105 protein-coding genes and 1 pseudogene (2 of these 106 cut by a window edge) are annotated in these 112,919 nt (G+C 65.2%); 44 read left to right on the top strand and 62 right to left on the bottom strand.

Annotated features, from left to right (window positions below; all coding sequences use genetic code 11):
- The 4 genes from HWX14_RS21300 to HWX14_RS21285 all read left to right on the top strand — a co-directional run.
- On the top strand, window positions 1–1,064 hold the 3' portion of the coding sequence (locus HWX14_RS21300) for a beta-galactosidase (protein WP_175884353.1). It extends 928 nt beyond the left edge of the window; the window shows 1,064 of its 1,992 coding nt (coding positions 929–1,992); its start codon lies off the left edge, out of view; its stop codon occupies window positions 1,062–1,064.
- A gap of 66 nt (window positions 1,065–1,130) precedes the next feature.
- The gene (locus HWX14_RS21295; RefSeq protein WP_175884352.1) at window positions 1,131–2,390 is read left to right on the top strand and encodes an extracellular solute-binding protein; all 1,260 of its coding nucleotides are present in this window, start codon (window positions 1,131–1,133) and stop codon (window positions 2,388–2,390) included.
- A gap of 54 nt (window positions 2,391–2,444) precedes the next feature.
- A complete protein-coding gene (locus HWX14_RS21290) occupies window positions 2,445–3,389 on the top strand; it encodes a sugar ABC transporter permease (protein WP_175884351.1) in 945 nt (314 codons plus the stop codon).
- A gap of 20 nt (window positions 3,390–3,409) precedes the next feature.
- A complete protein-coding gene (locus HWX14_RS21285; RefSeq protein ID WP_175884350.1) occupies window positions 3,410–4,261 on the top strand; it encodes a carbohydrate ABC transporter permease in 852 nt (283 codons plus the stop codon).
- A 171-nt stretch (window positions 4,262–4,432) separates the two neighbouring features.
- Here the strand turns inward: HWX14_RS21285 and HWX14_RS21280 are convergent, their stop codons facing one another.
- Window positions 4,433–4,831: a nuclear transport factor 2 family protein gene (locus HWX14_RS21280; protein WP_175884349.1), complete on the bottom strand. Its 399-nt coding sequence runs from the start codon at window positions 4,829–4,831 to the stop codon at window positions 4,433–4,435.
- 81 nt (window positions 4,832–4,912) lie between these two features.
- Here HWX14_RS21280 and HWX14_RS21275 point away from each other — a divergent pair, with 81 nt between their 5' ends.
- Window positions 4,913–5,854 (top strand): LysR substrate-binding domain-containing protein, encoded by a 942-nt coding sequence (locus HWX14_RS21275; RefSeq protein ID WP_175884348.1) that lies wholly within the window; start codon window positions 4,913–4,915, stop codon window positions 5,852–5,854.
- Window positions 5,855–5,935: 81 nt separating this feature from the next.
- Here the strand turns inward: HWX14_RS21275 and HWX14_RS21270 are convergent, their stop codons facing one another.
- Both HWX14_RS21270 and HWX14_RS21265 read right to left on the bottom strand, forming a co-directional pair.
- A complete protein-coding gene (locus tag HWX14_RS21270; RefSeq protein ID WP_175884347.1) occupies window positions 5,936–6,319 on the bottom strand; it encodes an ATP-dependent protease in 384 nt (127 codons plus the stop codon).
- A gap of 174 nt (window positions 6,320–6,493) precedes the next feature.
- On the bottom strand, window positions 6,494–7,948 hold the full coding sequence (locus HWX14_RS21265; RefSeq protein WP_175884346.1) for a DEAD/DEAH box helicase: 1,455 nt from the start codon (window positions 7,946–7,948) through the stop codon (window positions 6,494–6,496).
- Window positions 7,949–8,020: 72 nt separating this feature from the next.
- Here HWX14_RS21265 and HWX14_RS36565 point away from each other — a divergent pair.
- The 6 genes and pseudogenes from HWX14_RS36565 to HWX14_RS21240 all read left to right on the top strand — a co-directional run.
- Window positions 8,021–8,300, top strand: a pseudogene (locus tag HWX14_RS36565) (hypothetical protein); the annotation flags it as partial.
- Between the two features lie 28 nt (window positions 8,301–8,328).
- Complete coding sequence (locus tag HWX14_RS21260; protein WP_175884345.1) at window positions 8,329–8,733, top strand: heme-binding protein; 405 nt, start codon at window positions 8,329–8,331, stop codon at window positions 8,731–8,733.
- Window positions 8,734–9,062: 329 nt separating this feature from the next.
- Window positions 9,063–11,237: a malate synthase G gene (locus HWX14_RS21255; RefSeq protein WP_175884344.1), complete on the top strand. Its 2,175-nt coding sequence runs from the start codon at window positions 9,063–9,065 to the stop codon at window positions 11,235–11,237.
- A 558-nt stretch (window positions 11,238–11,795) separates the two neighbouring features.
- Window positions 11,796–13,361 (top strand): sensor domain-containing diguanylate cyclase, encoded by a 1,566-nt coding sequence (locus HWX14_RS21250; RefSeq protein ID WP_175884343.1) that lies wholly within the window; start codon window positions 11,796–11,798, stop codon window positions 13,359–13,361.
- 174 nt (window positions 13,362–13,535) lie between these two features.
- Window positions 13,536–14,921, top strand: a complete 1,386-nt coding sequence (locus HWX14_RS21245) for a cache domain-containing protein (protein ID WP_175884342.1) — start codon at window positions 13,536–13,538, stop codon at window positions 14,919–14,921.
- Between the two features lie 31 nt (window positions 14,922–14,952).
- Window positions 14,953–15,597 carry a response regulator transcription factor gene (locus tag HWX14_RS21240; protein WP_175884341.1) on the top strand — a complete coding sequence of 215 codons (645 nt, stop codon included), beginning with the start codon at window positions 14,953–14,955 and terminating at the stop codon, window positions 15,595–15,597.
- A 91-nt stretch (window positions 15,598–15,688) separates the two neighbouring features.
- Here HWX14_RS21240 and HWX14_RS21235 read toward each other — a convergent pair whose 3' ends face one another.
- On the bottom strand, window positions 15,689–16,285 hold the full coding sequence (locus tag HWX14_RS21235) for an ABC transporter substrate-binding protein (protein WP_175884340.1): 597 nt from the start codon (window positions 16,283–16,285) through the stop codon (window positions 15,689–15,691).
- Between the two features lie 329 nt (window positions 16,286–16,614).
- Between HWX14_RS21235 and HWX14_RS21230 the strand changes: the two genes are divergently transcribed.
- Window positions 16,615–19,248, top strand: coding sequence for an MMPL family transporter (locus HWX14_RS21230; RefSeq protein WP_175884339.1), 2,634 nt, complete (start codon window positions 16,615–16,617; stop codon window positions 19,246–19,248).
- Window positions 19,241–20,272: a VacJ family lipoprotein gene (locus HWX14_RS21225; protein ID WP_175884338.1), complete on the top strand. Its 1,032-nt coding sequence runs from the start codon at window positions 19,241–19,243 to the stop codon at window positions 20,270–20,272. Before HWX14_RS21230 ends, HWX14_RS21225 begins: the two co-directional genes overlap by 8 nt.
- Before the next feature lie 113 nt (window positions 20,273–20,385).
- Here the strand turns inward: HWX14_RS21225 and HWX14_RS21220 are convergent, their stop codons facing one another.
- The 5 genes from HWX14_RS21220 to HWX14_RS21200 form a co-directional block, all read right to left on the bottom strand.
- Window positions 20,386–21,042: a phosphorylase gene (locus HWX14_RS21220; RefSeq protein WP_244130305.1), complete on the bottom strand. Its 657-nt coding sequence runs from the start codon at window positions 21,040–21,042 to the stop codon at window positions 20,386–20,388.
- A 54-nt stretch (window positions 21,043–21,096) separates the two neighbouring features.
- Window positions 21,097–23,070, bottom strand: coding sequence for a squalene--hopene cyclase (shc, locus tag HWX14_RS21215; protein ID WP_175884336.1), 1,974 nt, complete (start codon window positions 23,068–23,070; stop codon window positions 21,097–21,099).
- Window positions 23,071–23,082: 12 nt separating this feature from the next.
- A complete protein-coding gene (gene hpnE / locus HWX14_RS21210; protein ID WP_175884335.1) occupies window positions 23,083–24,342 on the bottom strand; it encodes a hydroxysqualene dehydroxylase HpnE in 1,260 nt (419 codons plus the stop codon).
- Window positions 24,343–24,355: 13 nt separating this feature from the next.
- Complete coding sequence (hpnD, locus tag HWX14_RS21205; RefSeq protein WP_175884334.1) at window positions 24,356–25,204, bottom strand: presqualene diphosphate synthase HpnD; 849 nt, start codon at window positions 25,202–25,204, stop codon at window positions 24,356–24,358.
- A gap of 258 nt (window positions 25,205–25,462) precedes the next feature.
- A complete protein-coding gene (locus tag HWX14_RS21200; protein WP_174387326.1) occupies window positions 25,463–25,795 on the bottom strand; it encodes a hypothetical protein in 333 nt (110 codons plus the stop codon).
- Between the two features lie 190 nt (window positions 25,796–25,985).
- Between HWX14_RS21200 and HWX14_RS21195 the strand changes: the two genes are divergently transcribed.
- Window positions 25,986–26,870 carry an alpha/beta fold hydrolase gene (locus HWX14_RS21195; protein WP_175884333.1) on the top strand — a complete coding sequence of 295 codons (885 nt, stop codon included), beginning with the start codon at window positions 25,986–25,988 and terminating at the stop codon, window positions 26,868–26,870.
- A 15-nt stretch (window positions 26,871–26,885) separates the two neighbouring features.
- On the opposite strand, the gene HWX14_RS21190 is transcribed toward HWX14_RS21195, so the two are convergent.
- From HWX14_RS21190 to HWX14_RS21180, 3 genes are read right to left on the bottom strand one after another with little or no spacing between them, the layout of a single operon-like run.
- The gene (locus HWX14_RS21190) at window positions 26,886–27,827 is read right to left on the bottom strand and encodes a diguanylate cyclase (protein ID WP_175884332.1); all 942 of its coding nucleotides are present in this window, start codon (window positions 27,825–27,827) and stop codon (window positions 26,886–26,888) included.
- Window positions 27,824–28,450, bottom strand: a complete 627-nt coding sequence (locus tag HWX14_RS21185) for a chemotaxis protein CheC (RefSeq protein WP_050013469.1) — start codon at window positions 28,448–28,450, stop codon at window positions 27,824–27,826. Before HWX14_RS21185 ends, HWX14_RS21190 begins: the two co-directional genes overlap by 4 nt.
- A complete protein-coding gene (locus HWX14_RS21180) occupies window positions 28,443–28,811 on the bottom strand; it encodes a response regulator (protein ID WP_011548759.1) in 369 nt (122 codons plus the stop codon). Before HWX14_RS21180 ends, HWX14_RS21185 begins: the two co-directional genes overlap by 8 nt.
- 471 nt (window positions 28,812–29,282) lie before the next feature.
- On the opposite strand from HWX14_RS21180, the gene HWX14_RS21175 reads away from it, so the two are divergent.
- Window positions 29,283–31,532: a hybrid sensor histidine kinase/response regulator gene (locus HWX14_RS21175; protein WP_175884331.1), complete on the top strand. Its 2,250-nt coding sequence runs from the start codon at window positions 29,283–29,285 to the stop codon at window positions 31,530–31,532.
- A gap of 65 nt (window positions 31,533–31,597) precedes the next feature.
- On the opposite strand, the gene HWX14_RS21170 is transcribed toward HWX14_RS21175, so the two are convergent.
- On the bottom strand, window positions 31,598–32,152 hold the full coding sequence (locus HWX14_RS21170) for an NAD(P)H-dependent oxidoreductase (protein WP_174387321.1): 555 nt from the start codon (window positions 32,150–32,152) through the stop codon (window positions 31,598–31,600).
- 372 nt (window positions 32,153–32,524) lie between these two features.
- Here HWX14_RS21170 and HWX14_RS21165 point away from each other — a divergent pair, with 372 nt between their 5' ends.
- Together HWX14_RS21165 and HWX14_RS21160 are read left to right on the top strand one after the other, a co-directional pair.
- Window positions 32,525–33,124 (top strand): RNA polymerase factor sigma-70, encoded by a 600-nt coding sequence (locus HWX14_RS21165; RefSeq protein WP_175884330.1) that lies wholly within the window; start codon window positions 32,525–32,527, stop codon window positions 33,122–33,124.
- Window positions 33,102–33,317 carry a zf-HC2 domain-containing protein gene (locus tag HWX14_RS21160; RefSeq protein ID WP_175884329.1) on the top strand — a complete coding sequence of 72 codons (216 nt, stop codon included), beginning with the start codon at window positions 33,102–33,104 and terminating at the stop codon, window positions 33,315–33,317. Before HWX14_RS21165 ends, HWX14_RS21160 begins: the two co-directional genes overlap by 23 nt.
- Before the next feature lie 144 nt (window positions 33,318–33,461).
- Here the strand turns inward: HWX14_RS21160 and arsC are convergent, their stop codons facing one another.
- Entirely contained in the window at window positions 33,462–33,818 is a 357-nt protein-coding gene (arsC, locus tag HWX14_RS21155) for an arsenate reductase (glutaredoxin) (protein WP_175884653.1), read from the bottom strand.
- Window positions 33,819–34,814: 996 nt separating this feature from the next.
- Between arsC and parA the strand changes: the two genes are divergently transcribed.
- Together parA and HWX14_RS21145 are read left to right on the top strand one after the other, a co-directional pair.
- Window positions 34,815–35,477 carry a ParA family partition ATPase gene (parA, locus tag HWX14_RS21150; protein ID WP_048250668.1) on the top strand — a complete coding sequence of 221 codons (663 nt, stop codon included), beginning with the start codon at window positions 34,815–34,817 and terminating at the stop codon, window positions 35,475–35,477.
- 23 nt (window positions 35,478–35,500) lie between these two features.
- Window positions 35,501–36,562, top strand: coding sequence for a ParB/RepB/Spo0J family partition protein (locus tag HWX14_RS21145; protein ID WP_175884328.1), 1,062 nt, complete (start codon window positions 35,501–35,503; stop codon window positions 36,560–36,562).
- A gap of 92 nt (window positions 36,563–36,654) precedes the next feature.
- Here HWX14_RS21145 and HWX14_RS21140 read toward each other — a convergent pair whose 3' ends face one another.
- Window positions 36,655–38,022, bottom strand: coding sequence for a replication initiation protein (locus tag HWX14_RS21140; protein ID WP_006480193.1), 1,368 nt, complete (start codon window positions 38,020–38,022; stop codon window positions 36,655–36,657).
- Window positions 38,023–39,844: 1,822 nt separating this feature from the next.
- On the opposite strand from HWX14_RS21140, the gene HWX14_RS21135 reads away from it, so the two are divergent.
- A complete protein-coding gene (locus tag HWX14_RS21135) occupies window positions 39,845–41,026 on the top strand; it encodes a DNA-binding protein (RefSeq protein WP_175884652.1) in 1,182 nt (393 codons plus the stop codon).
- 136 nt (window positions 41,027–41,162) lie between these two features.
- Here HWX14_RS21135 and HWX14_RS21130 read toward each other — a convergent pair whose 3' ends face one another.
- The 3 genes from HWX14_RS21130 to HWX14_RS21120 form a co-directional block, all read right to left on the bottom strand.
- Window positions 41,163–42,188, bottom strand: a complete 1,026-nt coding sequence (locus tag HWX14_RS21130) for a tyrosine-type recombinase/integrase (protein WP_175884327.1) — start codon at window positions 42,186–42,188, stop codon at window positions 41,163–41,165.
- Window positions 42,189–42,290: 102 nt separating this feature from the next.
- Window positions 42,291–42,668 (bottom strand): DUF2471 family protein, encoded by a 378-nt coding sequence (locus HWX14_RS21125; protein ID WP_175884326.1) that lies wholly within the window; start codon window positions 42,666–42,668, stop codon window positions 42,291–42,293.
- 367 nt (window positions 42,669–43,035) lie between these two features.
- Complete coding sequence (locus HWX14_RS21120) at window positions 43,036–43,647, bottom strand: XRE family transcriptional regulator (protein ID WP_175884325.1); 612 nt, start codon at window positions 43,645–43,647, stop codon at window positions 43,036–43,038.
- Between the two features lie 158 nt (window positions 43,648–43,805).
- On the opposite strand from HWX14_RS21120, the gene HWX14_RS21115 reads away from it, so the two are divergent.
- The 4 genes from HWX14_RS21115 to HWX14_RS21100 all read left to right on the top strand — a co-directional run bounded on the left by HWX14_RS21115 (window position 43,806) and on the right by HWX14_RS21100 (window position 47,752).
- The gene (locus HWX14_RS21115; RefSeq protein WP_175884324.1) at window positions 43,806–45,005 is read left to right on the top strand and encodes a glycine C-acetyltransferase; all 1,200 of its coding nucleotides are present in this window, start codon (window positions 43,806–43,808) and stop codon (window positions 45,003–45,005) included.
- A 13-nt stretch (window positions 45,006–45,018) separates the two neighbouring features.
- The gene (gene tdh / locus HWX14_RS21110) at window positions 45,019–46,047 is read left to right on the top strand and encodes an L-threonine 3-dehydrogenase (RefSeq protein WP_011548747.1); all 1,029 of its coding nucleotides are present in this window, start codon (window positions 45,019–45,021) and stop codon (window positions 46,045–46,047) included.
- A 556-nt stretch (window positions 46,048–46,603) separates the two neighbouring features.
- A complete protein-coding gene (locus HWX14_RS21105) occupies window positions 46,604–47,209 on the top strand; it encodes a TetR/AcrR family transcriptional regulator (RefSeq protein WP_175884323.1) in 606 nt (201 codons plus the stop codon).
- Between the two features lie 63 nt (window positions 47,210–47,272).
- A complete protein-coding gene (locus HWX14_RS21100; protein WP_011548744.1) occupies window positions 47,273–47,752 on the top strand; it encodes a nuclear transport factor 2 family protein in 480 nt (159 codons plus the stop codon).
- Window positions 47,753–47,788: 36 nt separating this feature from the next.
- Here HWX14_RS21100 and HWX14_RS21095 read toward each other — a convergent pair whose 3' ends face one another.
- The gene (locus HWX14_RS21095) at window positions 47,789–47,992 is read right to left on the bottom strand and encodes a hypothetical protein (protein ID WP_175884322.1); all 204 of its coding nucleotides are present in this window, start codon (window positions 47,990–47,992) and stop codon (window positions 47,789–47,791) included.
- Between the two features lie 233 nt (window positions 47,993–48,225).
- A complete protein-coding gene (locus HWX14_RS21090; RefSeq protein WP_175884321.1) occupies window positions 48,226–49,311 on the bottom strand; it encodes a tartrate dehydrogenase in 1,086 nt (361 codons plus the stop codon).
- 115 nt (window positions 49,312–49,426) lie between these two features.
- Here HWX14_RS21090 and HWX14_RS21085 point away from each other — a divergent pair, with 115 nt between their 5' ends.
- Window positions 49,427–50,350: a LysR substrate-binding domain-containing protein gene (locus HWX14_RS21085; RefSeq protein ID WP_175884320.1), complete on the top strand. Its 924-nt coding sequence runs from the start codon at window positions 49,427–49,429 to the stop codon at window positions 50,348–50,350.
- Window positions 50,351–50,414: 64 nt separating this feature from the next.
- On the opposite strand, the gene argC is transcribed toward HWX14_RS21085, so the two are convergent.
- Window positions 50,415–51,356: an N-acetyl-gamma-glutamyl-phosphate reductase gene (gene argC, locus HWX14_RS21080; RefSeq protein WP_175884319.1), complete on the bottom strand. Its 942-nt coding sequence runs from the start codon at window positions 51,354–51,356 to the stop codon at window positions 50,415–50,417.
- A 120-nt stretch (window positions 51,357–51,476) separates the two neighbouring features.
- Here argC and HWX14_RS21075 point away from each other — a divergent pair, with 120 nt between their 5' ends.
- Window positions 51,477–52,361, top strand: a complete 885-nt coding sequence (locus HWX14_RS21075) for a LysR family transcriptional regulator (protein ID WP_175884318.1) — start codon at window positions 51,477–51,479, stop codon at window positions 52,359–52,361.
- Between the two features lie 50 nt (window positions 52,362–52,411).
- Here the strand turns inward: HWX14_RS21075 and HWX14_RS21070 are convergent, their stop codons facing one another.
- The 4 genes from HWX14_RS21070 to HWX14_RS21055 form a co-directional block, all read right to left on the bottom strand.
- Entirely contained in the window at window positions 52,412–52,876 is a 465-nt protein-coding gene (locus HWX14_RS21070; RefSeq protein WP_175884317.1) for a hypothetical protein, read from the bottom strand.
- Between the two features lie 60 nt (window positions 52,877–52,936).
- A complete protein-coding gene (locus HWX14_RS21065) occupies window positions 52,937–54,154 on the bottom strand; it encodes a patatin-like phospholipase family protein (RefSeq protein ID WP_175884316.1) in 1,218 nt (405 codons plus the stop codon).
- A 122-nt stretch (window positions 54,155–54,276) separates the two neighbouring features.
- A complete protein-coding gene (locus HWX14_RS21060; protein WP_115531340.1) occupies window positions 54,277–55,062 on the bottom strand; it encodes a 3-hydroxybutyrate dehydrogenase in 786 nt (261 codons plus the stop codon).
- Window positions 55,063–55,114: 52 nt separating this feature from the next.
- Window positions 55,115–55,855 carry an acetoacetate decarboxylase gene (locus HWX14_RS21055; protein WP_166955753.1) on the bottom strand — a complete coding sequence of 247 codons (741 nt, stop codon included), beginning with the start codon at window positions 55,853–55,855 and terminating at the stop codon, window positions 55,115–55,117.
- Between the two features lie 440 nt (window positions 55,856–56,295).
- Here HWX14_RS21055 and HWX14_RS21050 point away from each other — a divergent pair, with 440 nt between their 5' ends.
- The gene (locus HWX14_RS21050; protein WP_175884315.1) at window positions 56,296–56,877 is read left to right on the top strand and encodes an undecaprenyl-diphosphatase; all 582 of its coding nucleotides are present in this window, start codon (window positions 56,296–56,298) and stop codon (window positions 56,875–56,877) included.
- 25 nt (window positions 56,878–56,902) lie between these two features.
- Here HWX14_RS21050 and HWX14_RS21045 read toward each other — a convergent pair whose 3' ends face one another.
- The 5 genes from HWX14_RS21045 to HWX14_RS21025 form a co-directional block, all read right to left on the bottom strand.
- Complete coding sequence (locus tag HWX14_RS21045) at window positions 56,903–57,145, bottom strand: hypothetical protein (RefSeq protein ID WP_175884314.1); 243 nt, start codon at window positions 57,143–57,145, stop codon at window positions 56,903–56,905.
- A 152-nt stretch (window positions 57,146–57,297) separates the two neighbouring features.
- Entirely contained in the window at window positions 57,298–58,119 is an 822-nt protein-coding gene (locus HWX14_RS21040) for a siderophore-interacting protein (RefSeq protein ID WP_175884313.1), read from the bottom strand.
- Window positions 58,120–58,156: 37 nt separating this feature from the next.
- The gene (locus HWX14_RS21035; protein WP_175884312.1) at window positions 58,157–58,867 is read right to left on the bottom strand and encodes a PadR family transcriptional regulator; all 711 of its coding nucleotides are present in this window, start codon (window positions 58,865–58,867) and stop codon (window positions 58,157–58,159) included.
- Window positions 58,868–59,220: 353 nt separating this feature from the next.
- Window positions 59,221–59,742, bottom strand: coding sequence for a DUF2867 domain-containing protein (locus HWX14_RS21030; RefSeq protein WP_175884311.1), 522 nt, complete (start codon window positions 59,740–59,742; stop codon window positions 59,221–59,223).
- Window positions 59,743–59,912: 170 nt separating this feature from the next.
- On the bottom strand, window positions 59,913–60,494 hold the full coding sequence (locus HWX14_RS21025) for a TetR/AcrR family transcriptional regulator (RefSeq protein ID WP_175884310.1): 582 nt from the start codon (window positions 60,492–60,494) through the stop codon (window positions 59,913–59,915).
- 255 nt (window positions 60,495–60,749) lie between these two features.
- Between HWX14_RS21025 and HWX14_RS21020 the strand changes: the two genes are divergently transcribed.
- From HWX14_RS21020 to HWX14_RS21010, 3 genes are all read left to right on the top strand, one after another.
- Window positions 60,750–61,880 carry an alpha/beta hydrolase gene (locus HWX14_RS21020; protein ID WP_175884651.1) on the top strand — a complete coding sequence of 377 codons (1,131 nt, stop codon included), beginning with the start codon at window positions 60,750–60,752 and terminating at the stop codon, window positions 61,878–61,880.
- A gap of 323 nt (window positions 61,881–62,203) precedes the next feature.
- Window positions 62,204–63,658, top strand: a complete 1,455-nt coding sequence (locus HWX14_RS21015) for an aldehyde dehydrogenase family protein (RefSeq protein WP_175884309.1) — start codon at window positions 62,204–62,206, stop codon at window positions 63,656–63,658.
- Window positions 63,659–63,752: 94 nt separating this feature from the next.
- Window positions 63,753–65,366 carry a GMC family oxidoreductase N-terminal domain-containing protein gene (locus tag HWX14_RS21010; protein WP_175884308.1) on the top strand — a complete coding sequence of 538 codons (1,614 nt, stop codon included), beginning with the start codon at window positions 63,753–63,755 and terminating at the stop codon, window positions 65,364–65,366.
- Between the two features lie 70 nt (window positions 65,367–65,436).
- Here the strand turns inward: HWX14_RS21010 and HWX14_RS21005 are convergent, their stop codons facing one another.
- Complete coding sequence (locus tag HWX14_RS21005) at window positions 65,437–66,324, bottom strand: transporter (RefSeq protein ID WP_175884307.1); 888 nt, start codon at window positions 66,322–66,324, stop codon at window positions 65,437–65,439.
- A 411-nt stretch (window positions 66,325–66,735) separates the two neighbouring features.
- Here HWX14_RS21005 and HWX14_RS21000 point away from each other — a divergent pair, with 411 nt between their 5' ends.
- Complete coding sequence (locus HWX14_RS21000; RefSeq protein WP_244130293.1) at window positions 66,736–67,707, top strand: helix-turn-helix domain-containing protein; 972 nt, start codon at window positions 66,736–66,738, stop codon at window positions 67,705–67,707.
- A 96-nt stretch (window positions 67,708–67,803) separates the two neighbouring features.
- Here the strand turns inward: HWX14_RS21000 and HWX14_RS20995 are convergent, their stop codons facing one another.
- From HWX14_RS20995 to HWX14_RS20975, 5 genes are all read right to left on the bottom strand, one after another.
- A complete protein-coding gene (locus HWX14_RS20995) occupies window positions 67,804–68,895 on the bottom strand; it encodes a porin (RefSeq protein WP_175884305.1) in 1,092 nt (363 codons plus the stop codon).
- A 182-nt stretch (window positions 68,896–69,077) separates the two neighbouring features.
- Window positions 69,078–69,800, bottom strand: coding sequence for an SDR family oxidoreductase (locus tag HWX14_RS20990; RefSeq protein ID WP_175884304.1), 723 nt, complete (start codon window positions 69,798–69,800; stop codon window positions 69,078–69,080).
- Window positions 69,778–70,899, bottom strand: coding sequence for a 2,3-butanediol dehydrogenase (locus HWX14_RS20985; protein WP_175884303.1), 1,122 nt, complete (start codon window positions 70,897–70,899; stop codon window positions 69,778–69,780). The genes HWX14_RS20990 and HWX14_RS20985 overlap by 23 nt, the downstream gene beginning before the upstream one ends.
- Window position 70,900: 1 nt before the next feature.
- Entirely contained in the window at window positions 70,901–72,211 is a 1,311-nt protein-coding gene (locus tag HWX14_RS20980; RefSeq protein WP_175884302.1) for an MFS transporter, read from the bottom strand.
- Between the two features lie 18 nt (window positions 72,212–72,229).
- Window positions 72,230–72,763, bottom strand: a complete 534-nt coding sequence (locus tag HWX14_RS20975) for a 2,4'-dihydroxyacetophenone dioxygenase family protein (protein ID WP_089468840.1) — start codon at window positions 72,761–72,763, stop codon at window positions 72,230–72,232.
- Between the two features lie 178 nt (window positions 72,764–72,941).
- Here HWX14_RS20975 and HWX14_RS20970 point away from each other — a divergent pair, with 178 nt between their 5' ends.
- Complete coding sequence (locus HWX14_RS20970; RefSeq protein ID WP_175884301.1) at window positions 72,942–73,922, top strand: helix-turn-helix domain-containing protein; 981 nt, start codon at window positions 72,942–72,944, stop codon at window positions 73,920–73,922.
- 90 nt (window positions 73,923–74,012) lie between these two features.
- On the opposite strand, the gene HWX14_RS20965 is transcribed toward HWX14_RS20970, so the two are convergent.
- From HWX14_RS20965 to HWX14_RS20945, 5 genes are all read right to left on the bottom strand, one after another.
- Window positions 74,013–75,578 carry a GMC family oxidoreductase N-terminal domain-containing protein gene (locus HWX14_RS20965; protein ID WP_175884300.1) on the bottom strand — a complete coding sequence of 522 codons (1,566 nt, stop codon included), beginning with the start codon at window positions 75,576–75,578 and terminating at the stop codon, window positions 74,013–74,015.
- Window positions 75,579–75,735: 157 nt separating this feature from the next.
- On the bottom strand, window positions 75,736–76,704 hold the full coding sequence (locus HWX14_RS20960) for a helix-turn-helix domain-containing protein (RefSeq protein ID WP_175884299.1): 969 nt from the start codon (window positions 76,702–76,704) through the stop codon (window positions 75,736–75,738).
- A 202-nt stretch (window positions 76,705–76,906) separates the two neighbouring features.
- On the bottom strand, window positions 76,907–77,722 hold the full coding sequence (locus HWX14_RS20955) for a hypothetical protein (protein WP_244130292.1): 816 nt from the start codon (window positions 77,720–77,722) through the stop codon (window positions 76,907–76,909).
- Between the two features lie 160 nt (window positions 77,723–77,882).
- The gene (locus HWX14_RS20950; RefSeq protein ID WP_175884297.1) at window positions 77,883–78,830 is read right to left on the bottom strand and encodes an aldo/keto reductase; all 948 of its coding nucleotides are present in this window, start codon (window positions 78,828–78,830) and stop codon (window positions 77,883–77,885) included.
- Between the two features lie 349 nt (window positions 78,831–79,179).
- Window positions 79,180–79,800: a LysE/ArgO family amino acid transporter gene (locus HWX14_RS20945; protein WP_175884296.1), complete on the bottom strand. Its 621-nt coding sequence runs from the start codon at window positions 79,798–79,800 to the stop codon at window positions 79,180–79,182.
- 109 nt (window positions 79,801–79,909) lie between these two features.
- Between HWX14_RS20945 and HWX14_RS20940 the strand changes: the two genes are divergently transcribed.
- Window positions 79,910–80,803, top strand: coding sequence for a LysR family transcriptional regulator ArgP (locus tag HWX14_RS20940; protein WP_175884295.1), 894 nt, complete (start codon window positions 79,910–79,912; stop codon window positions 80,801–80,803).
- A 48-nt stretch (window positions 80,804–80,851) separates the two neighbouring features.
- Here HWX14_RS20940 and fnr read toward each other — a convergent pair whose 3' ends face one another.
- The 3 genes from fnr to HWX14_RS20925 form a co-directional block, all read right to left on the bottom strand.
- Window positions 80,852–81,598 (bottom strand): fumarate/nitrate reduction transcriptional regulator Fnr, encoded by a 747-nt coding sequence (gene fnr, locus HWX14_RS20935; RefSeq protein ID WP_124456753.1) that lies wholly within the window; start codon window positions 81,596–81,598, stop codon window positions 80,852–80,854.
- Between the two features lie 103 nt (window positions 81,599–81,701).
- The gene (locus HWX14_RS20930; protein ID WP_175884294.1) at window positions 81,702–82,169 is read right to left on the bottom strand and encodes a universal stress protein; all 468 of its coding nucleotides are present in this window, start codon (window positions 82,167–82,169) and stop codon (window positions 81,702–81,704) included.
- 508 nt (window positions 82,170–82,677) lie between these two features.
- Window positions 82,678–83,085: a DUF3005 domain-containing protein gene (locus tag HWX14_RS20925; protein WP_175884293.1), complete on the bottom strand. Its 408-nt coding sequence runs from the start codon at window positions 83,083–83,085 to the stop codon at window positions 82,678–82,680.
- A gap of 278 nt (window positions 83,086–83,363) precedes the next feature.
- Between HWX14_RS20925 and HWX14_RS20920 the strand changes: the two genes are divergently transcribed.
- Together HWX14_RS20920 and epsC are read left to right on the top strand one after the other, a co-directional pair.
- Window positions 83,364–83,597 (top strand): hypothetical protein, encoded by a 234-nt coding sequence (locus HWX14_RS20920; protein WP_006480138.1) that lies wholly within the window; start codon window positions 83,364–83,366, stop codon window positions 83,595–83,597.
- 137 nt (window positions 83,598–83,734) lie between these two features.
- Window positions 83,735–84,655: a serine O-acetyltransferase EpsC gene (epsC, locus tag HWX14_RS20915; RefSeq protein WP_011548715.1), complete on the top strand. Its 921-nt coding sequence runs from the start codon at window positions 83,735–83,737 to the stop codon at window positions 84,653–84,655.
- Between the two features lie 167 nt (window positions 84,656–84,822).
- Here epsC and HWX14_RS20910 read toward each other — a convergent pair whose 3' ends face one another.
- The 3 genes from HWX14_RS20910 to HWX14_RS20900 all read right to left on the bottom strand — a co-directional run bounded on the left by HWX14_RS20910 (window position 84,823) and on the right by HWX14_RS20900 (window position 87,284).
- The gene (locus HWX14_RS20910) at window positions 84,823–85,626 is read right to left on the bottom strand and encodes an SDR family oxidoreductase (protein WP_175884292.1); all 804 of its coding nucleotides are present in this window, start codon (window positions 85,624–85,626) and stop codon (window positions 84,823–84,825) included.
- Entirely contained in the window at window positions 85,626–86,261 is a 636-nt protein-coding gene (folE, locus tag HWX14_RS20905) for a GTP cyclohydrolase I FolE (RefSeq protein ID WP_175884291.1), read from the bottom strand. The genes HWX14_RS20910 and folE overlap by 1 nt, the downstream gene beginning before the upstream one ends.
- A 96-nt stretch (window positions 86,262–86,357) precedes the next feature.
- Window positions 86,358–87,284, bottom strand: coding sequence for a LysR family transcriptional regulator (locus HWX14_RS20900; RefSeq protein ID WP_175884290.1), 927 nt, complete (start codon window positions 87,282–87,284; stop codon window positions 86,358–86,360).
- Window positions 87,285–87,401: 117 nt separating this feature from the next.
- On the opposite strand from HWX14_RS20900, the gene pobA reads away from it, so the two are divergent.
- From pobA to HWX14_RS20865, 7 genes are all read left to right on the top strand, one after another.
- Window positions 87,402–88,634 carry a 4-hydroxybenzoate 3-monooxygenase gene (gene pobA / locus HWX14_RS20895; protein WP_175884289.1) on the top strand — a complete coding sequence of 411 codons (1,233 nt, stop codon included), beginning with the start codon at window positions 87,402–87,404 and terminating at the stop codon, window positions 88,632–88,634.
- A 144-nt stretch (window positions 88,635–88,778) separates the two neighbouring features.
- Window positions 88,779–89,495, top strand: coding sequence for a 3-oxoacid CoA-transferase subunit A (locus HWX14_RS20890; RefSeq protein WP_006480132.1), 717 nt, complete (start codon window positions 88,779–88,781; stop codon window positions 89,493–89,495).
- 19 nt (window positions 89,496–89,514) lie between these two features.
- Window positions 89,515–90,171, top strand: a complete 657-nt coding sequence (locus HWX14_RS20885; RefSeq protein WP_006482308.1) for a CoA transferase subunit B — start codon at window positions 89,515–89,517, stop codon at window positions 90,169–90,171.
- 88 nt (window positions 90,172–90,259) lie between these two features.
- Entirely contained in the window at window positions 90,260–91,618 is a 1,359-nt protein-coding gene (locus HWX14_RS20880) for a 3-carboxy-cis,cis-muconate cycloisomerase (RefSeq protein ID WP_175884288.1), read from the top strand.
- 16 nt (window positions 91,619–91,634) lie between these two features.
- A complete protein-coding gene (gene pcaD, locus HWX14_RS20875) occupies window positions 91,635–92,420 on the top strand; it encodes a 3-oxoadipate enol-lactonase (RefSeq protein WP_050017181.1) in 786 nt (261 codons plus the stop codon).
- A gap of 9 nt (window positions 92,421–92,429) precedes the next feature.
- Window positions 92,430–92,816, top strand: a complete 387-nt coding sequence (pcaC, locus tag HWX14_RS20870; RefSeq protein ID WP_175884287.1) for a 4-carboxymuconolactone decarboxylase — start codon at window positions 92,430–92,432, stop codon at window positions 92,814–92,816.
- A 223-nt stretch (window positions 92,817–93,039) separates the two neighbouring features.
- Window positions 93,040–94,398, top strand: coding sequence for an MFS transporter (locus HWX14_RS20865; RefSeq protein WP_175884286.1), 1,359 nt, complete (start codon window positions 93,040–93,042; stop codon window positions 94,396–94,398).
- A 132-nt stretch (window positions 94,399–94,530) separates the two neighbouring features.
- Here HWX14_RS20865 and HWX14_RS20860 read toward each other — a convergent pair whose 3' ends face one another.
- Both HWX14_RS20860 and HWX14_RS20855 read right to left on the bottom strand, forming a co-directional pair.
- Window positions 94,531–94,779 carry a hypothetical protein gene (locus tag HWX14_RS20860; protein ID WP_059581274.1) on the bottom strand — a complete coding sequence of 83 codons (249 nt, stop codon included), beginning with the start codon at window positions 94,777–94,779 and terminating at the stop codon, window positions 94,531–94,533.
- Between the two features lie 110 nt (window positions 94,780–94,889).
- The gene (locus tag HWX14_RS20855) at window positions 94,890–95,507 is read right to left on the bottom strand and encodes a LysE family translocator (RefSeq protein WP_175884285.1); all 618 of its coding nucleotides are present in this window, start codon (window positions 95,505–95,507) and stop codon (window positions 94,890–94,892) included.
- A gap of 453 nt (window positions 95,508–95,960) precedes the next feature.
- Here HWX14_RS20855 and HWX14_RS20850 point away from each other — a divergent pair, with 453 nt between their 5' ends.
- Entirely contained in the window at window positions 95,961–97,691 is a 1,731-nt protein-coding gene (locus tag HWX14_RS20850; protein WP_244130291.1) for a DUF4041 domain-containing protein, read from the top strand.
- A gap of 355 nt (window positions 97,692–98,046) precedes the next feature.
- Here HWX14_RS20850 and HWX14_RS20845 read toward each other — a convergent pair whose 3' ends face one another.
- From HWX14_RS20845 to HWX14_RS20785, 13 genes are all read right to left on the bottom strand, one after another.
- On the bottom strand, window positions 98,047–99,147 hold the full coding sequence (locus tag HWX14_RS20845) for an acyltransferase (RefSeq protein WP_175884284.1): 1,101 nt from the start codon (window positions 99,145–99,147) through the stop codon (window positions 98,047–98,049).
- Window positions 99,148–99,215: 68 nt separating this feature from the next.
- Window positions 99,216–99,674 carry a type II secretion system protein gene (locus HWX14_RS20840; RefSeq protein ID WP_244130290.1) on the bottom strand — a complete coding sequence of 153 codons (459 nt, stop codon included), beginning with the start codon at window positions 99,672–99,674 and terminating at the stop codon, window positions 99,216–99,218.
- Window positions 99,675–99,720: 46 nt separating this feature from the next.
- Entirely contained in the window at window positions 99,721–100,203 is a 483-nt protein-coding gene (locus HWX14_RS20835; RefSeq protein ID WP_175884283.1) for a type II secretion system protein, read from the bottom strand.
- A complete protein-coding gene (locus HWX14_RS20830) occupies window positions 100,136–100,612 on the bottom strand; it encodes a type II secretion system protein (RefSeq protein ID WP_175884282.1) in 477 nt (158 codons plus the stop codon). Before HWX14_RS20830 ends, HWX14_RS20835 begins: the two co-directional genes overlap by 68 nt.
- Window positions 100,613–100,622: 10 nt before the next feature.
- Entirely contained in the window at window positions 100,623–102,995 is a 2,373-nt protein-coding gene (locus HWX14_RS20825; RefSeq protein ID WP_244130289.1) for a secretin N-terminal domain-containing protein, read from the bottom strand.
- Window positions 102,996–103,010: 15 nt separating this feature from the next.
- On the bottom strand, window positions 103,011–103,529 hold the full coding sequence (locus HWX14_RS20820) for a hypothetical protein (RefSeq protein ID WP_175884281.1): 519 nt from the start codon (window positions 103,527–103,529) through the stop codon (window positions 103,011–103,013).
- A gap of 2 nt (window positions 103,530–103,531) precedes the next feature.
- A complete protein-coding gene (locus HWX14_RS20815) occupies window positions 103,532–104,149 on the bottom strand; it encodes a hypothetical protein (RefSeq protein ID WP_175884280.1) in 618 nt (205 codons plus the stop codon).
- Between the two features lie 535 nt (window positions 104,150–104,684).
- Window positions 104,685–105,491, bottom strand: coding sequence for a hypothetical protein (locus tag HWX14_RS20810; RefSeq protein WP_175884279.1), 807 nt, complete (start codon window positions 105,489–105,491; stop codon window positions 104,685–104,687).
- Complete coding sequence (locus tag HWX14_RS20805; protein WP_175884278.1) at window positions 105,472–107,157, bottom strand: GspE/PulE family protein; 1,686 nt, start codon at window positions 107,155–107,157, stop codon at window positions 105,472–105,474. The genes HWX14_RS20810 and HWX14_RS20805 overlap by 20 nt, the downstream gene beginning before the upstream one ends.
- Window positions 107,154–108,338, bottom strand: coding sequence for a type II secretion system F family protein (locus tag HWX14_RS20800; protein ID WP_175884277.1), 1,185 nt, complete (start codon window positions 108,336–108,338; stop codon window positions 107,154–107,156). The genes HWX14_RS20805 and HWX14_RS20800 overlap by 4 nt, the downstream gene beginning before the upstream one ends.
- 23 nt (window positions 108,339–108,361) lie before the next feature.
- Entirely contained in the window at window positions 108,362–108,832 is a 471-nt protein-coding gene (gene gspG, locus HWX14_RS20795; RefSeq protein ID WP_175884276.1) for a type II secretion system major pseudopilin GspG, read from the bottom strand.
- Window positions 108,829–109,476, bottom strand: coding sequence for a lytic transglycosylase domain-containing protein (locus HWX14_RS20790; RefSeq protein WP_208456187.1), 648 nt, complete (start codon window positions 109,474–109,476; stop codon window positions 108,829–108,831). The genes gspG and HWX14_RS20790 overlap by 4 nt, the downstream gene beginning before the upstream one ends.
- 114 nt (window positions 109,477–109,590) lie before the next feature.
- The gene (locus HWX14_RS20785) at window positions 109,591–110,727 is read right to left on the bottom strand and encodes a cytochrome c peroxidase (protein WP_175884275.1); all 1,137 of its coding nucleotides are present in this window, start codon (window positions 110,725–110,727) and stop codon (window positions 109,591–109,593) included.
- A gap of 526 nt (window positions 110,728–111,253) precedes the next feature.
- Here HWX14_RS20785 and HWX14_RS20780 point away from each other — a divergent pair.
- On the top strand, window positions 111,254–112,919 hold the 5' portion of the coding sequence (locus tag HWX14_RS20780; protein ID WP_175884274.1) for an IPT/TIG domain-containing protein. The gene runs 704 nt beyond the window's last position; the window shows 1,666 of its 2,370 coding nt (coding positions 1–1,666); it begins with the start codon at window positions 111,254–111,256; its stop codon lies off the right edge, out of view.

The raw sequence follows: 112,919 nt of genomic DNA, 5'->3' as shown, positions 1-112,919 counted from the left end.
GGGTGATGGAGCAGCAGCCGGGCCCCGTGAACTGGGCGCACTGGAACCCCGCGCCGCTGCCGGGCATGGTGCGGCTGTGGAGCTGGGAAGCATTCGCGCACGGCGCCGGCTGCGTGTCGTACTTCCGCTGGCGGCAGGCGCCGTTCGCGCAGGAACAGATGCACGCGGGCCTGAACACACCCGACAACCAGCTCGACGAAGGCGGCCGCGAAGCGCAGCGCGTCGCGCAGGAAATCGCCGCCGTGCTCGATGCCGACGCGGATGCCGACGCGAACGGCTCGGTACGCGCGCCCGTCGCGCTGGTGTTCGACTACGAAGCGAAGTGGCTGTTCGAAGTACAGCCGCAAGGCGCCGATTTCCACTACCCGCGCTTCGCGTTCGAGTACTACTCGGCGCTGCGTTCGCTCGGCCTCGACGTCGACATCGTTTCCGCACATGCACAGCTCGACGGCTACCGGCTCGTCGTCGTGCCGCCGCTGCCGATCGTGCCGGACGATTTCGCGTCGCGGCTCGCCGCATCGGGCGCGCACGTGGTATTCGGCCCGCGCACCGGCTCGAAGACGGCCGACCTGCAGATTCCGCCTGCGCTGCCGCCCGGCCCGCTCGCGTCGATCCTGCCGGTACGCGTGTGGCGCGTCGAATCGCTGCGCCCGAACGTGACGGAGCGAATCGACGGCACGCTGCGCGACGGTTCACCGCTCGCGGGCGAAGCGCGTCACTGGCGCGACCTGGTGGAGCTCAACGACGACGCAAGCAGCGTCGTGCGCGCACGCTTCGCCGACGGTCACCCGGCCTGCGTATCGCACGGCGCGCTGCATTACTGGGCCGCGCTGTTCGACGACGCGACCACCGCGCGACTGTTCGCCGATATCGCGGCCGAAGCCGGCCTGGCCCCGACGCCGCTCGGCGATGCCGTGCGCGTGAGCCGGCGCGGCGGCCTGACTTACGTGTTCAACTACGCCAGCGCACCGCACACGGTCGACGCGGTGCCGCCGTCCGCGTTCGTGGTTGGCGCCGCGCAGGTCGAGCCGCAAGGCGTGGCCGTGTATCGAAGCCGTTCGTAGCAACCGCCCCGGCGCCGCCACGCGCCGGTCACGCACAAACAACGACACACAGGACTGGAGACACTCATGACCCATCGCCCCCTTCGCGTCGCTGCCCGCCTCGCGACCGCCGCCGCCATCGCGTGTGCATCGTTCGGCGCTACGACGCCCGCCGATGCCGGCACGCTGACGATCAACATCGCGTTCAAGGGCGCGAGCCAGCGCGCCGTATGGCAGTCGACGATCGAAGCGTTCCACAAGGCCCATCCCGACATCGACGTGAAGCCGACCTTCGTCGACGAGGAAGCGTACAAGGTGCAGCTCCCCGCGTGGCTCACGACCGTCGCGCCGGACGTCGTGAACTGGCACGCGGGCGAGCGGATGGCGTACTACGCGAAGCGCGGGCTGTTCGAGGACCTGAGCGGCGACTGGGCGAAGAACGGCTGGGACGCGATGTACGCGTCGACGCGCAGCGCCTCGTCGTACAACGGCAAGCAGTACGCGGCGCCGACCGTCTACTACTCGTGGGGCCTCTTCTACCGCAAGGACCTGTTCCGCAAGGTCGGCATCGCCGACGAGCCGAAGACCTGGGACCAGTTTCTCGACGCGTGCAAGAAGCTGAAGGCGGCCGGCATCACGCCGATCGCGATCGGCGGCCGCGACGCGTGGACGCTCGCCGGCTGGTTCGACTATCTCGACCTGCGCCTGAACGGCAACGCATTCCACCAGCAGCTGATGGCCGGCGACGTGCCGTACACCGACCCGCGCGTGAAGAAGGTCTACACGACGTGGAAATCGCTGATCGATTCGGGCTACTTCATCGACAACGCGCTGTCCTACGATCTCGACGGCGCGCAGCCGTTCCTGTTCCAGGGCAAGGCCGCGATGATGCTGATGGGCACCTTCATCGCAGCCGGCTTCCCGCCGAACGTGAAACCGGACATGGGCTACTACCGCTTCCCGATCATCGATCCGAAGGTGCCGACCGCCGAGGACGGCCCGGTCGAATCGCTGCACATCCCGACCAAGGCGAAGAACAAGGCCGACGCGCACACGTTCCTCGCGTTCGTCGAAACGCCCGAGATGGGCGCGAAGCTCGCCGAAGGGCTCGGCTCGCTGTCGGCCAACAGCAAGTCGCCCGAGCCGGCCGATCCGATCTCGCGGATCGGCTTCCGGATCCTCGCCGACACGAAGGGCGGCGTCGCGCAGTTCTACGACCGCGACATGACGAAGGAAATGGCCGACGAAGGGATGAAGGGCATGCAGCAGTTCCTCGCGAACCCCGCGCAGCTCGATACGGTGCTCGCGCAGCTCGAACAGACCCGCAAGCGGATCTACAAGAAGTAACCGCGTGACCCCACCGGCGGCCGCGCGCCGCCGTGTCCGTTCAGGAGGCTTGCCGTGTCCAGTCCGATCACGTCCCCCCCGCCCGCCGGCACCGCGCCGCCGCCGCGCGGCTCGTCCGCCAACGCGTTGCCCGCGCGCCGCCCGTCGCCCGCCGTGCGGCGGCAACGGCGCGCCGCGTGGCTCTTTCTCGCGCCGGCCTGCGCGATGGTGGCCGTCTATGTGGTCTGGCCGATCCTGTCGACGCTGTGGCTGAGCCTGTACAACTGGGACGGGATGACCGAGCGCACTTTCGTCGGCCTCGCGAACTACGCGGAGCTGCTGCATGCGCCCACGTTCTACACGGCGCTGCGCAACAACGTGATCTGGCTCGTGCTGTTCATGCTCGCGCCGCCGCTCGGCCTCGCGCTCGCGCTGTACCTGAACCAGGCGGTCGGCGGCATCCGGCTCGTGAAGTCGCTGTTCTTCGCGCCGTTCGTGCTGTCGGGCGTGGTCGTCGGGCTGATCTTCTCGTGGTTCTACGATCCGACCTTCGGGCTGCTCGCGCTCATCGCCGGGCACGGCATTCCGGTGCTCGGCGACGCGCGCTACGCGACCTTCGGCATCGTGTTCGCCGCGCTGTGGCCGCAGACGGCGTACTGCATGATCCTGTACCTGACCGGCCTCACGTCGGTCAACCCGGAACAGATCGAGGCCGCGCGCATGGAAGGCGCGCGCGGCTTCGCGCTGCTGTGGCACGTCGTGCTGCCGCAACTGCGGCCGACCACGTTCATGGCGATCGTCGTTACGGTGATCGGCGCGCTGCGCAGCTTCGACCTGATCTCGGTGATGACGGGCGGCGGCCCGTTCGAGAGCTCGACCGTGCTCGCGTATTACATGTACGACCAGGCGATCAAGTACTACCGGCTCGGCTATTCCGCGTCGATCGCGGTCGTGCTGTTCGCGATCATGCTCGTCTACATCGTGTTCCAGTTGCGCCGCATGCTGCGCAACGAGCAGTGACTTCCGGGAGTTCACTCATCATGTTTCCGACACCCGTTGCCCACTGGAAGCCGGTATCGCGCCGGCTGTACAAGCTGTCGCTGCCGGTCGCGCTCGTGATCTGGCTGCTGCCGATGATCGCGGTGTTCGTCACGTCGGTGCGCTCGACCGAGGAACTCGTCGAAGGCCATTACTGGGGCTGGCCGCGGCATTTCTCGATGATCGAGAACTATCGCGATGCGCTGACCACGTCGCCGATGCTGCATTACTTCTGGAACAGCGTGCAGATCACGGTGCCGTCGGTCATCGGCTCGATCGCGCTCGCGTCGATGGCCGGCTTCGCGCTCGCGACCTACCGGTTTCGCGGCAATACCGCGCTGTTCGGCACGTTCGTCGCCGGCAACTTCGTGCCCGTGCAGGTGCTGATGATTCCGGTGCGCGACCTGTCGCTGCGGCTCGGCGTATTCAATACCGTCGAAGCGCTGATCCTGTTTCACGTCGCGTTTCAGACGGGGTTCTGCACGCTGTTCCTGCGCAACTTCATCAAGCAGTTGCCGTTCGAGCTGATCGAGGCGGCGCGCATCGAAGGCGCGGGCGAATGGACGGTGTTCTGGCGAATCGTGCTGCCGCTGATCCGGCCGGCGCTGGCCGCGCTCGCGATTCTCGTGTTCACGTTCGTGTGGAACGATTACTTCTGGGCGCTGTGCCTGACGCAAGGCGACGAGGCCGCGCCGATCACCGCGGGTGTCGCGGCGTTGAAGGGGCAATGGACGACGTCGTGGAATCTCGTTTCCGCCGGGTCGATTCTCGCCGCGCTGCCGTCGGTCGCGATGTTCTTCGCGATGCAGAAGCACTTCGTCGCGGGGCTCACGTTCGGCGCGACGAAAGGCTGAACGCGCGCCGCTCGCGCTTTCGAATCTCCCCCTCCGCATCGTGAGGTTGCCCGCTTCGGCGGGCTTTTTTCGTTGCGGATTCGGGCGGGGCTCGCTCGGCGAACCCGGTCCGCCGTCCAGGCTTCAACGCGCGTGGACGTCAGGGCGCGACTTTGCTCGACATCGATTCAACTACGCATACTTGTCGCCGACCGTACTGCGAATCGGATGGGTGTCGTAGACGATGATCATCCGTTCGATCAGCCCCGCGATGTCGAACTCGAACACGTCGACGCACTCGAAGCGCGCCACCGAACCGTCTTTCAGGCCCCAGTCGTAGATGAAGTAACCTGTCGCACGTCGAGCCCCGCTCGTGCTGACGCAGATGTCGATCGGCGTAATCCTGCTTTCTCCCGACGCGGCAGCGACCTTCGCAAAGAAGGGCTCGGGATGCATCCAGCCGAGAAATGGCGAGAAAATCCGCGCGTCCGGCGTGAATAGCGCGCAGATCGCACCGACATCGCCTCGCTCCAGTTCCCGAAGGTAAGCGCGAACCTGTTGCGTATAGCGTGATTCCGACGTTGAGTCCAAAATTATCCTCCGATCATTCGTTGACGCCCCGTTCATCCATAAGAACGGGGCACCCGGCAGACGCACGATAGCGACGCACCGATGACCGAACAATCGAAAAATTTGCAACCCGGGTATGCGGCGCATGCATATCCGCTGGCCGACCTGACGCGGCCGCTCCCGCCGTTGGCGGCGATTCAGTCGTTCGTCGCGGCGGCGCAGCTCGGCAGCGTCAGCAAGGCCGCGGATCATCTATGCCGGACGCAAGGTGCAGTGAGCCGCCAGATACAGCAACTGGAGACGCATTATCGATGCGCGCTCTTTGTGCGCCATGTATCGGGCCTGACGTTGACGCCAGAAGGAAATGCACTGCTGACGGTCGCGGTCAACGTGCTCACGCAATTGGTCCAGCACGCGGACGTCCATGCACGGGCGACCTCGGTGCTCACGTTGAAGTTGCCGTCCACGTTCGCCATTCGCTGGTTGCTCCCGCGACTGCCGGACATTCATCGCGCGACGAGCGGCACGGAGCTGCGTATTTCGACCTCCGCGGACGATACGCCGGATTTCACGACGTCCGACGTCGACGCCATCATCGTGCGCGGCACGGGGCAGTGGACCGGTATGGAAGCGGTACCGCTATTTCCCGAGACGCTCACGCCGATGTGCGCGCCCGCACTGGCGACATCGCTGCGATCCGTTGCCGACCTTGCGCAGGTCGATTTGCTCCATCCGGGGCCGAGCCACGCGGAATGGAAATGCTGGCTCGATCACGTCGGAGCACGCCAGATCGACGCGGGACGCGGGCTCGTATTCGATACCCTCGAATTGACGCTCGCGGCATCGACGGAAGGCCACGGCATTGCAATCGGCGACCCGCGAATGGCGCGAGACCGGCTCGGCGCCGGATCGCTGGTGACACCGTTCGAGGAGGTGGTTGAAGACGGCCTTTCCTACTTCCTCGTCTATCCGCCCCAACGTGCGGCACAACCGAAAATTCGGGCCCTCGCCGACGTCTTGCTACGCCTTGCGCGAGAAGACTGATTGATAGGCGAGAGGCCGGTACCTGGGTGGGGTTGACATTCACATGGCGCACCCAACGTACCGGCGAATGACAGGCCCGGGTCAGAGATCCCCGCGCACTTCCCCGGTGCCCAGCGCGTTCCGCTGCCGGTTGACTTCCGCCCACAGCGCGTCGCTGTCGTCGTCGCGCAGCACGATCATCCAGTCCAGTTGATCGTCGGTCACGCCGAAGTACTCCCGAATTTCCCGCCGAACCCCATCGATGAACGCCGCGTATTCCGGGGTGGCCTGCGCCCGCGCGTGCAGAGCGTCGTATTCCGCATCGTCCACGCCGCCGCCGTGCTCGTCGATATAGCGCGAGATCCACTGGTCTCGTTCGTGGTCGTAATCGGCTTCGGCGCGCATCGCTTGCACGGCCGTGTAGAAATCCAGTTGGGCAAACGCGGCGATCGCCGCCGTTGTCGCCTCGTCGAATGTCGTCGTCATTCCATCTCTCACTTCAGTCATCGCACATCATCGGTCACGCCGCGAAGCCCCTTATCGCGGGCGGCTTCAGGTCGTCGACGAGAAAACCGGCAGTCCCGTTCCGAACCACCCATATTCGTTCACTGCGTCGAACGGTTCAACCGTATCGGGCACCTTGAAAGGGAAGGATTCAAGCTACCTGGACGGTTTGCCAGGTTTGCCGCGACCACCAGCGGATTTGCCGGACGCCTTCCCCGTCGCCGGCTTGCCAGCCGGTTTGCCGCGCGGCTTCTGCACGCTGAACGGGCTACCGATGGTGTAGTCCGGGCCTTGACCGGCACCATTGGCCACCGCGTGCTGCGCCCCGGGCTTGCGCTTGCCTTCGCCACCTTGCGTAGGCGGCTTCTTGCCCGGCGCCTGCCTGGCGACCGGTGCAGCTTGCGGCACCTTGGGCTTCTTCGGCTTTTTGGGTTTCTTGATGATCTGACCCGTCGCGCTGGTTTCCGGCACGCGGTGTTCGGCTTCGAAACCCGGCTCTTCTTCCCGGCGCAGCGTCTGCCGGATCAGCGCTTCGATCGCGGCCAGTTGCGGCGCTTCATCGGCGCACACGAGCGATACGGCCACCCCGCTCGCGCCCGCGCGGCCGGTGCGGCCGATACGGTGCACGTAGTCTTGCGCGACGATCGGCAGATCGACGTTGATCACCAGCGGCAGATCGTCGATATCCAGCCCGCGCGCCGCCACGTCGGTGGCGACCAGCATCTGCACTTCACCCGTCTTGAAGCGCTCCAGCGCACGCAGACGCGCCGGTTGCGGCTTGTCGCCGTGGATCGTGTCGACCGCATAGCCGGCTTTCTCCAGCATGACCGCCAGATAATCGACGCCATTGCGGGTCTTGACGAACACCAGCGCGTGCTCCCACTTGTTTTGGGCCACGAGGTGCATGAAGAGGTCGGGCTTGTTCCGCTTGTCGACCGGCACGACCCACTGCTTGATCTTGCTGGCCGTCGCGTTGGGCGGGCTGACGCTGATATCCACCGGGCTGCGCAGAATGCCGGCCGCCATCGTGCGGATTTCGTCGGAGAACGTGGCCGAGAACAGCAGCGTCTGGCGCTTGGCGGGCAACGCGGCAAAGACCGCGTCGAGTTCGCGCGCGAAGCCGAGATCGAGCATGCGGTCGGCTTCATCCAGCACCAGCGTCTGGACCTGATCGAACTGCACGGCGTTCTGGCGATTGAGGTCGAGCAGGCGGCCCGGCGTCGCGACGAGCACGTCGACGCCCTTGCGCAGCTTCATCATCTGAGGATTGATGCTCACCCCGCCGTAGGCGGCCAGGAATCGCAGATCGAGGCCCTTGCCGTACTCGACGAAGCTTTGCAGCACCTGTTCGGCCAGTTCGCGCGTGGGCACCAGCACCAGCACGCGCGCACGGTTGCTGGATACCGCCGGGCCGTGTTGCACCAGCCGTTGCAACAGCGGCAGCGCAAAGCCGGCCGTCTTGCCGGTGCCCGTCTGGGCGGCGGCCATGACGTCCTTGCCGCCGAGCACGACGGGAATCGCCTTGGCCTGCACCGGCGTGGGTGTCTGGTAATTGAGGCCCTGCAGATTACGCAGCAACGGCTCGATCAGGCCGAGCGAGGCAAAAGACATGGACGTGTTCCGGGCTAAAACCGCAATTCTAGCGGTTACCGGGCGGGCCAAGCCTCGTCCGCTCACGCCCCTCGTTCGAGCCGCAACGTCGACGCGTGGTGGCCCGCGGTCGAAGCCGGCGCGGAAGCGATCGTGCCGACCGCAAGCGGCCGCGGCGCGTTCGTGAAGGAATACGGCGACCTGTTGCGCTCCGACCCCGTCTATGGCGGAGAAGGCGCGGCGCGTCGGCGCGCTCGCACACGCGCAGCCGGAATCGATTGTCACCGTCGACGTTGGCTGCCAGACTCATCTGCACGACGCGGGCCGCACACCCGTGCGTCACTGGATCGAGCTCGTCGACAACCGGCTGGTCAACCGACCGCCGCTTCCGGAGGAAAGCCATGCAAACGAAACCCGAACTCGAACTGGCCGACGCCGAGCGCATGCTCGCCGCCGCCCGCGCGGAAGCGGAACGCCACGGCTGGGCCGTGTCGATCGCGGTCGTCGACGACGGCGGCCACCTGCTCGCGTTCGCGCGGCTGGACGGCGCATCGCCGGCCAGCAGCGCCATCGCGCAGGACAAGGCGCGCGCGGCGGCGCTCGGCCGTCGCGAGACGAAGGCGTATGAGGATATGATCAACGGTGGCCGCACCGCATTCCTGAGCGCGCCGCTGTCGGGGTTGCTCGAAGGCGGCGTGCCGGTCACGGTCGGCGGCCGGATCGCAGGCGCGATCGGTGTGTCTGGCGTAAAGTCCGAACAGGACGCGCAGATCGCCCGCGCCGGTACACAAAGCGTCGTGGCCTAGGGCCTGTTCACGCTAATAACGGGCTTGCGAACGTGCCTTTCCGCCCGCAGGGCAAGAAGAGAGGAGGCGCAATAGCCGTAGCTATTGCAACGACGAACGACGCCGCCATGCGGGCGGAAAGGCACGTTCCCCTGTTTGGAGAAAATCGTTCGTGGGGCTGGCCCCCAGAAGGGCCGATCGCCGCGTCATGCTCCTCGCGAATACGTCGAGTATTCGCTTCGTCGCAATCCTTGCGCTCGGCCCTTCTGGGGGCCAGCGCAAGCCCGTTATTAGCGTGAACAGGCCCTACAGCCAACGCGCGCGTTTCTCATTCCCCGGGAGGAATCACGATGATCGACCAAGCAGGACTGCAAGTCGCGCCAGCGCTGAGCCAGTTCATTGAAAACGAAGCGCTGCCGGGCACCGGCATCGACAAGGCCGCGTTCTGGAGCGGTTTCTCGGCGCTGGTGCACGACCTCGCGCCGCGCAACCGCGAACTGCTCGCCGAACGCGACCGCCTGCAGCAGGAACTCGACGCGTGGCATCGCGCGCACCCCGGCCCGGTACGCGACCATGCCGCGTATCGCGCGTTCCTCGAACAAATCGGCTACCTCGTGCCGGTCCCGTCGAACGTCGCGGCAGCCACCGCGAACGTCGACAGCGAGATCGCCACGCAGGCCGGCCCGCAGCTCGTCGTACCGCTGTCGAACGCGCGCTATGCGCTGAACGCCGCGAACGCGCGCTGGGGCAGCCTGTACGACGCGCTGTACGGCACCGACGCGCTGCCGGAAGACGGCGGCGCCGAACGCACCGCGGCCTACAACCCGACGCGCGGCCAGCGCGTGATCGACTACGCGCGCAACGTGCTCGACAACGCGGCGCCGCTCGCGAGCGGCTCGCACCGCGACGCGCTGCGCTACCGCGTGCAGGACGGCCAGCTCGCGGTCGAAACCGCGAAAGGCGTCGTGCACCTCGCGCAGCCGGCGCAGTTCGTCGGTTACCAGGGCGCGGCCGACGCGCCGTCCGCGATCCTGCTCAAGCACAACGGCCTGCACCTCGAGATCCTGATCGACGCATCGACGCCGATCGGCCGCGCCGATCTCGCGAACGTGAAGGACGTCGTGCTCGAAGCCGCGGTCAGCACGATCATCGACTGCGAGGATTCGGTCGCCGCGGTCGACGCCGACGACAAGGTCCAGCTCTACCGCAACTGGCTCGGTCTGATGCAGGGCACGCTGGTCGAGGAAGTCGCAAAGGGCGGCAAGACCATCACGCGCCGTCTCAACGCCGACCGCGACTACACGACGCCGGCCGGCGGCACGCTGTCGCTGCACGGCCGCTCGCTGCTGTTCGTGCGCAACGTCGGCCACCTGATGACCAACGGCGCGGTGCTCGACCGCGACGGCAACGAGATTCCGGAAGGGATTCTCGACGGCGTCGTCACGACGCTGTGCGCGCTGCACGACCTGAAGGCAAAGCGCAATTCGCGCACGGGCTCGATCTACATCGTGAAGCCGAAGATGCACGGCCCGGTCGAAGTCGCGTTCGCCGATACGCTGTTCGCGCGCATCGAGGATCTGTACAACCTGCCGCGCAACACGCTGAAGATGGGCATCATGGACGAGGAGCGCCGCACCAGCGTGAACCTCGCCGCGTGTATCGCCGCGGCCGCCGCGCGCGTCGCGTTCATCAACACCGGCTTCCTCGACCGCACCGGCGACGAGATGCACACCGCGATGGAAGCGGGCCCGATGATCCGCAAGGGCGACATGAAATCGTCCGCGTGGATCCAGTCGTACGAGCGCAACAACGTGCTCGCGGGCCTGTCGGCCGGCCTGCGCGGCCGCGCGCAGATCGGCAAGGGCATGTGGGCGATGCCGGACCTGATGCAGGCGATGCTGGAACAGAAGATCGCGCATCCGCGCGCCGGCGCGAACACCGCGTGGGTGCCGTCGCCGACCGCCGCGACGCTGCACGCGCTGCACTACCACCTCGTCGACGTGCAGGCCGTCCAGCAGGAACTCGAGAAGACGCCGTACGCGAGCGAGCGCGACGCGCTGCTCGAAGGGCTGCTGACCGTGCCGGTCGTCGAGCGCGCCGCGTGGAGCGAGGCCGAGATCCTGAGCGAAGTCGAGAACAACGCGCAGGGCATTCTCGGCTACGTCGTGCGCTGGGTCGAACAGGGCGTCGGCTGCTCGAAGGTGCCGGACATCCACGACGTCGGCCTGATGGAAGATCGCGCGACGCTGCGCATTTCCAGCCAGCACATCGCGAACTGGCTGCGCCATGGCGTGATCACCGAGGCGTTCGTGCTCGACGTGTTCAAGCGGATGGCGCGCGTCGTCGACCAGCAGAACGCCGGCGACCCGAACTATCGTCCGATGGCGCCCGACTACGACCGGTCGACCGCGTTCAAGGCCGCGTGCGCGCTCGCGCTGCAAGGCACGTCGCAGCCGAGCGGCTATACCGAGCCGCTGCTGCATCGGTTCCGGCTCGCGTTCAAGGCGCAACAGCACGGCGCATGAATCTGGGCATGCGGGCCTCGTCCCGCATGCCGGGTGCCGGTCGTACACCGGCCTTGCGAAACGGGCAGCCCTCACGGCTGCCCGTTTTCATATTCGCGTTCACCCGACCGTTGAAACCGATAATCGGCACATATCGCGCGCTTTTGCGTGCGACGCCGCCCGCCGTTAATCCGCGGGAATCCGCCGCCGCATGCCGCGCGCGCTTTCCCGCCGCACCGCAAAGCCTTGCGTCACAACGATCCGGCCGATATTGGCAAGCCCGGGATTACGCCATAACTTGATCCCGATCAACGGCTCGCAACATTTTCCGCGCACGCAAACACGCGCGTTATACTCCGTGGAATTCGCCTTGCGCGATTCGTCAGACCGTCGAATTGCAGCAGATATTACCTATGAATATAGGGTTTATCCGGCCGCGATGGTCGATAATCGGTGCCGGTTTTCTCCGCTGAACGAAGGGCAGGCACGGGAAGGGCTGCGCACCGGGTCGCCGCCGGTAGTCATACGAACAATCGCATCGGCCCGCCGCCCGGCGACGATGCCCCCGATCCACGGACCATGGCAGAAACCGACTACGCAATGCCCAGCGAATCCGGCCTGACGAGCCGTGTCGCCGCTCATCTGCGCCGGTTCCTCCTGCCGCACCTGATCTTCTATACGGGGCTGCTGATCGCGCTGGTCCTGCTACTCCTGTGCGGGATCGTGCTGTACGAAGGCCGCATCGACGCGCGCGACCGCTCGCGCAGCATGCAGCAGAACCTCGCGCTGATGGCGTCGTGGGACATCGAACGCAACATCGAGATCTATTCGCTGTCGCTGCAGGCGGTCGTCGAAGGCGAGAACGACCCCGAGGTCGCCCGGCTGCCGATGCCGTTGCGCCGCCAGGTGCTGTTCGACCGCGCGACGACGGCCAAGTACCTCGGCGGCATCTACGTGCTCGACCCGAAGGGCGACATCGCGGTCGACGGCAAGAGCGACGTGCCGCGCAAGGCCAACTTCGGCAACGAGCCGTACTTCACCGTGCACCGCGACCACCCGGACGTCGGCCTGTACGTCAGCGATCCGTATCATTCGCGGCTGCGCGGCGGCTCGCCGAGCATCGCGCTCAGCCGGCGGATCACGCGGCCCGACGGGTCGTTCGGCGGCGTCGCCGTGATGTCGATCCGGCTCGAATATTTCCAGAACCTGTTCTCGCGGCTGTCGCTCGGCGATCGCGGCTCGGTCGCGCTGATCAACACGGACGGCAGGATGGTCGCGCGCGAGCCGTACGACCCCAAGATCGTCGGCCGCGACATCAGCCGCGCGAGCACGTTCCGCCAATTCATGACCGCCAGCGAAGGCAGCTTCGCCGACACCGCATCGATCGACGGCGTGCGGCGCCTGTACGTGTTCCGGCACCTCGACGGCCTGCCGCTCATCGTCATGGTCGCGCGCTCGGAAGCGGACACCTACGCCGCGTGGTACGACCGCGCGATCCCGATCGGCTCCGCGATGGTCGTGCTCGCGATCGGCTTCGTCGGCTTGTCGCTGCTGCTCGACGTGCAGCTGCGCAAGCGCCATCGCGCGGAAACCGAGCTGCAGGCGCTCGCGCGCACCGACGGCCTGACGGGCCTCGACAACCGCCGGATGCTCGACGTCACGCTCGCGCGCGAATGGCGCCGCGCCGCGCGCTCGCAACATGCGCTGTCGCTGCTGTTCATCGACGTCGATTACTTCAAGCACTACAACGACACGCAGGGCCACCAGGCCGGCGACGACGCGCTCGCCGCGGTCGGCCACTGCATCGCCGGCTGCCTGCGCCGCCCGGCCGACTATGCGGCGCGCTACGGTGGCGAGGAATTCGTCGTGGTGCTGCCGGACATCGACGCGGACGGCGCGGTGACGATCGCCGAAACGATCCGCACGGGCATCCTCGATCTCGGCATCCGGCACGACGCCGGCACGGTCGGCCGCCTGACGGTGAGCATCGGCGTGACGACCAGCTATCCCGAACACGACGACAACATCCAGGCCGCGCTGAAACGGGCCGACGATGCGCTGTATCGGGCGAAGGAAGGCGGGCGCAACCGCATCGTCGTGCAGACGGCCGCGCCGGCCGACGACCTCGAATCGCGGCGGGCCTAAGCATACGGGCGGCAGCGGGCGGCAGCGGGCGGCCGCCGGGCCGCCGCCGTCCGCATGCGAAATCACCGACAATATCGGCTCGATACGCCGCCGCGCGGCCGATGCGCGTCGCCGGCCGCATCTGGCCGGCCGCACCTGGCCGGCCGCACCGGTTCGCCGCCGCTTCGCACCACCATGAGACTCAAGGCAAAGATCTTCCTTCTGGCCATCGTGCCGTTCCTGCTCGCGATCGCCGGCATCGGCTTCGGTGTGCGCCAGCAGGCGACGTCGCTCGCGCGCACGCAGCACGCGACGATCCAGGCCGCGTACCTGTCGAGCAAGGAAGTCGAGCTGAAACACTACGTCGAGCTCGCGACGAGCGCGATCATGCCGCTCTACGACGCGAGCGGCCGCAATGCGCGCGACGACACGCTGCTGCGCACCCAGGCGCTCGCGATGCTGCAGAAGATGGATTTCGGGCCCGACGGCTATTTCTTCGTCTACGACCTGCACGGCAATTCGCTGATGCATCCGCGCGAGCCCGAGCGCGTCGGCCACAACTTCTGGTCGATGCGCGACCCGCAGGGCGCGCTGACGATCCAGAAGCTGATCGGCGCGGCGTCGCAGGGCGGCGGCTACGTGCGCTACGCATGGCAGCGGCCGTCGACGGGCCGCGTCGCGCCGAAGCTCGGCTACGTCGTCGCGCTCGAGCGCTGGGGCTGGATGGTCGGCACCGGCATCTATCTCGACGACGTCGACACCGCGCTGCAGCGCATCGACGCGCGCGCGTCCGCGAACATCGAGCGCACGATGAGCTGGCTCACCGCGATCGCGCTCACCGGCGCGGCGGCGATCGCCGTGTGCGCGCTGGTGCTGAACGTCAGCGAGTCGCGCAGCGCCGATGCGAAGCTCAAGCTGCTCGCGCAGCGCGTCGTCGAATCGCAAGAGCAGGAGCGCGCGCGGCTGTCGCGCGAACTGCACGACGGGATCAGCCAGATGATGGTGTCCGCGAAGCTGATGCTCGAATCCGCGCTCGCGCGCTTCGAGCGCGGCACGTCGCGCGTGCCCGAAGCCGAACAGGCGCTCGCGTCGGGCGTCGGGCGGCTCGGCGACACGCTGCGCGAAGTCCGGCGCATCTCGCATGCGCTGCGGCCGTCGATGCTCGACGATCTCGGCCTCGCGGCCGCGCTCGAGCAACTCGTGCGCGAGCTGGGCGCCGAAAGCGGCATCGACATCGGCTACACGCAGGTCGCGCACAGCGGCACGCGGCCGCTGCCCGAAGCCGTCAATACCGCGCTGTTCCGGATCGCACAGGAAGCGCTGAGCAACATCGTGCATCATGCGCGGGCGTCGCGCGCGGCCGTCACGCTCGACGTCGGCGCGCAATCCGTCACGCTGACCATCGCCGACAACGGCTGCGGCTTCGACGCCGAACGCTCGCAGGCCGACGCCCGCCGCGGCATCGGCCTGCGCAACATGCGCGAGCGCCTCGACGCGCTCGACGGCACGCTGACGATCACGTCGCAGGTCGGCCATACCGTCGTGGCCGCGCGCGTGCCGCTGCGGCGCGCGGCCGTCTGAGCCCGCGCACGCTATAACCGGAGACTTGCCCATGAGCGCCCCCGATACCGCCCGGCCCGCTGCCCGACTGCTGCTCGTCGACGATCACCCGCTCGTGCGCGACGGCTTGCGGATGCGGCTCGAAGCGGCCGACCTGTCGGTGGTCGGCGAGGCCGGCAACGCGGACGAGGCGCTCGCGCTGGCCGCCTCGCTCGAACCCGATCTCGCGCTGATGGACGTCGGCATGAACGGAATGAACGGCATCACGCTCGCGGGCGTGTTCCACGAGCGTTTTCCGGGCATCCGCGTGCTGATGCTGTCGATGCACGACAACATCGAGTACGTGACGCAGGCGGTGCGCGCCGGCGCGAGCGGCTACCTGCTGAAGGATTCGCCCGCGAGCGAGATCGTCCGCGCGATCGGCGCGGTGCTGGCCGGGCAGACGTTCTTCAGCGAAGGGCTGGCCGCGCGGATGATCCAGGCCAGCGCGATGGCATCGCCGCTGGACCGGTTGACGCCGCGCGAACGCGACATCCTCGACGCGCTGGCCGAAGGGCTGTCGAGCAAGCAGATCGCGCAACAGACGGGGCTGTCGGTGCGCACGGTCGAGACGCATCGGCTCAACCTGAAACGCAAGCTGGAAATCGAAGGGCAGGCCGAGCTGATCAAGTTCGCGGTCGAGCATCGGCGGCGGTAGGCGCGAACCCGGACGCAGTCCACGCGCCGCCATGAAAAAAGGACGCCCGAGGGCGCCCTTCGTGCATCCGGACCGCGGCCTTGCAACGCCGTCAGTTCGTCCGCGAATTGTGCTTCTGCAGATACGCGATCAACCCGTCGATCCCGCCCGTCGCGAGCTGGCTCCTGAACTGGCCCTGGTAGACCTGGATCAGCCACGCGCCCGACATGTCGATGTCGTAGATCTTCCAGTCGTTGCCGACCTTGCCGAGACGATAGCCGACCGACTGGCTGTCGCCCGGCGTCGTGACCGTCGACTGCACGAGCGCATCGGCGCCCGACGCGCCGCCCGGCTTGAACGAGAACTTCGCGTCCTGGTTGCCGAGCTGCGCGAGCGACGCGGCATAGGTGCGCGTCATCAGCAACCGGAACTGCTTGTACAGCTCCTGCTGCTGTTGCGGCGTGGCCTGCTTCCACGCGTCGCCGACCGCGATGCGGGTCGTGCGCTCGAAGTTGGTCACGGGCAGGAAGCGCTGCTCCACGACCTGCGTGATCTTCGCCATGTCACCGCCGCGCGCGGCCGGATCGGCCTTCATCGCATTGACGGTGCCCTCGACCGCCGTGCGGACGATATCGACCGGCGCGCTCTGCGCGAAAGCGGAAACCGACACGGCGGCCGCCGCGACGAAAGCAAACAGATGACGTTTCATACAAATTTCGCACTCGATGGGAAAAAACGGCCGACTCTTTGCATTGGCCGGTGGAGCAAAGTATACCGGGCTCGACGTCCCGTTGCCGCGCGGTGACCGACTGTTACCTTTCAGCGCCGTTTGTCACAGGGGCAAAGGGCGCGGCGGCGTGTCGACGCATCGCCGCGGCGATTATGTCAATATCCCCATACAAATGAACCGGCCGATCCGATTGCCACGCCGGTAGCAAATATCCTTCCCGCCCCGATTCTCCGCAACGTCACGACCGTCGCCGCGCCGCGCCGGTATACTTGGCTACTTTGCCCTAGCCAGCCGCTCCCCACCGCCACATGGTGACATCTCTCATCGTCCGACTCGTTGCGTGGTCGGTGCGCCGCCCCGTCTGGGTCGTCGTCCTGTCGCTCGCGATCGCCGCCTTCAGCGGCGTCTATGTCGCGCAGCATTTCAAGATCAACACCGACATCAGCAAGCTCGTCGACGCGGAGCCTCAATGGGCCGCGCTCGGCCAGGCCGTCGACAAGGCGTTCCCGCAACGCAACGGCACGATCCTCGCGGTCGTCGAGGCGCCCGCACCCGAATTCGCGACTGCCGCCGCGCACGCGCTGACCGAAGCGCTGCAGAAGGACGCCGCCGCCGGCCGCATCGGCCCGGTCGCCGAACCGGGCGGCGGGCCGTTCTTCGAGCACAACGGGCTGCTGTTCCTGTCGCCGCAGGAAGTCTCCGATACGACCGAGCAGCTCGCGAGCGCGCGCCCGCTCGTCAACGAGCTCGCGAAGAACCCGAGCCTCACCGGGCTCGCCACCACGCTGTCGACCACGCTCGGCCAGCCGCTCCTGACCGGCCAGGTGAAGCTGCCCGCGATGGCGAAGCTGCTCGCGCGCAGCGCGGCGACGGTCGACGACGTGCTGGCCGGCAAGCCGGCCGCGTTCTCGTGGCGCGCGCTGGTCGACAACGATGCCGCGCGGCAGCCCGCGCGCGCGTTCGTCACCGTGCAGCCGGTGGTCAACTACGGCGCGCTGAAGGCCGGCGCGGCGACGAGCCAGGTGATCCGCGACGCGGCCCGGGCGCTCGACCTCGACAAGCGCTACGGCGCGGCCGTGCGCCTGACCGGCGAACAGCCGCTCGCCGACGACGAATTCGCGTCGGTCGAAGACGGCGCCGCGCTCAACGGCGTGCTCACGCTGCTCGCCGTGCTCGTCATCCTGTGGCTGGCGCTGCGCTCGAAGCGGATGATCGGCTCGGTGCTCGTCACGCTGTTCGTCGGCCTGGTCGTGACCGCCGCGCTCGGCCTCGCGATGGTCGGCTCGCTGAACATGATCTCGGTCGCGTTCATGGTGCTGTTCGTCGGCCTCGGCGTCGATTTCTCGATCCAGTACGGCGTGAAGTACCGCGAGGAACGCTTTCGCGACGAGCGCATCGATCACGCGTTGATCGGCGCCGCGCACTCGATGGGCATGCCGCTCGCGCTGGCCACCGCGGCCGTCGCGGCGAGCTTCTTTTCGTTCATCCCCACCGCGTATCGCGGCGTGTCCGAGCTCGGCCTGATCGCGGGCGTCGGGATGTTCGTCGCGCTGCTGACCACGCTCACGCTGCTGCCCGCGCTGCTGCGCCTGTTCGCGCCGCCGGGCGAATCGAAGACGCCTGGCTTCCCGTGGCTCGCGCCGGTCGACGATTACCTCGATCGCCATCGCAAGCCGATCCTGATCGGCACGCTCGCGGTCGTGATCGGCGCGCTGCCGCTGCTCGCGTTCCTGCATTTCGACTTCAACCCGCTGCACCTGAAGGATCCGAACAGCGAATCGATGGCGACGCTGCTCGCGCTGAAGGATTCGCCGGAAGCCGCGGTCAACGACGTCACGCTGCTCGCGCCGTCGCTCGCGCAAGCCGATGCGGCCGCGAAGCGCCTCGATGCGCTGCCCGAAGTCGGCCGCACGACCACGCTGTCGACCTTCATCCCGGCCGACCAGCCGGCCAAGCGCGCGGCGATCGCCGCGGCCGCGAGCGAGCTGCTGCCCGCGCTGACGCAGCCGGCCGCGCCGCCCGCGACCGACGCGCAACGCGTGGCCGCGCTCAAGCGCGTGTCCGACCTGCTCGGCTATGCGGCCGAGGATCATCCGGGCCCGGGCGCCGCGGCCGCGCAGCACCTGTCCGCGTCGCTCGCGAAGCTCGCCGCCGCCGACAGCGCGACGCGCGACCGTGCCGAACGCGCGTTCTCCGATACGCTGCGCATCGCGCTCAATCAGCTCGCTGCGCTGCTGCAGCCGCAGGACATCACGCGCGAATCGCTGCCGCCGCAGGTCGTGCGCGACTGGGTCGCGCCGGACGGCCACGCGCTCGTGCAGATCTCGCCGAAGGTGCCGAAGGGCGTCGATCCGAACGACGACACGATGCTGCGTCGTTTCGCCAAGGCCGTGAAGGCCGCCGAACCGGGCGCGACCGGCGGGCCGATCTCGATCCTGCATTCGGCCGACACGATCATCAACGCGTTCCTGCACGCGGCGCTGTGGTCGATCATCTCGATCACGGTCCTGCTGTGGGTCACGCTGCGCCGCTTCGGCGACGTGCTGCGCACGCTGGTGCCGCTGCTCGTGTCGGGCATCGTGACGCTCGAGATGTGCGTCGTGCTCGGCATGTCGCTGAACTTCGCGAACATCATCGCGCTGCCGCTGATGCTCGGCGTCGGCGTCGCGTTCAAGGTGTATTTCGTGATGGCGTGGCGCGCGGGGCAGACGGGCCTGCTGCATTCGAGCCTCACGCACGCCGTGCTGTTCAGCGCCGCGACGACGGCGACCGCCTTCGGCAGCCTGTGGCTGTCGCACCATCCGGGCACGTCGAGCATGGGCAAGCTGCTCGCGCTGGCCCTGACCTGTACGCTGATCGGCGCCGTGGTGTTCCAGCCCGTCCTGATGGGCAAACCGCGCGTCAAACGCGCCAAGAACCAATCGCAAGGAATCAATGAATAAGGTGCGAATCATTGCGGCGACCGTCGCCGCCAGCGCGATGCTGACCGGCTGCGCGACGGGACCGAACCGCAATCCCAACGATCCGCTCGAGCCGATGAACCGGGCGATGTACAAGTTCAACGACACGGTCGACACGAACATCGCCCAGCCGATCGCGAAGGGTTACCAGAAGGTCACGCCGACGCCGGTGCGCACCGCGATCAGCAACTTCTTCTCGAACCTCGGCGATCTCGGCAACATGGCGAACAACCTGCTGCAGTTGCGCATCACCGATGCGACGCAGGATCTGATGCGCGTGGCGATGAACTCGCTGTTCGGCGTCGCCGGCCTGATCGACATCGCGACGCCGGCCGGGCTGCCGAAGCATCACCAGGATTTCGGGCTGACGATGGCGCGCTGGGGCATGCCGTCCGGCCCGTACCTCGTGCTGCCGGTGTTCGGGCCGAGCACGATCCGCGACGGCGTCGGCCGCGCGGTGGACGTGCGCTTCAACCTGCTGAACTACATCGAGCCGGCCGCGCGCAATCCGATGTACATCGCGCAGTTCATCAGCGCGCGTTCGGATCTGCTTGGGGCGACCGACCTGTTGAAGCAGGCCGCGCTCGATCCGTATTCGTTCGTGCGCGACGCGTATCTGCAGCAGCGCAAATCGCTGACGTACCGCGGCCAGTCGGCGTCGGCCGCGGCGCCGAACTACGCGGAGCCGGGTGAAGCCGGTGCGGTGCCGGCGGCTACGCCGACCATACCGGGCGGCTTGCCGAACTATGAGGATCCGGGCGAATCGGGCGGCGCATCGGGCGCGGCGCCGAACAACGCACCGGCCGCGCCGGGGTTGCCGCAGTACGACGATCCGGGTGCGGATAATGCGATGCCGGCGAGTGCGCCGGCCGCGGCACCGGTCGGGGCGTCGGCTGCTGCACCGGCTGCCGCGTCGGCCGGAGCGACGACAGCGCCGGCCGCCAACGGCGCGCCGATCGCGCCGGCAATGCCGACCGTGCCGGCGAGCAGTCCGGCCGCGCAGTAACGCCGCAACGGCGGCTGCGCAAAAGCAAAGAGCGCTGCATGATGCAGCGCTCTTTTTTTGTCCGCGCGAAACGGCAAACCGGAAAGCAGGGAGAGGGCGGCGGCGAATGCCGTTCAGACGATCCGCATCGCGCCCGTCCGTTCGAACGCGTGGCGCGCCTGGATCAGCGTCGTGCGCGCCGCGCGCGCGTCGCTGGCGACTTGCAGCAGCGGGCCGAGTTGCGACGGCTGCTTCAGCAGTTCGCGCAGGATCGGCAGGATCGCCGTGCTGCCGTCGTCGCGCAGGCCGGCCGTCGCCGCGCGCGGCAGCGTGCGCCACGCCGGATCGACGATCGCGCGGCACACCGCGAACGGCACGCCGCGCGCCGCCGCGAAGGCTGCCGCGATGTGCGACTCCATGTCGACGGCCAGCGCGCCCTTCGTGTGATGCAGCGACGCCTTGTCCTGTTCGCTGACGACCGGCGCACCGACGGCCGCGATCGTACCGCGCGTGACGCGCGCCCACACCGGCGTGTCGTGCAGCGACGCGACAAGCCGCGTGCTCCAGCCCGCGTCGGTCTCCACGCGACCGAACGGCCCGTCGATCGCGTTCGCGATCACGAGCGCGCCCGGCGCCAGATCGGGCGCAAGCCCGCCCGCCGTGCCGAAGCTGACGATGCCCGCGCAACCGCGCGCGGTCGCATCGGCCAGCGCGCGTTCGAGCCGGTCGGCCCGCGCGGCGAACACGGCCTCGACGCCGTGACCGCGCGCGATGCGCGCCTCGAACGCCATCCCCGTCACCGCGATGACGGGCAATGCGCCGTTGTGCCGTGACACGCCCACGCGTCAGATCCCGACCGTCACGCGCGTCGCATTCGCGCGCTTCAGGTTGCGGTAGCGCGCGAGCGCCCATAGCGGGAAGAACTTGCGATAGCCGTGGTAGCGCAGGTAGAACACGCGCGGGAAGCCGGTCGCCGTAAAGCGCGTCTCGTCCCACAGGCCTTCTTCGTTCTGCTGGGCGACCAGGTAGTCGACGCCGCGCGCGACGGCCGGGTTGTTCACTTCGCCGGCCGCCATCAGGCCGAGCAGCGCCCAGGCCGTCTGCGACGCGGTGCTCGGCGCCTGCTCGTAACCGCGGTAGTTGAGCTTGTAGCTGTCGCCGTCCTCGCCCCAGCCGCCATCCTTGTTCTGGATCGACAGCAGCCACTGCGCAGCGCGCTTCATGCGCGGATCGTCCGGCGTCAGGCCGGCCGCGTTCAGCGAACACAGGGCCGTCCACGTGCCGTACACGTAGTTCATCCCCCAGCGGCCGTACCAGCTGCCGTCCGGCTCCTGTTCCTTCAGCATGTAGTCGAGCGCGCGGCGGGCCGGCTCGCTGTTCAGCGGCGTCTCGCCGAGCTGAGACAGCATCGACAGGCAGCGGCCCGACACGTCGGCGGTCGGCGGATCGAGCAGCGCGCCGTGATCGGAGAACGGAATGTTGTTCAGGTAGTACTGCGTGTTTTCCGGTTCGAACGCGCCCCAGCCGCCGTCGCTGCTCTGCATGCCGACGACCCATTCGCGCGCACGCGCCATCGATTCGCGATACGTGTCCGACTGCTTGAGCTTCTGCGCGCGATCCATCGCCATCACGACCACGGCCGTATCGTCGACGTCCGGGTAGTGCGCGTTCGCGTACTGGAACGCCCAGCCGCCGGGCCGCACGTTCGGGCGGCGCGAGATCCAGTCGCCGCGCACGTCGAGAATCTGCAGCGGGCGCAGCCATTCGAGGCCGCGCAGCACGGCTTCCTCGGCACGCGCATCGCCGGTCTCGAGCAGCGCATGCGCAACGAGCGACGTATCCCACACGGGCGACAGGCACGGCTGGCAATACGCTTCGTCGTCGTGCACGACGAGCAGCTTCTCGATCGACTTGCGCGCGAGCGCGCGGTTCGGGTGATCTTCCGCGTAGCCGAGCACGTCGTACATCATCACCGCGTTGGCCATCGCCGGATAGATCGCGCCGAGGCCGTCCTCGCCGTTCAGGCGCTCGTCGACGAACGACACGGCCTGGCGGATCGCGCGTTCGCGCGTATAGCTCGGGAACAGGCCGTCGACCGCGCGCAGCGCATGGTCGACCACGCGGAAGAACGCGAACCAGCCCGCGCTCTGGTGGCCCTGGCGCGGCAGCAGCCCCGCGTTGACGGGCGGATCGATGAACAGCTCGTCGATGCGCACACCGCGCGGGTTCTTCGCGAGCGGACGCTTCGCGTTCAGCACGAGCAGCGGCACGATCACGGTGCGCGCCCAGTACGACACCTTCGACAGGTGGAACGGGAACCACTGCGGCAGCAGCATGATCTCGACCGGCATCATCGGCACCGCGCGCCACGGAATCGCACCGTACAGCGCGAGCTGGATGCGCGTGAACACGTTCGACATCTCGGCGCCGCCCATCGCATGGATCGCGCGGCGCGCGCGCTGCATGTGCTCGGCGTTCTCGTCGTCGCCGATCACCTTCAGCGCGAAATACGCCTTCACGCTCGCGCTGATGTTCGGCGCGCCGTCGGTGAACAGCGGCCAGCCGCCGTCGGCCTGCTGGATGCGGCGCAGATACTTGCCGATCTTCTGTTCGAGCTCGAGGTTCGGCGTCTCGCCCAGATAGTGGACGAGCAGCACGTATTCGGCGGGAATCGTCGAATCCGCCTCGAGTTCGTAGACCCAGTGTCCGTCCGCTTGCTGCGCGGCGAGCAGCGCGTCGGTCGCACGCGCGACAGCCGCGTCGACGCCGGCCGGCACGGTGCCGGCGGACAAGGTAGCCATTTCGGTGAGATCGTTCATCGGTCCCTCTCTTTATTGCGTCTGGAGCACGTCCGCGGCCAGCTGGCCGGAACGGATCGCGCCCTCGATCGTGGCGGGCAGGCCGGTGGCAATCCAGTCGCCCGCGAGTACAAGATTGGTCCAGCGCGTACGCACGGCCGGACGTTTCATTTCCTGCGACGGCACCGCCGCAAAGCCCGCGCGCGGCTCGACGACGAGCTGCCACGCGGGGATGGTTTCCGGGTTCGCGCCGGTCACGCGCGCGACGTCTTCCCAGATGCGCCGCGCGAGCATGTCGCGCGGCATGTCGAGCCAGCGGCCCGCATCGCGGATCGTCGCCGCGAGCAGGCCGTCGCCGGTCCGCACCGCGTCGACGACACCGTTGACGATGGTCGTCTGCAGCAGCGGAATGCCGGCCGGCGGCGTTTCGACCGCGAAATACGCGGTCACGACCGCGCTGAACGTGTCGGGCGCGGTGAGTTCGGGCACGAGCGGCTGCGCGACCTCGGGCGGCACGGCCAGCACGACCGCGTCGCCGGGCGCGAGATCGATGCGCTCGCCGCCGATCGACACCGCATCGACCGCATTGCCGTGCGCGCCGAATTCGAACGCGTCGAGCCGCGAATTCAGGCGGATCTGCGCGCCGCCGTATTGCAGCATCCGCAGCGCCGGTTCGACGAACGCGCTGCCGAGCCCGTGGCGCGCGACGAGCGGGCGGCAGCCGGGGCCGCCCGCGGCAAACGTGCCGCACAACGCGGTGCGCGCGAGCTCGGCGCTCGCGTGGCGCGGCTCGATATTCAGCACCCCGAGGAAATACGGTCGCAGCCAGCGATCCCACAGCACGCCGTCGCATCGCATCGTCTGCGCGAGCGAACGGCCCGTGCGGGCGAACGCGAGCGGGGCCAGCGCAAGGTAGTCGAGCGGCGTCGTGCCCGGCGCGCGCGACGCGGCGTCGAACAGCCACGACGGCCAGCGGCCGTTGCCGAAACGCAGCGTCCAGCGCTGCTGCGACGCGATGTCCATGACCGGGAATTCAGCCAGCGCGGGCCCCGCGAGCTGATCGGCCGCGCCGATCGCGCGCAGGTAGCGCTGCGTCGCGGGCTGTCCCGCGAAAACCGTGTGCAGCCCGCTGTCGAGCGTCGTGTTCAACGTCCCGTCGAACCACGAGCGGCAGCGGCCGCCCGCGTGTGCATGCGCGTCGTGCAACACGATGCGACGCCCGCGACGTTGCAGCTCGACCGCGGCCGACAGGCCCGCGAGTCCTGCGCCGATCACGTGGACGGTTCTGGGCATCGCGTCGGTCGACTCAGAACAGCGCGTAGCGCGCGGCGATCATCAGCATGCGCGCCTTCGGCTTGCGCAGCGGCGCGCGCGGCGCGGCAAAACCGCGTGCGATCGCCGCATCGAGAATGCAGCGATACGCGCCCGACATGATGCGCGGCGCCTTCACCTGCGCACGCGGGCAGGTGTCCATCACCGCGTCGGCCTGGCGGAAGTGCTCGAGCGCGCGCTCGACGAGCGTCGCGCACACGCGCGGCAGCGCCGGATCGCGCACGATCGTCGCCGGATCGGTGATCGCGATGCCTTCGCGGGCGAGCAGTTCGCGCGGCAGGTAGCACCGGTTGATCGCGGCATCGTCGTCGATGTCGCGCAGGATGTTCGTCAGTTGCAGCGCGCGGCCGAGGTGGTGCGACAGCGTGATCCCTTCGGCTTCCGGCATCCCGAAAATCCTCACCGACAGCCGGCCGGCCGCGCTCGCCACGCGATCGCAGAACAGGTCGAGCGTCGGCTCGTCGGGCGCGCAGATGTCTTCCACCGCGTCCATCGCCATCCCGTCGATCATCGCGTGGAAATCGTCGCGCTGCAGGTTGAACGCGCGGATCTCGCGATCGAGCGCGGCCAGGTGGCGCGGCGGCCGGCCGGCGAAGCAGGCGTCGATGTCCGCGCGCCAGCGATTCAGGCCCGCGGTGCGCTCGGCGCGCGGCAGGTCGCTGTCGGCGATGTCGTCGACCGCGCGGCAAAACGCGTAGACCTGGAACATCGCATCGCGCTGCACGGCCGGCAGGATGCGCATCGCCAGATAGAAGGAGCTGCCCGATGTGACGGCAGCGGCGTCGGTTTCTTGTTCGTCCACGACGGAATGGGAAACGGCCAAGACGAGCTCCACGGAGACACCCACGCGGGGCGATTGAAGAAGCCATGCCCGGCTGGGATGGTCAGGGCGTCGAATGCGTGCGAGATATGCGAACGATCGACGCAGACAGGCACAAATTACCGGCCGGAAGCCGGAATTGGGCGAAAGTATAGCAATCTTTGAAGTTCGATGGCGGACGCGCGCCACGTCCGGCGGGGTGTCGGGCGCCGCCGGCAGGCCGGTGCGGCCGGCCTCCGCGACCGGTCTCCCGAAAGCGCGTCAGCCGTAAACGATGTCGCGCTGCAGATCGAGCGCGATGAGCCCCATTTCGCGCGTGAGCTGCAGCATCGAGCGGCGCTCGAGGCGCGAGCCCATGAAGCTCGTCACGCGGCCGTCGGGCTCGGCAGTGAACTGGAAAACCGCGCCGCCCGTACCGAACCACGCGCCCGGCACGTCGGGCGATTCCTGCCAGTCGATCTGCTCGAACACGCGCGCGATGCCGGCCCGCACCAGGGCGCCCGGACCGATCGGCGGCGCGATGTCGCCCAGGTCGTCGAGCGAATAGGGGCCGGGTTTGTTCGGCTTCCGGTAGAAGAGATAGTCGACGTTCATGGGGCGCAATCGCAGGCAAAGCAACAAATTAGCGCGCTTCGGCACAAATTCAAATCGGATCCGGACGAAATGTGGCCTGTGCGACACAAAGGGACGGATCGTTGCAGGACATGAAACGCGCCGCGCGATCGCGTCTCGATGCCGGCGGGTTCGTCTAAGATGACTCCTTTCTCAAAAAAATACGGACACCATGGAGACGAACGACACCGCCACCCCGCAGTCCGATCATCCCGTTTTCGTGCTCGTGCACGGCGCGTGGCATGGCGCGTGGTGCTACGCCCACGTGGCGGCCGCGCTGGCCGCGCGCGGCTATCTGTCGATCGCGCGCGACCTGCCCGCGCACGGCATCCATGCGCGCTTTCCCGCGTCGTATCTCGCCCGGCCGCTCGACAAGGACGCGTTCGGCGCCGAGCCGTCGCCGGTCGCGAACACGACGCTCGACGACTACGCGACGCAGGTGATGCAGGCCGTCGACGACGCATACGCGCTTGGCCGCGGCAAGGTCGTGCTGGTCGGGCACAGCATGGGCGGCCTCGCGATCACGGCGGCCGCCGAACGCGCGCCCGACAAGATCGCGAAGATCGTCTATCTCGCGGCCTTCATGCCCGCATCGGGCGTGCCGGGCCTCGACTACGTGCGCGCGCCGGAAAACAAGGGCGAGCTGCTCGGCCCGCTGATGCTCGCGAGCCCGCGCGTGGCCGGTGCGCTGCGCATCGATCCGCACAGCGGCGACGCCGCGTATCGCGAATCGATGAAGCGCGCGCTGTACGAAGACGTGCCGCAGGCCGACTTCGACGCGGTCACGAACCTGATGAGTTGCGACGTGCCGGCCACGCCGTTCGCGACCGCGATCCCGACGACCGCCGCACGCTGGGGCGCGATCGACCGTCACTACATCAAGTGCCTCGCCGATCGCGTGATCCTGCCCGCGCTGCAGCAGCGCTTCATCGACGAAGCCGACGCGTTCGCGCCCGGCAACCCCACCCACGTGCACCAGCTCGACAGCAGTCACTCGCCGTTCGTGTCGCAGCCGGCCGTGCTGGCCGGCGTGCTCGCCGACATCGCGAAAAGCTGAGTGGGACGGGCGCGGTCAGTCGGTGTGCGCGACCGACCGATCGCGCCCCAGCCGCTTCGCGCGATAGAGCGCGGCGTCGGCCTCGTTGACGAGCACGTCGCAGGTCGGCGCGCCAACTTTCGCGCACGCGCCGCCGACGCTCGCCGTGACCGGCACGCTGACGCCCTCGGCATCGACCGGCACGCTGCCGATCGCCTCGCGCACCTTGTCGGCCACCCGCATCGCCTCGTCGAGGTTCGTGCACGGCAGCAGCAGCGCGAATTCCTCGCCGCCGAAACGGCCGAACGTATCCTGCGCGCGCACGATCGACGCGACACGGCGCGCCGTCTCGCGCAGCACGGCGTCGCCCACCGCATGCCCGAAGCGATCGTTGATCGTCTTGAAGTGGTCGAGGTCGAACAGCAGCACCGACAGGTCGCCGCCGTAGCGCTGCCAGCGCGCGAATTCGTCGCCGAGCCGCGTCTCGAAGAAGCGCCGGTTCGCGATGCCGGTGAGCCCGTCGAGATTCGCGTGTTCGCGCAGCTTCGCGACGGCTTCCTCGCGCTCCCGTTGCATCACGCTCACATGCGTGACGTCCGAGATCGTCACGCACACGGCCTCGACGTCGCGGCCGCGCGTGAGCGGCATGAACGTGCAGTCCTGCTGCATGTAGTCGACGCCGCCCGTGATCGGCCGGTCGTGCTCGAAGCGGAACAGGTAGGGCCGCTGCTCCCACGAGCTGAACGCGAAGCTGCCGAGCTGGAACACGCTCTCGAGCTTGCGCGACAGCCACGCGCGCGGCAGGTCGGGAAAGCAGTCGAAGATGTTGCGGCCGATCACGTCCGCGGCCGGGATCCCGCTGTGGTCCTGCATGAAGCGATTCCACATCAGGACGGTCATCGAACGGTCGAGCACGAACAGGCCGAAGCCGACCCGCTCGATCACGAGGTCGCTCAGCGACGGGGCGGCGGCCGTCATAGCGCGGACAGCAACGCGTCGAGCGCGTCGCCCATCAGCCGGATCGAATCCTCGGCCATCAGCATCACGAAATGCGCGCGGAACATGTGGTTCTCGAGCCCGAAGTTCACCTCGAGCAGCAGCGCGACGCTCCACCCGAGTTCGTTCGGCTGGAAGACGTCGTCGAACGACACGTTCGCACCGAGCAGCCCCGGCGGAAAGAACACGGGCTTGCGGCCGAGTTCGTCGAGGATCGACGCGACGCAGGCGCCCATCAGCACGTTCGCGACGTCGAACACGAGCTCGTCCGGCGTCGCCATCCCGCCGTACACGCCGTCGCCAAAGGTGCGGTCGACGACCGACATGAGCCGCGCGACGCCCGCGGTGCGGCACAGCACGATCGCCTCGCCCTTGATGTCGGAGCGGAAGCCCTGGCGCACGGCGGTCACGTTGTCGTGGATGCCCGTCATCTCGCGCAGCGCGTCGCTCGCGTCGGCCGCTTTCACGACGCGCACGCGCGGCACCGACAGCTCGATGAAATGCCCGAGCAACAATGCAAGCCGCGCGGCGGCGCGGCCCATTGCAAGATTGGCGATTTCCTGCAACGCGTCGCGTTGCTCCGCCGTGAACACCGATTCAGGCATACAACCCATACTCCTTGAGAATGGGCAGCAATGCCTCCGACGTCACGGGCTTGGCTACGAATGCGATCGCGCCCAATTCGCGCACGCGCGCTTGCGCTTGCGGCTGGATATCGGCGGATACCACGATCACGAACGTGTTCAGATCTTCGTGGCGCAGTGTTTCCAGGACCTGATATCCGCTCATGTCGGGCATCGTCAGGTCCAGAAACATCACGGAAGCTTTGCCGTCACGATAGAGCGCCAAGGCCTCGCGACCATTCGCGGCATACGCGACGTCAACGTCCCAATCTCCCGGCAGCGCCTTTGTCAGAAGTTTGCGAGCGAGCAGCGAATCGTCGGCAATTACAATCGGCAAAGGCATGGGGCGATACGGTATACGGAATGGTCTCTCTCGCGTTAACGACCGCGCGGCGCGCTTCTTTAGTGCCATGCGTTTCGGGCGCGGCCAACCGCCTTGCGACCGCGCACGGGCGCCGCGCCGCAGGTGCGCGCGACGCGCCGCGCGGCAATCGCCGGCGGGCGCATGTATCTGTCATAGGGAAAGCAAGGCGCGATTCTCGGAGTAAACCGGAGGCGATGCAACTCGCCATTTTCACCATTTCGAACAAAATTGGTCCCATCGCGCACCTTTACGAAAACAGTCCCGACCATTTTCGAGATAAGCACGCAAAATTTTTCCTTGTGTACGTTTGCGCTGCCGGATTCGTCGCGTTTTCAATCTGACGGTTTACCGCTGTCATATACGACAGGATTGCGCCTGTATGGCGCCGCACGGCGGGCCGTCGCAACTCGTTTATGATGGCAGGCACTTCTGCCTCACCCGCTTTCCTCGATGACGTCCGAACGGCCCGCCGACTCCCCCGCCCCCGCCGCCCCTCCCGCCGACGACTGGCAGGACGACGGCAGCTACGCGTCCGGCGCACCCGAGCACGATTTCGCGGTGCGCCGCGTGACGCTGATCGTGCTGCTCGTCGCGGCGATCGTGCTGCCGTGCATCTACGTGGTGGTGATGGCGTACAACGACCTGAAGGCGCGCGAGGCCGCCGCGAGCGACGTGACGATGCGCACGGTGCGCGTCGCCGAGGAGCACGCGCTCAAGGTGTTCGACCTGAGCGAAACGCTCGATGCGCGCATCGTCGACCTCGTGCAGGACATGGATGACGCGACCGTGCGCAGCAAGGAATCCGACATCCACGAAGCGCTGAACACGATCGGCGGCGGCTATCCGCAGGTGGCCGCCGTGTCGATCTTCGGCGCGAGCGGAATGCTGCTCGCCAACAGCCTCTACTATCCGGCGCCGTATGCGTCGATCGCGAACCGCGACGACTTCGCCGGGATCCGCGACGGCAAGGTCATCGAACACATCTCGAAACTGATGATGGGGCCGCTCAAGCTCGAGAACATTCCCGTATTCAACACGGGCGTCGCGCGACGCCATAGCGACGGGTCGTTCGCCGGCATGGTGTCGATCGCGCTGAAGTCGTCGTATTTCAATTCGTTCTACCGCGACCTGCTCGGCGGCGCGAACACGCCGATGACGATGGCGCTCGCGCGCTCGGACGGCGCGGTGATCGCGTCGTATCCGCCGCCGCCGTCGCTCGCGCACACCGATCGCTCGGTCACGTTCGGCAATGCGCACAACGAGCCGCGCGCGGGCGTCGTGCGCGTGCGCCACGACGATGCGAGCAGCGAGATCGTCGCGTATCGCCAGGTCGGCAGCTATCCGGTCTACGTGAGCTGCGCATACCGCACGTCGGCGATCTGGCATGAATGGTACGAACACCTGAGCGTGCTGTTCATCTCGATGTTCGCGCCGTCGGTCGCGCTGTGGTCCGTGATCTGGCTGTCGCTCAAGCGGCTGAAGGCGGAAGAGGAGGCGTGGGACCGCTGGCAGGCCGAAGCGTCGATGCGGCGCTCGATCGAATCGGCGTACCGGCAGTCGCGCAAGATGCAGGCGCTCGGCAATCTCGTCGGCAGCGTCGCGCACGACTTCAACAACCTGCTGATGATCATCTCGAGCAACGTGCAGATCGCGCGGCGGCGCGGCGTCCAGCATCTCGACAAGGAGCTCGGCGCGATCGAACGCGCGCTGAAGAACGGGCAGTCGCTCACGCGCCAGCTGCTCGGCGTCGCGCGCAAGCAGCCGCTGCACAACGAGACGATCGACATCGGGCAATGGCTCGGCACGTGCCGCGAGCTGCTGAAGACGTCGCTCGGGTCGAAGTCGTCGCTGGTCGTCGCGATCGAGCCGGGCGTCTGGCCGATCCGCGTCGATGTCGCGGAGCTCGAGCTTGCGGTGATCAACCTCGCGGTCAACGCGCGCGACGCGATGGCGAACGGCGGACGCTTCACGGTCGGCGCGCGCAACGTCACGCTGCGCCGCGAGGACGGCTTCCCGCTGACCGGCGATTTCGTGCAGATCTCGCTCGACGACACCGGTTCGGGCATGGCGCCCGACGTGCTCGCGCGCGCGTTCGAACCGCTGTTCACGACGAAGGCGCAAGGGATGGGGACGGGGCTCGGCCTGCCGCAGGTATTCGCGTTCTGCGAACGCTCGGGCGGCCTCGCGACGATCGACAGCGCGGTCGGCGCGGGAACGTCGGTGCGTCTGTACCTGCCGCGCGCGCGTGCCGAGGATGTCGTCGCGCGGCCGGCAGCCGTCGCGCACGATGCGGGGAGCGGCGCGCTCGCCGGCCTGCACGTGCTGCTCGTCGAGGACAACGGCGAAGTCGCGGCCGGCACGGAAGCGCTGCTGTCGCTGCTTGGGCACCGCGTGACCTACGTGCCCACCGCCGACGACGCGTTGCGCGTGATCGAAGGCGCCGCCGCGAACGACGCGTTCGACCTCGTGATTTCGGACATCCACATGCCGGGCCGCCTGAACGGCATCGACCTGGCCGAAGCGATCGACAAGCGGCCGGGGAAGCTGCCCGTGATTCTCGTCACGGGTTATGCGGAGGAGCTCGACCGCACGCGCACCGTCAACGTCCGCGTGCTGTCGAAGCCGTTCGACATCGCGCTGCTCGACGAGATCCTGCTGCGCATCCGCGAAGCGCGCGACGCACGACACGCCGGCGCGTGACCCGCTGCGCGCGGGCCGACGCCGATGCCGCGGCGTGAACGGGCGCGGCGATCAGGCCGACGACGTCACGCCGATTTCAGCAGGCGCACCCAGCCCGCGTAGCGATCGACGAAGCCCTGCAGGAACTTGCGGGTGTCCTCGCTGACGATCTGCCCCTGATCGTCGATGCGTGCCGGGTCGTGCTTGATGAACATTTCGGGCTGGCCGAGCGTCTTCACGTCGAGGTACGCGAGCACGTTGCGCAGGTGCTGCTGCGCGAGCGCGGTGCCCGTCGCGCCCGGCGACGTGCCGAGCACCGCGCCCGGCTTGCCCGACCACGAGTTCGAACCCCACGGGCGCGAGCCCCAGTCGAGCGCATTCTTCAGCACGCCCGGAATCGAGCGGTTGTACTCGGGCGTGACGAACAGCAGCGCGTCGGCGGCTTCGATCGACTGCTTGAAGCGCTTCGCGACTTCCGGGAAATCCGCGTCGTAGTCCTGGCTGTACAGCGGCAGCTCGCCGATCTCGACGAATTCGAACGAAAAATCGGCGGGGGCGAGCGAGATCACGGCGTGCGCGAGCGCGCGGTTCGTCGAAGCGCGACGCAGGCTGCCGACGACGACCGCAATGCGATAGGACATGGCATTCTCCTTCCGGTGAGTGAGGAATCGGATCGATTGCTTCCGAATCGGCGACAAAGGTCTGTTTATAGGCAAGCCAGCCCGCGAGCCGTCCCACGGGGCCGTCCGGCCGACTTTCCACAAGGTTTTCCACAGAAATTGTGGATAACTCGACCGTTATGTTCCGACGTTACAGATTGCCCGCCGCGCGGCCGCGTCGACGCGCGAGACGAGGTTCGGCAAGGATAGCGCAGCGCGGCGGCCGGCTTCGCGAATTCGTGACGGAACATTGCGTTGCAGGCCGGCACCGCGCCCAGTAAGCTGCTCGCACCGCGACACGCCCGCTCCGTGGCGTACGCGCGTCGCCATTGCTTCGAAACACTGCAACCACACATGCCGTCCGCATACGACGATCCCACCTATCTCGCGCAACTGCGGCGCGACCTGCTGCGCTTCGCGCGGCTCCAGCTCCGCGATGCCGATGCGGCCGAAGATGCCGTGCAGGAAGCGCTGGCCGCCGCGTGGTCGCACGCCGGCGAGTTCGCCGGGCTGTCGGCCCACAAGACCTGGGTGTTCGGCATCCTGCGCAACAAGCTGATCGACGTGCTGCGCGCACGGCAGCGGTTGGTGAGCCTGACCGCGCTCGATGCGGAGCTCGACGGCGAATCCGTGCTCGATCGCGAACTGTTCAAGGAAAACGGGCACTGGGCCGCGCATGCGAAACCGCGACCGTGGCCGAAGCCCGACACGCTGTTGCAGCAACAGCAGTTCTGGACGCTGTTCCAGGTCTGCCTCGATCACCTGCCGGAGCAGATCGGACGCGTGTTCATGATGCGCGAATTCCTCGATGTCGAGATCGTGGACATCTGCAGCGAGTTGACGCTGACGACGAATCATTGCAGCGTGCTGCTGTACCGGGCGCGCACGCGCCTGCGAACCTGCCTGAGCGAAAAAGGACTGACGACCGAAGATGCTGCCGGGGAAATGTACTGACGTGACACGACTGCTGTCGGATGCGCTCGACCGGCATCTGACGCTGCACGAGCGCCTGCAGGTGCGTGTGCATCTGCCGACCTGCAGCGGATGCCGCGCGTATCGCGGGCAGATCGCGTTGTTGCGGACGGCCGCGAAAGCGGCGGCGGGGCGGGAGCCGGACGATGAGGGTGGGTCGTCCGGTGGGGGCTAGGCGCTGTGGCGTCTGTGTCGACGTATCGTTCGGGTGGTGGCTAGCGCGTGCGGGCTGGCGGTCGCGTCGGCCTGGATTGCCGTTGCGTGTACCGGGCTGGGCTCGGTCGCGTTGATCCAATAAGAAAAATACGCCGGACAAGAATTATTCGAACAACGCCTTCACCGACTCAGGCGGGCGACCGATGGCCGCCTTGCCGCGGTACACGACGATGGGGCGTTGCAGCAGAATGGGATGAGCGACGATCGCCGCGTAGGCTTCAGCGTCGGTCAGATCCGCGCGGGCCAGGTTCAGCGTCTTGTACGGCTCCTCGCCATCGCGCAGCATGTCGCGGACCGGGCGACCGAGCTGCTGGTGCAGCGTTTCCAGTTCCTCGACCGTCGGCGGCGTCTTCAGGTACTCGACGACGTTCAGCGGCGCGCCGGCGGTATTCAGCGATTCGACCAACGCAAGCGTCTCGCGCGACTTCGAGCATCGGGGATTGTGGTAGATCGTGATCATCATTCAGGCCTGGAGGGTGGACGGCCTGTATTGTAGCCAGTCTGCGTCGAGGGGCTCGGTGGGTGGTTCAACCGAGATCGGCGGTGGCTTTCCGTTCGATGGGTTGCTGAGGCGGTTCGGTTTGGTGATGCGCCGTGATCGGGATTGGGGCGTCTTCGGTGTCAGGGGAGATGCTTCAAAGAGTGGTTGTGGTTGTGTTTATGTTTATGCGCATAAAGTCGGGCGGCCTGCTTTGTGGGGCCATGAATTGCGATCCGCTCAGCCAACGCTTCCTGACGGGCAACCTTGAAGAGGGATGCGTGAAGGCGAGGCGCGGCGGCTGGTTTATGCGCATAAAGGCCGTAATCGCTCAGCGAGGTACCGCGTGACTCTGGGTGGAGACGGGTATCGCGGCGAGACGGCCCCGGCGATCGGTGTATCGATAGGCTGTTCTGCCGCGACATCACCTCGCGCCCGATTTAGGCGAGGTCTCAGCCCGCAGCACTTCATCGCGGGCGATCATGGCGTCTGGTTTATGCGCATAAACGCTGCGGCCCAGCAGCGCGTTGCCTCGCCGCACCTCCGTCGGCCCAACGGCGCATCTTGTGGACATACATCCGACTCGCCCTCGCAGATCACGCCTCTCGCTCCGAATGCAGGGCGCTCCAGCGACGAAGTCGACCGCCGCGGCCTCCGCAGAGTTTATGCGCACAAACTCTCCCACTCGCCGGCAACGAACCCGTGCAGCGAAAGGGCGGCGCACCGAGACATCTCTGCGACGAATAGTGTCCGACGCTAACGCACGTAAAGTCCCAACCATCGAGCCGCCCATCGCGCCCGGGTGCATCAGCCTCGCCATCTTCAACGCAGCGCCCAAACACGCCGCCCATCTCGGCCACCTCGTTTATGCGCATAAACCAATAGTCCGAATGGCCAATACGTAGTTGTTGCACGACAATTTCATTGAAATTCAAATATCGTCCTGTAGAATTCCAACGACCAAAACAGGAGTGAAAATTGGCCGCGGAAATCATTGCAGTCACTCAACAAAAAGGTGGCGTCGGCAAAAGCACGATTGCCATGCATCTCGGCGCCGCGTTCCACGAAAAAGGGAAGCGCGTTCTCGTCATCGACGCAGACCGTCAAAACACGCTGGTTCACTGGTCGAGCGCATCCGGCGACAGCGACAACGGCATCCCGTTTCCGGTCGTCAACCTTGCCGAAGCCGACGGCCAGATCCATCGCGAGATCAAGAAGTTCATCAACGACTACGACATCATCGTCGTGGACTGCCCGCCGTCGATCACCGAGAAAGTCTCGGGCGTCGTCCTGCTGGCCGCATCGATTGCCGTGATCCCGACATCGTCGTCGCCGGCCGATTACTGGTCGAGCGTCGGGCTGGTCAAACTGATTCAGCAGGCGCAGGTGATGAACGAAGACCTCCGCGCGGTCTTCCTGCTGAACAAGACCGAAGAGAAGCGCATGCTGACCCGCGAGCTCAAGCGTGCGCTCGAGGAACTCGGCTTCCCGCTGCTGAAGACGCAGATTCCGACTCGGGAAGCGTACAAGCAGGCGATGGCGCTCGGTCAGACCGTACTGCAGATGAACGATCGCGGCGGCAAGCTCGCCGCCACCGAAATTCGCGCATGCGCCGACGAAATCGTCGCCATGCTGCCCTGACTTTATGCGCATAAAGGAGTCACATGAAACCTTCCCAATTCGCCAAAGGATTCCAAGCGCGCCCGGATATCACGACGAGCGAGAAGCGCACGGCGCTTGATCGGCTCAATGCGATCGACGGTATCGTCAAGTCCGAAACGCCTACCCCGGCACCGACCAAATCCGCGAAGAAGGACATCGCCCCGCCGCCTGCTCCGGAATTCACGATCGATCCGTCGATCGACGAATCGCCGCAATATCGCGCGTGGCGCCTCGAGAACCGCTATGCGCCGGGGCAGGTGATCGAGCTGCCGCTGAAGGCGATCAAGCACAGCCCGTTCAACCCGCGGCACTTCTATCTGAAATCGTCGATTGCCGAGCTCGCGGTCAACCTCGCGAAGCAGGGGCAGCAGCAGGCCATCCACGTGATTCCGGATTACGACAATCCGGGCACATATTTCGTCAGCGATGGCGGCCGCCGCGTGCGGGCGCTGAAGGAAGCGAACAAGGAGTCGGTCAAGGCGATCGTGATCGACGTGCCGATCGGCATCCAGAGCTACAAGCTCGGCTACGACCTCAACGTTCAGCGCGATTCGCAGACGGTGTTCGACAACGCCGTCGTGTGGCGCCGCTTCCTCGACGACAAGCATTTCCAGAGCCAGAAAGAACTCTCCGAGCATCTCGGCCTCGACGAGTCGACGGTGGCCGTCGCGCTGTCGATCGGCAAGTTGCCGGAAGCGATCATGCAGGAAATGGTCGCGCGTCCCGATCGCTTCGGATCGAACATGGCGTATCAGGTCGGCCGCTATCACAATGCGCGCGGCACCGAGGCGACGCTGCGGCTGATCAACAAGATCGTGTCGGACGATCTCAGCACGCGCCAGGTGTCGGACATCGTCAAGGGCCGCGTTGCCGCGCAGGAAACGCCGAAGGCCGCCGGCCGTCAGCGCTATGCGCAGCGTCTCGAGATCAAGCTCGGCGGCAAGTCGGTTGGCGACCTGAAGTCGTATGGCGAAGACCGCATCGAACTGCGCCTGCGCGGCCTGCCGAAGGACAAGCGCGACGCGATTCTCGAGCAGCTCGAGCGGATGCTGTTGTCGGAGTAAGGAAAGCGGCCGGCTGGGCCTGGTGAGAACGCCGGTCCCGCCCGACCAAGGGGTGGGTACCGGCGGCGCCCGTCAGCGGGCCTGAGCGCGCCTCAAGCGGCCCGCGACTGGTTCAGCGTGAACGACAGCAGGTCGCCGTCCGTCGGCTCGCCCCAGGTCTTCTGGGCCAGCCAGTCGAAAAAGGCCGTCTCGGCCAGCTTGGAATCGAGGCCGCGCTTGCGCCAGTCGTCGCGCAGATGCGAGCCCATCGTCGGCAATGCCTCCGACTCGAACGACTCGCGCGCCACTTCGCGCTCCGCGTCGCCCTGCTCTTCGTACAGCACCTTCGCTTCCTTGCGGCGGAACGCGGCGAACTCGCTCAGCAGGCGCGCCTTCAGATCGTCCGGCTGCGCAGCCGCGACCTTCGCGGACGGCGTGCCGGCCGGCAGTGCATCGACCGACTCGACCGGCGGCGCATACCCCTTCTTCAGCGCATCCTTGAACAGCGCCGGCGCGCTGCGCACCGGCGGCAGCGTCGTGCTGCGCATCCGCTGCTCGGTCATCTGCAGTGCGGCGCGAATCCGGTTTTCCTCGCTGTCCGCATAGAGCGTCTGCGCTTCCTTCAGCGGAATCCCGAGCTTCACCATCCGGTCGACCAGCGTACTGTCGAACACGTTCGGGTGTTCGTCGAGCGCGAGCATCGGCTGCTTGCGCTCGGTCACGCGGAACTGGATCTCGGCCACCCGACGCCCTTCGCGGTGCTCGATCAGCTCGACGAAGATGTTGGTGACCGCGTTGACTTCCGCGATCGCGGGGCGCAGGTAATCGCGCTTGAAGTACTTGTACTCGCGCTTCGCTTCGTCGCCGGCTTCCGTGTCGGGCGTGCCCGACAGGATCGGCCGCCACCATTCCCACGGCTCGCGCATCGTCAGGTGGCTCGGGTTCGTCAGATAGCGCACGCAGATCTCGTACAGCGCGAGGCCGGCGCTGCTGCGCAGCTGACTCTGGAACTGCAGGCTCAGCCGCGCATACTGGACCGGGTCGAGCAGCTTCTTCTTGATCTTCGGCGCGAACGAGAATTCGACCCACACGCGGCGGGTGGTCGGATCCTCGAGAATTTCCGCATCGGCGATCAGCGTGGAGATCCCCCACTTGCGGCCCGGCTTCTGGCTTGATGTGCCCGTGCTCCATTCGACCTGCACCGACACCATGCGGCGCAGGTGTTCCTTCACCAACGCGGTGTCGTTCGAATCGAAAGCGGAGTTGGCGACGATGTCCGACAGCAGCGCGCGATAGGTATCGCCCGAGTCGTCGGCCTGCTGCGCGACGGCCAGCAGGACATTGAACAGCTTGCGAGTGAGGAGCGTGATCTTGCCGCTCTTCGGCTGAATGGCGATCGCCTCGACGGCCTTTCGCAATTCGGCTGAACTGGCACTCACCACATCCACATCGGTTTTCTTGGCGCGCTTCGTCGTGGCCATACGTCGGGTCGGAGGAGAAGTTTCCCGGAAGGATAGCGCCTGCGGTGATGTGCGTCCAGAACGACATGCTCACCATAGCCGGTGAAGCGCGTCGACAAAACGGCACTCACCCGAACCGCTCCCGAAAACGCTCACCGGTCCGCCCCTGCGGCGTTCCGGACTCTTCCAGACGTGCCGCGGCATGCGCCGATTCACAGAATTTCACCTGTGCGGGACACGTGCGAAATTGGCTCCCGTATCGGCTCACCTTTCGATTTGTCGTAATTTTGCGACTGCGCAACCGTGAGTTCGACACAGGGTCGCAATTGCACCTCACCACGCGTCCCCGACTCTCGCGCATCGGCCTGTATGCATGTACAGGCGCGGCTCGCCGCAGGTTCGGTTCGGCTTCGATACGTGGAAAACCGCCGTCGAAACGGGCACGCGCAACTCGATCAGCAGGTGCTTGGCCAGCCCGGGCGCGCATTGTACAGCGTGCGAATCGTGTCCGGTCCCGAAAATACTCACCTCAGGCACAGCATGTTGATTCGTCCGGATGCCGACGAACGCCCGGCACACGCGGGACTGACCACTCGCCCCTCCCGAAAACGCTCACCTTACGGAAAAAATGCGGCACAGCAGCGGGCAGGGAAATGGCTCCCGAAAAATCTCACCGTAACCGTCGCGGTATCAAAAATCCCAATCTCTTCCGATACTTATGCATAGAAGGCATTTGGCTGTGCAGCGCCAGACTCCCCCGAAAAGCCTCACCTTTCGACCAGAATCCTTCATACGACAACCGGATGTCGGCCCCCGAAAATTCTCACCTGTGCCAAAAGGTGGCACAGCAAAAACGAGATTTCTTCCAGTCCTGGCGGGCTTTTCGGCGAATTCGGCCGGTCCCGGGTCCCGAAAAACCTCACCTTTGACCATTTTTTCAGCAATTATGGCTCCCGGAAAGCCTCACCTGTGAGCCTCGTCACAGCCTGTGATCCATGCCCCGAAAAAGCTCACCTTAAGGGGATCGGAGCAGGAAAACCCGGATTTCCCTCCCGAAAAACCTCACCTTTGGGGCATCACCGGCCCCCGAAAGCACTTTTGCTGTGCAAAATGGCGTTCGCTTCCCGGAAATCCTCACAGCAAATTCCCGTGGAGTCCCGTGAAACCTCACCTTTCACCAAATCTGCCCAAAAGATGGGCAAAATCAGGGCGCAAAGCAGGTCCTGCAAATTCTCACCTATGTCTGCACAGGCAGAAAACTGTGCACTCAGGCACGGCGCGGGTTCCGTGGCTGTGCGGCCCCGAAAACCCTCACCTGTGGGAAAACTCGTGTTTTACTGTGATCCCGAATCCGCTCACGACCCTTCCTGCATCGGCTCACGCAGATCCCTGAACCCCATCACGTCAGCTCCCGCAGAAGATCACCTTGGCTCCCGTAAAACTTCACCTTGTCGGCCGGAAAGCCTTGCACCATAAGGCTGTGCCGTGGCGTTAACGTTTTTAACTAAGGGTTCAAGGGTGTTTACTTCTAATACTCTCAAGACATCGGCTGACGAGTTTTCCACAGACACCCCAACCCCTGAACACCCACGGGTAGCCTGGTCCGCCGTCATGTGAAACAAATGCCCAAATTCGGGGTTCGCTGGAAATTGCTTGCAGTACAAGGACTTGGCTGACTTTCTTCGCTTTGTTTCACGGAATTTGAGGTCACCTTCAGCAGGATGGGCTCACAGATCCGATTTCTGTGCAAAACGACGTAAATTCACAACGGACCCTCGAAACAAGTATCAAGAAATACGTATTTCGTTATGATCGACACATTTCATTGTCTACGAGTGTGGTCATGACCTTGGACGAAATGCGTCAAGTCATTCGGGAAGAACTGGAATCGCTGCGCGCAAGCGGTGCACGGCGCCAGGAACTGTCACTGCACGCGTGCAAGCGCTTGTTTTTCGATCTCGGCATCCGGCCGTCTGCCGCCAACGTCCGTGATCTGACCCAGACCGGCAGCGCCAGCGACATCCCGAAAGACATCGACCACTTCTGGGAACGCATCCGTTCCGCTTCCAAGATCCGGCTCGACGGCGCGGCAATCCCGAAGGCCGTCGAGGAAAAGGCCGGCGCGTTGCTCGGCGCACTCTATGAAGAGGCGCTGAAAGCCGCGCGCGACAGCCTCGATGGAGATCGCGAGCAGGTTCGCGCCGACATGGCCGACGCCGAACAGCGGTTGCGTGACGCAACCGTCCGTCAGGAAACGCTGGAAGGCGCGCTCGCGCGCGGTGAAGCAAGAAACGAGCAATTGCAGGCGCGGGTGACCGAACTCGAGGTTCAGCTCGCGTCGCAAACTACCCACGGTTCGGCGAGCGAAGCAACGTTGCTCACCACAGTCGCCCGACTGGAAAAGGAACTGGCTGCGGCTGCGGGCCGGATCGATGCCGAACAGGCGCAGAACGCCGCGCTGCGCGACCGCATCGACGCGCTGCAAGCCGAATTGCAGCAGCGCACCGAGCACTACGCGCAGCAAATCAAGGATGCGGTGGCCGAAGCCGAACGCCGCGTCAAGCCGATGCTGGTCGAACTGGATTCATTGCGCAGCATGGCGTCGACCTACCAGAGCGGGTTGCGCGACGTTCAGCGCAAGGAGTTCGATTTCCTGCAGCAATTGAGTTCGGCGAAGGCGCGCGCCGACCGCCTCGAAGAACAGTTGCGCACCCAGAGCGACGAACTGGAGCGCGCCACGCGCGACGTGAGCTCGTTGCGTGCGAGCCGCGGGATGAATCCGGAAATCGCCGCGCTGCTGCGGCGTCTGGCCGATGCCGGCCAACTGGACGCGGACGCGTATGCCGCGATCGGCACCTCGCTGGATCAGGAGATTCCGGCGCCGACCCGGTGCCCGCATTGCGACGGAGAACCGGAACTGTCACATGGCGACGAGGGTTTTGAAGTCGCGTGCCCCGAGTGCGAGCACGCGTCGGGCGCATGGCCGTCCCGCTTCGAAGCCGTCGCGCGTTTTGCGCATACTTGATCCGGAAGTCGGCAGCGCCCCACAGGTGAGAGGATCCGGGACGTTTGAGGTGAGGTTTTTCGGGAGCCGTGAAACGGTGAGGCTGCGCCACGCAAGGCTGCTCACGGATCGTTTCGCGTGAGCAGCCGTTTCGCGATCAGTGAGTTTCGTCGCGGTCGGACGCGTCACCGTCATCGTTGCTGTCGGCCAGCCCGTCGCGCCAGTTTTTCCATGCGCGATGCAGGCGATTCGACGAGATCGGCCGCAGGAAGCCCAGCCATTTGCCGACGCGCTCGGGCGGCACGTCGTGCTCGAACAGTTCGGCCGCGTAGGTATTGCGCAAGGTTTGCGGGCTGGCGCGCGCGGTGCGTGACGACGTGAGCCCGGCCGATTCGACGATCGCATCGATCGCGCGCAGCATCGTCGCCTTGTGCATCGGCCGCCCTGCATGCGACGCGGGGAAGACGAGCTCGCCCGGAATCTCCTGGCGTTTGCGTTCGGTGAGCCACGCTTCGAGCAACGCGATCGCGAACGAGGCCAAATGGGTTTCGCGTGCGTAATCCGGATGCGTCGACTCGATCCGCAGCGACGTGCCGCTCGTATTGATGCAACTAATCGTAAGTGCGCGCGCTTCGCCGGTTTTGATGCCCGCACCGAGAAACGCGGCGACGAGCGCGCGGTCGCGACGCTCCTTCCAGTACGCGGAACCCGATACGCCGATCGGCGAAAACAAATATGCGAGCAACGTCGCACGTTCCGCCGGCGTGAGGAACCCGGTCGGTTCGTTGTCGCGGGCCTTGCGCCAGTTCGCTTCGCCATCCTGAGCAATGAAGCGGGCCGGATTGGTCGATGCGTACTCGGTGCGGCGGACATGATCGAGCACGCGCTCGATCAGCCGGAGATAGCGCATGCGTTGCGTTTTCTTGATCGGCAACTCGCCGACGAAGTTCGCGATGGTCGGCGTATCGACCGTTGCCAGGTTCTTTTGATGGGCACGCATCCACGTGAGAAACGCGCCCCATTGCGCGCGATAGACGTCGGCCGACGAGCGGCGATAGTCCTGCATCGCCAGCCACGCGTCGAACGCGGCTTCGGGCGAGACGACCCAGTCGGATGCATCGCGGTCGAATAGATCCTTTTCTTCCGGCGTGGCGGCGGTGTCGGGAGAGACGGGAAGGGACATGGTATTAATTCCGTTAGTTGCGTATATGGTAGCCCTTTCCGCAACGTATCGGGCCGCAAAAGGGTGAACCGGCCGCTCTGCGTTGCGGCCGGGGCTGGACCGTCAATCGCCCCACGCCTTGGACGGGCGATGAGCGCGCGCGGAACGCGCGGTGTCGTGCGCCTTTGCCGCGGCTTCGTACGCGAGAACGGCGAATGAAAAGACCGCGGGCAGCGCATTCGAGCGGCCGAAATCGATCGGATCGTCGGTTTCGGGAAACGCCATGTCCGACGGCCGTTCGAACAGTTGACGCATGCCGGCGTCGTGCCGGCTGGCAAAGCCGAGATCGGCCAGCGCTTCGGCTTCGATCGCGTGCAGCAGGCGCCACGTCAGCGGCACGCGCTGACGGATGTAGCGCCCCGCGATATGGCGAACGATCAATTCGAGGTCGTGCGCGGCAGCCTTGAAGCTGAGCGCGGCCAAATCTTGTTCTTCTGTCATTGCAGGCTCCTGTCGACCGGGGCGGGCGCCTCGGTGCGCCAGCTCCGGCCCGTGCATGGCGGAATGTCCGTATACTGTACAAACATACAGTATTTTCCGCAACTGGCCTGCAACTGACCTTTTGGTTAGGGGCCTGTTCACGCTAATAACGGGCTCGCGAACGCGCCTTTCCGCCTGCGGGCGGAAAGGCGCGTTCGCCTGTTTGGAAAAATCATGAATGGGGCTGGCCGCCCGAAGGACCGATCGCCGCGTCATGCTCCTTGCGAATACGTCGAGTATTCGCTTCGTCGCAATCCTTGCGCTCGGCCCTTCGGGCGGCCAGCGCAAGCCCGTTATTAGCGTGAACAGGCCCTGACTGCACGCGCCGTCAGCGATGGATCACGATAAGCAATGCCCGCGCTTCGGCCTTGCCGGGATTGCGGATCGCATGCGGCTCGTCGGCCGGGTAGCGCGCGGTGTCGCCCGCCTTCAGGCGTCGGCTCGCGGCGGCGGCCTCGATTTCCATCGCGCCCTGCAGCACGGTGAGGTGCTCGCGGGTGCCGGGTTCGTGCGCGTTCGATACCAGTGCGCCGCCGCTCGGCAGCGTCAGCTCGTACCACTCGAACTTGCCGGCGAGGTCGATCGGGCCCCATACGCGCAACTGGTACCGGCCGTCGTGGCCGGCGAGCGTCGGGATGTCGTGCGGGCCGTCCACGCGGATCGTCTCGGGCGCCTTCGGCTGCGAGAACAGTTCGTCGAGCGTGATGCCGAGCGCGTTCGTCAGCCGCCATGCCACGGCGATGGTCGGGTTGGCCTTGTCGCGTTCGATCTCGGAGAGCATCGATTTCGATACGCCGGCGGCGCGCGACAGGTCGTCGAGCGTCAGCTTGCGCTCGTTGCGCAGCCGCTGGATCTGCTCGCCGACACGCGGCGGGGTCGCGGCCGGCGGCTGCGGGGCGGCGTCGGCACGCGTGCGCCGCGATCCGGAGGAACTTGCCATTTGGATTCCGTTCGCTTAGAGTTGTTCGATATTTCGAATTCTAGTTCGGAATATCGGATAAATGCGGTCAACCGAACGACCGACTATAACAGTAGCAGGCCGTTGCGCTGCCACGAGCGGTGCGCTGCGGAATGCGAAACCCTGTCAGGAGCTTTGCGATGCGTGATGCCTTTCTCGCCCAGGTGCGCGGGACGCTCGACCAGATCCGCGCGGACGGTTTTTACAAGACCGAGCGCGAGATCGCGAGTCCCCAGGCGGCAGCCGTGCGGCTCGCCGGCGGTGCCGGCGTGCTCAATTTCTGCGCGAACAACTATCTGGGTCTGGCGAACGATCCGCGCCTGATCGACGCGGCGAAGGCCGGCCTCGACCAGGACGGCTTCGGCATGGCATCGGTGCGCTTCATCTGCGGCACGCAAACCGTGCACAAGCAACTGGAAAGCGCGCTGGCCGCGTTTCTCGGCACCGAGGACAGCATCCTCTATTCGAGCTGCTTCGACGCGAACGGCGGGCTGTTCGAGACGCTGCTCGACGAGAACGACGCGGTGATCAGCGACGAGCTGAACCACGCGAGCATCATCGACGGCGTTCGCCTGTGCAAGGCGAAGCGCTTTCGCTACAAGAACAACGATCTGTCCGACCTCGAGGCGAAGCTGAAGGAAGCCGACGCAGCCGGCGCGCGCCACAAGCTGATCGCGACCGACGGCGTGTTCTCGATGGACGGCATCATCGCCGACCTCAAGGGCATCTGCGATCTCGCCGATCGTTACGGCGCGCTCGTGATGGTCGACGATTCGCATGCGGTCGGCTTCATCGGCACGCACGGCCGCGGCACGCCCGAGCACTGCGGCGTCGAAGGTCGCGTGGACATCATCACGGGCACGCTCGGCAAGGCGCTCGGCGGCGCATCGGGCGGCTATGTCGCCGCGCGTCGCGAGGTGATCGAGCTGCTGCGCCAGCGCTCGCGTCCGTATCTGTTCTCGAACACGCTCACGCCGAGCATCGCCGCGGCGTCGCTGAAGGTGCTGGAGCTGCTCGGCAGCGACGAAGGCGCGAAGCTGCGCGAGCGCGTGCGCGAGAACGGCGCGCGGTTCCGCAAGCAGATGACCGAAGCCGGCTTCACGCTCGTGCCCGGTGCGCATCCGATCATCCCGGTGATGCTCGGCGACGCGCAGCTCGCGACGAACATGGCCGACAAGCTGCTCGGCGAAGGCGTCTACGTGATCGGTTTCTCGTTCCCCGTCGTGCCGCGCGGCCGGGCGCGCATCCGTACGCAGATGAGCGCCGCGCATACGCCCGAACAGATCGACCAGACGGTCGCCGCGTTCGTGCGCGTCGGCAAGTCGCTCGGCATCATCTGACGGAGGCGCGACCATGAAAGCACTGGCAAAGCTCGAACGCGGCCCCGGCCTCACGCTCACGCGTGTGAAGCGCCCCGAAGTCGGCCACAACGACGTGCTGATCAAGATCCGCCGCACGGCGATCTGCGGCACCGACATCCATATCTGGAAGTGGGACGACTGGGCGCAGAAGACGATTCCCGTGCCGATGCACGTCGGCCACGAATACGTCGGCGAGATCGTCGAGATGGGGCAGGAAGTGCGCGGCTTCGCGATCGGCGATCGCGTGTCCGGCGAAGGTCACATCACCTGCGGTTTCTGCCGCAACTGTCGCGCCGGGCGCCGGCATCTGTGCCGCAACACGGTGGGCGTCGGCGTGAACCGCGAAGGCGCGTTCGCCGAATACCTGGCGATTCCGGCGTTCAACGCGTTCAAGATTCCGCCGGAGATCTCCGACGATCTCGCGTCGATCTTCGATCCGTTCGGCAACGCGACGCACACGGCGCTGTCGTTCAACCTCGTCGGCGAAGACGTGCTGATCACCGGCGCGGGCCCGATCGGCATCATGGCCGTCGCGATCGCGAAGCACGTCGGCGCGCGCAACGTCGTCATCACCGACATCAACGACTATCGGTTGGAGCTCGCGCGCAAGATGGGCGCGACGCGCGCGGTCAACGTCGCACGCGAGTCGCTGCGCGACGTGATGGCCGACCTGCACATGACCGAAGGCTTCGACGTCGGTCTGGAGATGTCGGGCGTGCCGAGCGCGTTCACGAGCCTGCTCGAGGCGATGAACCATGGCGGCAAGGTCGCGCTGCTCGGCATCCCGCCCGCGCAGACGGCGATCGACTGGAACCAGGTGATCTTCAAGGGGCTCGAGATCAAGGGCATCTACGGCCGCGAGATGTTCGAGACCTGGTACAAGATGGTCGCGATGCTGCAGAGCGGTCTCGACCTGTCGCCGATCATCACGCATCGCTTCGCGGCCGACGATTACGAGCAAGGCTTCGCCGCAATGCTGTCAGGCGAAAGCGGCAAGGTGATTCTCGACTGGACGGCCTGAGTCGGGTGTCGACGGAGACGGGGCAGCGCGGCACGTTTGCCGGCTGCCCCGTTTTCGTTGACACACGCACGCACAGTCGCGCGTCGAAACGCGCGATTCAATGCTTGAGGTGAGATTATTCGGGAGCTGTGTGCGCGCGCCGAATCGTCACACGATCCCGCTTCGGTGACGTGCAATGGCAGGTTCGCTTCACCTGTCGGTAACCGCTTCGCTTCTTTCTGTCGCGCCATTCGGCACGCGATCTTCCTCTTCCACGTACTTCCCCGCTTCGCTTGGCGTGCGAGCATTCGCTCGCCACCGTGTGCGAGATCGTACCAACCCGGAACATCAACCTTGAGCCGCACGCTGCGTTGCGGCTCACTGGTACGAGGCGCGCGCTCAGCCTCCCATCGGTGCGCAGCCCACTACTTGATCCGTTCACCCTTCGATTCGCGCGGATCGCGCTGAAGGCTCAACACGACGAGCCAACGCTTCGGGCACGGATTCAGCCCTCCCACCAGCAGGGCCTTTTCATCCGGGTGTTGACGACGGAGAACGATCGTTCTACCGTAAACCCATGAACCCACCTCTCGACTCCTCGGGCGAACCGGGCGTTCGCGACCGGCTGCTCGACGCGGCCGAAGCGCTGATCTATTCGGGCGGCATCCATGCGACCGGCGTCGATGCGATCGTCAAGCGATCCGGCGCGGCGCGAAAGAGCTTTTATTCGCATTTCGAATCGAAAGAGGCGCTGGTCGTCGCCGCACTCGAACGTCGCGACGCGCGCTGGATGCGCTGGTTCGTCGACGCGACGCTGGCGCGCGGCCACGCGCCGCGCGCGCAACTGCTCGGCATGTTCGATGTGCTGCGCGACTGGTTCGGGCAGCCCGACTTTCACGGCTGTGCGTTCCTAAATGCGTCGGGCGAGATACCCGACGCCGACGATCCGGTGCGCGTCGTCGCCCGCATGCACAAGGCACGCCTGCTGGCGTTCGTACGCGAGCGCTTCGACGCCTATGCCGACGAAACCGGCATTGTGCGCCGCGGGCTCGCGCGCCTCGCGCGTCAATGGCTCGTGCTGATCGACGGCGCGATCGGCGTGGCGCTCGTCAGTGGCGATGCAAACGCCGCGCGCGATGCGCGCGCGACGGCTGAACTGCTGCTCGATACCGTATCGCGGTAGTCACGCAGCGAATCCGAACCGGCTGCGTTCGATCGCGGCCAGAATCCTGAACAGGAGCAACCCATGTCCGCTTCCCCCGAAGTTCGTCCGCCCGTTCCGCCCTTCACGCTCGACACGGCGCGCCAGAAAGTGCGCGCTGCAGAGGACGCATGGAACACGCGCGACCCGCAACGCGTGTCGCTCGCCTATACGCCGCAAAGCCGCTGGCGCAATCGCGCGGAATTCGTGACGGGCCGCGACGAGATCGTCGGGCTGCTGCAGCGGAAGTGGGCGCGCGAACTCGACTACCGGCTGATCAAGGAGCTGTGGGCGTTCGGCGGCAATCGCATCGCGGTGCGTTTTGCGTACGAGTGGCACGACGATGCGGGCAACTGGTTCCGTTCGTACGGCAACGAGAACTGGGAGTTCGACGAAAACGGCCTGATGGCGCATCGTCACGCGAGCATCAATGATCTGCCGATTCGCGAGGCGGACCGTCTTTATCACTGGCCGCTCGGCCGTCGTCCGGACGATCATCCGGGGCTGTCCGATCTCGGGCTGTGATGATGCGCGCACGCGTTCAACGGATCGGCGAACGCGTCACCAAGGTTCAATGGTGAGGAAATTCGGGAGCCGTCCGCTGAAGGTGAGATTTTTCGGGACCAGGTGAAATGTCGCGTCGAACTGTGTGCGTTGAACGGATCGACGCGGCATCGCACCGGTGAAGCGGTGCATATGTCGACGTGCAGCGGTGTGCTTGCCTGCGCGATGCATCTCACCGATCGCGTCGAAGCGGTCGTGCATTGACGATCGGTGTGCGCGAGCGCGACGTGCAACTCACCGATCGAATCATCTTTCGACTTTCAACGAAAAACCGCGGAAGCGGTGCGCGTTGCTCACCGCTCGATGTTCACCGCCGCCGCCGCATCGTCAAAGTCAGCACACGTGCGCAACCGCATCGTGTGCCGCTCACCGCAGACCGATTCACGAAGCGCCGCCCGGCGCGAGCACCGGGCACGCCCCTCAACTCTCAACCCTCAACCCGCGATCCGCGCGGCGATCGCCTCGCCCACTTCCTGCGTGCCCGCGTTGCCGCCGAGATCGCGCGTACGCGGCCCCGTGCGCAGCACGTCCTCGATCGCGGCGACGATCGCATCGTGCGCTTCGCGTTCGCGGCCCGTGCCGTTGCCGAGGAAGTCGAGCATCATCGCCGCCGACCAGATCATCGCGACCGGATTCGCGATGTATTGCCCCGCGATGTCGGGCGCCGAACCGTGCACCGGTTCGAACAGCGACGGGAACATGCGGTCGGGGTTCAGGTTCGCCGACGGCGCGATGCCGATCGTGCCCGTGCAGGCCGGGCCGAGATCCGACAGGATGTCGCCGAACAGGTTCGACGCGACGACGACGTCGAAGCGGTCCGGCTGCAGCACGAAGCGCGCGCACAGGATGTCGATGTGCTGCTTGTCGACCGCGATCTCCGGATAGCGTTCGGCCATCTCGGCCGCGCGCGCATCCCACCACGGCATGCTGATCGCGATGCCGTTGCTCTTGGTCGCGACGGTGACGCGCTTCGCGCGCCGCTGTGCGAGCTCGAACGCGAATTTCAGCACGCGCTCGGTGCCGTGCCGCGTGAAGATCGACTGCTGCATCACGACTTCGCGCTCGGTGCCTTCGAACATCGTGCCGCCGACCGACGAATATTCGCCTTCGGTGTTCTCGCGCACGATCATGAAATCGATGTCGCCCGGGCGGCGGCCCGCGAGCGGCGACGGCACGCCGTCGAACAGGCGCGCGGGCCGCAGGTTGATGTACTGGTCGAACTCGCGGCGGAATTTCAGCAGGGAGCCCCACAGCGAAATATGGTCGGGCACCGTCGCGGGCCAGCCGACCGCGCCGAACAGGATCGCGTCCATGCCCGACAGTTGCGCTTTCCAGTCGTCCGGCATCATCGTGCCGTGCTGCGCGTAGTAGTCGCAGCTCGCCCAGTCGATCTCGACGAAGTCGAAGCGCACGCCGAAGCGCGCGGTCACGGCGGCGAGCGCGCGCAGGCCCTCGGGCATCACTTCGCGGCCGATGCCGTCGCCGGGGATCACGGCAATCCTGTAAGTCCTGTCGGTCATGCAAATCTCCTTGGCTGGTTGGCCGGCTGCCGGGAAGGCATCGGCCCGTCACGTCATTCTATTTATTTCCATCTGGATTAAAATCGCTCAAAAGTTAATCGACTTTCCACGAATCGTGAATAAATCGCCGAACCTCGACGACCTGCGCGTGTTCAGCCTGGTCGTCCGCCTCGTGAGCTTCAGCGCGGCCGCCGAGCAGCTCGCGGTGTCGCCCGCGTATGTCAGCAAGCGCGTCGCGATGCTCGAGGCGCAGCTCGGCACGCGCCTGCTGCATCGCTCGACACGCCGCATGACAGTCACCGAGGCCGGCGAACGCGTGTTCGCGCGCGCCGAGAAGATTCTGGACGACGTCGATCATCTCGTCGAGGACATGTCGACCACGCGCACGGTGCCGCGCGGCACGCTGCGCATGTCGAGCAGCTTCGGCTTCGGCCGGCACGTCATCGCGCCGGCGCTGCCCGACTTCAGCGCGCGCTATCCGCAGTTGAATGTGCGGCTCGATCTGTTCGACCGGCTCGTCGATGTCGCGGGCGAAGGCTACGACCTCGACGTGCGCATCGGCGACGACATCGCCGATCACCTGATCGCGCGCCGCCTTGCCACGAACCATCGCGTGCTGTGCGCGTCGCCCGACTATCTTGCCCGCCGCGGGACGCCGCGCTCGCTCGCCGATCTCGCGTCGCACGACTGTCTCGCGATCAAGGAGCGCGATCATCCGTTCGGCGTATGGCGGCTGAACGTGCGCGGCGAAACGGTCACGGTGAAGGTCGGCGGCGCGCTGTCGACGAACCACGGCGAGGTGGCCGTGCAATGGGCGCTGGCCGGGCGCGGCATCGTGCTGCGCTCGATCTGGGAAGCCGGGCCGCTGATCGAACGCGGCGCGTTGTGCCGCGTGCTGCCCGACGCGGTCCAGCCCGCGAACATCTGGGCCGTGTATCCGGAACGCGTCGCGGCGTCGGCGAAGGTGCGCGTGTGCGTGGATTTTCTGGTGGAGACGCTGGCCGGCCTCAATGCCGCCGCGGGTGACGATACGGCCTGAAACCGGCTAAAGGTGAGCTTTTACGGGGGCGTGCGCAGGCACCGTCGACGATGCCTGCGGAGCGTCACGCCGCGTGTCGCGCACCGAGCATCAAGTCGAGATTCTGCACGGCTGCGCCGGATGCCCCTTTGCCGAGATTGTCGAACACGGCGGACAGCAGCACCTGCCCGCCGTCCGCGTTGACGAACACGCCGAGCCGCAGATCATTGGTGCCGTTCAACGCTTGCGGATCGAGATGCGTTGCCGCGCGTGCGTCCGCGAGCGGCATCACGTCGACGTGACGCGCATCCGCGTAGTGGTGCGCGAGACACGCATGCAGTCGCTCACCGGTCACCCCGGCCGGCAGCAGGCGCAGCTCGATCGGGATGGTGAGCACGATCCCTTGCCGATAGGCACCGTAGGCCGGCACGAAGAACGGGCGGTGCGCGAGCCCCGCATGCTGCCGGATCTCGGGCACGTGCTTGTGTTCGAGCGCGAGGCCGTAGACCTGCAGCGGCAACGCGCGTGCGGCGGCGTCGCCCGATTCGAATGCGTCGACGGCGGCTCTCCCACCGCCCGAGTAACCGGACACCGCGTGGATGCTCACCGGGTAGTCGCGCGGCAGCAGCCCGGCTTGCAGCAGCGGGCGAAGCAGGCCGATCGCGCCGGTCGGGTAGCAGCCCGGATTGGTCACGCGCTTCGCCTGCGCAATGTTGTGTGCGTGTCCGTCTGCCATCTCGGGAAAGCCGTAGACCCATTCGGGCTGCGTGCGATGGGCCGAACTCGCGTCGATCACGCGTACCGCCGGGTTCCGGATGAAGCCGACCGCTTCGCGCGCGGCCGCATCGGGCAGGCACAGGATCGCGATATCGCACGCGTTGAGCGCGTCGGCGCGGCGCGCCGCGTCCTTGCGTTCGGCCGCGGGAAGCGTCAGCAGCCGCACGTCGGTGCGGTCGCGCAGACGCGCGTGAATCTGCAACCCGGTCGTGCCCTGGTCGCCGTCGATGAAGACAGTGGGGAAGCTCATGATGGTCGTGTGCGTCGCGTTCGGTCGTCGGGGAAACCGTATCGTCCACCGAACGCCTAGAATAGGAAAAGTTGAATTTGCTGATCGTCCGATTCAGCTTTCCTGAACGAGAGGTGTGTGATGCGCGAGATCAGTCTGGACCGCCTGCGTACGCTGGTCGCGATCGCGGACCACGGATCCTTCGTGGCGGCGGCGCAATGGCTTCATCTCGCGCCGCCGACCGTCAGCCTGCATATCGCCGAGCTGGAAAGCCGCGTCGGCGCGCCGCTGCTGTCGCGCACACGGGGCAACGTGCGCCCGTCGGTGATCGGCGAAGTGCTGGTGGAGCGGGCGCGGCGTCTGCTCGCGGAAGTCGAATCCACGCTGGACGACGTGCAGCGACAGGTGCAGGGGTTGACCGGGCGCGTCCGTCTCGGCGCATCGACCGGCGCGATCGCGCACCTGTTGCCGCAGGCGGTGGCCGGATTGCGCGCGCAGCATCCGGATATCGACGTGCAGATCGCGGTGCTCACGTCGCACGACACGCTGGCGCGCATCGCGCAAGGCACGCTCGATGTCGGGCTGGTCGCGCTGCCGCAAGCGCCGGTCGCGGGGCTGTCGATCCGCCCGTGGCGTCGCGATCCGGTGATGGCTTTCCTGCCCGCGGACTGGCCGCTGCCGGCCCGTGTGACGCCCGCGTATCTGGCCGCGCGGCCGCTGATTCTCAACGATGCGACGACGCGGCTGTCGCGGCTCACGACCGAATGGTTCGCGCTCGGCGGCCACCGGCCCGAGCCGCGGATCGAACTGAACTACAACGATGCGATCAAGAGCCTGGTCGCCGCAGGGTACGGCGCGACGCTGCTGCCGCACGAGGCCGGCGCCCCGCTGCCGGATGCGCGCATCGTCATGCGGCCGCTACGTCCGGCGTTGTGGCGTGAATTGGGAATTGCGCATCGGGCCGGCCCGGTCGAACGGGCGACGCAGCACGTGCTCGATGCGCTGCGGGCGCTCGGCGCGCGATAGCGGGCCGTCGTGCGGCCGGCCCGCGCGGGCCGTGCGGGCCGAACGCGCGTTCAGAGCCGGTTGTCCTTCGCCAGCGTGAGCACGCGCGCCCAGCGCTGCGCATCGCGCTTGTCCATCATCGGCAGCTTCCATTCGCCGCGCACGGCATCGCGCACCCTCACGACGAGATGCCAGCGGCCGTCGATCGGCGCGGCCTCGCAACCGTCGAGCTGCGACAGCGTATAGCGGCCGTCCGCACCGTCATGCGACAGCCACAGCAGCCCTTGCGTCGCGGACACGCGCAACTCGCCCCACGCGCGATGCACGATATGCGTCCAGCCTGCTTCCTTCGTGTTCGGTGCGATGTCGCGGCGGCGCTTGAGCCACCACGCGACCAGTGCGATCAGGAGCGCGGCGGCGACCACGGCGGCCGCGATCGCGACCGGCTGGCCGAACTGCGCGGCGATGACGTGAAACAGGTGAACCGCACCCCAGCCCAGGGCGATGAGCGCGAATAGCGCAATGAAAATCGGCATGTCGAATCGGAAAGGAGGACGGGCCGGCGCAGGCGGCGCGCCGGCCCGTTGCACACGGCATTACCGGCGGCGGTGAATGTCGTGCGTGACGAAGCCCGCGTCGTTGGTGGGCAGCGCGAGGCCGTCCTTCACCGCGAGCGTCTTGCGGATGTCGTCGAGGCCCGCGGACCAGTGGTCGCGCATCGTCGACAGACCGAACTGATAGTCCTTGTAGTGATGCTCGTACGCTTTCTGCTGATAGATCAGGTGCTGGATGTTGTACTTCTTCCCGCTCGACATTTCTTCGGCCTCGACGCACCACGGGTCGCTCTTGCGCTGCTCTTCCGGCACCTGTTCGAGCACGTGGCGCAGCACGTTGCGGTAGCGCTGTTCGCGCTGCAGCGTGTCGGTGACGAAACGCGTGCGGCTCGAATACTGCACGTCCTTCGTGCGCTCGGCGACGTCGGCCATCGTGCGCGGCAGCGGCCCGCGCGCGCTCCACAGATCGACCTGGAACGCGAGCGTGTCGCTGCGCGGCCGGGCGCGCAGCACTTCCATCAGCGGCGTGTTCGACACGACGCCGCCGTCCCAGTAGTACTCGCCGTCGATCTCGACGGGCGGGAACGCGGGCGGCAACGCACCGGACGCCATGAAATGCTCGGGCTCGAGACGGATGCGCGAATTGTCGAAGTACACGAAGTTGCCGGTGCCGACGTTGACCGCGCCGACCGACACGCGCGTCTCGCCCGAATTGATCCGGTCGAAATCGCACAGCTTGAGCAGCGTCGTGCGCAGCGCCGACGTGTCGTACCAGCTGATCTTTTGCGGATGATCGGCCACACCCGGCAGCGGCGGCGGAAAGCGCGGCACGAAGAACCCTTGCTGGCCCTGCATCATCGCGCTCGCGGCCTGCGACGCGGTGAAGAACGTGCGCACCTGGTCGATGCTGTTGAACAGCGCGAATTCGAACGCGGCCGGAATCGCGGGAAAGAACGCCGGCTGGCAGATCGTTTCCCAGAATTCGCGCAGGCGCTCGACGCGATGCTCGGGCGCATTGCCGGCGATCAGCGCGGTGTTGAGCGCGCCGATCGAGATGCCGGCGATCCAGTCGAGCGGAATGCCTGCTTCATGCAGCCCTTCGAACACGCCGGCCTGATACGCGCCGAGCGCGCCGCCGCCCTGCAGGACGAGCGCGATCGTTTCGTACGGCAGCGACCGCGCAGCGGCCGGCGCGCCGGCTTCGTGGCGCAGGTCCGACGCATCGACGGCCTGCTTTTCTGTACGCGCGTGCGGTTTCATCAGTTGCTCCGAGAAATCCCGCCGTGGACGGCGGTGATGGATGGCGTGACGTCGCTCGACGACACGCCATCTCGAGAAGGGAGGTGGCGCGGAAGTCGCCTACCGTCGGGGAGGCGCAGGCGTTACTGCATGAACCAGCCGTGGCTGACGACGAACGACTGGCCGGTGAGCGCAGCGCTCGGGAACGCCGACAGGAACAGCACCGTCTGCGCGACGTCCTGCACCGTCGTGAACACGCCGTCGACCGTATTGCCGAGCATCACCTTCTTGATCACGTCCTCTTCGCTGATGCCGAGCTCCTTCGCCTGCTCCGGAATCTGCTTGTCGACCAGCGGCGTGCGCACGAAGCCCGGACACACGACGTGCGAGCGCACGTTGTGCTTCGCGCCTTCCTTCGCCAGCACGCGCGCGAGACCCAGCAGCCCGTGCTTGGCCGTCACGTACGCCGACTTCAGCGGCGACGCCTCGTGCGAGTGCACCGAACCCATGTAGATCACGACGCCGCCGCGATCGTCCTTGTACATATGCTTGAGCGCGGCCTTGGTCGTCAGGAACGCGCCGTCCACGTGGATCGCCTGCATCTTCTTCCAGTCGGCGAACGAGTAGTTCTCGATCGGGTTGACGATCTGGATACCGGCGTTCGACACGAGGATGTCGACCGAGCCGAACGCTTCGGCCACCTTGTCGATGCCGCTGTTCACCGCGTCCTCGTTGGTCACGTCCATCGCGACGCCGATCGCCTTGCCGCCTGCCTTGTTAATCTCGTCGGCAACGGCGTTCGCGCCGTCCTGGTTCAGGTCGGCGATCGCGACGGCTGCGCCGGCCTTGGCCAGCTCCAGCGCGATTTCCTTGCCGATGCCGCTCGCGGCGCCCGTGACGACGGCGGTCTTGCCATTCAGGTTGCTCATGTTCGAATTCCCGTAGTGAAAGGATTGACAGGGAGAAAGGACTGCGGACGTGTTACTGGGCCAGGTAATCGTAGACGACTTCGCCGAGGCCCAGCGTCAAATCTGCGACGAGGTGGCGCGCCTCGACGATCTCGAGCACGGGCAGGTCGGCCACCGGCGCGAGCGCGTGCGGCGCCAGTTCGAGCGATGCGGGGCCCGTCCACGCGCCCTTCATCTTGATGTCCTGCATGTAATAGCGCACCAGTTCGCAGACGCGCGCGGTGCCGTCGACGTGCGGAATGATCTTCAGCAGGAAATTGGGGCCGGCGAGCCGTTTCGTCTGCTCGTCGATGTCGAGTTCCTTGTGCTTGTAGCCCATCGTGCCGGTCGCGACGCGCACCTTGCCGTAGTCGAGCGTGCCGAGGAGGTGATCGGTGTTCACGTGCAGCGTGGGCGACGCGAGTTTCTTCGGGAAGCCCCACAGCTCGCGGCCGCCGGCGATCGGCGGGTGATCGTCGAGATACATCGCGAGCGTATAGCCGCCCGGCTGGCCGTCGTATTCGACCGGGATCACCTGACCGCTTTCGGTGTAATCGCCGAAGCCGGTCGAATCGGCCATGCGGATGAATTCGTAATGCACGAGCGGCTCGGTGACCTGCAGCGGCTCGGGGACGATTTCACGAAGGCGGTCCGGATCGGTGCGGTACGTGATGATCAGAAACTCACGATCGACGAAACGGTACGGGCCCATCGGGAATGCAGGGCTGGTCAACGGCATCGCAAACGCTTTCGATCGGACATCGCTGGGTTTCATGCGGACTCCTTGTTGTTGATCGCTTCGTGGATGAGTGGTCGTAATCGTATGCCTGTGCGTTGCCGTTGTGCGATGCCGCATGTGGAATTAATTGTTGCCGATTTCGAATAATTTGCGGCGTAAATATTGAGACGAACGATGCAAACCGCCTCGATGGCGCCCCGGCCAAGCGAGGGTCGCACGCGTCGATGACGCCATCTGTGAAAAAGGTGAGGCTTTACGGGAGGCGGGGTGAGCTTTTACGGGGACGTTCGCGCGGGAATATGACAATTGTGTGAACTTGTGTTGCAGTGCAGGCTCTAAGTGCGTTCGCCGCGCGGCCCCGCTGATCTTGTCCGGGCGGCTGCCGCATTAAGCACCGCTTAAGCGGCCACGCCCTAGCATCGTTCGTCTCCGGCCGGGCAACCGGCCGATCCTTTACGCCCCACGCAACTGGATTCATGCAGAACCTCAATCTCGCCCTCTTTTCCGCCATCAACGCCGGGGTCGCGCCGCACCCGGGCGTTGCCCGCCTCGCGATCTTCGCCGCCGACTGGCTCGTCTATGCGCTGCCCGCGATGCTGCTGCTGACCTGGATCTTCGGCGCGCGCCCCGCGCGGCGCCAGGCGGTCGAAGCCGGCGTGGGCGTCTGCGTGGCGCTCGTGCTCGCGCAGGTGCTCGGGCATGTCTGGTTCTCGCCGCGCCCGTTCATGGCCGGCGTCGGCACGCAACTGATTCCGCACGCGCCGGACAGCTCGTTTCCGAGCGATCACATGACGTTCGCGTGGAGCATGGCGGTCGGCCTGCTGCTCGGCGGCACGACGCGGGTCACCGGTTTCGTGATGGCCGCGATGGCCGTGGCGATCGCATGGGGGCGCATCTATGCGGGCGTGCACTGGCCGTTCGACATGGCGGGCGGCGTGCTGGTCGGCACGGTCGGCGCGCTGGCCGCGCACCTGTACGGGCAACGCGTGACCGCGCTGCTCGAACGGCTCGGCGATGCGGTGCATGCGGTCGTGATGGGGCGCCGGCAGGCGCCGTAAGCGGAGGGAAACCGGCAGGACGCCGTCAGCCGGACGAGCCGGATGTGCGGGCCGATTCGGCCGAGTCGGCCGACGCGGACGGGCCGCCGCCCGCGTCGCGCAGTTCGGGTGTATCGGCCGGATGCCGCGCGGCATCGCGGTCGAGGGCGCTTTCCGTCAGGATCGCGCACATCGCGACGAACAGCGCGACGACTACCGCGGCGAGGCCGCAATAACCGGCGATCTTCAGGTGGCGAAGGAAAGGCGAAGCGTGGCTTTCTTTTGTCATGACCGGGCGCTCCTGGGCGGGCTGCGGCGGCTGTCGCCTGACAGCGGCGCGCAGACATACATATATACCAGCCACGATGCCGGTGCCAAGCCCGCCGCTGCGCCGGCGCCACGATTGTTTCGGCCGCCCGGCAACCGGGCGCCGATTCCCGGTCAGTCTTCCAGCGTTTCGTGCACGGCCGCCGCGCCGCGTTTCCAGTAGGCCGCCGCGCGGATGCGCGACTTGTCGACCCCGCGTTCGCCGGTCAGGTGCTGGCGCACCGCGCGTATCGACTGCGCTTCGCCGGCCGCCCACACGTAGCCGTCGCCGGACGACGGCAGCGGCAGGTCGAGGACCGCATTCAGCAGACCGTCGCCGTTCGCCGCGTCGGCTTCGGCGCGGAAGCGCCAGATTTCATGCACGTCGGCACGTGTGTCGAACGAGATCTGCGCGGTGCGATCCGCGACTTCCAGCACGACCGCCGCGCGCGCACCGGCCGGCAATTCCTCGATACGCCGCGCGATGGCCGGCAGCGCCGTATCGTCGCCGATCAGCAGATGCCAGTCGAAATCGGTCGGGACCACGAACGATCCACGCGGGCCGCCGATGCCGAGCCATTGGCCGACGCGCGCCTGCGCGGCCCACTGCGATGCGGGGCCCGGATGGTTCAGCACGAATTCCAGATCGAGTTCGCGGGCCGCGCGGTCGAAGCGGCGCGGCGTGAAGTCGCGCGCGACCGGCTTCGGTTCGCCTGCCGGAAACTCGGGGCCGTTCGCGCCGAGCGTCGGCAGCGCGGGCCGTTCCGCGCCGGGCGGCGGGAAAAAGACCTTCACGTGATCGTCGAACGACGCGGATTCGAAATCCGCGAGATCGGGGCCGCCGAGCGTGACGCGCAGCAGATGCGGCGTCACGGTATGCACGCGCAGCACCTGCAGCAGGCGGAACTTGAGGGTGTGGCGCACGCGGGTGACGGTGCGTTCGGACGTGTTCTGCATCAATCCGTTCTCCTTGGGTGGTGACGGGCGGCGCGGATCACGCGCCGGCGCCGCCTTCGATTTCGGCCGTCGCGCGGCGCATGATGGCCGCGATGCGGCGCTGTTCGTCGGCATCGGCGGCGCTCTTGTGCAGCAGCGCGCGCTTGAGCGCAAGACGCGCCTCGACGAATTCCGGCAGCCAGCCGGCCTGCGATTCGTCCTGCGTTTCGTTGCCCGCCGATTCCCCGGCGAACGCGCGGCGCATGAATTCCATCTTGCGAGCGAGATGCGTGAGGCGTGCGAACAGCGTGTCGACGCGTTCGCGCTGGGCGTCGAGATGCGTGCGGCCGGCGTCGGTCAGCGCATAGCGCTTGCGGTTGCCTTCCGCCTGCGACGCGACGAAGCCGACTTCCTCGAGATACGTGAGCGCCGGATACACCATGCCGGGGCTCGGGCTGTAGAAACCGTTCGAACGCGTGTCGAGCGCCTTGATCAGTTCGTAGCCGTGGCTCGGTTGTTCGGCCACCAAAGCGAGCAGCAGCAGCTGGAGATCGTCGGAGCTGAACTGGCGGCCGCGCGGCATGCCGTCGTCGCCGAAATCGCCAAAGCCGCCGCGCCCGCCCCGGCCGCCGAACGGGCCGCCGCCGAATGCATCGTGGCCGCGGCGGTGGCGGCCGATGGCGTGCCAGAGACCGGCGAACCAGTCAGGGCCGGCATGCGCACCATGACCGTCGCATCGGGCATGGCCGCGGAAGTGGTTGTGTCGCATGATCGTGTCCTATATGTCGTAAAACATATCTAAAGATATATATCGAAAGATAGGGCGTCAAGGGGATTATTGGGGGCGGGAACGAGGACCATGCTTTCCTTCGAGCAGCGGATGAGATTCTGTTTTCCCGCCAGCGCGAGTTTGCGATTTCCGAGACGCGACAGCGGCACCGCCTTGTCGGGCCTCAAGCCGGCGTCTTTCGCGCCCACGAGGATGAGCGGCTCGCGAACGAGGGGCGTATGGACATAGCCCTGCGGCGGCGACCCACCGCGCCACGAAGTTCGATGTGAAGAGATTGCGCCAGGACGGTGCTGTCCACGACCTGCAGAAAGGCGTGTGGATAGGTGTTGCCGCTACCGGCCAGGCCATCCGAGCGCCTGTGCCCGATCGAGCGAGGCTCGCACGACGAGGCGATGGAAAGGAGCGATCACGCCAAGATAGGCCCGGCCCAGCAGACGATTGTAGAAGACGAGCGTAGTGAGTATCAGCCGCCGGGGCCCGTCCCCGGAGGCAGGCTGCACGAGAATCGACACGCGGAAATCAAGATGCGCGTCGTCCTCGCCCAGAATGATCTCGTCTTCATGCCGTTCGAACACGCGGAAAATACTGAGCCGGTCGTCCTTCGCGGCTTTCAGATCGCTCGTTGTCTTGAGGCCGAATGGCTGGACGGCAATGTCGCGAATTCCCTGCAGCATCGCGATCCATTGGGGTTGTCCTGCAAAGATGTATCGAGCGAGAGACTCTGCGTCGTTGCACGCGGTCGCAGGCAAGTCCACCGAGAATGCGTCGACAAAATCAGCGTTGCCGTACGACCGGCTCAGCCTCGAAGTCGTCGGCGGGCCGACCTGTTCGGCCTTCTTCGGTTGCTTCTGCATGCCCATTCTCCATGCGTTCAAGTTGTCCGGCTGCCTCGGCGCGACCCAAATGAACGCAGTCGAGAGAATGAGCGCGACATATTCCCGCTTGAGCCGAAGTCGAACGGATCGCGGTGGTTCGGCAATGAACGAGGTCAGAACATTCATCCGGCCGGGACCCTCGGACCGGATCACCCCTCGCGGGCCGCCCACCTTTGGGCACTCACATCCGCCAGCGCTTCGAATACGGCCGGCGTGCGTTCCAGGCGGGCGATCGTTCGCGCGCCTTCGAGCGCGGCGACCAAGGCGGCCGCGGTCGAGGATGCGCGTGCGGGAGCGAAACCGCATTCCCTGAAATGCTCCGCAATAATCCCGGTCGATTCGGCGAATCCGCGCGCCACGCGCTGGGTCAGGTCGGCGTCGAGCGCCGGTAGCTCATTCGCCAGATTCTGCATCAGACATCCGTACTGGAAATCAGAGGCGACCATTTCGGCCGCGAATGTGCTGAAAATTCGATGGACGAAATTCAGCGCATCGCCCGCGGTACTCGCCGAGATGTCCCGTAATACGGCCATTCGCTTCGCGACGTAATTGTCGATGGCTTCTTCCGCGAGTTGCGCCTTGCCCCGCGGAAAATGAAAGTAGAACGACCCTTTAGGCGCGCCGCTTTCCTCGAGTATCTGGGTCAACCCGGTCGCGGTGTAGCCCTGGATGCGAAATAGCCGCTCGGCGGTGGCAATCGCGCGATCGCGCGCGTCAGTCTTGCGTGTCATGCCGAAAACGTACCACGTCTCGCTTGACGTTGCTATGGTGATCGCCATAGTATGGCGATCACCATATGTCGGAGATGAGCGATGTCCCGGTATCGAATCAAGCCATCGGCGTCCCGACGAGCGGTATTGGCGATGGGCGCGGCCAGCGTGGTTGCGGCGTTACTCCGACCGGCCCGCGCCAACCCTACGGGAGGAACTGATTTGGCTACGTCGACCTATGGCGAAGGAACGCTTCCCGCGGGGGTACGCTCACGCATGATCCATGGGGTCAACGGCCTCGATGTCCATATTCTCGAGGCCGGTTATGAAACGCCCGGCCGGCCGCTCGCGCTGCTTCTGCACGGCTTTCCGGATCTGGCTTACGGTTGGCGGCACCTGATCCCGATCCTGGCTGACGCCGGATACCACGTCGTCGCGCCCGACCAGCGGGGTTTCGGGCGCACCACGGGCTGGGCGAACGGTTATGACGCCCCTCTGGAACCCTTCAGCCTGTTGAATATGGTGCGCGACGCCCTCGGACTGACTTCGGCGTTGGGGTATCGGCGGACGACGATGCTCGTCGGGCACGACCTCGGCTCGCCGGTGGCGGCCTATTGCGCGCTGGCGCGACCTGACGTCTTTCCCTCGGTGGTGCTGATGAGCGCGCCGTTTCCCGGTCCGCCCGCCCTTCCGTTCAACACCGCGCAAAGCGACGCATCGTCGGTTCAATCGAACACCGGCAATCAAAAGCTGGCGGCCGCGCTGGCGGCACTCGATCCGCCGAGAGAGCATTACCAGCAGTACCTGAGCTCACGCGGGGCGAACGATGACATGTGGCATCCGCCGCAGGGCTTGCACGCGTTTCTTCGTGCGTTTTTCCATGTCAAAAGCGCCGACTGGCCGGGAAACAGGCCGCATCCGTTGAAGGCGCCCACCGCCGCGGAACTCGCGCAGATGCCCACCTATTACGTGATGGATCTCGGCAAGACGATGCCCCAGACCGTCGCTCCATTTCAGCCATCCGCCGCCGAGGTCCGGGCCTGCAAATGGCTCACCGAGCCGGAACTCGGGGTGTACACGGCGGAGTATGGCCGCACGGGATTTCAAGGCGCGCTGCAGGCTTATCGCGTGTTTTCCGATCCTGACCTGAACGCCGAGTTGCGCCTGTTTTCGGGCAAGACGATCGACGTCCCCTCGCTCTTTATCGGCGGCAAGAGCGATTGGGGCACCTATTCGGCGCCGGGCGCGCTCGATCTGATGAGGACGAAGGCGACGACGAGAATGAGCCGCATCGAGCTGATCGACGGCGCCGGTCACTGGATCCAGCAGGAGCAGCCGGGCCGGCTCGGCGAGTTGCTGCTCGCCTTCGTCAAGGAAGTCGGCGCGGGGGATCATGCCGGCGATTAGGTCGGGAACGGCGGCTGTTCTGGCATCAACTTCCGGCCGCACCGTCTTCGATACCTAGTCATGAGAATGTTCGACAGAGAAAATTCTCATGAACGTGCCTGACTTTTTGAGTTGCATAGGGCAGAAAGGCGGATTCGCCGAGACCCTGCAAGCGTACGATTCGTCGATTCGCACATCGCTTGCACATGCCTGCCGGCGTGCATGCATGCGAATCCTGCATCCGGCGCACGGATGTCCCAGCGTCGCCTGCACCGGCGTCCTACAGTGGGCCAGATAAGCCGATCCTCCTTCCCCGGATCGGCCCTTGATCGGGATACCACGAGATGACAGCCGACTACACCCTCACACACCGGATCGCGGGCGAGCCCTGCAACGCTGCGCACGGCGAGTGGTTCGAGAAATTCGAACCGTGCACCGGACACCTGCTCGCCCGCGTGGCGGCCGGCACCGAAGCCGACGTCGACGCAGCCGTGCGCGCGGCGCGCGCCGCATTCGACGGTGGCCCATGGGGCCGGTTGTCCGGCGCCGCGCGGGCGAAGCTGCTGCATCGGCTGGCGGACCTGCTCGAACACGACGCGGAACGCTTCGTCGAGCTGCTGGCGCGTGAGCAGGGGCGTCCGGCCATGGAGGTGCGCATGATGGACCTGCCGATGTCGATCGACACGCTGCGCTACTTCGCCGGCTGGGCGGACAAGCTCGAAGGCCGGCAGATTCCGACCGGCGGCTTCATGGGGCGCCCGACGGTCAACTACACGGTGCGCGAGGCCGTCGGCGTCGCCGGCCTGATCGTGCCGTGGAATGCGCCGCTGATGATCGCGTGCTGGAAGCTGGCGCCCGCGCTCGCGGCCGGCTGCACGGTCGTGATCAAGCCGTCGGAGGACGCGCCGCTGGCCGTCGGCGCGCTGGCGGATCTGGCCGCGCAGGCGGGCTTTCCGCCGGGCGTCGTCAATCTCGTGCACGGTATCGGCGCATCGGTCGGGGCCGCGCTCGTCAATCATCCGGGCGTCGACAAGATCAGCTTCACCGGCAGCACCGGGGTCGGCCGGACGATCGCGCGCGAAGCCGGCGCGCAATTCAAGCGGCTGACGCTCGAACTCGGCGGCAAGGCGCCGCAGATCGTCTTCGACGATGCGAACCTCGAGGAGGCGATCGCCGGCGTCGCGATGGGGCTGTTCGTCAACCAGGGGCAGACCTGTGCGGCCGGCACGCGCGTGCTCGTGCAGCGTCGTCGCTACGACGACGTCGTCGGCGCGCTCGCGCACGCGGCACGATCGATCAAGGTCGGCACACCGTTCGACCCGGCGACGCAAATGGGTGCGCTGATCAGCGCGCGCCACGCCGAGCGTGTGAAAGCGCATATCGCAACGGCGCTTCGCGACGGCGCGACGCTGGTCGCGGGCGACGAGCCGGTGCCGTCGCAAGGCTTCTTCGTACGGCCGACGATCTTCGCGAACGTCGATCCGGCCATGCGCATCGCGCGCGACGAAGTGTTCGGGCCGGTCGGTACGATCATCCCGTTCGAGACCGAAGACGAGGCCGTCGCGCTCGCGAACGACACCGTCTACGCGCTGTCCGCGACGGTGTGGACGCGCGATCTCGCGACTGCCCACCGCACGGCGGCCCGCCTGCGGGTCGGCGCGGTCGCGGTGAACGCGTGGAGCCCGCTCGACGCGCGGCTGCCATGGGGCGGCTTCAAGGACAGCGGCGTCGGGCGCGACCTGTCGCAAAGCGGGCTCGATGCGTACCTGGAAGAGAAGGTCGTCACGATCGCGATGTAGCCGAGGCCGTGCCCGTTCCGGCACGGAAACACCACCACCACAACGAGACCACGCGCATTGCGCCGCTGGCCCGCTTACCCCTATCGACAGACACATGACTACTCAAGACCTGACCTTCGATTACGTCGTCATCGGCGCGGGTTCCGCCGGTTGCGTCGTCGCCGCGCGGCTGATCCAGCAGAATGCCGGCTCGGTGCTGCTGCTGGAGGCCGGCACGCGCGACGACAATCCGTTTCACCGGATTCCGGGCGGCGTGATGCAGGTGTTCCAGAAGAAATCGTGGCCCTACATGACCGAGCCGCAGCCGAACGCGAACGGCCGCCGGATGATCATCGCGCAGGGCAAGGTGCTGGGCGGCGGCAGCTCGGTCAACGGGATGATCTACATCCGCGGGCAGCGCGACGACTATGACGACTGGGCGACGCAGTGGGGCTGCACCGACTGGCGCTACGACGACGTGCTGCCGTACTTCATGAAGGCGGAAGCGAACGAAAGCCTGGGGCCTGCGTATCACGGCCAGACCGGGCCGCTGCCCGTCAGCGAGAACCGCTATCGGCATCCGTTGACGGCCGCGTTCATCCGGGCCGGGCAGGAGATGGGGCTGTCCTACGTCAACGATTTCAACGGCGAAGTGCAGCAGGGCATCGGCTATTACCAGACGACGACGCGCAACGGCGAACGCGCGAGTACGGCCCGCACGTATCTGGCGTCGGTGCGCAACGACGCGAAGCTGAAGGTGGTGACGGGTGCGCTCGTGCACCGCATCCGCACCGATGCGGGGCGTGCGGTGGCGGTCGAATTCAGCGAGGACGGCAATGCGCCGGTGTCGGTGCGCGTGCGCAAGGAGGTCGTCGTGAGCGCGGGAGCGATCGGGAGTCCGAAGGTGCTGATGCTGTCCGGTATCGGGCCGGCAGAGCAGCTCGCCGCGCTCGGGATCGATACGGTGGCCGCGTTGCCGGTCGGCAAGAACTTCCACGATCATCTGCACATGTCGGTGCAAGCGTCGATCCGCACGCCGACCAGCCTTTACGGCGAGAACGCGGGGCTCCGGGCGATGCGTCACTTCCTGCAATGGAAATGCTTCCGCAGCGGGCTGCTGACCAGCAACATCCTCGAAGGCGGCGCTTTCATCGATACGCTCGGCACCGGGCGGCCGGACGTCCAGTTCCATTTCCTGCCGCTGCTCGACAATTTCGACAATACGCCGGGCGAGAAGCCGCCGGCGAGCGAGCACGGCATGTCGGTCAAGGTCGGCCATCTGCAACCGAAGTCGCGCGGGCAGGTGGGGCTGCGCAGCAAGGACCCGGCGGATCTGCCGACGATCGATGCGAACTTCCTCGGCGATCCGGCCGACCTCGAAGGGCAGATCCGTGCCGTTCAGGCCGGGCTCCGGATCCTGTCGGCGAAGGCGCTGCAGGCGCACGTGAAGGAGATCGTCGCGCCCGCGCGGATCGATCCGGACGACCGGTCGGCGATCGAGGCGTTCGTGCGGCAGGACATCAAGACCGTCTATCACCCGGCCGGCACTTGCCGGATGGGCACGGACCCGCGGACCTCGGTGGTCGATCAGAAGTCGCTGCGCGTGCACGGCTTCGCGAACCTGTGTGTGATCGACTGCTCGATCTGCCCGCAGGTGCCCAGCGGCAATACCAATGCGCCGGCGATCATGATCGGCGAACGCGGCGCCGATCTGCTGCTCGGCCGATGAAGAATGCGGCGCAGGGACGACCTGCGCCGCCGCCGCCGCGCCGGCCGATGCCGGCGCGGACCCGTTCGGGTCACAGCGGAAACACGGCCTTGAGCCAGAATGCCGCGCCTTCGGGGCGGTTCCGCACCTCGGTTTCCATCTGGTATTTGGCGGTCACGAACCAGCCCTTTCCGCTGTCGTACTTGACCGACGGGCCGATCGCGAACGAACGGCCGCGATTGCCGGCGATGGTCTGCCCGGCCTGCGAATCGTCCGTCGTCTGTCGGTAGAAGTAACCCCCCGCACCGACCGTCAGCCCGTTGCCGAAGCCCCAGCCCGCCGAATAGTCGACGATGAATTCCTGACCGGACCGATAGTCCGTCGCCGGATTGCGCCGGTTGAAGGTCCACATGACCTTGGCGTCGAACACGGGCCCGGTGCGGCCGCCGTAAGAGAGGCCGGCGATCGGCTGGATCGCCCAGTAGTGCCGGCCCAGGTTGGCCAGGTCGTTCCTGTCGTACCGGCCGGTCGGCGCGAAGACATCGACGGCGAGCAGCGTATGGAACGTCGGCGTGACGTGCCAGCCGAGCGCCGGCCCGAACGTCGTGTCGCCGATGCCGGTCCGTCGTTGCGATTGCCCGCCCGCGTGGACGTCGAGCGTGACGAGCGGCAGCAGCGCATGCACGGCGAACGACGCGCCGGCGAAGGTGTACGGCGTCACCCACACGATCCGCGGCGTGACCGCATAGGCCGTGATGCCGAAATCCGGCGGCGCGACGTTGCGGCCGTCGTTGTCGCGCAGTTCGCCGGCATGGTAGCGCTCGGCGTAGATCAGCGCATACAGCCCGGGCGGCGGCAGCGCGCAGCACAGGTAACCTTCCGCGCCCGTCGGGTACACGGAGCCGCCGCCTTCGGTCGCATGAGCGCCGTGCGCGGCGACGAGCGCGGAAAGCATCAGGGCAATGCGTAGCTTTTTCATCGTTTGTTTCCTGCTGCGGCGCATGAGTGGCCGCTGTTGGTCTTCGGGCGGTGTGTTTGACGGCGTGAACCGGCAAACCCGAACGGATGGGGGATTCCGCTCGTCAGCAGGGTGCCGCGCCGTATTGCCGGTCGCATGTGTTTGCGTGCAGAGCCGTCAGGAGTGCGGTGCATCTAGGTGAAATCTTTACCGCGTCAGGTAGCGTCCCGGCCGGCCATGGGCGTCATGTGAATTTTTTTTTGCGCGGCGGCGTCGTATGCTTCGATCCGATCCCCTCGATGCGTGACCGGCACGCGTCGCCGCACACGACCGGGAAGTCGGACGAGTCGATCATCGCGCCTGCGGCGTATGGATGCATGCGGCCAGGTAACGGACGGACTTGAAAGCCGGATTCTTCTGGAGATGAACATCATGATCGATTCGGGATCGCTTTCGCGGCGGCGGGAGGGCGGCATTGCGTGCTGGTCGGAGCAGATCCGGCATCGATTCTTTCCGCTGGAACTGAGCGCCGGCGCATCCGGCGAATTCGACGCACACGTCGACGTGCTCGATCATGCGCGTTGCCGCGTCGCGCGCGTTTCGGCAAGCGCGCACAGCGCTTCCATCGGACGCGACGCATGCCGGACGCTGAAGCACCGCTACGTGAAGGTGATCTGGCAACTGAGCGGGGCGGCGACGCTCGAACAGCGTGCGGGCGAGGTCGTCGTGCCGCCCGGGCATTTCACGCTGTACGAGGCGAGCAGTCCATACTGGATTCAAAGCGATACCGGTGGCGAGTTCGTCACGATGCTGTGCGAAGTGGCCGATCACGACGCGCTGCTGGCATTGGCCCGGCACGCGATCGGCCGCGCGATGCCGACGACGGGCGGCGCGGCCGTCGCGCTCGCCGGCCTGCAGGCGATGATCGCCGAGGGTCCGCGCATGAATCCGCGTAGCCGCTTCGGCGTGCTGGAGCTGGTGGCAGGGCTGATCGCAGAGGAAATCGATTTTGCGGACGGGACGGCGCCCGCGTCGCGGCGCAGGCTCCGCGAAGCATTGCTGCGCGACGCGCAGCACTACATTCATCGGCATCTGGACGACGGCGAACTGTCGCCCGATCGGATCGCGGCGGCATTGAAGGTCTGTCGCCGCACGCTCTACCAGGCGTTCGAATCGATCGGCGAAAGTCCGCAGGCGATGATCCAGCGTCTGCGGCTCGAGAAGTGCTACGACGTGCTGTCGCAGACCGGCGCCGACGGCGCGAGCATTACGCGCCTCGCGTTGCAGTCGGGTTTTTCCGATCCCGCGTATTTCTCGCGGCTGTTCCGCCGGCGTTTCGGTGTCACGCCGTCGCAGTGCCGGGATACGGCGATGACGCGCGACACGGGTGATCCGCTGCGGTAGCGGTCGTCGATGGGGACGAAGGCAGCGGACCGAACCGGCGCCGCGCCTTCGTCGTCAGCCGCGCCGGATGCCGGAACGCCGACAGTCCGCGCCGGCTCAGAACCGCGTACTGAACCCGATCCGCGCGATCGACTGCAACGCGCCGCTCGATGCGCCGTTCGCGTCCATCACGCCGTTGATCTGCGCGTTGCTGCCGTGGCTCGCGCGTTGATGCACGCCCGCGACGTACACCATCGTGCGCTTCGACAGCCAGTACTGGACGGCGGCGAGCAACTGGTGCGCGTGCGCGTTGTCGAGCGTGTCGTTGCCCTTCATGTACGTGTAGCTCGCGCCGATCACCCATACCGGCGACGGCCGCCACGCGGCGCCGGCTTCCGCCGACCATGCGCCTGCGCCGTTCTGCGCATTGCGCACGGTCGTGAAGAGCGCTTTCCCCGTGACCGTGCCGACCGTGTAGTGCACGCCCGCGCCCCAGTTGCGCACGCTGGTGGGCGGCAGCCCGTCGGCCGCGCCGTATTTCTGGTTCGTATAGGCGGCGCCCGCGCCGAACGGGCCGTTGTCGTAGCTTGCACCGACGCTGACCGTGTTGTTCGCGCCGATCGATCCCGCGACGTTGCCGAAGCCGTACAGTGCGCCGAAAGTCAGGCCCGACAGCGACGGGCTCGTGTACTTGACCGAATTCGCGACGCGATTGCTGCCCGCGACGCGGTCCCAGTCGAATGCGCCGGTCGGGTTGTTCGGCAGCGCGAGCCGGTCGAACGGCCCGTTGCGAAAGCCGTACAGGCCGACGAGATCCTGCGCGATCTCGTTGCCGCTGGCGGCCAGCGAATCGACCATGAACTCGTACTGCTTGCCGAGCGTCAGCGTGCCGTACCGGTCGTTCTGCAACCCGACATAAGCGGTACGCGCGAACAGCCCGCCGCCGATGATCGAGCCGTTGCCGAGCGAATACTGGTTGACGAGCCGGAAGATCGCACGCGTGCCCGCGCCGAGATCCTCCTTGCCTTCGAAGCCGAGCAGGTTCGGAAAGAAGATGTTGTCGTCGAATTTCGCACTGCCGTGGCCGCCCTGATTGCTGACGTAGCTGATGCCGGCATCCATCAGCCCGAACATCGTCACGCTGCTCTGCGCGAACGCCGCGGCCGGAAGCGCGCAGGCCGCGAGCGCCAGAAAGGTCTTTTTCGTCATCTCCAAAGTGCTCCTCACATGATCCGATCGAGCCGGATATTTTTAATTGGACTACTGATTGATATGAAGAAAAGTGAACCGGGCGAACCCGGTTCGGCGACAGTCAAAGGGAGCGGCGGCGTGCAACGGGCATCGGCAGGTCTCGTCGATCCGGCGACGGCCCGCAGCCCGCCCCGCGCGCGCTAGACCGTCGAATACCCGCCGTCCACCGGCACGATCGCACCGGTGACGAACGACGCGCCGGGCGAGCACAGGAACAGGATCACTTCCGCGACTTCGTCGGCCGTGCCCCAGCGCCCGAGCGGCGTGCGCTCGAGAATGCGGCGCGACGCCTGCGTGTCGGCCATCAGAGCGCTGCTGAGCGGCGTGTCGATCCAGCCGGGCGCGACCGCGTTCACGCGGATGCCGCGATCGGCCCACGCTTGCGCGAGCGAACGCGTGAGCTGCGCGATGCCGCCCTTGCTCGCGCTGTACGCGGGCCGGTCCTTGCTGCCGAAGTACGTGTACATCGACGCGATATTGACGATGCTGCCGCCGTTCGCCGCCAGCGCGGGCCGCGCGGCGTCGGATGCCCGCATCACCGATGTCAGGTTCACGTTCAGCACGTGCTCGAACTGGTCCATCCGGTATTCGTCCGCGTGCCGGCTGATGCCCACGCCGTTGACGAGCACGCCGAGCCGCGGCAGCGCGGCGATCGCGCGCGTCAGTGCCGCGCCGTCGGCCACGTCGAGTTCCACGCACCGGATGCCCGCATGCACGGGCGCATGCGGGCCGGCCGCGTCGAGCCCGAGCGCGACGACCGATGCGCCGGCTTGCGCGAACCGCAGCGCGGTGCGCGCGCCGATGCCCGACGTGCCGCCCGTCACGACGACGGACTGCCCGTCAAACGTCCACTGATGACTCATGCTCGACACTCCCGATGGTGGTGGCGCGGCGGGCCGGCCGCTGCGCGGGTGAAACGAGGATCTTGATCTGCGCGCGGTCGGCGAGCAGCGCGTCGAAGCCGTCGGCGACGGCATCTTCGAGCGCCACGGTGCGCGTGACGATCGACGTGAGGTCGAGCGCGCCCGACGCGACGATGCGCAGCAGGTCTTCGTACGCATGCCGATAGCCGACGCTCGTGGTGAAGGTCAGCTCGTCGTTGACCGCGCGGAACGCGTCGAAACCCGCGTGCGGCATCAGGCCGACCATCACGACGCGGCCGCCCTTGCGCAGTGCGTGCATCGCCGATTCGAACGTGGCCTGCAATCCGGCCGCTTCGAAGCTCGTATCGACGCCGAGCCCGCCCGTGGCCGCGCGAATCGCGTCCTGCAACGCGGACGCATCGAGCCCGCGCGCATCGAACGCATGCGTCGCGCCGAAGCGCGTGGCGGCCGCGAGCCGTTCGGGCGACACGTCGACGGCAACGATCGTCGTCGCGCCCTGCAGTTTCGCGAGCATGATCAGCAGCAGGCCGATCGGCCCGAGCCCGAACACCGCGCAGGTGTCGCCGAGCCGCAGTTCGCCGCGCCGCAGCGCGTGCAGCGCCACGGCGGCCGGCTCCATCACCGCGGCCTGTTCGAGGCTCACGCCGTCGGGCAGGCGATGCAGCATGTAGGCCGGCACGACCGCGAAGTCGGCCATTCCACCGTCGCCCATCAGCCCGGCGAAGCCCATCGACACGCACAGGTTGTACGACCCGGAGCGGCAGTACGCGCACTGGCTGCAGCGGTACTCGGGCTCGACCGCGACGCGGTCGCCCGCGCGCAGCGTCGTCACGCCTTCGCCGACCTCGACGACGGTTCCGCAGAATTCGTGGCCGAGCGTGAGCGGCGCGGTGCGGCGCGACAACGGATGCGGCGCGTCGACCGGAATCGCGTGCGGGCCGTCCGCGTATTCGTGCAGGTCGCTGCCGCAGATGCCGCAATACGCGACCGCGATGCGCACGTCGCCGGGGCCGACGCGCGGCGTGTCGATTTCCACGAGACGGACGTCGCGCGGGCCATGCCATTGAAGTGCGCGCATGTCAGCGTCCTCCGAGGTTTTGCGTGTCGAGACGGGCGGCGGCGCCTGCGAGCGCGCGCTTGCGCAGCACGGCCGGCGCGGTTTCGACGAGGCCGAACGACAGCACGCACGCGAGGATCGCGCCGGTGGCCGACGTCCACATCGCGAACTGCAGGCCGTACCTGTCCGCCGCGAAGCCGGCGACCGTCGGCGCGACGAAGCCGCCGATCAGTTCGCCGGCGCCCATGATCAGCCCGAGCGCGCTCGCGATCGCGCGCGGCGGCACCGTTTCGGCCGGGATCGTCGCCATGAACAGCGTGAAGCAGCCGAGGCCCGTGTACGTGACGAACACGAGCGCGCCGAGCGCCCACACCGAGCCGACGTGGATCAGCACGACCGGGCACGCGGCCGCGATCAGCGCGAACACGATCATCGTCGGCTTGCGGCCGATCCGGTCGGAGATCGCCGGCACCGCGAAGCCCCAGAACACCCACGCGGCGCCGAGGCAGGTCATCACGACGCCCATGTCGGACGGCGCCAGGTGGCGGCTTTCCACGAGGAACACCGGCGCGAACGAGATGATCACGACGAACCACGTGAGGAAGAAGCAGCTGATCAGCACGCACAGCAGGATGTTGCGTTCCTTCAGCAATGCCCAGCGGCTGACCGCCGCGCCGCCGGCTGCATGAGCGCCATGCGTGGCCGCGCTTTCCGCCTGCGCATGGCGCACGCCGCCGGGCGGCACTTCGCGCACCCAGCGCCAGATGCAGAACGCGATCAGGAAGCCCGGAATGCACGACACGTAGAACGCCTCGCGCCAGCCGTATGCGGTGGCGATGCCGATCACGACCGGCGGCCCGATCATCGCGCCGAGCAGGCCGGCGGCCGAGCCCTGCAGCAGGCCCATGTTCAGCCCGCGGCGGCTCGGCGTCGAACTCTCGACCATCAGCGATTGCGACAGCGGCAGCACCGGGCCTTCGGCGATGCCCATCAGCGCGCGAAACGCGATCAGGCTCGCGAAACCGCCGACGAGCCCCGACAGCGCCGAGCACACGGAGAAGCCGAGCACGGCCGCGACCAGCAGCGGCTTGCGGGTGCCGCGCGCGTCGGACCATGCGCCGGTGGCGGCGCCCGACAGCGCCCACGTGAGCGCGAGCGCGGACGACACCATGCCGAGCTGCGTGTTCGTCAGGTGCAGCTCGGCCGACATGAACGGGAACAGGAACGACAGCGCGAGGCGGTCGAAGAACACGAAGCCGAACGTCATGAACAGGATCAGCAGCAGCCTGTTCTCGTACGTCCAGGCGGGCGTGGAGGAGGAAGGGGACGTCATCGTGAGCCTCGCCGCGCGTCAGCGGAACAGCTTCTCGATCGCTTGCGCGCCGAGGCCGACCTTCTCGTAGTGCGCCTTGCACATCGCGATGTACGAATGCACGTCGAAGTAGCCGTCGGGATTGCCTGCTTCGTCGAGCCAGATCAGCGGGCCCTTGACGATGAAGAACGCGCGCATCGGCTCGGGGTGATCGAACGCGACGAGCGTGTGGCCTTCGCCCGGCGTCTCGTACACGAAATCGCCGCGCGTCGCGGTCCATTCGTGTTCCAGATAGCCCCACTTTCCTGACAGCGTGTAAGCGAACACCTCGTGCGGGTGATAGTGCCGGTTCACGAGCCCGGCTTCCTTCGCCATCAGGATGTCGCACCATTTGTTCTGCGACGGCGAGATCCACAGCGGCCGCGACGAAACCGTTTCGGTGAACGGAACGTAATAGCGTTCGTCGTCGGTGGCCGCGTTCGGGATGTAGGCCTCGGGCAGCGCATCGGGCTTGAACGGATTGGCAATCGCCGGGATGTTTTGCCAGAATTCGGATACGGCTTTGTCGACCACGGTGTGTCTCCTTGTATATGGGGTGTCGTGGGCTCGACTTTAGCCAGCCGGTGCGCGCCGCTCTTGACTGGGCTGGACGAATTGCTTGACCGCGCCGGACATTGCATCGCACCACAATCCAGACGAACCATCCCCCAATTCGTGCCGCTGCGCACGACAGGCGCCAGCAGGAGGCGACGTGACGAATTCGACCGTTTTTCCACGCACGCGAGGCTCGACGGCCGACGTGCCGGCGCGCGACAGGATGGCGTACTGGGATGCTTTCAATGCGGCTACGCTGGTCGGCCTGCGCTGCTCGTCGCTGTCGCCGGCCGGGCTCGAGGTCGAGAAGACCGACATCGCGCTGCCGGGCCTCGGCATCGCCGACATCAGCGGGCAGGATCACGTGATCGAACGCAGTCCCGCGCTGGTGCGCCAGTTGCCGAAGGAGTCGCTGTTCGCGTGCCAGATCCTGAGCGGGCGCGCGTATTTCATCCAGCGCGACCGGTGCCTGCTCGCGGAAGCGGGCGATGTCGTCGTCTACGACACGCGCGTGCCCTATCTGTTCGGATTCCTGACGCCGATGCGGCAGCTGCTGATCGATATCCCGATCACGACGTTCGACGACCGCTTCGATGCGGAGCTGGCCGCGCTGCCGCTGCGGATCGCGCCGAAGCCGGGCGCGGGCGCGATGCTCGGCGCGACGTTGCGCGCGAGCGTCGAGCGGTTCATGAATACGCCGGTCGAGCGCGACGCCGCACGATTCGCCGAACACACGCGCACGCTGATCGCGGAACTCATCGACACGGAAGTGAACGGCGCGGGCGCATCGCGCGCGTCGCTGTCGTACCTGCTGACCGCGAAGCAGTACATCGCGACGCATCTTGGCGAGCCGGAGCTCGGGCCGCAGGCCGTCGCCGATGCGGTCGGGCTGTCGCTGCGGCATCTGGGCCGCCTCTTCGCGGCCGAAGGCGAGTCGATCACGCAGCACATCTGGTCGGAACGGCTGTCACACGCGCATCGCGAGCTGACCGACGCGCGGCTGCGCAAGACGAGCATCGGCGAGATCGCGTTTCGCTGGGGGTTCTCGAGCCAGGCGCACTTCAGCCGCGCGATCCGCGAGCGCTACGGCGCGTCGCCGATGGCGCTGCGCGATGCGGTGCGTGCGGCCGGCGGCTGATGCGGGCTTTTCGATGATTCGGTGGCGGCGGCGGCGCGTGCATCACGCGCCGCTTTCGTTTTCGGCGCGGCGCACCGCATGCGCATCGCGTCACTCCGCCAGCATGAACTCGGCGCAGCGCTCCGCGATCATGATCGTCGGCGCGTTCGTGTTGCCCGACACGATGCGCGGCATCACCGATGCATCGCAGATTCGCAATCCGTCGATGCCCTGTACCGCGAGACGCGGCGTGACGACCGCGTGCGCGTCGTTGCCCATGCGGCACGTACCGGCCGGGTGATAGACGGTTTTCGCGCGACGCCGCACGTAGTCGGCGAGCGCGGCGTCGGTCAGCGTCTCGGCTTCGCGAACGATGCGCGCGAGCGACGGCGCACGCAGGATCCGCCGCGCGAGCGCGACGCCGCGCACGAGGCCGTCGACGTCGGCCGGATCGGACAGCGCGCCGCTGTCGAACCGGATCGGCGCGGCCGGATCGTTGCCGCGCAGTTGCACAGAGCCGCGCGAGCGCGGCCGGAGCAGGCACGGGTTGATCGACAGCCCGTGGCCGGGCAGCGGTTCGCGATCGACGTCGCCGACGAGCGTCGGCAGCACGTGGAACTGGATGTCCGGGCGGCCGCTGCCCGTCGTATCGACGAACGCGCCCGATTCGACGACGTTCGACGTCAGCAGGCCCGAGCGGCACAGCATCCATTGCAGCCCGTGCCGCAGCGCCTTCCACCCGCGATCCTCGCCGAGCAGGCTGACGGGCGCATCGCTGCGGCCGTAGATCGACACTTCGAGATGGTCCTGATAGTTCGCGCCGACTTCCGGGCTGTCGTGCAGCACGTCGATGCCATGTTCGTGCAGGTGCGCGCCGGGTCCGATGCCCGACAGCATCAGCAGCTTCGGCGTGCTTAGCGCGCCGGCCGCGAGCACGACGTCGGCGCGTGCGGCGGCCGATCCCGTCGCGCCGCTCGCGGTGCGCCATTCGACGCCGGTCGCGCGGCGGCCGTCGAACCGGATGCGCGTCACGCGGCAGCCGGTCAGTACGCGCAGGTTCGGATCGGCGATCGCGTCGGCCAGATAGGTGGCCGCGGTGCTGCCGCGCTGCCCGTCGAAGATCGTCGTGTGATAGAAGCCGACACCATGCTGCGCGGCGCCGTTGAAATCGTCGTTGTACGCGATGCCGGCTTCCTGCGCGGCCTTCACGAACGCGAGGCTCAGCGGATGCCGGAAGCGCGTGTCGCCGACCTTCAACGGCCCGTCGGTGCCGTGGAACGGCTCGGACAGCCGCAGGTGCGATTCGGCGCGCTTGAACACGGGCAGCACGTCGTCCCAGCCCCAGCCGGTGCAGCCGAGCGCGGCCCAGTCGTCGTAGTCGTCGCGCGTGCCGCGCACGTACAGCATCGCGTTGACCGAGCTGCCCCCGCCGAGCGTGCGGCCCTGCGGCACGTAGGTCTTGCGTCCCGCCGCGCCCGGCTGCGGATCGCTTTCGAACGTCACCGTGCGCCGCGTGCCGAGCACGCGGATGAACGTCGCCGGAATCCGGATGAACAGGCTGTCGTCCTTCGGGCCGTCCTCGAGCAGCAGCACGCGCCGGCCGGCCTTCACCAGCCGGTGCGCAACCGCGCAGCCGGCCGAACCGCCGCCGACGACGATGTGGTCGTACGTCTCCATCCCGCTTCTTCTCCTTGCTGTCGGGCGGCGGAGCGAATGCCGCCGCGCAGAAAGCCAGCTTAGCGAGCGGGTTGCAGCCCCATTTGACCGGGGCGGACGTCGTGCTTGTCTCGGCGGGACATCGCGGCGAGTAGCGGCGGCAACGGCAAGTAGCGGCCTAGCGCGCGTCGATCGGCACACGCGTGTCGCTCGGCGTCTCGCCGAACCGCGCGCGATAGCTGCGACTGAAGTGCGCGCTGTTGTTGAAGCCCCAGCGGAACGCGATCTCGCTGACCGTCAGGTGCTTCAGCGAGCGGTCGCGCAGGTCGGCGCGGCAGCGTTCGAGCCGCCGCGCGAGGATGTAGCGCGTGAGCGGCATCCCTTCGATCTCGAAGACGCGCGCGAGCTGGCGCGGCGACAGGTTGATCGCGCGGCTGACCGAGCGGCTGTCGAGATCGTCGTCCGCAAGATGGCTGTCGATGAACGCCTTCGCGCGCGACAGCGTGTGGACCGTCGACTTCGTCGGCGACATGTCGCCGTCGTGCAGCCGCAGCATCGACCGCACGAGATCGAGGATCGCGGCGGCGCGCCGTTCGTGCGCGTCGGGCGTCGGCTCCGGCGGCGCGGCGAGCAGCGCAACCACCTGCCGCACGGCCCACGACGCGACGCCGTCGTCGCGGTCGATCTTGACGAGGCTGCGGTAGCGCCACGGGCCGACGCGCGCTTCGAACACGTCGCGCGGCACGTCGAGCACGGTCATCGCCATGTCGGCGGGAAAGCCGTGACCGTACGGCATCGACGTGTCGTACAGCACGAGGTCGCCGGGCCCGTGCTGCATGCAGTCGACGTCCTGGAACGTATAGCCGTGGCCCTCGCGCATCAGGCAGATGAACACGGCGTCGCGCTGGTCCGCGTGGATGTTGTGCGGCGTGCGCACGACCGCGTGCCGGTTCGCGACGATGTCGCATGCGCGGAACAGCCCGAGATCGCGTTTGCGCAGCGACGCATCGATCCCTTCGGACGATTTTCCGCTGCATTCGATCCGCACGAGCGAGCGCGCGACATGGTCGATCCAGAAGTCGACGCGCTCGGCGCCGCGTACGGCGCGCGTCGAGATCGTGGCGATCTCCGTGCTGGTGTCCGGCATGACGTTCTCCCGATGACGGCCGAGCGGGGCAGTCTCGGGCACGCCGAACGCCGCGGTCAATCCGTGAAAGACCCGGGGCGCACGCGTGACGCGCTGGCGGCGGGGCGCGGCGGGCGATTGCGCAGTCGATGTCCTTCCCGGTCAACGAAAGCGGCCGGGCGAGTCAAGACACGTGTGCAGCTTTGGGGTAAGCGTTGCCGGCTTACTTCGACTTCGATGAAGACGACGGCAGCCCGAGCGAGACGTCCTCTGCGTAACCCATCTTGCCGCCGCGGAACTCGACGCTCACGTGGCCCGCCCGCTGCGCGTCGCCGCTGACGTTCGCGTAGATCGACGTCATCACCATGCCCGCGTCGCAGTCGAGCGCGATCGTGCGATCGACGCGCCCCGTCGCGATGTTCACGGCCCGCAGCGACTGCATCGCGACGCCGCACTTGTCGGACAGCGCATAGACGCCGACCAGCATGTGGGTCTTCGTGCGATACCACATCGGGATATCGACGCTGCCGTCGAGTTGCAGGTGCTGCGTATCGGTGTCGTTCAGCCGGCCGACTTCGTTCAGCGTGATCGGCAGCGTCTTGTGGCCGTCGTCCCACGTGCCGGTCGCCGTTTTTCCGGTGACGTTCAGCGCGATCGGGCAAGGCTTCGGCCGTGACGGCGACGCGGCCGGCACGACCGGCGAGTCGGCGTTCGACGCGGGCGACGACGCTTCGCACAGCGTCAGGCGGCCGTCGGGCTCGCGGTGGCCCCGCAACGGAATCGGCTTGCGATGCGCGTCGTAGTAGTAGCTGCCGTCGACGCGCCAGCGGCCCGCGTCGTTGCGGTTGATCGCGTCGTAGGTCTGCAGCGATACGTGCACCGGCGCGTTGCCGATCGTGCCGGTGTAGTTCGCGATTTCGTACCAGCCCGCGAAGGACACGGCCGGTGCGCAGGCGAGCAGCGCGGCGATCGTTGCGGCGAGCGGGCGGGCATGACCGGCATGACGGGCATAACGTGAATGGCGGGCAAAGGGGTTCATCGGCGATTTTTTATGGGTGGTTTTGATTCGGCGCGAAGAAGCCCGGTCGAGCCCCGCGGCCATCGGATGCTCGCCATTGTATCCATCCGCCCTGCGCGAATCGCAGGCAGGCCGCGGAACCGCCTGCCCGTGCGATTCCATCGGCCCGCCGCCGGCGGCGTCAGGGCGCGCTGGCTTCGTCGATCTGGCGGATGTCGTCCTGATCGAGCGTGACGCGGATCGCTTCGCCGAGCAGCGCGAGTTGCGCAAGCGACGTCGCGCTCGCGATCGGCGCGGTGATCGTCGGCCGCGCGATCTGCCAGGCGAGCGCGATCGCGGCCGGCTGCGTGCCGTGCTTCGCCGACACGGCGTCGAGCGCCGCGAGGATGCGCAGCCCGCGTTCGTTCAGATAGCCGGCGACGCGATCGCCGCGCACGCTCTTCTTCAGGTCGGCCTCGCTGCGGTACTTGCCCGACAGGAACCCGCTCGCGAGCGCGTAGTAGTTGACGACGCCGAGCTTCAGGTCGCGCACGACCGGCTCGAGATCGCGTTCGTAGTCGGCGCGGTTGAGCAGGTTGTATTCGGGCTGGATGACCTGGTAGGCCGGCAGCCCGTCGCGCGCGCTGATGGCGGCGGCTTCGCGCAGGCGTGCGCCGCTGTAGTTCGATGCGCCGATGATGCGTACCTTGCCCGCATCGATCAGCGTTTGATAGGCGGCGAGCGTTTCTTCGAGCGGGGCCGTGTCGGCGAGGTCGCGGTGCGAGAAATACAGGTCGATGTAGTCGGTCTGCAGGCGGCGCAGCGAATCGTCGACGGCCTTCAGGATGTTGTCTTTCGACAGCCCCGCGCGCGTGCCGAGCAGGCCGACCTTGGTCGCGATCACGACCTGCTCGCGCTTGCCGGAGCGCTTCAGCCACTTGCCGATGATCGTTTCCGATTCGCCGCCGTGATTGCCGGGAACCCAGGCCGAATAGACGTCGGCCGTGTCGATGAAGTTGATGCCGGTGTCGGCGAGCGCGTCGAGCAACGCGAACGATGCGTTTTCGTCGACGGTCCAGCCGAAGACGTTGCCGCCGAACGCGAGCGGCGAAACCTGGATGTTCGATGTACCGAGGGTGCGATGTGCCATGTTCCTCTCCGATAACTGCAGGTAACGGGATTGAACTGCGGGATGGGTCGAGGCGATCGCGGCGGGACGGCCGGGTGCGCGGTGCGGTTCCGCCGTGGTCGCGGGACACCGGACATTCTCGCCGATCGTTTCGATTCGTGCAGGCGGCGTGCCGCCGCGATGATGGACGGCTTGCGGCAGATGGCGGATACCGTGTCCGCTGCGTGAGTGCTCCGTGCGGCTGCGTTCGATCGGGAGCGAATTTTTTGTGGCGGAGTGTACGACGGGATTCAGGCAGGTTGCGCTGGCGGGGCGCCGACGCGGAGGGAAAGCCGGGCGGCAGGCCGCCGCCCGTGTGCAGACGGTTCGGTCAGCGCAACTGCACCGCCGCGAGAAACAGCACCATGCTGCCGATCGCGCCATCCAGCACGCGCCACGCGACCGCCTTGCGGAACCACGGCGCCAGCAATCGCGCGCCGTAGCCGAGCCCGAGGAACCACACGACGCTGACCGTCATCGCGCCGATCGCGAACGCGAGCCGCGCGCCTTCCGGCTCGCGCGCGCCGGCCGTGCCGATCAGCAGGAACGTGTCGAGATACACGTGCGGGTTGAGCCACGTGAACGCGAGCGTCATCAGCACGATCGCGAGCGTGCCCTGCGGCGGCGGCGCGACCGCGTCGCCGCGCACGTCGAGCGTGTCGTGGCCCGGCTTGAACGCGCGGCGCAGCGCGTTGATGCCGAACCATGCGAGATACGCGAGGCCGACGTACAGCACCGCGTGGACGAAGGTCGGATAGCGCTCGACGAGCACCGATGCGCCGCCGACGCCCGCGCCGATCAGGATCATGTCGGACACCGCGCACAGCAGCACGATCTTGCCGACGTGCGAGCGCATGATGCCCTGGCGCAGCACGAACGCGTTCTGCGCGCCGATGGTGACGATGAGCGACGCGCACAGTGCGGCGCCGTGGGAAAAAGCAAGCCAGTTCATGATGGGGACAGCCGTGGAAGCAGTAGACGAATCAATCGGGTAGCGCTAGTCTGCGGTCGGCACGGAAATAAGAGAAGCTAAATCACCTAATGCGGATTAAGGAAATCTAATGCTCGACTACGCGTTGCTCGATGCCCTCGCGGCCGTGATCCGGCACGGCTCGTTCGAGCGGGCGGCCAAGGAGCTGAACGTCACGCCGTCGGCCGTGTCGCAGCGCGTGAAGCTGCTGGAGGAGCGGGTCGGCAGCGTGCTCGTCAAGCGCGGGCAGCCGTGTGTCGCGACCACGTCGGGCGCGCTGCTGTGCCGGCATACCGAGCGCGTGCAGTTGCTGGAAGCCGAACTGGGCGGCCGGATGCCCGCCTTGCCGGGCCAGATCGCGAGCGCGTGGCCGACGTTGCGCGTGGCCGTCAACGACGACAGCGTCGCGACGTGGTTCATCGACGCAGTCGGGCCGTTCTGCACGGCGCGCGAGACGCTGCTCGATCTCGTGATCGACGATCAGGATTACACCGCGTCGCGCATCCGCGACGGCAGCGTGCAGGGCGCGGTGACCGCGCAGGCCGAGCCGATCCAGGGATGCCGGTCGGAGCGGCTCGGGCGAATCCGTTATCGCGCGGTGTGCTCGCCGGCGTTCTACGCCCGCTATTTCGATGCGGGGATCACGCGCGATGCGCTGCGCCGCGCGCCGTGCGTGATGTTCAATCCGAAGGATGGGTTGCAGGCGCGTTTCATCCGGCGCGTGACGCGCGCGGATCTCGATCCGCCGCAGCACTGGATACCGCACGTCGCGGGCTATCTGCGCGCATGCGAAACGGGATTGGGATGGGGGATGTGCCCGGACCGGATGGTCGACCGCCAACTGGCGGCGGGTGAGTTGATCGACATGTCGCGCGGGCGCACCATCGACATCGATCTGTACTGGCAGAGCTGGCGTCTGTCGATCGGCTGGCTCGACGATTTCAGCGCGGCGCTGAAGACGCGTGCCGCGCTGTTTCTCGATTGACCGGCGAGGTGATGCAGGCGGCGCGCGCGAGGTGCGCGCCGTGCGATGTCAGACGTGCTGCAGGCCGTCGAAGTCGACGATCTGCACGTGGCGGCCCTGCATTTCGATCAGGCCGCGCTTCTGGAATTTCGACAGCGTGCGGCTGACCGTTTCGAGCGTCATGCCGAGATAGCTGCCGATATCCTCGCGCGTCATCCGCAGGTTGAATTCCGACGGCGAGTAGCCGCGCTTCAGGTAGCGCGACGAGACGTCGAGCAGGAAAGCGGCGACGCGCTCCTCGGCATTCAGCGAACCGAGCAGCATCGTTTGCGACGTTTCGCGCACGATCTGTTCGCTCATCAGCTTGTGCATGCGCAACTGCATCGAGCCGGCTTCCGAGCACAGCGTCTTGAGCGCGCTGTACGGAATCACGCAGACCGAACTGTCTTCCAGCGCGACCGCGGTGCGCGGGTGCGTGTCGTCGCAGATGCCGTCGAGGCCGAGCGCTTCGCCGGCGAGGTGCAGGCCCGTGACCTGTTCGCGGCCGTCATGGCGCGTCGCGACGGTTTTCAGCGAACCCGAGCGCACCGCGTACAGGTTGTCGAATGCGTCGCCTTCGCGGAACAGCGCTTCGCCGCGCTTGACCGGGCGGGCCGCGCAGATGACCGATTCGAGGCGGCTGAGCGCTTCGGGCGCCAGGCCTTGCGGCATGCACAGGTGCCGCATCGCGCACGACGAGCAGTGTGCGGCCTGGCGGGGAGCCCAGCTACCGGCATGGGGCGTGGCGGCGGGGCGGGTGGCGACGGGCGTCAGCATGATCGTTTACTCCGGCGTTGAATCGACGAAATCATTGTCCCACCGCAAGTTGCCGCCGTCGGGTGACAAAACGTCGCGACCGGCCGCGCGTGCCGAACGCCGCTCAGGCAGCCGGCTCGTCGGCGCTGGCGGCCGCCGGGATCAGCAGCACCGGCAGCGTCGCGTGGCGCACGCATTGTTCGGCGATGCTGCCGAGCACGAGGCGGCGGAAGCCGCGGCGGCCGTGCGTGCCGAGCACCAGCAGATCGGCGCCGAACGCTTTCGCACCGTCGAGGATCAGCGACGATACGTCGTTGAGCGACGTCGCTTCGTTCAGCCGCGTTTCGCCTTTCACGCCGGCGGCCTGCATCCGGCTCGCGAAATCCTGCGCGAGCGTGTTGCCCTGTGCGACGAGCTGATCGCGCAGCACGGACGGATCGTAGCCGGGCACGTTGTAGTAGATCGCGGCGTTCTCGACGACGTAGAACGGCTGCAGCTCCGCGCCGTGCGCTTTCGCGAGCGCCAGCGCGGCATCGAACGCATGGCGGGACGTGTCGCTGCCGTCGACGGCAACCAGAATACGCTTGTACATAGTGTCTCCGAGTGGCGGGTTGAAACGAAGTCGGTCGAATGGCCGATGGGGCCGGGCAATGCGCAATGCTGCGAGGCAGAGTAAACCAACGGGCACGATCGTGCAGCGAGGTGCCCGTCATGTCGCACGACCGCGCGGCTCCTGTCGCTGTCGTGCATGGCCATGCACGCGACGCATGCCGCACCGCGCGATGCGTGTCGTATGGATCGGCCGCATCGTCGACGAAAGCGCATGCGTGCGCATCGACGCGACCCGGCACGGCGACCAGGTCGACGCGCCGCACCCATCGCCATTCAATCGCAATCGCGCCGTGGCGCCATGACTTCGGTCAACGCATGTGCGTCGACGCGATGCACGGCATGCATGGCCGAAGATGCGGACGCGCCGAATCGTTCGCTTCGGCACCGCGCGAGCGAGTATCGGCGTGCAGCGCAATCGCCCGCGCCGATTCACCACCATCGACCGATGGCGATTCCCAAACGAACGACCGATTCAAACGCCGCGCGGGCTATCTCGGTACGGCCGTCAACTCGATGACGCGCTCCGGCCGGCGGCCGTGCCCGGGCCAGTACGCGCTGCCGTACATCCGATGAACGGGACCGAACGGCGCATCACCCGCAGTCGGCGTGTCGAAGCCTTTTTCGATCACCATGTAGCCGGCGCGCAACGCGAACGCCGGATGGTTGCCGTCGGGGCGGCTGTCGAATCCGGCGAAGCCGTCGCCGGCTTCCGGCATCGCATTGACGAGCGACGCGTTGCTGCGCGTGACCTGGTCGGGCGAGATGAGCCCGACGCCGGCGAGGCGCGACGCTTCGCGATTCTTGCCGTCGGTGTCGACCGTGCTGTCGTGCGTGTCGTCGTTGTCGAGTTCGATGCTGCGCGGACGCGCACGACCTGTTTGAGCGGAGGATTCCATCGCGGCTCTCCTGGCGGCGACACGCTCCGGATCGAAGCAAATCCCGTTCCGGGCACGACGGGAAAAGGCGCGCGGGCGATCGCCGCGGTCGCGCGACGCGCACTGATTTGTCATGATTTATTTCAGCTAGAAGACGCGTTTTCTACAGAGTATGATTCTTTTCCTGCGAAGCGGCGACAGGGGATGAAGTCTCGCCGCCTCTGCCCGCGCCGGGGCGCCGCAGCACCCTTAAAGACGGGTAGCGAACAACAAAGCAAGGGACTAGAGGTGGCGGATTCATGCAAGCGACTACTGCCTTCACGCACCGCGGTTATCTGTTGAATTGCGCGCCCGCACGCGCCAGTGACGGTTCGTTCAAGCCCTACGTCGTGATCTCCCGATCGAGCGACGGGGAGCTCGTGGCGAACCGGTTTTTCCCGATCGAGCTCCAGTTCAACGACGAAGGCGACGCGATCGCGCACGCGCGCGACTGGGCCGTGCGCTGGATCGACGCGAGCAGCATCTCGATGTGACGCCGCCGCGCGCGAGCGGCGTCGGCCGTCCGGCCGATCCCCGGGGTGCCGCTCCCGGACAAAAAACGCGGTAATCTTGCGGAACCCGTCACTTTATTAGCGGCCGCGCAACCGCGCGCGGCTGCCCGCATTGGCATATGTCGACATCACCCGCCCGTCAGTGGGGCCTCGAAGAAATCGTCGCCGGCTTGCGCGAGTCGCGCGAGGAACTCCATCGCACGCGCCATCCGCGCGGCATCCGCGAACTGCCGTCGCGCGATGCGATCTGCAAGATTGTGACCGGCCTGCGCGCGTCGATGTTTCCGACGCACTACGGCGCGCCCGACCTCACCGACGAAAGCGTCGACTTCTACGTCGGCCACACGCTCGAAAGCACGCTGCGCGTGCTGTCCGAGCAGATTCGCCGCGCGCTGCCGTTCCTGCCCGAGCATGTCGATACGCCGTTCGCCGAGCTCGACGAACGCGCGTTCGAGATCGCGCGCGAATTCGGCCGACAGTTGCCGGCCATTCGTGCGCTGCTCGTCAGCGACATCCAGGCCGCGTACGCGGGCGATCCGGCCGCGCAGCACATCACCGAGATCCTGCTGTGCTATCCCGGCGTGTTCGCGATGATGCACCATCGGCTCGCGCACGCGCTGCACCAACTCGGTGTGCCGCTGCTCGCGCGGTTCATCAATGAAATCGCGCACTCGGCCACCGGCATCGACATCCACCCCGGCGCGCAGATCGGCCCGAGCTTCTTCATCGACCACGGCACCGGTGTCGTGATCGGCGAAACCGCGATCATCGGCGAGCGCGTGCGCGTGTACCAGGCCGTCACGCTCGGCGCGAAGAGTTTCCCGGCCGATGGCGAAGGCGCGCTGGTGAAGGGCAATGCACGGCACCCGATCGTCGAGGACGACGTGGTGATCTATGCGGGCGCGACGATTCTCGGCCGCGTGACGATCGGGCGCGGCTCGGTGATCGGCGGCAACGTGTGGCTCACGCACAGTGTGCCGCCCGGCACGAGCGTCGCGCAGGGCAAGGTCCGCGAGGGCGGCAGCGCCGAGAAGCCGTAACGCGGTGGGCGAATGCGCGGGCGCCGTTCCGCGCAACGCGGCGGATGACGCGCAATGGTTCGGCGGCCGGCCCGCCGTCGGGCGCTACCGGACGTGAGCGGCGCGAAACGCGCTCGATCCGGCGCACGAAGGCAGCGCGCAGCCGCCGTCGTTCATCGAAGCCTCACTCAGTGCTTGCCGTCCGGCGAGCGGTGCTTGTACAGCACGTCCTGATCGACGCGGATCAGGTTCTGGCCCGCATCGACGACGAAATCCACGCCGTTGTACGCATTGCCCGTCAGCAGCAGGATCGCGCTCGCGACGTCGTCGGGGCCCGCGATGCGTGCAAGCGGCGTCGATGCCCGGCTCGCGTGTTCGAAGTCGGCGGGCGTCTGGTCGTCGCTCGGCAGCATCAACCCCGGGAACACCGCGTTCACGCGCAGCACCGGCGCGGACGACAGCGCGAGCATCTGCGTGAGGTTGCCGAGCGCGGCCTTCGCGACCGTATAGCTGAAGTGGTCGCGGTGGAAGTTTTCCTTGATCTTCTGATCGACCACATTCACGACGACGCCCTGCGTGCCGGCCGCGCGGGCCCGTTCGTAGAACGCGCGTGTGAGCAGGATCGGCGCGCGGCAGTTGACGGCCCACGCCTGGTCGAACGCCGCGAGATCGAAGCTCGGGAAATGGTCCTGCCAGAACACCGACGCGTTGTTGACCAGCACGTCGAGACGCCCGAAGCGCGCATAGACCTGGTCGATCAGCGCGGTGATCTGCGCGGCATCGGACAGGTCGGCCTGCAGCGCCACCGAATCGTGCCCGCGCTCGGCCATCGCGCGGGCGGCGGCGTGCGCGGCATCGGCCGACCGGTCGTAGTGCACCGCGGTGCGATAGCCGTGCGCGGCGAAATACTCGGCGAACGCGCGCCCGGCCCGGCGCGCGGCGCCGGTCACGAGCACGACGGGCGCGTGCGCCGTTTGCTTCGTCTGCTCCATCAGGTATTCGTCAGGTTGACCGAGGAAGGATTCGCGACGATCGACAGGAATTCGCGACGCGTCGACGGATCGGTGCGGAACGTGCCGAGCATGCGCGACGTGACCATTTCGACGCCCGGCTTGTGCACGCCGCGCGTCGAGATGCACTGGTGCGCGGCTTCGAGGATCACGCCGACGCCCTTCGGCTGCAGCACGTCGAACAGCGTGTCGGCGATCTGCACGGTCATCTTTTCCTGGATCTGCAGGCGCTTCGCGAACGCGTCGACGAGGCGCGCGAGCTTCGAGATGCCGACGACGCGATGGTTCGGCAGATACGCGACGTGCGCGCGGCCGATGATCGGCACCATGTGGTGCTCGCAATAGCTCTCGAAGCGGATGTCCTTCAGCACGATCATTTCGTCGTAGCCGTCGACTTCGCTGAACGTGCGCGCGAGGATGTCGCGCGGCTCCAGCGCATAGCCGGCGAAGAACTGCTCGTATGCGCGCACGACGCGTGCGGGCGTGTCGAGCAAGCCTTCGCGCGCGGGATCGTCGCCGGCCCAGCGCAACAGCACGCGGACGGCGTCTTCTGCTTCTTCGCGGCTCGGCCGGGTAACGGCCGGCTCGGGCGGTGCGGATTTCTTTCCCTTACCCATCTAGTGGCTCCATCGAAGGCCGCCTGTGGCAGCCGATATCCGGCCATTGTTTCATGCTTTCGCCGGTCGTGTGTGCGGGCCGCCGCGCTCGCTTCTTCACTTCGGCCATTCGTCCTGCTCGTCGTTGAACAGCGACGCGACGACGCCGCGCAGCCACGCGGTGCGCGGGTCGTTGTGGTACTTGCGATGCCAGTGCTGCTTCAGGTCGAAGCGCGGCAGCGCGAGCGGCGGCTCGACCGGCACGATGAACGCGTGCTCGGCCGCATACGCATAGCCGATCGCGTGCGGCACCGTCGCGATCAGGTCGGTGCGGCTCAGGATGAACGGCAGGCTCATGAAGTGCGGCGTCTCGAGCACCGCGCGGCGCTGCATGCGCTGCTTCGCGAGGTATTTCTCGAGCACTTCCTGGCTGCGACCTTCGGCGCGCACCACCGCGTGCCCGCACGCGAGGAACTGCTCGACCGTGAACGGCGGCGTCTGCTCGAACGGATGGCCGCGCCGCATCAGGCAGACGAACCGGTGCGTGAACAGCCGCTGCTGGAAGAAGTTGTTGCCGTCGAGATCGGGGAAGTAGCCGACCGCGAGATCGATCGACCCGGCTTCGAGGCCGCGTCCGACTTCATCGTGCGCGAGCGAGACCGACCGCAGGTTCGCGTGCGGCGCAAGCGTCGCGAACGCCTGCAGCAGCTTCGGCAGGAACACGATCTCGCCGACGTCCGACAGCGCGATCGAGAACGTATGCGTGCTCGCGGCCGGGTCGAAGTCGTGCGGCGCGACGAGGCCGCGCTCGATCTGCGCGAGCGCGTCGCGGGCGGCCGGCAGCAGCGCGAGCGCGCGTGGCGTCGGCTCCATCCCGCGCGACGTGCGCACGAACAGCGGATCGCCGAAGTAGTCGCGCAGCCGGCCGAGCGCCGTGCTCACGCGCGGCTGGCTCACGCCGAGCAGGTCGCCTGCGCGGCTCACGTTGCGCGTGTCGTCGAGGGCGACGAGGTAGGGAATCAGGTTCAGATCGAGCGTTTCCATCGCCGGGGCCGTTATCTCCAAAACGTATACAACATATCTCCTGAATCGCGTTGCCGCATAGTCGGGAAAGCGCTCAAATGTGTTCCATTACTCGAACCAAAGTTCTGGAGACGAACAATGCGCACCCAAGTCGCGATCATCGGCGCCGGTCCGTCCGGCCTTCTGCTTTCCCACCTGCTGCGCTTGCAAGGCGTCGATTCCATCCTCGTCGAAGCGCGTTCGCGCGAATACTGCGAGAACCGTATCCGCGCCGGCGTGCTGGAGCAGGGCACGGTCGACACGCTGAACGAAGCCGGGCTCGGCGACCGGATGCGCCGCGAAGGGCTCGAGCATCACGGCATCGAACTGCTGTTCGACGGCCAGCGTCACCGCATCGACCTGTCCGAACTGACCGGCGGGCGCGCGATCACCGTCTATAGCCAGCACGAAGTCGTGCGCGACCTGATCGCGGCCGGCATCGAGCACGGCCATCAGATGCACTTCGAAGTGAGCGACGTCGCGCTGCACGACGTCGAAAGCGAGCACCCGTTCGTCACGTTCAAGCACGCGGACGGCCGCGCGGACCGCATCGACTGCGATTACATCGCCGGCTGCGACGGCTTCCACGGCATCGCGCGGCAGACGATTCCGGCCGAGCGGCTGAACACGTTCGAGCGCGTCTACCCGTTCGCGTGGCTCGGCATCCTCGCTGACGCGGCGCCATCGCTCGACGAACTCGTGTACGCGCATCATGACAACGGTTTCGCGCTGTTCTCGATGCGCTCGCCGACGGTCACGCGGCTGTACCTGCAATGCAAGCCGGATGAAGACCTCGCCGAATGGTCCGACGCGCGGATCTGGGACGAACTGCACACGCGCTTCTCGAACGACACCGGCTGGACACCGACCGAGGGCCGGATCACGCAGAAGAGCGTGACGCCGATGCGCAGCTTCGTGTCGGAGACGATGCAGCACGGGCGCCTGTTCCTTGCCGGCGACGCCGCGCACATCGTGCCGCCGACCGGCGCGAAGGGGATGAACCTTGCGGTGGCCGACGTTCGCGCGCTGTCCCGCGCGCTCGGCGCGCGCTACCGGACGGGCGCCGCGACGCCGCTCGAGCGCTATTCGGCGACCTGCCTCGAACGCGTGTGGCGCGCCGAGCACTTCTCGTACTTCATGACGAACATGCTGCATGCGTCGCCGGACGACTCGCCGTTCGTCAATCGCCTGAAGTTTGCCGAGCTGAAATACGTGACGCGTTCGCGGGCGGCCGCGCAATCGCTCGCCGAAAACTACGTCGGTTTGCCGTTCGACGACGCGACGGCCCCCGAGGGAACCCGCCTTGACAACGCGCTGTGCGCGACTCTATGATCGGCCCATCGTTCGCTAATCGAATCTGGGTTCGAATAGCGAACAAAAGCCGAGGGTCGACGAAGGCCTCCGGCGCGGCACGCGGCACGCGCGTGTCCCCTCGACAGGCCGCGCACGAGCCGCGGGTTCGCATCAGGAAGAGACATGGTCAACAAGATTTTCGAATCGCTTCAGTCGGCGGTTGCCGACGTCCACGATGGCGCGACAATCATGATCGGCGGCTTCGGCACGGCCGGCATGCCGTCCGAGCTGATCGACGCGCTGATCGAACAGGGCGCGCGCGACCTGACGATCGTCAACAACAACGCGGGCAACGGCGAGACGGGTCTCGCGGCGCTGCTGAAGGCGAAGCAGGTGCGCAAGATCATCTGCTCGTTCCCGCGCCAGAGCGACTCACAGGTGTTCGACGCGCTGTACCGCGCGGGCGAAATCGAGCTGGAGCTCGTGCCGCAGGGCAACCTCGCCGAGCGCATCCGCGCGGCGGGCGCCGGTATCGGCGGCTTCTTCACGCCGACGGGTTACGGCACCAAGCTCGCGGAAGGCAAGGAAACGCGCGTGATCGACGGCAAGCCGTACGTGTTCGAGACGCCGATCCACGCCGATTTCGCGCTGGTGAAGGCGTACAAGGGCGATCGCTGGGGCAACCTCGTGTATCGCAAGACCGCGCGCAATTTCGGGCCGATCATGGCCAGCGCCGCGAAGGTCGCGATCGTCCAGGTGTCGGAAGTCGTGCCGCTCGGCGGGCTGAACCCGGAACACATCGTGACGCCGGGCATTTTCGTGCAGCGCATCGTCGAGGTGCCGCAGGCCGCGCACGCGGCCGAGCTGGCCGCCGAACACGCTGCATCGCAAGCCGCCTGACCCGCCTGGAGAAACCGACATGAAACGACTGACCCGCGATGAAATGGCCAAGCGCGTCGCCCAGGACATCCCCGAAGGCGCGTACGTGAACCTCGGCATCGGCGTGCCGACGCTGGTGGCGAACCACCTCGACCCGAGCAAGGAAATCTTCCTGCACAGCGAGAACGGCCTGCTCGGCATGGGCCCGGCGCCCGCACCCGGCGAGGAAGACGACGAACTGATCAACGCCGGCAAGCAGCACGTGACGCTGCTCACCGGCGGCGCGTATTTCCACCACTCGGATTCGTTCGCGATGATGCGCGGCGGCCACCTCGACTACTGCGTGCTCGGCGCGTTCCAGGTGTCGGCCAACGGCGACCTCGCGAACTGGCATACGGGCGCGCCCGATGCGATTCCGGCCGTCGGCGGCGCGATGGACCTCGCGATCGGCGCGAAGCAGGTGTTCGTGATGATGGAGCACCTGACGAAGCAGGGCGAGAGCAAGATCGTCGCGCAGTGCTCGTATCCGGTCACCGGCGTGCAATGCGTGAGCCGTATCTATACGGATCTTGCCGTGCTCGACGTGACGGCCGACGGCCTCGCGGTGAGCGAGATCTTCACCGACCTGTCGTTCGACGAGCTGCAGAAGCTGACCGGCGTGCCGCTGATCGACGCGACGCAGAAGGCCGCCGCCTGAACGGCAAGCGTGCCGGTGCGCGCATTCGAGCGCACGCCGGCACGCTTGGGTAGACAATAGGCGCACGCCGTTTCCCCATTCCGATGCCATGCTCGAAGACAGCGCCCGCCTGACCTCCCTGATCTGCGGCACCGAGCCGCTCAACCGGATCTGGTCGCCCCGCGCGACGATCCAGCGGATGCTCGACGTCGAAGCCGCGCTCGCGCGCGCGCTCGCCGTGCAGCAAGTGATTCCCGCCGCCGCGGTCGCACCGATCGAACGCGCATGCGATGCCGGCCGGCTCGACGCCGATGCGCTCGCGCACGGTGCGGCGCTCGGCGGCAATCTCGCGATTCCGCTCGTCAAGCAACTTACCGCGCAAGTGAAGGCCGACGACCCCGAGGCCGCGAAGTTCGTGCACTGGGGCGCGACGAGCCAGGACATCATCGACACTGCGACCGTGCTGCAGTTGCGCGACACGCTCGACGTGCTCGAACCGCTGCTCGACGAAGCCTGCGCGTCGCTTGCGACGCTCGCGCGCACGCATCGCGCGACGCCGATGATCGGCCGTACGTGGCTGCAGCAGGCGCTGCCGATCACGCTCGGCCTCAAATTCGCCCAATGGCTCGATGCGCTGCTGCGCCATCGCGCGCGTTTCGCCGAGTTGCGCGAACGTGCGCTCGTGCTGCAGTTCGGCGGCGCGGCCGGCACGCTTGCGAGCCTGCGCGAGCAGGCGGCCGGCGTGAGCGCCGCGCTCGCGGCCGACCTGAAGCTCGCATTGCCGGCCGTGCCTTGGCATACGCAGCGCGACCGCATCGCGGAAGCCGCGTCGTGCTTCGGGATGCTGACCGGTACGCTCGGCAAGATCGCGCGCGACGTGTCGCTGCAGATGCAGACCGAAGTCGGCGAGCTCGGCGAACCGGCCGCCGCCGGCAAGGGCGGCTCGTCGACGATGCCGCACAAGCGCAACCCGGTCGGCTGCGCGGCCGTGCTGACGGCCGCCGTGCGCGCGCCGAACCTCGTCGCGACCGTGTTCGCGGGGATGGTGCAGGAACACGAGCGCGCACTCGGCGGCTGGCAGGCCGAATGGGATGCGTTGCCCGATCTCGCGCGCCTGACGGGCGGCGCGCTCGCGCAGATCGCGCAGATCGTCGCGGGCCTCGACGTGAACACCGAGCGCCTCGCCGCGAACCTCGACCTGACGCACGGGCTGATCCTCGGCGAGGCGGTGATGCTCGCGCTCGGCGACCGCATCGGCCGGCTCGATGCGCATCACGTGGTCGAGCACGCGTCGAAGGAGGCCGTGCGTACCGGCGCGACGCTGTTCGACGTGCTCGCCGCCGATGCGACCGTGTCGGCCCACCTGTCGCGCGATGCGCTCGCGCGGCTGCTCGATCCCGCACATTACGTCGGCGAGGCGCAGGCCTATGTCGACGCCGTGCTCGCGCTGCACGCGGGCGCGAAATAACCAGGAGAACCTTGAGATGCCTTTCGCCACTGTCAACGGCGTGAAACTGCATTACCGGATCGACCGTGCCGCACGCGACGACGCGCCGTGGCTCGTGTTCTCGAATTCGCTCGGCGCCGACCTGCAGATGTGGGCGCCGCAGATCCGCCCGCTCACGCAGCACTTCAACATCCTGCGCTACGACACGCGCGGCCACGGCCATTCCGATGCACCGGCCGGTTCGTACACGATCGAGCAACTGGCGGGCGACGTGATCGGCCTGCTCGACCACGTCGGCATCGACTGCGCGCATTTCTGCGGCATCTCGATGGGCGGGCTGACCGGCGCCGCGCTCGCCGCGCGCTACCCGTCGCGCATCGTGCGCGCGGTGCTGTCGAATACCTCGGCCAAGATCGGCTCGCCGGAAGTGTGGGCGCCGCGTGCGCAGAAGGCGCGCGCCGAAGGGATGGCCGCGCTTGCCGACGCCGTGCTGCCGCGCTGGTTCACCGACGCATTCGTCGACCGCGAGCCGCGCCTGTTCGATGCGATCCGCGACACCTTCGTGCATACCGACAAGGACGGCTATGCGGCGAACTGCGACGCGCTGAACGCCGCCGACCTGCGCGAGGAAGTAAAGGGCATCGCGTTGCCGGTGCTCGTCGTGACCGGTGCGAAGGACATGTCGACGCCGCCCGACCAGGGCCGCGCGCTCGCCGCCGCGATTCCCGGTGCGCTGCACGTCGAATTCGACGCCGCGCACATTTCGAACATCGAGTGCACCGACGGTTTCAACCGCGCGCTGCTCGATTTCCTGACTGCATGAGGCACCGCGATGGACGACCAGGAACGTTATGAAGCAGGGATGAAGGTGCGTCGCGCGGTGCTTGGCGACGCGCACGTCGATCGCTCGCTCGAGAACCGCACCGAGGTGACGGAGGAATTCCAGAACCTGATCACGCGCTACGCATGGGGCGAGATCTGGACCCGCGACGGGCTGCCGCGCCATACGCGCAGCCTGCTGACCATCGCGATGATGGTGGCGCTGAACCGCGGAGAAGAACTGGCGCTGCACCTGCGCGCCGCGCGCAACAACGGCGTGACGCGCGACGAGATCAAGGAAGTGCTGCTGCAGACCGCGATCTATTGCGGCGTGCCGGCCGCGAATTCCGCGTTCCATCTCGCGGACAAGATCTTCAAGGAACAGGACGAAGCCGGCTGAGGGCGGCCGCAACCGATCGCGCGGCCTGCTTTCGCAAGCGGGCCGTCGACGACGGGATCGATGAACGCGCCGGCAGAGCATCGGCGCGGGGCGCACCGGATGGCTGGTGCGCGAACAAAGGAAGGGCGCGGCTGCCATGCCGTATTGCTCATACATATATAGGCGTTGCATGGGACCGGAGTAAGCGCTGAAGCGCCCACTCCGGCCGACAAGGAGACAGGCGATGAATCGCACACCCGTGGTCGATGTCCAGACCTTCATCAACGAGCAGCCGTTCGGCGGCTTTCAATGGCTCGTGTTCCTCATGTGTTTCGTGATCGTGCTGCTCGACGGCTTCGATACGGCCGCGATCGGCTTCATCGCGCCGTCGCTGCTCGGCGAATGGAACCTCACCAAGCCCGATCTCGCGCCCGTGTTGAGCGCCGCGCTGTTCGGCCTCGCATGCGGCGCGCTCGTGTCGGGCCCGCTGTCCGACCGGCTCGGCCGCCGCTCGCTGCTGCTCGGCTCGGTATTCCTGTTCGGCGTGGCGTGCCTGATGTCCGCGTTCTCGAACACGATCGGACACCTGACGATCCTGCGCTTCGTCACCGGCGTCGGGCTCGGCGCCGCGATGCCGAACGCGGTCACGATGATGGGCGAATTCTGCCCGGACAAGCGCCGCGCGACCGTGATCAACCTGATGTTCTGCGGCTTTCCGCTCGGCGCCGCGTTCGGCGGTTTCCTGGCCGCGTGGATGATTCCGCATTTCGGCTGGCGCAGCGTGCTGATGCTCGGCGGCGTGACGCCGTTGCTGCTCGGCGTGCTGTTGCTGCTGAAGATGCCGGAATCGGTGCGCTTCATGGTCGCGAGCGGCCAGTCCATCGACAAGATCCGCGCCACGCTCGCACGGATCTCGCGCGACGCGCTGAACGCCGGCTCGTTCGCGTTGACCGAAGCCGCGCCGCAGACCGGCGGCAAGGGCCTCGGCGTCGTGCTGTCGCGCTCGTACATCGTCGGCTCGGTGATGCTGTGGCTCGCGTACTTCATGGGCCTCGTGATCTTCTACGCGTCGATCAACTGGATGCCGATCCTGCTGAAGGATGCGGGCCTGACGCCGAAGAGCGCGACGCTGATCTCCGCGCTGTTCCCGCTCGGCGGCGTGGGCGCCGTGCTGTGCGGCGTGCTGATGGACCGCTTCAACGCGAACCGCGTGATCGCCGTGTGCTATGCGCTGACGGCGGTGAGCGTGTATGCGATCGGGCAGGCGGCCGGCAACGTCGGGCTGCTGGTGCTGGTCGTGTTCGTGGCCGGCGTGCTGATGAACACCGCGCAATCGTCGATGCCGGCGCTGGCCGCCGCGTTCTATCCGACCGAAGGGCGCGGCACGGGCGTCGCGTGGATGCTCGGCGTCGGCCGTTTCGGCGGGATCGCGGGGTCGTTCCTCGTCGCCGAACTGACGCGCCGGCATTTCTCGTTCGCGGGTGTGTTCGCGACGATCGCCGTCGCCGGCGTGCTCGCGTGTGTCGCGCTGCTGATCAAGCAGATGGCGCGGCCGCATGGCGTCGCCCAGCCGGCAGGCAAGATCGAGTCGCTCGGGCATTGAACGGCAGGCGGGCCGGTGCGTTGCGCCGGCCCAGTGCATGACGGATTCAGGTCGATTGCAAGCAGATCGACCGACGCAGGACAGCAGACCGGGCCGCCTTTGCGGCCCGTCGACATTCGGGCGGCCGCACCGCTACTCCTCCGCGTCGTGTTCCTTGACGAAGTTGCGCAGATACGCGCGCAACGCGGCTTCCCGGCGGCGATGATCGTCGTGGTTCGCGGCGCCCATTTCCTCCTCGTCACCGAACAGCGTCGGCGGCGCGCAGTAAGTGCCGACTTCGATGTTCTCGCGCAGCACGCGGATGTCGTGCGTGAGCGGGTGATACTCGGCGATCCAGTGCATGCCCTCGATGTGCTCGCCCGCTCTCAGCATTGGCTTCATCAGCAACCTCCATGCAGAGCAGCGGTGCAACCGCCGAAGCGGTTGCACGCGCCCGTACCGAAAGGGTACGCCTGCATCACGTGAAGCTCAACGGGCGCGCGGGTGAGCGCTCACTGCGGCAGCAGATGGGCGACGAGCGGATACAGCGACAGGATCAGCAGCACGGCCATCGTCACGTTGAAGAGGCGCAGCGCGCGGGGATTCGACAGGAAGCGACGCAGGCCGAGGCCGAACGCGGCCCACAGGCAGATGCACGGGAAGCCGATCAGGATGAACACGACGGACATCCACGCGGCGTTCAACCCGTAGTCGGCGGACAGGCGGATCGTCGTTGCGGCGGTCAGCACCATCATCCACGCTTTCGGATTGACCCACTGGAACGCGGCGGCTTCGATGAACGTCATCGGCCGCGGCTTGGCGCCGTGGGCCTTCACTTCGCCCGACGTGCCGATGCGCCATGCGAGGTACAGCAGGTACGCAACGCTCGCGGCTTCGAGAATCGTATACAGCAGCGGCAGGCGCTTGAACGCTTCGCCGAGGCCGAAGCCGACGCAGAGCATCAGGATCGCGACGCCGATGCTGATGCCGAACAGGTGCGGCATCGTGCGGCGGAAACCGAAGTTCACGCCGGACGCGAGCAGCATCGTGTTGTTCGGGCCGGGCGTGATCGACGTGACGAGCGCGAACAGCATGCCGGCCGGCAGCGCGCTGAGGGTGAGGAATTCCATCGCGGATTCTCCATTTGTGTTCGAGGCTGGGATGGAGATCAGTTTAGCGACGGTTTTCTGTACAGTACCGGTACAGTTTGCTTGGCGGATGCCGGTACGGGGCGAGACTTGTTGGGGGCGGGTGTTCTTCCGTTGTTGGTTCTCAGAAAAGCCCTCCGCCTTTCCAAGTGTTGTCCTTGAATAAAAAGCCGCCCATCTGAAGAAATCGCGCCGGCTCTGCGAATTTTTGTTGAGATCGAGATTAGGGCGCCAGAGTTCTATCAGCAGAGCAATTTACCACTGCGTCAAACGAAAGAAGTGCATCGCGAAGGGGCCAAAAGCGGGAGGCCCACCAAAGATCGAAGGGGCTTGTGGAAGAGTCGGCTTGATCATTCGAGCTTCCTCGCAGGTTTCTGCGCTGAGAACGTGGCAAAGTAGCGTCTGCTGAAAAAAACACACTAGGTGTGCATGCGGATGCTGCCAGAGCCGACCGCACACAGAACCTTGAGAGAGACCGTGGCTTTAACTCTAATAATCCTTGTCATCCTCGTTGCAGTGTTGCTGTGGCGATACTCCGCCGCCTCCCAGGCGTTGTCAGCAATCAAGAAGGAGTTTGCCGACCTCGGCGTGCACGTCGAAGCGTTGCGAACAGCAAAGGAGGAAAACGATGCCACGAACGCGCACGCGATTGCCGACTTGCGAGAGCAACTGGCGGCAGCGACGGCGGACAGAGACTCGCTCTCCAGGTTTGTCGATATACGTGACACGGTGATCGAGGCTGACCGCATCAGATCCGAAGCTGCTCAAATCCTGAGCTTCGCTGAGAGCCGGTCCACGGCGTCGGTTGCTGCTGCCGTGGAAGAGGCGACACGCTTAGTGGCAGAAGCGACTTCTGAAGCCAAGCAGAAGCGCGGCGAGGCGGAGCAGATGATTTCGCGCGCGAGCTTGCAGGCAGCGAAGGTTATCGAGGACGCTCGTACGCGGGCGGAGGAAATTGGAGGTGATGCTCTTCGTGCGCTGGAAGATGCCGACCGCCTTACAGCGACTATGGCCGCCATGAAGAACGTCATTGACGGCTACGGGGATTCGTACATGATTCCCAGCCACAGTTTGCTCGACGAGCTTGCCGAGACCTATTCGCATACAGAGGCCGGAAAGCAACTTAAAGTTGCGCGCGACTACTCGAAGTTGATGGCAACACAGAAACGGGCTGCCGAGTGCGATTACGTGGAGAAAATCCGCCGCGATACTGCTATCAGGTTTGTGGTTGATGCTTTTAACGGGAAGGTAGATTCCATTCTCTCGCGCGCTAAAGTTGACAACTTCGGAACGCTGCAACAGGAAATCAAGGACGCCGCAGCGCTGGTGAACCACAACGGCTCCGCATTCCGAAATGCACGGATTTTGAAGGAGTACATTGACGCGCGCGTTGAGGAGCTGGTCTGGGCGGTGCGGACGTACGAGCTTCGCGAGCGCGAGAAGGAGGAGCAGCGGCAGATCCGCGAGCAGATGCGTGAGGAGGAGAAGGCTCGTCGGGAGTATGAGCGTGCGATGCGTGACGCTGCGAAGGAGCAAGACCTCATTCGCCGCGCGATGGAGAAGGCGCAAAGTCAGATTGCTCGGGCCACGGAAGAGCAGAAGGCGCAGTTCGAGGCTCAGCTTGCCGAACTCGAAGAAAAGTTACAACAGGCGGAAGAGAAGAACCAGCGTGCGCTGTCGATGGCGCAGCAAACGAAAGCCGGTCATGTCTATATCATTTCCAACATCGGCTCGTTCGGCGAGCATGTTTACAAGGTTGGTCTGACGCGCCGTCTTGAGCCGTTGGACCGGGTTCGGGAGCTTGGTGATGCGAGCGTGCCGTTTTCATTCGATGTCCACGCGATGATTTGGTCGGAGAATGCTCCAGATCTCGAGCGGACGCTACATCGCAAGTTTTTCGAGGCGCAGGTCAACAAGGTCAATCCGCGCAAGGAGTTCTTCCGCGTGGGCCTCGCGGATCTCCGGGCAACCGTCGAGGACATGGGGCTGAACGTGTCGTGGACGATGACAGCTGCTGCGGCGCAGTATCGCGAGAGTCTTGCGATTGCGCGTCAGATCGAGTCCGATCCGGAACTGCGCGACAAGTGGTTCAGGCAGCAAATTGCTTACGAGGCGGCGTTGGAGAACGACGAGGAGAGTTCGACGGAGGCGCAGACCGTTGCTTAAAGCCAATTTGGCCTTCGGTCGGGCTCCGGATGCCCGAACTGGCGACCTTCAGAAGGCATGTACGCAACGGACTTTAGGCAAACCGGGCGAGATTACGAGCACCTGCAAGCTCCTCGAGTCGTCGGCGGACGGGTTCGTGAACGGCAGCTTGAAGATTTATACAACAACAGCTTGTACATTCGAGCTCGGGGAAATATTTGATGCGTTCGACGGATGTCCTTCAGGGATCGGAAGGGACTGTGTTGAGCAAGCTTCGAAATGAATTCCAACGATAGACATCATCACGGCAGCGTTTTCCGTGGCCGTGATTCCTCGCACCAGGCTATCCAACAGTGTGCCGCATCGAGGATTGTCGTCAATCAATCGCGACGCACCTTCCCTTTTCCCGAAGACTGTCTGACCACCCATAAATACGTGCGCGCCACGGTTGCTCGACGTACGTATGCAGGATCTGCGCTGCTCCGTAGGAGATCAGGACGTATGAACCACCGACCAGCACAGGAGACGTCGCGCGGAGCGCGAAATAGTCGAGCAACGGACGAAAAACGTCGTGCACCAGATAGACCGAGTACGACACTGCGCCGAGCCATTGAAAGATGCGTAACGAGAATAGGCGTGCGACCGGGCCATGGTCGGACGACAGCGTAGCAACGAGTAATGCGAATGCGAATGGTGCGACGAACGAAACAACGGAAAGGCTCACGCCTTTGTAATCACGCGCGCTGATCACGATCACCATTATGGCGACGGCGAGAGCAAGCGATTGCGTTAGGGGCCGCGTTAGCTCGAGAACGGCGCGCGTCGTCCGATAGTGCGCAATCAGTGCGCCGAGGAAAAATCCCGCGAGGCATCGAGCCCACCCATAGTCGAACAGAAGATTGAAGCATCCGCCAGCGCTTATGCATGAGGACGATACGACAGAGGCGGCGACCGCGACACCATAGCCGAAGGCCGCGAGTGCGATGAGCGCCGCGACGCGTGCATGGCCGCGTAGCACGAGGCAAAGCGCGCCGAATAACATATAGACGAAAAACTCGCAACTCGTCGACCACGTGACAGGCAACCCGACAAGGCGTCCATATAGCGGTAGTCCTTGCGTCATCGTGAACACCGCGAACACGTCAGGGAGCGGCGGCAGGCTCGATTGCGCGGCGAGCCAGCCACCGGATAGCAGCACCGAGCCGTTCAGCAGCGCGAACAGCGCGAGGCTTGCTACCAGTTGCGCCGGATATAGGCGGCCGAAACGACGAATCATGAAGATGCGCCACGCCAGGCCATCGGTCATGCGTTCGCTGTAAGTTGCCGAGATGACGAAGCCGGACAGGACGAAGAACAGATCGACCGCGAGATAGCCGCCCTGTAGCCAGCGCATGCCGTGCCACATGAACTGCATGTGGAAAATGACGACGAGCAATGCAGCGGCCCCGCGCAGTCCCTCAAGACTCGATATTTTCATTTCTATCACCGCCAAGGAATTATTTATCCGAGGAAGACAATTTGTAGGGGCTTCCGATCCTGGGCCAACTACGGAACCGAGGCACCAGAGGGACGCACAACGGCAATGGGGGATATTTGATAGTAGAAGAGCCATTCCGAATATCTGCTCTTGCATGCAAACGCCTCGAATGGCGGAGGAAATCGATCAACCTTTATCGGGTGTCGATCGGACGCACTACTGACTCCCATGATTTTTCCACCGGGCGTCATCACCAGCAACCAATCGTCTCGCCCGGTAAGCGGATCCACGTAGATCTGCCGAAGATGGCGGACGATAGTTGGAAAGCGCGGGTCCAGCAACAGCACCTGAAGTGATGAGGGATAAGGATCACCGCCGGGAGGCGTCACTTCATAGTAGCTCTTGAGGGCTGCTCGGAATTGTGCACCCACAAACAGCAATTCTTCCTCGGCGATCCGGCGCTGAGCGATCGAACCTAGTGCTGCTGCAGCGGCTGACACGATCCCTAGAATGGCAACAAAAATCAAGAGTCCAATGTATGTGAACCCTCTCGCTGATGTCGCGCGTCGACCTCTAATAGTCGCCATACCTTGTCCCATTTTTGTCGCTACCTTGTGCCATGCTCTTCACATCGTAGACCTTCCCCTGATCCAGATCGTCTGGAGGCAAGATCTTCCACTCGGCGGCGGGGCCGGCCACGGGATCGACAGGGATCACACGTAGATACTTTTTGTCAACGAGTTGAGTGAGACTGTCTGGGTAACGTCCGGTATCTCCATAGTATTTGTCGATGGTCTCGCGTATGACGCGCAAGTTCTCACGCAACACCACTTCCTTTGATGTTTCAACACTCTGGAAGTACTTTGGTATAGCTAGCGTCAGCAGCACGGCGACGATCGCCATGACGACTAGCAGTTCAATCAGCGTGAAGCCCTTTGCCCCGGAGAGGCGGTGCGACCGCGACTCCGAGGACGATTGATCTGGAGCACTACCACCGGCGATACGGAATGCCGTTAAGCCCGACGCGCGGCGATTTCGAATAGATATCGTAGACATCATCCCCCTCCTGAGGGTCTGCTCCATCACTCGTATAACTGCGCTTTCCCCATGTGTCCGCGTTACCAATGGCGTCATTAGGAAAAAAGGGATCTCGGGGGATACGTCTCAAGAAATAAATTTTCGCCTTCTTGGGATCACGAACATCCTCAACACCGTCCACGAGCACATTGAGATTTCTCGGATATCCAGTGCTGTCGGCAGTCTTTTCGATGCGTCCGTGGTCGGCTGCGTCCTTGTAAGCGTCGATCCCCGCACGTATTTCGCGCAGGTCACGGTGCAACTCCAGCTCCTTCACTCGTTGGACAGAGACCTCTACTGTCGGCAACGCAATACACGCTAACGTCGCGAGTATGGCCAGCGTAATGAGCAGCTCGATAAGCGTGAACCCGGTCTGAACGCATCGCATGCTGCACCTTTCAAGGCGTGACGACTATTGCTTGCGGTGCTGGCAGCACAAGCGGAACCGTTGTCCCGTTCTGCCCCACCGGCACCATGGATACGACAGAAAGCGATGTTGGGTTGGCCGAGCCAATTGGTTTGAACGTCGCGGTGAACACTGCACCCTGTCCGGTCGCGCCAGCGGCACCGGATTGGCCATCACCGGTATATGTTTCGGTCACGTAGATTTGCCCTGCTGCAGGGTCCGCACGAACCTGGAAACTGGTCGGTATTCCCCCTTGTTTCAGGAAATCTCCCTCGACAATATTGCCTACTTCCAGCTTCTTTGGATCGTAGCCAATCGCCAACGGAATTCCGGTCACAGGTTGACCTGAATTCATGACTAGTTGCACGGTGAAGGGCTGACCTACTTTGGCTTGCGCAGGCGCAAGCCAGATCGCCTGTGCCGGGTCATTTGTCTGCTCAGGTCCCGCATTCCCCGGAGAGCCGACTGGGGAAGCGGACGCTGGGGAACTCGGTATGCTCGTTGGCGAGGTGCCGGTGGGACCAATGCTTGACGAGGATCGTCCCTCCGGTGTTGGCTTCGAAATCGTGGGAGAACTTGCAGGCGCCGTGCCGGGTAGTGAAGTGGTGTCTACGTTGACATCACTTCTCGCAACGCTACGCGAGTTGGATTCAGTACCGGAGTCGAATGCCAGCAGTCGTGCGTCGGGGTTGGGAATGGTACGAATCAGGTGAGGGGTGATTGACAGGACGATTTCGGTCTTTTTTCCGTCGTTCTGATGACTGGAAAAGAGTCTGCCCAATAGTGGAATCTGGCCGAGCCCCGGAATTTTGTTCGCCGTATGCGTATCGTTGTCGTTGATGAGGCCGGCGAGAACCTGGTTCTCGCCATCCTTCAGTCGAAGTACGGTGGCAGCGGATCGCGTCCCGATCTGATAAGCGATAGTGCCTTGCGATGTCGTTAACTGGTTCGCGATGTTGCTCACTTCCAGGTTGATCTTTATCTCAACCTCACCATCGGCGGCTATGACTGGCGTGACCTCGAGTTTCAACCCGACATCGAGATACTGAACGTTCGAAGACACGAAGCCGGTTGCGGTCGACGTAGACGTGATGTTCGGGACCTTGTCGCCAATCAGGATTTTGGCGGTCTCGCGGCTACGCACGCGGATGCGAGGATTCGCGAGCAGGTTTGTATCCGTCGTTGTGAGACTCGCGTTGACCGTAAGTGGTGGCACGGTCGCACCCACAGCCGCCGTCGTCAGGCGACCCAGATCGGCCAGTGTCAGCGTATTGTTTGAGCCGCTCGGTAACGGCGTCAACGTAAGCTGATCGGGATACTTGATGCCGAGGCTTGAAAGGCGGTTGCGATCAACTTCCAGAATTTCCACTTCCAGCATCACCTCCGGGTCTGGCAGGTCCAGAAGTTGAACGAGTTTTTCCGCGATTGATACGTTTTCCGGTGAGTCGCGCATGATGACGCTGCTTTCCTTCTTGTCAACGATGAGATCGCGGGTCTTGGCTATCGTCTTTAGCGTGTTGGCGACCTGTTCCGGGTCTGCATGCGCCAGGAAAAAAGTTCGCACCGTCAATGGTTTGTAGTCTTTCAGTTTCGCCGGTGTGTTGGGGTAGATGAGGATCGTGTTCTCGTCTAGGGTGCGTTGTTCCAACTGGTTGGTCATCAACACGACATCGATCGCAGCCTTGACTGTCGTGTGATTCAGAAAGACTGAGGTTTTTTGGTCAGTGCGTACGTCCTTGTCGAACACAAAGTTGACGCTTGACGTGCGCGACATCACCTCGAAAACCTGTGAAAGGGTCGCGTCTTTGAAGTTGATCGTGAACATCCGCTTCAGTGCCTCTGTCATTGTCGCGTTAAGAGGTGGTCGCTCAACGGGATCATCAAGAGACTTAAATAGCGTCCGAGCAGGCGTGTTGGCGGGGTCCTCCGCGAGAATTCTCTTCAGCAACGGAATCGCTCCGTCGACGTCCTTTTTAGCGACCATCGCTCGGGCCTGATCTAACCACTTTGTGTGGAGTGCGTCAGTATCCAGTTGCACTAAACCGTACTTCGCCCGATCATTGTCTGGATCAAGCTTCAAAACGTTCTGATAGTTATCGCGCGCTGCAGGCACATTGCCTTTGCGTACGGCGTCTCTGGCCGCCTCCAGCGAGGTCGCGACGGCCTGATCGCGCAGTTTTAGATACTCGGCGCGCAGCACCGCGTTTGTAGGGTCATTCTTGAGTGCTATTCGCAACGTCGCGAGGCTCTCGTCCACCTTTCCAGCATCGAAGGACTCATGCGCCGCACGCAGCGCTCGCTCAGTGCCACACGCAGACAGCATCGCTATTAGGATGGCTCCAAGCAGAATGGATTTGGTTGACATGGCCGACGCGACTCGCTATTGGATATTCAGCTGTTGGGCCTCATTCAGAGGTAGATAGCGAATGGTCGCAATCGGTGGAGTGATATTCTCGACTCGATAGGTATCGCGTATTACGTCATTGGCCTTGACGATCAGTATCTCGTCGCCCTTGGCAAGAAAGACCTGCCACTGTTCGCCTTCCAGCTCTTTGCCGAGATAGGTAAATGGAAGCGGCGGTGCGGTAGGCTTCTCTTCGACTGACGATGCGGGTGGCGGTGGAGTCCAGGACGTCACAGCAAAAGGTGCGGCGTCTTGTTTGTGAATGAGCGGGGAGGCGCGGCCACGCAGCAGCAAAACGCCACTTGAACGAGCATCGGGATCGACACGGTCTGATACGCTCGCCGACGTCGCCTGAATCGACCCTGGAGAGGGTTCGGATGCCGGGACGAGCGCTCGGCGCGTCGCACCTACCGCCTCTCCCGGATTCGATCGATCTCCGAACACCGCGATGAGAGCTGAAGCGACTAGGCCGCCGGCCATTAGAATGCGGCGCATTTTCATTTCGTCGCCCCCGAGACCAATTGAGCTCCCGCTGGTGGCGATGGTTGGGGCGGTGCCGGCCGCGACATACGCAAGCCAGTAAAGAATGTCAGCCGAAGCGTTGCTTCGATCTGTCCGTTGCTGACCTTGTCGCGATGGAATTTGATGGCGTCCAGTGACGCTGATGGAAACTCAGCCAGTACCTGTTCGCAAAACATCTGGATGGCTGCATAGGCTGCCCGAATGGGCAGGTCGACTTGATAGGTCTCGTACTGTCCAGCCTTGTCAGTGGTCAGGCGGTAGTCGGCTTTCTCGAGCTTCACACCGGAGAGGCTGGCAATCTCGAAGAGCCTTCCAATCGATCGCTCGAGCTGATCCTCAGGGATCAGCACGGAGTAAAAGTGTTTGAGCCGGCTTTCCGCCTCGTCAAACCTCGCTACCGGACGCGTGCTAGACCGTTGGAGGGTCCGCTCTTGCTGACGCAACTGCCAATTCTGCGAATTCAGTTCGCGATCCATCAGTGGTGCAACGACGCTGCTCAGCAGAAGACCTAACGTAAATGTTCCGGCCGCAATCCATTCCGCTATAGAAAACGTTGCGAGCCACAGAGTGAAGTTGAGGACGGTGCGCTTCATCGCTCGGATCCCCGCCAGGTCGCATCAAATCTGAAGCGTATTGGCAAGTTGGAATCGGATGTGTTGATCTCGTGATGGGTGAGGGTTACGCTCGTAAAGAACCCGTTCCGCCTGAGATCCTCGAGGTACTGAACCATTCCCTCCGGCCCTGCGGCCTCACCCGTGCCTTTCATGGTGAAGGTCGTCGCTTCGGGCTCGATTGCCAACAGCGTTACATGCGGTGTAGCTACACTCTGTAGCGCTTCGAAGAAATCACCCCACGGTACATTTAGCCGCCCAATTCCTTGATTGACCGCGCGCACCTGAGCGTCGGGAGGCGGCGGAGATGGGCGATTCGCGGTTTCGCGCATCGCAAGGACCGACTCGAGATGGTTTTCTCGAGCACGGACTTTCGCGGTCGTGCTAAGCGCTTCATCGATTCGAACGCCAGCCCAAAGACATAGCCCTAGACCGATAAGCGCGAGCGCGAGGGCCGGCGAACGGAGCCGCCGCTGTGGCTGTCCGACTGATGCCGCGTAATCAATGTTTAGGCGCATCATTTCGAATCCCTTCGCGAATCCGCGTCACGAGACTCATTGGAACCGACCTGTACTGTGACGCCTTGTACTCGTTTGAAATGGAACCCGGCGATATCGGTTCCGTGCCAGGCTTCAGGGACGTCGCCGCTCAATATGACAGTTTGGGGTGAACTACCGTGATGGTGTAACGCCAGGCATCGAAGCGTGGACACGACCGTGTTCAACGAAGTCTCTTCACCAATTTGGTGCTGCACCTTACGGATGAATCCGATCTGCCGGTTCTGAATCAGTGCTGCGGTAAAGGTTGAGTCGCTGAGCACCGCGAACCACGTTTCGCCCTGGTGGAAGGACCGATAGTATTTGTTCCATTCAGCTACGAAATGGGGCACACAGCGTTCGACACTGAGGCAACGGGACGACATTCCCGTGCGAATCGCGTTGACGAGTGACAACGGAATTGCGCTGGCAATAAAAGGCCTGGTCGCGTGCCAATCAGCTTGCAGGCTCCAGTTGTCTGGCGAGTCGCCAAACAGCTCTTCGAATCGCAACAACATGCACAGTCTGAGATCCCTCCGTGTGGATACGTTCTTGGGGGGTACGACGATCCAGAATCGGGTATATGCATCGCTAACCACGATGTCCACGGCAAACTTCGTCTTTTGCTCATCGGCAAAGCACGACGCCACCGCGTCCTCAACGGATGCCAAAATTGGCACGGACAACGGCACGACCGGACCGACCGCGTTCATTGCGGAGCGTCGAAAAAAGGAAACGTGATCCTGGGCGACCACGAGTTGGACGGTTTCACGTGACCATTGCCACACGTCGAACCTCCTCGAGTGTGGTAAGCCCCTGTGTGGCCCAATCCAAACTCGTCTGGTGTAACGGTCGAGTCCCAAGCCTGTACGCTGCTTCCTTGATTTGCCGGATAGGCGCTTTTTCGACGATCATCTCGCGAATCTCGTCGTTGAGAGTCAGGATCTCAGCGACTGCCTTTCGTCCGCGATATCCAGTGCCCCGACAGTCCCCGCAACCTACGCCCTTCACGAACGTGAATCGATCTGCGTCTTCTGCGAGCAGACCCGCGCTGAGCAATTGCTCAGGGGTAGGACGGTCGGATTCGCGACACCGAGTGCAAGTCAAGCGCACCAGGCGTTGTGCACAAATGCCATTCAGGGACGATACGAAGGCGTAGGGGTCGATTCGCATGTGGGTGAATCGACCAAAGACGTCGAATACGTTGTTCGCGTGTACCGTGGTTAGGACAAGGTGGCCAGTGAGGGCAGCCTGCACCGCAATTTCGGCCGTTTCGGGATCCCGAATCTCGCCGACCATGATCTTGTCGGGATCGTGCCGCAAAATCGAGCGGAGACCGCGGGCGAAAGACAGCCCCTTTTTGTCGTTCACGGGAATCTGCAGGACGCCGGGCAGTTGGTATTCCACCGGATCCTCAATGGTGATGATTTTGTCGTGGCCGGAGTGCGTCTCCGCAATGACGGCATACAAGGTCGTCGTCTTTCCCGAGCCAGTGGGGCCCGTAACCAACAACATGCCATGGGGAGCATCAGCCAGTTGACGCAGCGTCTGGAGCGTTGACTCGTCAAATCCAAGCGCATGTAGGCTCAAGCTGCCGTGAGCTTCGATCATTGCCTGCTTGTCGAGAATTCGGACTACGGCGTCTTCACCGTGGACACTTGGCATGATAGAAACGCGCAAATCGATATCGCGCCCCTGCGCACTCACGCGGAAACTGCCATCCTGAGGAACTCGTCGCTCGCCGATATCCAGATCGGCGAGCACCTTGAGGCGGGAGATGACCTGTTCTGCTAAATCCACACCGCTAAAAGTTGCCGCTACCACGAGCACACCATCGATGCGGTACCTGACGCCGAGGCCGCTCGGGTGGCACTCGAAATGCACGTCAGACGCGCCGGCCTTCAGTCCGTCGTACAGTGTGGAGTTGACGAGCTTAACTGCGGGGCTTGAGCCGTCTGCCGCTGCTGCATACGATAGCTCCGGCGTATTCCGCTTGTCGCCGGCGTCGCTTCCCGCGACAGCCAGGATGCCGTCCACCGCACGGGTGCGTTCCTCCTGTTTGGCGAGGTAAGCCCGAATGTCTTCCGCGACAGCCAGCCGAAACTGCAATGGCGCACCGGCATGAGCATCAAGCCAGATCTGCAGATCCGCATCAAATGGATCCGGGACTACGCCCCACAGATCACCAACCTCGGTCCGTAACAGGACCGCCCCTCGCTGCAGAGCCTTGACGAGCGGTAGTAGATCGAATGCAGGTGTGACTGCACTCATATCGGCCGTTTCCACTACGGGCCAATTGAGGTGGCTTCCGAGCAACGCGACAATTTCCCGGCCACTTGTTCCCGTCGTCGTCTGCAGCGCGTCGATCATGCTCCCGGATGACCGACGGACAAGATCACGCGCCCTGTCAATCAGCTCGGCGTCCAACGACAAGACTGGCGAGGTGGTGTTCATTGCAGACTCGAAGCCAGATCGAAGATCGGCATGTACAGAAGAATCACGATCGCCCCGACGATCACTCCGATCGTGGCCATCAGTAGAGGCTCAAATGTACGTGTGAATCTATCGACGAAGCGCGAAATGTCACCCTCGTAAAACTCCGCGGACTGCCGAAGCATTTGCCCCATTTGGCCAGAGTGCTCACCCACACGCAGCATTCGAAGTGAAACTGCCGTCGTAAGTCCGTGGCGTTCAAACGCGGCGGCAAGCCCGTAGCCTGCCTCGACGTGGCCGCTAGCGCCATCAAACGCCTGATCCCAAGCGCGCGGAATCACGGCTCGCGCACTGCGCAGTGCGTCCATGACCGGCATACCTCCCTCGAGCAGCACGCCCAACGTTAAATAGAGACGTGATAGTTGATAGGTACGCACATGCTCGCCAATGAATGGCAATGACGACATAAGCCGCCCCAGTCCACCACGTGTAACCCACGAGCGTGCCGCTACAAATACAAGGGTGGTGCTGCAAATTGCAGCAATCGCTATTGCGAGTGGATGCTCCCCTATGAATAGCCCAACTTTGATCATGGCAAGGGAGAGCATGGGAAGCGGTCGGCCCGTGTCCTGATAGATGACCGCAAAGCGTGGCACCACATAAGCCATCAGAAAGACCGTCACGGCGCCACCTACCGTACAGAGAATCACTGGGTAGAGCGAGGCGCTCACAATTTTGCTACGTACCGTATCGACGCGTTGCTGATATTCGACGTAGCGCCCCAGAGCGACCGGCAGGTCGCTTGTACCCTCGGCCGACCGGACAAGGCCAATGTAAATGGGCGGAAACACGGATGTATGTTCAGCAAGGGCGGAAGAGAATCGATTCCCTTCACGTAGCGCCTGCAAGAGCCGTCCAATGAGTGCCCTGGTGCTTTGTACAGCCTCCTTTTCTTCGAGCGCTTCCAATGCCTCCACAATGGCGAGGCCCGCACGCAGCAGCGCCAGGAGTTCTTGCGTGAACAACACGACCGGGAAACGAAATCGGCCCTTCATCGATCGACCGACGATTGCAGGCCGAATATCAATCGGGCGTAGCGATTGAGCTTCAAGTTCGCGCCTTGCCGCTGACGCGTCACCAGCTTCAATCGTTACCTGAACGATTCGGTGGTCGGCGCTTAGAACTCGCGCATCGAAACGCATCGCTGGGACCCTCGTTGACGAAATCAAGGAATGGTAATTTCAGCGCTCTCGCCGGTTCCATCAGGCGTGCCGCTCTTGCCGAGAGTCTTGACCTCAAACTCACCCTTTGGGCCTGGCGCTCTGTACTGGTAAGGCCTGCCCCAAGGGTCGGGAGGAACCTCTCTCTTCAGATACGGACCATTCCAGTTTGCAAGCGTCGCCGGCTGTACCATGAGGGCATTCAGTCCTTCCTCGGTCGTGGGATAGCGACCGGTATCCAACCGAAACGCGTCAAGCGCTTTCTCGAAAGATGCGAGCTGCGCTTTTGCAAGTGTCGTTTCTGACCTGTTCACCTGGGCGAAATACTTGGGCCCGACATACGAGGCGAGCAGGCCAATGATCACGATGACAACTAGCAACTCGAGCAGGGTGAATCCCCTGGTTCGAGTGATCGTGCATGACCGAGTTTGCTCGGCTGCAGCCTCGCTTCCGGCCGAGGTTCGAAGGAATTTCATCGGCTCCCCTCCTGCTCTACGTTTGTTGCCCGGTAGACTTCGTAACGCGCTAATACTTTTGGAACGTAGAGCATCGTTTCCCGGTACGGTGGAATAAGACGGTGACGTGCAATGATTGTCCGCTCCCCCGCGTTGTATGCAGATAAAGCTAGAACGACGTTGCCATGATATTGGTCGAGCAGCATCTTCAAATGCCGGACGCCAGCATCGATGTTCTGGTACGCATCGAAGGCGTCAGTCACACCGTACCGAGAGGCCGTCAGTGGCATCAACTGCATCATCCCGGCTGCCCCAGCTCTTGACTTCGCGTGAGGGTTGAAGTGTGACTCGACGTCGATGACAGCCCGTACGAGGGCAGGGTCTACTCCGTGTTGCTCGGCTACGTCCTTGACCACAACATCCCAATGCGACCTCGAATCCGGAGGCTTTGCCGTGAGGGCGAGCTTTGAAGGGGAGTGGGCGGCCATCGATGGATTGGAAATTCGCCGGGATGCCCTGTTGCGGGGCGCATCGCTGTAGCAGGGTGTTCCGTCGTCCAGGCGCGTCAGGTATACGTCACCGAAAGCAGAGGGTAAGTCCTGTACCAGAACAGCAATCGCGATGAAGGGCAAAAATGCCGCGCACGGAGAGCTCTTGCCGTTCATCTCAACTTTTCCCCAAAAACGGTGGCACCGAATACATTGACTCTCACGGAGCCTCTGGCGTCTCACCTATTGTCGTTTTACCTGCATGAATCGTGTGTGCTTTCCAGCCGGAGGTCAATTTTTCAACTTTGATAGTGCCGTGCTGCTCGTTAGGCTTTCCAGAAACGAGATCAGATCGCGCTTTTCATTCGGCGTCAGAATCAATGGGTTGCCGCTTTGCGCCGTACGGTAGTAGATCTCCTGGTCCACCGCCTCTTCGAGCGTCGCGACACTTCCGTCATGCATGTACGGTGCGGTCAACGCGACGTTTCTGAGACTCGGTGTTCGAAACTTGCCAATGTCGTCAGGGGCAAGCGTTACAACAAATCGACCGAGCTGTGCGATATCGTCGTTGCTGAGCACGAGAGCCGCAATAGAGTCACCATGGCTCCGCGATTGGATGACCCGCTGAGTCAGCTCCGCGAGTCGGCCATCAATGCGGGACATCCCGACATGAAGAGTATGGAATTGCTCGTCGGAGAAGCTAGCACCTAGTGGATCGATTGTGTGGCAGCTTGAGCAACGTGCTCGCCCGACAAATAGCAGGAACCCTCGCATGGCCTCCGGAGAGAGCGCCGCTTTATCGCCGCCAAAATAATACCGATCGAGCGCTGAATCGCTGACGACGAGGCTGCGTTCGAAGCTCGCGAGCGCCCGTGCAATATGCTGCGTGGTGATGTCTGGTCCGGAGACACCAAATGCTGCCCTGAATTTTTTGACGTATTCCGCATCACCCCGGAGTAATCCGAGCAGTGAGTCGAGATTGTCGAGACCGTGCTCTACAGGGCTAACAAAGGGCTCGAGGGCTTGAGTTTCCAGTGAAGGTTCTCGGCCATCCCAAAATTGGGTTTCTAACAATGCTGCGTTGAGCAGGCTCGGGGCATTACGAGTGCCAGTAAGACCTTTTACACCATGCGATCGTGGCAGCCCATCCGTGAACGCGTGTTCCGGTTGATGACAACTTGCGCAACTTATGGTGCCGTCAGCACTCAATCGCTTATCAAAGAAGATCTTTTGTCCCAACTGGATCACATTCCCGTTGCCGTCAGTGCCAGCCTCGCGTGTCGAGGGAGGCGGGCCTAGGCCGTCGGTGGTGACTTGTCCGGGGGCTGCAGTAGGTGTGCCGACGGCAATGGCCGCAGCGATGCAATGTGCAGTTAGCGCTGGCATGAGATTTTGGCTTGATCGCCAGCGGACGACATGTGCGTTCATTCGCTCTGTTACCCCGATGTCCGAAGTGTGAGAATCCTTCGGCAACGAAAAAACTAGCACATAAGGAAAATCGTACAAGGACTCTGTGTCACGCAAACGTTTGTCCCTAGGGGATTTACTAGAGTTCATCGACACCGTCGGATCTTGAGTGTGGGGAATTTATGGAAAATGCCGAGTTTTATCGTTAATCGTCACATCATTGCTTTATGTTGGTGACGTTGACTATCTGAGTCGCATGATCTAAAACACATCTCATTGTCGTAAAAGACTGGATTTAATAAAAGAAAGCGAATCGAAAGTAAATAAATGAAATCGGGGATAAAGATGCGAACCATTATCAAAAACAAATTTGGCACGCCCGCACTCGCTCGCGTATACCCCGAGTGTTCCGACGATTTGTCACGAACATTAGAATCGGCGCCGGGATCCAGCACTGCCCATCCATCTCCCTAGCCAGCATCATTGTTCGGCTTCCTCGTCATTCTGTTCGGTATTCGAAGTACCTACCTACAACGGGGTATAGGCGATGCTGCGTCGATCTTCTGGTTTCGTTCGTGTTGTTATCGGAATCGCCGCAGTCCTTGCGTCGCTTTCGGTCAACGTCTCATCGTTGGCTTCGACGTACAACTTGTCCTATGACGAGCTGGGGCGCCTAGTTGGGGTGGTAGACAGCGGTGGAAACACTGCCGCGTACACCTACGATGCGCTGGGTAACATCTTGTCGATCGCTCGCGGCAATAGCGCGGTCTCTATCGTCTCGTTTTCTCCAAGCAGTGGGCCAGTCGGCTCGAGCGTCACGATCTCTGGCTCTGGCTTTTCGGCTACGGCCGGTCAGAATGCCGTCACATTTAACGGTACCGCGGCGACAATTGTTTCCGCGACAACGAACCAATTGGTGGTCACGGTACCGGCAGGTGCTACGACGGGGCCGATATCCGTTACTTCACCCGCAGGAAGTGCAACGAGCAATAGTGTGTTCACCGTTGCTTCGGGGCAAGCACCGACCATCGCGAGCTTCTCACCAACGATAGGGGTGTCTGGGGCAGCAGTTACGATCAATGGTACTAATTTTCAAACTACAACGGCCGATGACAACGTCGTCCTTAATATTCGTAACGCGAGGGTTTCCACGGCGACAGCGACGGCGATTGGAGCCACAGTGTCACCATTGTCGACTTCTGGTCGCTTTACTGTAATCACGCCCTTTGGTCAGGCGACCAGCAGCCAAGACTTCTTTGTGCCGCCCGGTACACACGTACCGGCAGATGTGGGCGTTACAGGCCGGATGTCGCTCGGAAGCTCGCAATCCGTCACGTTGGGTACCGCCAATAAGATTGGGATGATCCTATTCGACGCGACGCCGGGGCAAAGGGTCATCCTGCAGGTCACAAGCTCCAGCTTCGGCTCTTGTGACGGCGGCACCATTCAGATTCTCAACGCCGACGGCACGGTCGCGGGTAGCGCGAATCTGTGTAGCGGTGGGTTCATCGATGCGATCACACTGCCTGTGGCCGCTACCTATACCGTTCTCGTGACCCCGTATACCTATACCAACAGCACTGGTAGCGTCACGTTTTCACTCAGTAGTGTGCCTCCGGACGTGACGGGGACAATTACCGCAGGTGGGGCTGCAGTGACACTGGGCACGACGTTTCCTGGCCAGAATGGCAGTCTGACGTTCAGTGGTACCGCTTCACAGCGTGTGTCGCTATATATGGCTCGCAGTTCTGGCACCGGGTGCTGGCGAGTCACGATATCCAATCCTGACGGCACTACCTTACTCAATTACTCCGATTGCTCAGGCGTTTACTTCAGCGATGTGCTGACGCTGCCAGCCACGGGTACGTACACGATCAAGTTTGATCCGCAGTCGACTAGCACGCAGACATCGACATTCACTCTCTACGACGTTCCACCAGATTTGACAGGAACGATTGCAGTGGACGGAGCAGCTGTAACTCTTGCTATCACGACTCCCGGTCAGAATGGCATCCTGACGTTCAGCGGCACGGCTTCTCAGCGTGTAGCACTCTCCATGACTCGCAATTCGGGCAGTGGCATCTGGAGGGTTACGATCAATAATCCAGACGGCTCCACGCTGACCGGTAACCTCGATGCCACATCCACCTATTTCAGCGATGTGCTAACGCTACCAGCGACGGGCACGTACACGATTAAGTTCGATCCGGACT

Origin of the sequence: Burkholderia sp. BCC0044 (genome assembly GCF_902832955.1) — a bacterium.
Classification (GTDB): domain Bacteria; phylum Pseudomonadota; class Gammaproteobacteria; order Burkholderiales; family Burkholderiaceae; genus Burkholderia.
Note: the sequence above shows the minus strand (reverse complement) of the source record. Positions and strands in the feature narration are given on the sequence as shown.

What these genes read in the sequence shown, in the direction of transcription:
- pcaC (WP_175884287.1), top strand. Translation starts at nt 92,430, where the DNA reads ATGGACGACCAGGAACGTTATGAAGCAGGGATGAAGGTGCGTCGCGCG.
- HWX14_RS21235 (WP_175884340.1), bottom strand. Translation starts at nt 16,285, where the DNA reads ATGAAACGTCATCTGTTTGCTTTCGTCGCGGCGGCCGCCGTGTCGGTT.
- HWX14_RS20850 (WP_244130291.1), top strand. Translation starts at nt 95,961, where the DNA reads ATGCTGCCAGAGCCGACCGCACACAGAACCTTGAGAGAGACCGTGGCT.
- HWX14_RS21180 (WP_011548759.1), bottom strand. Translation starts at nt 28,811, where the DNA reads ATGCCTTTGCCGATTGTAATTGCCGACGATTCGCTGCTCGCTCGCAAA.
- HWX14_RS20890 (WP_006480132.1), top strand. Translation starts at nt 88,779, where the DNA reads ATGGTCAACAAGATTTTCGAATCGCTTCAGTCGGCGGTTGCCGACGTC.
- HWX14_RS21005 (WP_175884307.1), bottom strand. Translation starts at nt 66,324, where the DNA reads ATGAAAAAGCTACGCATTGCCCTGATGCTTTCCGCGCTCGTCGCCGCG.
- HWX14_RS20855 (WP_175884285.1), bottom strand. Translation starts at nt 95,507, where the DNA reads ATGGAATTCCTCACCCTCAGCGCGCTGCCGGCCGGCATGCTGTTCGCG.
- HWX14_RS21030 (WP_175884311.1), bottom strand. Translation starts at nt 59,742, where the DNA reads ATGCAGAAGCAACCGAAGAAGGCCGAACAGGTCGGCCCGCCGACGACT.
- HWX14_RS20785 (WP_175884275.1), bottom strand. Translation starts at nt 110,727, where the DNA reads ATGAACGCACATGTCGTCCGCTGGCGATCAAGCCAAAATCTCATGCCA.
- hpnE (WP_175884335.1), bottom strand. Translation starts at nt 24,342, where the DNA reads ATGCCCAGAACCGTCCACGTGATCGGCGCAGGACTCGCGGGCCTGTCG.
- HWX14_RS21190 (WP_175884332.1), bottom strand. Translation starts at nt 27,827, where the DNA reads ATGACGGCCGCCGCCCCGTCGCTGAGCGACCTCGTGATCGAGCGGGTC.
- HWX14_RS21250 (WP_175884343.1), top strand. Translation starts at nt 11,796, where the DNA reads ATGGCAGAAACCGACTACGCAATGCCCAGCGAATCCGGCCTGACGAGC.
- HWX14_RS21020 (WP_175884651.1), top strand. Translation starts at nt 60,750, where the DNA reads ATGATCCATGGGGTCAACGGCCTCGATGTCCATATTCTCGAGGCCGGT.
- HWX14_RS21070 (WP_175884317.1), bottom strand. Translation starts at nt 52,876, where the DNA reads ATGCCGATTTTCATTGCGCTATTCGCGCTCATCGCCCTGGGCTGGGGT.
- HWX14_RS21090 (WP_175884321.1), bottom strand. Translation starts at nt 49,311, where the DNA reads ATGACCGACAGGACTTACAGGATTGCCGTGATCCCCGGCGACGGCATC.
- HWX14_RS21220 (WP_244130305.1), bottom strand. Translation starts at nt 21,042, where the DNA reads ATGGCGTTCGAGGCGCGCATCGCGCGCGGTCACGGCGTCGAGGCCGTG.
- HWX14_RS21025 (WP_175884310.1), bottom strand. Translation starts at nt 60,494, where the DNA reads ATGACACGCAAGACTGACGCGCGCGATCGCGCGATTGCCACCGCCGAG.
- HWX14_RS21115 (WP_175884324.1), top strand. Translation starts at nt 43,806, where the DNA reads ATGCGTGATGCCTTTCTCGCCCAGGTGCGCGGGACGCTCGACCAGATC.
- HWX14_RS20985 (WP_175884303.1), bottom strand. Translation starts at nt 70,899, where the DNA reads ATGCGCGCACTTCAATGGCATGGCCCGCGCGACGTCCGTCTCGTGGAA.
- HWX14_RS21285 (WP_175884350.1), top strand. Translation starts at nt 3,410, where the DNA reads ATGTTTCCGACACCCGTTGCCCACTGGAAGCCGGTATCGCGCCGGCTG.
- HWX14_RS21100 (WP_011548744.1), top strand. Translation starts at nt 47,273, where the DNA reads ATGTCCGCTTCCCCCGAAGTTCGTCCGCCCGTTCCGCCCTTCACGCTC.
- HWX14_RS20805 (WP_175884278.1), bottom strand. Translation starts at nt 107,157, where the DNA reads ATGAACACCACCTCGCCAGTCTTGTCGTTGGACGCCGAGCTGATTGAC.
- HWX14_RS21135 (WP_175884652.1), top strand. Translation starts at nt 39,845, where the DNA reads ATGACCTTGGACGAAATGCGTCAAGTCATTCGGGAAGAACTGGAATCG.
- epsC (WP_011548715.1), top strand. Translation starts at nt 83,735, where the DNA reads ATGTCGACATCACCCGCCCGTCAGTGGGGCCTCGAAGAAATCGTCGCC.
- HWX14_RS21050 (WP_175884315.1), top strand. Translation starts at nt 56,296, where the DNA reads ATGCAGAACCTCAATCTCGCCCTCTTTTCCGCCATCAACGCCGGGGTC.
- pobA (WP_175884289.1), top strand. Translation starts at nt 87,402, where the DNA reads ATGCGCACCCAAGTCGCGATCATCGGCGCCGGTCCGTCCGGCCTTCTG.
- HWX14_RS20940 (WP_175884295.1), top strand. Translation starts at nt 79,910, where the DNA reads ATGCTCGACTACGCGTTGCTCGATGCCCTCGCGGCCGTGATCCGGCAC.
- HWX14_RS21270 (WP_175884347.1), bottom strand. Translation starts at nt 6,319, where the DNA reads ATGACGACGACATTCGACGAGGCGACAACGGCGGCGATCGCCGCGTTT.
- HWX14_RS20900 (WP_175884290.1), bottom strand. Translation starts at nt 87,284, where the DNA reads ATGGAAACGCTCGATCTGAACCTGATTCCCTACCTCGTCGCCCTCGAC.
- HWX14_RS20865 (WP_175884286.1), top strand. Translation starts at nt 93,040, where the DNA reads ATGAATCGCACACCCGTGGTCGATGTCCAGACCTTCATCAACGAGCAG.
- HWX14_RS20835 (WP_175884283.1), bottom strand. Translation starts at nt 100,203, where the DNA reads ATGTCTACGATATCTATTCGAAATCGCCGCGCGTCGGGCTTAACGGCA.
- HWX14_RS21040 (WP_175884313.1), bottom strand. Translation starts at nt 58,119, where the DNA reads ATGCAGAACACGTCCGAACGCACCGTCACCCGCGTGCGCCACACCCTC.
- HWX14_RS20950 (WP_175884297.1), bottom strand. Translation starts at nt 78,830, where the DNA reads ATGGCACATCGCACCCTCGGTACATCGAACATCCAGGTTTCGCCGCTC.
- HWX14_RS21195 (WP_175884333.1), top strand. Translation starts at nt 25,986, where the DNA reads ATGGAGACGAACGACACCGCCACCCCGCAGTCCGATCATCCCGTTTTC.
- HWX14_RS20800 (WP_175884277.1), bottom strand. Translation starts at nt 108,338, where the DNA reads ATGCGTTTCGATGCGCGAGTTCTAAGCGCCGACCACCGAATCGTTCAG.
- fnr (WP_124456753.1), bottom strand. Translation starts at nt 81,598, where the DNA reads ATGCTGACGCCCGTCGCCACCCGCCCCGCCGCCACGCCCCATGCCGGT.
- HWX14_RS21095 (WP_175884322.1), bottom strand. Translation starts at nt 47,992, where the DNA reads ATGCACGACCGCTTCGACGCGATCGGTGAGATGCATCGCGCAGGCAAG.
- HWX14_RS21125 (WP_175884326.1), bottom strand. Translation starts at nt 42,668, where the DNA reads ATGACAGAAGAACAAGATTTGGCCGCGCTCAGCTTCAAGGCTGCCGCG.
- HWX14_RS21200 (WP_174387326.1), bottom strand. Translation starts at nt 25,795, where the DNA reads ATGAACGTCGACTATCTCTTCTACCGGAAGCCGAACAAACCCGGCCCC.
- HWX14_RS20815 (WP_175884280.1), bottom strand. Translation starts at nt 104,149, where the DNA reads ATGAAGCGCACCGTCCTCAACTTCACTCTGTGGCTCGCAACGTTTTCT.
- HWX14_RS20965 (WP_175884300.1), bottom strand. Translation starts at nt 75,578, where the DNA reads ATGGAGACGTACGACCACATCGTCGTCGGCGGCGGTTCGGCCGGCTGC.
- HWX14_RS21000 (WP_244130293.1), top strand. Translation starts at nt 66,736, where the DNA reads ATGATCGATTCGGGATCGCTTTCGCGGCGGCGGGAGGGCGGCATTGCG.
- HWX14_RS20945 (WP_175884296.1), bottom strand. Translation starts at nt 79,800, where the DNA reads ATGAACTGGCTTGCTTTTTCCCACGGCGCCGCACTGTGCGCGTCGCTC.
- HWX14_RS20930 (WP_175884294.1), bottom strand. Translation starts at nt 82,169, where the DNA reads ATGTACAAGCGTATTCTGGTTGCCGTCGACGGCAGCGACACGTCCCGC.
- HWX14_RS21255 (WP_175884344.1), top strand. Translation starts at nt 9,063, where the DNA reads ATGATCGACCAAGCAGGACTGCAAGTCGCGCCAGCGCTGAGCCAGTTC.
- HWX14_RS21055 (WP_166955753.1), bottom strand. Translation starts at nt 55,855, where the DNA reads ATGAAACCCAGCGATGTCCGATCGAAAGCGTTTGCGATGCCGTTGACC.
- HWX14_RS20880 (WP_175884288.1), top strand. Translation starts at nt 90,260, where the DNA reads ATGCTCGAAGACAGCGCCCGCCTGACCTCCCTGATCTGCGGCACCGAG.
- HWX14_RS21010 (WP_175884308.1), top strand. Translation starts at nt 63,753, where the DNA reads ATGACTACTCAAGACCTGACCTTCGATTACGTCGTCATCGGCGCGGGT.
- HWX14_RS20995 (WP_175884305.1), bottom strand. Translation starts at nt 68,895, where the DNA reads ATGACGAAAAAGACCTTTCTGGCGCTCGCGGCCTGCGCGCTTCCGGCC.
- HWX14_RS21165 (WP_175884330.1), top strand. Translation starts at nt 32,525, where the DNA reads ATGCCGTCCGCATACGACGATCCCACCTATCTCGCGCAACTGCGGCGC.
- HWX14_RS21015 (WP_175884309.1), top strand. Translation starts at nt 62,204, where the DNA reads ATGACAGCCGACTACACCCTCACACACCGGATCGCGGGCGAGCCCTGC.
- shc (WP_175884336.1), bottom strand. Translation starts at nt 23,070, where the DNA reads ATGAACGATCTCACCGAAATGGCTACCTTGTCCGCCGGCACCGTGCCG.
- HWX14_RS21230 (WP_175884339.1), top strand. Translation starts at nt 16,615, where the DNA reads ATGGTGACATCTCTCATCGTCCGACTCGTTGCGTGGTCGGTGCGCCGC.
- HWX14_RS21275 (WP_175884348.1), top strand. Translation starts at nt 4,913, where the DNA reads ATGACCGAACAATCGAAAAATTTGCAACCCGGGTATGCGGCGCATGCA.
- HWX14_RS20830 (WP_175884282.1), bottom strand. Translation starts at nt 100,612, where the DNA reads ATGCGATGCGTTCAGACCGGGTTCACGCTTATCGAGCTGCTCATTACG.
- HWX14_RS20910 (WP_175884292.1), bottom strand. Translation starts at nt 85,626, where the DNA reads ATGGAGCAGACGAAGCAAACGGCGCACGCGCCCGTCGTGCTCGTGACC.
- HWX14_RS21240 (WP_175884341.1), top strand. Translation starts at nt 14,953, where the DNA reads ATGAGCGCCCCCGATACCGCCCGGCCCGCTGCCCGACTGCTGCTCGTC.
- HWX14_RS21075 (WP_175884318.1), top strand. Translation starts at nt 51,477, where the DNA reads ATGCGCGAGATCAGTCTGGACCGCCTGCGTACGCTGGTCGCGATCGCG.
- HWX14_RS21185 (WP_050013469.1), bottom strand. Translation starts at nt 28,450, where the DNA reads ATGCCTGAATCGGTGTTCACGGCGGAGCAACGCGACGCGTTGCAGGAA.
- HWX14_RS21145 (WP_175884328.1), top strand. Translation starts at nt 35,501, where the DNA reads ATGAAACCTTCCCAATTCGCCAAAGGATTCCAAGCGCGCCCGGATATC.
- HWX14_RS20885 (WP_006482308.1), top strand. Translation starts at nt 89,515, where the DNA reads ATGAAACGACTGACCCGCGATGAAATGGCCAAGCGCGTCGCCCAGGAC.
- HWX14_RS20960 (WP_175884299.1), bottom strand. Translation starts at nt 76,704, where the DNA reads ATGCCGGACACCAGCACGGAGATCGCCACGATCTCGACGCGCGCCGTA.
- pcaD (WP_050017181.1), top strand. Translation starts at nt 91,635, where the DNA reads ATGCCTTTCGCCACTGTCAACGGCGTGAAACTGCATTACCGGATCGAC.
- HWX14_RS21140 (WP_006480193.1), bottom strand. Translation starts at nt 38,022, where the DNA reads ATGGCCACGACGAAGCGCGCCAAGAAAACCGATGTGGATGTGGTGAGT.
- HWX14_RS21105 (WP_175884323.1), top strand. Translation starts at nt 46,604, where the DNA reads ATGAACCCACCTCTCGACTCCTCGGGCGAACCGGGCGTTCGCGACCGG.
- HWX14_RS21035 (WP_175884312.1), bottom strand. Translation starts at nt 58,867, where the DNA reads ATGCGACACAACCACTTCCGCGGCCATGCCCGATGCGACGGTCATGGT.
- folE (WP_175884291.1), bottom strand. Translation starts at nt 86,261, where the DNA reads ATGGGTAAGGGAAAGAAATCCGCACCGCCCGAGCCGGCCGTTACCCGG.
- HWX14_RS21170 (WP_174387321.1), bottom strand. Translation starts at nt 32,152, where the DNA reads ATGTCCTATCGCATTGCGGTCGTCGTCGGCAGCCTGCGTCGCGCTTCG.
- arsC (WP_175884653.1), bottom strand. Translation starts at nt 33,818, where the DNA reads ATGATCACGATCTACCACAATCCCCGATGCTCGAAGTCGCGCGAGACG.
- HWX14_RS20860 (WP_059581274.1), bottom strand. Translation starts at nt 94,779, where the DNA reads ATGAAGCCAATGCTGAGAGCGGGCGAGCACATCGAGGGCATGCACTGG.
- HWX14_RS21065 (WP_175884316.1), bottom strand. Translation starts at nt 54,154, where the DNA reads ATGAAACCGCACGCGCGTACAGAAAAGCAGGCCGTCGATGCGTCGGAC.
- HWX14_RS21045 (WP_175884314.1), bottom strand. Translation starts at nt 57,145, where the DNA reads ATGACAAAAGAAAGCCACGCTTCGCCTTTCCTTCGCCACCTGAAGATC.
- HWX14_RS21130 (WP_175884327.1), bottom strand. Translation starts at nt 42,188, where the DNA reads ATGTCCCTTCCCGTCTCTCCCGACACCGCCGCCACGCCGGAAGAAAAG.
- HWX14_RS21060 (WP_115531340.1), bottom strand. Translation starts at nt 55,062, where the DNA reads ATGAGCAACCTGAATGGCAAGACCGCCGTCGTCACGGGCGCCGCGAGC.
- HWX14_RS21265 (WP_175884346.1), bottom strand. Translation starts at nt 7,948, where the DNA reads ATGTCTTTTGCCTCGCTCGGCCTGATCGAGCCGTTGCTGCGTAATCTG.
- HWX14_RS20980 (WP_175884302.1), bottom strand. Translation starts at nt 72,211, where the DNA reads ATGACGTCCCCTTCCTCCTCCACGCCCGCCTGGACGTACGAGAACAGG.
- tdh (WP_011548747.1), top strand. Translation starts at nt 45,019, where the DNA reads ATGAAAGCACTGGCAAAGCTCGAACGCGGCCCCGGCCTCACGCTCACG.
- HWX14_RS20990 (WP_175884304.1), bottom strand. Translation starts at nt 69,800, where the DNA reads ATGAGTCATCAGTGGACGTTTGACGGGCAGTCCGTCGTCGTGACGGGC.
- gspG (WP_175884276.1), bottom strand. Translation starts at nt 108,832, where the DNA reads ATGAAATTCCTTCGAACCTCGGCCGGAAGCGAGGCTGCAGCCGAGCAA.
- HWX14_RS20920 (WP_006480138.1), top strand. Translation starts at nt 83,364, where the DNA reads ATGCAAGCGACTACTGCCTTCACGCACCGCGGTTATCTGTTGAATTGC.
- HWX14_RS21160 (WP_175884329.1), top strand. Translation starts at nt 33,102, where the DNA reads ATGCTGCCGGGGAAATGTACTGACGTGACACGACTGCTGTCGGATGCG.
- HWX14_RS20825 (WP_244130289.1), bottom strand. Translation starts at nt 102,995, where the DNA reads ATGTCAACCAAATCCATTCTGCTTGGAGCCATCCTAATAGCGATGCTG.
- HWX14_RS21120 (WP_175884325.1), bottom strand. Translation starts at nt 43,647, where the DNA reads ATGGCAAGTTCCTCCGGATCGCGGCGCACGCGTGCCGACGCCGCCCCG.
- HWX14_RS20820 (WP_175884281.1), bottom strand. Translation starts at nt 103,529, where the DNA reads ATGCGCCGCATTCTAATGGCCGGCGGCCTAGTCGCTTCAGCTCTCATC.
- HWX14_RS21225 (WP_175884338.1), top strand. Translation starts at nt 19,241, where the DNA reads ATGAATAAGGTGCGAATCATTGCGGCGACCGTCGCCGCCAGCGCGATG.
- HWX14_RS21295 (WP_175884352.1), top strand. Translation starts at nt 1,131, where the DNA reads ATGACCCATCGCCCCCTTCGCGTCGCTGCCCGCCTCGCGACCGCCGCC.
- HWX14_RS21260 (WP_175884345.1), top strand. Translation starts at nt 8,329, where the DNA reads ATGCAAACGAAACCCGAACTCGAACTGGCCGACGCCGAGCGCATGCTC.
- HWX14_RS21175 (WP_175884331.1), top strand. Translation starts at nt 29,283, where the DNA reads ATGACGTCCGAACGGCCCGCCGACTCCCCCGCCCCCGCCGCCCCTCCC.
- HWX14_RS20955 (WP_244130292.1), bottom strand. Translation starts at nt 77,722, where the DNA reads ATGAACCCCTTTGCCCGCCATTCACGTTATGCCCGTCATGCCGGTCAT.
- HWX14_RS20925 (WP_175884293.1), bottom strand. Translation starts at nt 83,085, where the DNA reads ATGGAATCCTCCGCTCAAACAGGTCGTGCGCGTCCGCGCAGCATCGAA.
- HWX14_RS20790 (WP_208456187.1), bottom strand. Translation starts at nt 109,476, where the DNA reads ATGAACGGCAAGAGCTCTCCGTGCGCGGCATTTTTGCCCTTCATCGCG.
- argC (WP_175884319.1), bottom strand. Translation starts at nt 51,356, where the DNA reads ATGAGCTTCCCCACTGTCTTCATCGACGGCGACCAGGGCACGACCGGG.
- HWX14_RS20845 (WP_175884284.1), bottom strand. Translation starts at nt 99,147, where the DNA reads ATGAAAATATCGAGTCTTGAGGGACTGCGCGGGGCCGCTGCATTGCTC.
- HWX14_RS21245 (WP_175884342.1), top strand. Translation starts at nt 13,536, where the DNA reads ATGAGACTCAAGGCAAAGATCTTCCTTCTGGCCATCGTGCCGTTCCTG.